Origin of the sequence: Armatimonas rosea (assembly GCF_014202505.1) — a bacterium.
Lineage (GTDB): Bacteria > Armatimonadota > Armatimonadia > Armatimonadales > Armatimonadaceae > Armatimonas > Armatimonas rosea.
In genome coordinates this window covers 625,278-739,034 of record NZ_JACHGW010000001.1, presented here as the reverse complement: position 1 = coordinate 739,034, position 113,757 = coordinate 625,278, and the positions used below count along the sequence as shown (strand labels likewise).

Below are 113,757 nucleotides of genomic sequence, written 5' to 3'. Positions count from 1 at the left end.
CGCTCCAAGCGCGGCTGGAGACGCCCCACGTGATTCTTGCGGAGGACGACTTCTGGGCGATGCTCCCCGAGCGCGACTACCCCTTCGAGGTGCGCTACCGGCTCTACTACGGCTTCCTGCACTGTATCGCCGCCCTCGCAGAGCAGGGGAACTTTGTGATTGTCGATACGGTCGCCGACGACCGCGCGGCACTTCTGGAGTGCGCCCGCCTGCTACAGCCCTACCCAACCCTCTTTGTCGGAGTCCACTGCGCCCTGCCTGTCCTCGAAGCGCGCGAAAAAGCCCGCGGCGACCGCACGCCCGGCACTGCCCAGCGCCAGTTTGCCACGGTCCACGCCCACGCCCTCTACGACACTGAAGTGGACACGTCGCAAGCCACTCTCACTGCCTGTGTGGACACCGTCCTTGCCGCCCGAGCGCACCCTCAAAGCCCCCGTGCCCTCACAAAACTCCTCGATTAAAGCGCTCCCCTTTAGACCGCCCCCGTTGGAGGGGGGCGTCAACGGGCGTCGCAGGCTCCGCCGCAAAGGCCTTCGGCCATACCGAATTATGGGCGTAGCCCTTCGTGTCCGAGGCACGAGGACAGCTAGACGCTCCCGTTCATGGGAGCGATCCTAAAAAACGCCAATCGGTTGGGGGATTTGGGAAAGTTAGTTTTACGGGGTAGCCAACAAGAATATTTATGGGTACCATAGCCGATAACGTGCGCGGCGTTGCCGTCGCGCAGTAACACAGATCAATCGGAGAGAATCTATGTCCACAACCAAAGTTGGAATCATCGGCTGCGGCGGGATCGCCAACGGCAAGCACATGCCCAGCCTCAAGACCGTGCCCGGTGTCGAGATGGTCGCGTTCTGCGACATTGTCGGGGAGCGCGCCGAGAAAGCGGCCCAGCAGTACGGCGCCGAGGGTGCAAAGACCTACACCAGCTACACCGAGCTTATCAATGCGGGCGGCCTCGACGCGGTCCATGTCTGCACGCCCAATAGCTCGCACCACGAGATCGCGATCGCCGCGCTGGAGTCCGGCCTGAACGTGATGTGCGAGAAGCCCATGGCCAAGACCGCCGACGGTGCCCGCGCAATGGTCGCGGCGGCCAAGAAGAGCGGCAAGCTCCTCACCATCGGCTACCAGTCCCGCTACCGCGCCGACAGCCAGGCTCTCAAGCAGCGCATCGATGCCGGTGAGCTGGGCGAGATCTACATGGCCAAGGCCCACGCCGTCCGCCGCCGTGCCGTCCCGACCTGGGGTGTCTTCCTGGACGAAGAGAAGCAGGGCGGCGGGCCGCTGATCGATATCGGCACCCACGCGCTCGACCTCACCCTCTGGCTCATGGGCAACTACGAAGTGGCGTCTGTCACCGGCTCGGTCTTCCGCAAGCTGGCCGACCGCGAGAACGCCGCCAATGCCTGGGGTCCCTGGAATCCCAAGGAGTACACGGTCGAGGACAGCGCGTTTGGCTTCATCAAGCTCAAGAACGGCGCGACGATTTACTTAGAGTCGAGCTGGGCGCTCAATGTCCGCGAGGCGGGCGAGGCCAAGTGTACCCTCTTCGGCACAGAGGCGGGCTCGGACATGAACGGCGGCCTCTGGATCAACGGCGAGCACAACTCGCGCCTCTACGACACCAAGGTGCAGACCGAGGCCGGCGGGGTCGCGTTCTACGATGGTGCCTCGTCGAAGGCCGAGGATATCGAGGCCCGTGTCTGGATCGAAGCGGTTCGCGGCAACGGCAAGCTAGTGGTCACCCCCGAGCAAGCCTGCGTCGTCTCCGAGGTTCTGGAGGCGATCTACAAGTCCAGCGAGACCGGCCAGACCATCACGTTCTAGGTTTCCCCAGACACTCCCCCCGGACACTCCCCCGGCGCTTCGCGCCACCCCCTCTCGCTCTGTTTCGGCGTTCCGCCGGACGAGAGGGGGTTTTGTTGTTTTGTCGTATTGCATGGCCTCGTCTCTTCGTACCAAGCTCCGAATCGCCACCACCGTGCTCGGTGCACGGGGGTTCTGGGACGCGCTCGCCGGGCGCTTCTTATGGCAACCCCAAATCCCATCACCCCCTCTCGTCCCGACGAAGTCGGAAACAGAGCGAGAGGGGGTCGGCCAGAGCGAGGAACGAGCGGAGGCCGGGGGGAGTGTCCGGGGGAGTGCCACTTGGCTTCGCGGCGCCCTCCATGTCCACACCTGCACCTACTCCGACGGCGCCGGGACCATCGAAGAAGTCATGGACGCCGCCAAGGCTGCGGGCGTTGACTTCGTGCTCCTCACCGACCACAACACCATGCGCCCCAAGGCCGACGGCTTAGAGGAGCGCTACGCCGGGCAGACGCCGTTTCTGATCGTGGGCGATGAGATCACCGTGAAAGGCGGGGCGTTCCTGCTCGCGCTGGACATGCCGGGTGAGTTCGAGTTCGCCCCCGGCCACGACCCGCAAGTCGCCATCGACGCGATCCTCGCCGTGGGGGGCCTGCCGCTGGTCTCCCTCCCCGATGACATGAAGCACCCCTGGGACGCCTGGGACGCCACGGGCTGTGAGGGGCTGGAGGCGCTCAACCTCTCCACAGTCGCGCGGGAGCACATCAACCTGCTCTCGCTGGCTTGGCTCCTGCCGCTCTGGAAAAGCAAGGGTGAGCTGGCTGTTTTGCGTGCCCTCTGCACCCGCCCCGACGCATCCCTGGCGAGCTGGGACCGCTTGCTGGCGCTGGGAAAAAAGCAGATCGGGCTGGGCGCACTCGATGCCCATGCACTGATGAAGATCGGCAAGAAAAAACACCCGATTCCCAGCTACGAAAACTCCTTCCGCGCGGTTACGACACACATTCTGGCCACCCCCACCCCCGCCGCGATCCACGCCGCCATCCGCGCCGGCCACTGCTACTTCGCCTACGACTGCCTCGGGGAGCTGGCGCTGGAGTTCCGCTCTCTTCCCCCGCCGGGCGGGGGCCAGGGGGTAGGCATCATGGGCGACGAAGCTCCGGTCGGGGCGACGCTGACGGCAACCGGCCCGGAGACCGCGCTCCTGCGGCTCTACAAAGCGGGCGAGGGAGTTGTCGCAGCGGGCAAAGGGACGCTCCACTACCGCGCCGAGAGCCCCGGCGCGTATCGGGTCGAAGCGTACTTGGTCGGAGCGCAACGGGGGCCGTTTTTTGTGGGCGCACGGCCGTGGGGCTTCACCAACCCGATCTATGTGGTATAGAGCAAATCAAGTTTTTTGCCTGTCGTGCAACTAGAGTCAAACCGATATCGTCTTTAGAGGTACAACCGCTAATCCCCCCGGTTAGAGCGGGGATCGTAGCTCCGGCCGATCAGAACGGCCGGACTGGAGAGCCTTCGGCTGGGAAGGGCGTTCCGCCCATAAGATTCCGTATGGCCGGAACGGCCTTTGCAGCCGAAGGCTCTCCAGTCCCCTCGTTCCAATCGAGGGGACACAAGGAGAGAGAACCATGATCTCGGATGAGCTGAAGAAAAAGATCGACGCCTGGATTAAGCAAGAGGGCCGCAACGAGTACGGTGACCCCAAAGACACGGTCTACGCCGGGGGCAACCCGCTCTTCGACGAGCGCTCGGCGGGCCTCAAGGACCTCTACGAGTACATCCTGGCACGCAATCCCAACCTGAGAGAGGAGCTGGAGAAATGAAGTCCCATGCTGGTGGAAACCGTAAGTTCGACGAGCGCGCACCCGAGGTAAACAAAGACCGTCAGGCCGCCGGGGTCAACCCCAACTTCGATGAAACGAAGAACCCGCTCCGCCTCGTCACCCCCATCGCCACAAAGAAACCCCTGCCGATTCGGAGGATCAACCCATCATGACAAAATCTCTGAGAAACACCCTCGCCACCCTCGGTATCGCTGTCGCCGTCGGTGCCACCGCCGTCCCCATGCTCTCCGTCTGGACACAGAAAGAGAGCTACGAGCCCATCGCCTACCCGACACAGATCGGCAGTATCAGCGGCTCGACAAAGTGGCCGACGGTTCTGGTGGACTTCAACGACAGCACCAGCGACGCCGATGTTCAGGCATTTGCGACCCAATACGGCCTGAAGCTTGAGCCCAACTCCATCGAGGCCAAGGACAACCGCCTCTACCGCGTCGTCGCAGGCAAGGCCGACCTAGAAACCCTCCGCCACGACTCCCGCGTCCAAGCCGCCGAGCCGGAGATTCAGTTCAACCTGGAGCAAACAAAGCAAGATGCTCAGGAATTTCCCTGTAGCACAATGCCGTGTAGCGAGGTTGCCAAGATTCGTGCAATTGATCCGACTGTCGAGACGACCAAGATGCCCGATCCGACGGTGCATGTCTACGATAGCCAAGATGATTCTCTTCTCAAAGTTCGTTACGAGAGCGATGGCGGGAACAGTGCAGCGGTTTCCTTGATCGCTTCCGGTCCCTCAAAACCAATAGAGATAAACCTAGACGGTGTGATCCTTGGTACTCGTCCCAACGATCCGCTCTATGACAAGCAGTGGAACTTCCGCATGATCGACACGGAGGGGGCTTGGGAGCGCACGCGGGGCAAGGGCGCGGTGGTCGCGGTGATCGACACGGGCGTGACCCAGGCGCGGGACTTTAAGCAGACCAAGTTCACCGTCGGCTACGACTTTGTCAATAAGAAGGTCAACGCCGACGACGACCACGGGCACGGGACCCACGTCGCGGGAACCATCGCCGAGTCCACCAACAACAACGAGGGCGTCGCTGGGATCGCGTTTGAGGCGACCATCATGCCGCTCAAGGTGCTCTCCTCCGAGGGCGGTGGCACCAGTGGCGATATCGCCGATGCCATTCGCTTCGCCGCCGACAAGGGGGCCAATATCATCAACATGAGCCTCGGCTCCATGTACCCCTCCGATGTCATCCACGAGGCCTGCAAGTACGCTCGTAAGAAGGGCGTCACCATTGTCTGCGCCGCCGGCAATAGCTTCCGTGAGGGAGTCGGCTACCCCGCCGCCTTCCCCGAGTGCATCGCGGTCTCGTCGGTGGGGCCCAGCGGAACCCTCTCTAAGTTCTCGTCGTGGGGCAAGCAGGTGGCGATCGCCGCGCCGGGTGGCGACATGATCGACAGCCGCGACCCCAACGACGGCATCCTCCAGAACACGGTCTACTCCGGTCAGGACGACTACTTCGCGTTTCAGGGAACGTCGATGGCCTCGCCCCACGTGGCGGGGGCTGCGGCTCTTGCCTACAGCCAGGGCACCAAGGACCCAGCCAAGATCCTGGACCTGCTCAAGAAGACCGCCAGCAAGCCCAAGGAGAACAACGTCAAGAAGTACGGCGCGGGCATCCTGAATGTCGGCAAGCTCACCGCCAAGGCCGAGGCGGAGAACGGCTGGAAGCTACGCCACACCCTGGCACTGGCCTTCGCCGGGCTCCTACTGGCCTTTGGTGGCCCGCTGGGTCGGCGCAATGTCCTGCTGCGTGCGGGAGTCGGGGCCGCGATTGCCGGGGGCTTCTTTGTCCCGGACATGGTCACGAACCTGGTGGGGGCAGACTCCGCGTGGAACCTGCTGAGCTTCTCCGCGCTCGTCCCCGCTCTCTTGGTCTGGGCGCTGCGACGCGGCCCCGGCCTGAAGCTGGCCTCGGGTGCCGCGCTGGGCTTTGGCGTCAACCTCTTCGCCAACTGGAACAACGCGACCATCCCGTTCACCACCGCGACCTTCGGTGCTAGCGCCCTGCCTTGGACGCTCACCAACATGGCAGTCGCGCTCGGGCTGGCGGTTGCCAGCGCCTTCTGGGCCGCCAAGCGCCTACGCTAATCGGGCATCTCTCCCCCTGCCCCCTCTCTTCGCCTGAAACCCTCGTTCCGAGGGGCGAAGAGAGGGGGTTTTCGTTTGGGAATGCCGTAAAATAGACCATGTTGCTCCCCGCTCTTGTTGTTGCGATTGCCCAGCCTCCCGTCAATAGCCTCGCCGCCGTGCTGGAGCGGCTCTACTGGAACGCAGGAGCACGGGGGCCGCTGCTGATTGTCGCACCGGAGCTCTACACCCCGCAGCAAAAGCCCGACGAGCCCCCGCCCGATCTCTTCCGCCATAGCCGAACCGACACCAGCAACGATAGCGAGGAGCCTGAGGAGAAGCCCGAGCCGCTGAAGCTCCCCGCCGGTCCCCTCAACCCGACCGTGCTCCTGCCGCTCTTTGGCCTGCAAGTCACGCGCCTCGAAGGCCTTAGCGTGGTCACCCACCGACGTATGCAGGTCACGCAGCCCCTTACGCTGACAGAGAGCCAGGTGGATGGGCTTGTCTCGTCGTCCTCGATGGCCTTGGAGCGCTTCCTGGGCACGCTCGATGAGCCTCAGTGGCAGGCAATCGGGAGCAAGCAGGGACTAGCGGAGGCGCAGCTCTCCAGCCCGCAGCAGAAGACGCTCTTTCGCCAGCTCCTCCCGGCCACCGCAGTTGCCTTCTTTGCCACGGAGCCTCCGCTCCCCAAGGTAGACCCTGATTCCTCAGACGATCCTCCCGCACTACCCCCAGGAGCGCTTACGGGGATGCGACTCCGTATCGAGAAGCGGCTCTCGCTCAGTACCTTTGCGCCGGGAGCCGCGCGGGAATCGGTTGGGCTACGCGACCAGGAGAACCTCGACCCCGACGGCAAGCTCCGCCGCGTGGTCCTCCTCCAGCCCGAGAAGTATGTCAGCGATGAGGCATCGAACCCGTGGACAACCCGCCCCGCCCGTCTCAAGCCTACCCAGCTCGATCCAGCCAGCCCTGCCCTGGATGCCCCGATTCTGCTGGACGGTGCCAAGACAGTCGGGGAGCTAGTGGGGCGCATTGCCCAAGCCACACGCCTGCGCCTGCTCTGTGATAAACGGGTCGCGAGCTGTGCAGTCGTGGTCAAGGGCAGAGGAAGTCTCCGGGCAGGGACCGTGCTCGCCGCCCTCTGCCACGGGATCCAAGGGGCCGTGCGACGGCTCGACAACCTCTACCTCCTCACGTCAGACATACAGACGAGTATCGAGCGCTCTGAGGAGGCAGCCCGAGGCTCTTTCCAGGTGTCAACGACACTGGAGCAGCGGGGGAAGCAAGCACGGGACGAGGCACTCCTGGCACGAGGGCACCTGATCCGTACCCGCGCGGCCGATAGAGTCCCCCGCGATAGCCAGAGCCAGGCACCGGATACCCTCTGGAAGCTCGGCGAGAAGCTCCCCAAGACACGGCCGTCGGTTCTCGACGACGACGAAGCCCCCCCGCCCGACCCGGAGAGCCTCCCACTCGCCAGCCTGCCATCAGTGCTTCAGCAGCGGGCGCTGACCAACTTTCAGAAGCGCCTCGCTGCCTCTCAGAAGCTGGGCGAGGCACTTCCCAAGCAGCCCACCCAGGTCTCGGGGCGCGTGACGCTCTACGCGGAGCTCCTCCTGCCCCACCTCGACGCGCGGGTGCGTATCGGCAGCCTCCCCCTGGAGCGCATCCACCCCGAGACGCCGCTCCCTGCCCCGCCGCCGCCCGTGACCTGGCCCGAGACGCCCGTCCGCGCCTGGTACCTCCCGCTCCCTGCCGAGGAGAAAGAGAGCACCGCGCTCCTCGCGCTCGCCACCCAGTGCAAGGTCACCGAGCTACGGATCGCCCTGCCGACGGGAGAAGCTGCCGAGAAGCGCCTGGCGGAGCTGGCAAGGCAAGCCAAAGACGCCAAGCTCAAGCTGGTTCCGGTACTACAGCCCTTTGTGGCCCTCAGCCCCGAGACCCGCCGCGATCTCGACCTGCTCGGGCGCACGGCGCGTGCCTGGAGCCAGACTCTCCTCGGAAAGCTGCAGCCCCCGCTCGACGACTACCTCGAGCCCGAGGCGCTCGACACCGCGCTCTTCACCGCCTACTGCCTACGCCTTGCTCGCCTTCCCGGTGTCACGGGCCTTGCCCTCACCCAGCTAGCCCCGCCCGGCTACGGCACCAATGAGAGCTGGGAAGGCGGCGGGCAGCGCAGCGAGCGGCTCGCGTTTCTCCAGAAAGAGAGCCTCGATCCCGCCGACCTACAAGGCGAGGACGACAGCAGCGCCCCCGAGGCGCAGGAGCGCTGGGAGAAGCGCAAGGAGGCACGGCGCGATGCCGCCCTCACGCGGCTCCACCAAGCCCTCAAAGCCGCCACACTCCCCGTCCCCGTCTCCGCCGAGGGCTATGCAGGCTGGGAGCAGTGGCGTTTGGGAATCCTGAGAGCGCCCACCTATAGCGACGGGCAAGACCTCGTACTGCCCCCCGAGGCGCGCCCGGTGCTTCGCACCCTGTCTCTAGAAGGAACACCCTGGCGCCCTGCAACTGCCTGGGACGGAGGCGCGTCTCAGGCCAGCGACATACTCCTCGACACCACAGGCCAGCTCCGTGCCTGGCTCCAGCGCCAGCTCAACGAGCAGACCAAGCCCCCCCACTACGATGGGATCGTGCTGGACCTCTCGGAGCGCCCCTTGGCAGACGGTCTGGCGCTCCTGGAGCAGGCGTTTGGGACTAAAGCGGGCGCGTGATCTTGGTGGTGATCTGCGAGCGGGTGTTGCCGGAGTTCGGGTCGCCTAGGAGCAGGAAGAAGTCCGTGCCCTTGCGAGAGCGCTGGGAGTAGGCAAAGTAGAGGTTGGTTCCCGTCTGCGCCCCCACATTGGCCGCGTTGCCCGTCCCATTCTGGGAGAGCAGACGTGCCGAGAGCGCCCGCAGGCTATCGAGGCGGTAGGTGCCGGTCGCGATTGTCTGGCGGGTCGTCACCCCGCCGCGGTCTTGCTGGTTGTACGAGGCCCGCACCGAGAAGGGCTTGCTCACCAGAAACCCTTGGGCGATACTCATCGTCCGTGTCGGCTGGCCGCCCTGCATCCCACTCTTAAAGCGCAGCCCCCCACCCTGAAAGAGGGTCCGCTGGTTCCAGGAGAAGCCGCCTCCGGCCAGCCGGTCGTGGTAGTAGGTCGCGGTGTCTTGCTGGCGACGCCCCTCATCCAGGTTGATCGTCAGGCCGAAGCCATCGCGGGTCTGGACCGTGGTGTCGAGCGAGACCGCCTCCAGAAAGAACGCCCCCGTGGTCATCCGCTTGAAGCTAAAGTAGTCGAAGTCCACATCGTAGGAGAGGAGTCGGCCACGGTCCAGCTGATTAAAGACTCCTGTGCTCGCCGACCAGCCCTTGCGGTTGCGGTCCTGGACAAGCCCTAGGTCGCTGATGAAGTCCTCGGAGAGGAACGACTGCGAGAGGCGGTAGCGCAGCTTGCCGGGAGTCGCGCGGCTACTGAAGCTCAGGTCGCCCGAGCCGCCCTTCGCCACACCGCCCTGCCAGGACTGGTCGCGGGCGTAGGTCAGGTTGTTGCGCCGGTCGCGGTCCACCCAGCCGTAGTTCCCCGAGGCCCGTGCCACCCGGTTGCTCAGGCTCCCCGCCCGGTTGTCGCTGGCGGCGGAGACACTGAACTCGCTAAAGAGCCCGACCGCGCGGCGCACCGCCACCGCACTACTGAGCCGATCCCGCTCCCCCGTCTGGGACTGCGCGGTCACGAGGCCCACCGAGGTCGCTCCCTCACGCCCCACCACCTTGAGGCCCTGGTCGAACTGGTTGATGCGCCGGGAGTAGAAGATCTCCCCAATCGGCAAGAACTCATTCCCCTCGGCGAAGAACGGGCGGCGGTCCGGGACAAACTGCTCGTTGTAGGAGAAGTTGACACTGGCGACATCCTGCTCGATAGTCTGGAAGTCCGGGTTCACGGCGAGCAGGCCCGTCACTGTTGTGCTGAAGGGGTACTTGATATCCACGCCTTGCCGGGCGCGGGCGCTGTCCCCGCTGGCGGTGGCGAGGCTGTAGGGCAGGATCACCGTGGGCGGGCGCTGGTCGGGCATGGGCTGGGCGAGGCGCAGCTCGGGGAGAAACTGGGTACGGCCGCTAAACGACTGCCCCTCGGGCGGGAGCGCGGGCCAGATCATCTGGTTGCCCTCGCGGTTGAGGGAGCGGGCGAGCTGGAGCCCAAAGGCACGGGCGCGGGCGGGGTGGCGCAGGAGCGAGAAGGGAATGGCGAGCTCGCAGCTCCAGCCCTTGCCCCCCGGGAGGGGCTTACTGGCGGCGCGCCAGTCGCCGGCCCAGGTGATATTTCCCGCAGTCCCGCCTTCGAGGTGCTCTACTTGCGTCCCCAGCGCGTTCACGGAGAAAGTGGAGGCTCCCCGGCGCAGGTTCTGGCTGTCGATCACCACGGTCACGTGGTCATCGCCCTCCACCGCCGAGCTGCCCCGCTGTGTCTCGCTGGCGCGCATCAGCTCGGGGTGCTCATCGTGGCACTCAAAGGCGACGTAGAGAGTCGCGCCATCGGTGATCACGCGGGCATCGGTCTGCTCCACAATCGGCGCACTCCCCGAGAAGCGCACGAACTCTCCCGCCTTAAACGCCGACTTCCAGCACGCATCGGAGAGGTCACCGTCGATTTTTGGGGGAGTTTTTGTCGTGGGGAGCGGGAAGCTCTCCCGCTGGGGCGAGGGGTGGGCTTGTGCGGAGCCAATCAGAACAAAGGCGACGAGTGCACGACTCGCCGCCTGGAGACGTTTAGAAACCATGCCGCAATGCGTTACAGTGCGATGCCTTGGGTGGTTCCCAAAAATTACTTCTGGATCGTGTGGGTACGAAAGCCCGGATCCGGTGCCTTGTCAAAGATCACGCGCTGTGCGGGAGTCAAGAGCGCCCGCTGCTCATCGCGCTTCTTCTTTTGCAGCTCCTGAATCTCCTGCAGTGCCTTCATCGCATCCGCGGAGCCCCCGGAGATCACGATGCGCCCGTCTTTGGCCCCCTGCTTGGCAAACTTCTCTTTCAGAACCTTGCTGGTGCGCGTCTCGATCTCGTCCCACTTCTTCTTCTGCTCCGGCGTGAGCTTCAGCGACGCCAGCCACTTCTGGCGCTCCTCTTTCCGCTTCTTCAGCTCCTCGGGGCTCGGCTGGCCCAGCTTTGTCTGAAAAGCACCTGGCGGCGGGGCAAACCCACCACGCTCGCCTGTCTTCGTCTCCTGTGCTCCCGCGCTCAGGGCGAGAGAGAGCGCCATCGCAAAACAAAACCCCCACTGTCTCATAGAGAACCTCCGGAAGAAGGACGAGACAGAGGGGGCCAATCCGCGAGTCTTAGCGGGACTTGAGCAGGTCGCGAATCTCGGTGAGGAGCACCTCTTGGGCGGGCGGCGCGGGCGGCGGCGCGGCGGCAGCCTCGGTTACAGCCTCGGCAGCTTGCTTCCTCTTCATGGCATTGATCGCCTTGACCACCATAAAGACCGCAAAGACCAAGACCAGCGTATTGACAGCAGTCGTGAGGAACTGGCCATAGCCTAGGATCACCGTGCCATCGATCTTGCGTGCCTCGGCCAGTGCCTTGCCCACAGGAACGTCGCCTTTAAGGACCACATAAGAGTCGGCCCAGCTCGCCTTTCCAAGAAGCCCGGTGAGAGGGATAATCATCTCATCGACAAACGACTGGAGGATCTTTCCCATCGCCCCTGCAGCCAGCACCCCCACCGCGAGGTCGACCGCATTGCCCGACCCAACAAACTCGCGAAACTCTTTAATTAACGACATAGTTCTTACCTTTCATACCAAAACTTCAATTTAATAAAACACCAAAGCATAGAGTGCCTATTATGCAAAAAATGTTCCACAGACACAAATATATTAATAACTTACTATAAAAGACACTCCCGCACTGGTGAGCTCGCGTGCACGGCTCCGTGTGGCGGCCTCGGCGTAGACCCGCACCAGGGGCTCGGTCCCCGACGGTCGAATCAGCAGCCAGGAGCCATCGGTGAAGTCGAGGCGGGTGCCATCACGGCGGCGGATCGCGGCGATCTCGGCCCCGGCGAAGTGGGTCTCCTTGAAGCTCTGGAGCGCGGTGTGGATGCGCCGCATCTGGGCCGGGGTGGGGCGCAGGTTGATGCGGACATACTCGTGCTCCCCTACCTCGGCCACCAGCTCCGCCAAGAGCTCTGTCAGCGAGCACCCGGAGAGCGCCAAGGCCTCCAGCAAGAGCAGCGCCGAGAGGATCGCATCGCGCTCGGGGAGGTGCCCGGCCACCCCAAAGCCCCCGGACTCCTCACCCGCGATCAGGATATCCCCTTCGAGCATCTTGGCACTGAGGAACTTAAAACCAATTGGGGTCTCGCTCAAAGGGAGGCTGTAGGCGGCGCAGAGCTTGTCCACCATCCGAGTCGTGGAGACCGTCCGCACCACGCTCCCGGTCGCGCCGCGGGCCCGCACCAGGTGGCGCAGCAGCAGCGCAAAGAGCTTGTGGGCATCCACAAAGGCACCCGTGGCATCGCAGGCACCCAGCCGGTCGCCGTCGCAGTCGAAGGCCAGCCCGAGCGCGGCCTGCGCCGTCGGGACCGCCAAGAAGAGCGCATCGAGGTTCTCGGGGGTTGGGTCGGGGGTGACGCCGCCAAAGGCCGGGTTGCGCTCGGCGCGGAGCTCTTGGACATGCCCTCCCGCCGGGTTGAGCAAGCGGGGGAGGTAGCCTGCTGTGGCCCCATGGAGCGCATCGACCACGACAAGCCCGGCCCGTGCGATCTGTGTCAGGTCCACAAAACGCGCGCAGTGGGCCAGGTAGGGCACGGCGAGATCGATCACCTCGACCGTCCCCCCCTCCGTGCGCGCCCCCCCGCCGCTCATCAGGAGCTCACGGAGCTTCTCCTCGATCCGAGCGGTCATCTGCGGGGACGCCGGCCCGCCGTAGTGGGCTTTCACCTTCAGGCCCGAGAAGGTCGCCGGGTTGTGGCTGGCCGTGATCACAATCCCCGCAGCGGCCCCAAAGAAGCGGCAGGCAAAGCTCACGGCGGGCGAGGGACAGGGATCGCGCGAGAGCCGTGCGCGGAGCCCGTTGGCGGCGACAACCTCCGCCGCGGCGCGGGCGAGCAGGTCGGACTGGGAGCGGGTGTCGTAGCCCACCACGACTCCTTCACCGGGCACGGCATCGGCCTTTACCCAGTCACAGAGGGCCTGGGTCAGGAGCCGGATATTCTCCACCGTGACATCGTCGGCCAGGATCCCCCGCCAGCCATCGGTGCCAAAGCGAATCCCGGCGCGCTGGAACTCCGTCTGGCTGGGCAGGTGGGCCACCACAGACGCGATCACCGCATCGGCCCCCACCACGGCTCCCGGGCGGATACGAGCGCCTTGGCGCACCGTGCAGTGGCTCCCCAGGATGCTCCCGCGCACCTCGGTGAGCTCCTCTAGGACACAGCCGCGCCAGATCACGGAGTCCTCGATCAGCGCGCCCTCCCCGATCTGGCAGCGCGAGCCCACGACCACCGTGCCCCGAATCTTGGCATCACGCCCGACCTCGGTGTGGTGGTTGAGAAAGACCCGCCCACGAATCTCGGCGGTCGGGTGGATAGTGGCGCCCTCGCCCACCCAGACTCCCTCACGCACCTCGACTCCCTCGATCTTGGCCACCACCCGCTGCTCCAGCACATCGGACTGGGCACGCTGGTAGTCATTGAGGGTCGTGATCGAGCGCCAGTAGCTCTCCTCGGCCAGAAACCCATAGACCGGAATTCCCTCGGCCACCAGCTGGGGAAAGAGCTGGCGCTCAAACGAGAACTCCGTGCCCACCGGGATGCGCCGCAGGATATCGCGCCGGATCACGTAGACCCCGGCATTGATCGTGTCTGTCGCGACCTCCCCCACGGGCGGCTTCTCCGAGAAGGCCAGCACGCGCCCCTCCGCATCGCGCACCACCGCGCCATAGGCCGATGCATCCGGCACCCGTGCTAGCAGCAGCGTCACCGCGGCCTCTTTTTCGTCGTGGAAGGCGATCAGGGCGCTGAGGTCCGCATCGGTGAGGACATGGCCATTGAGCACGAGGATGCTCTTGCCCACGGTCCGGTCGCTCACGGCCCGCACGGCTCCCGCGGTCCCCAGCGGCACCTGCTCACGGTGGTAGCGCAGGTTCAGCCCCAGCGCGCGGCCGTCCTCGAAGCGGCTCTCAAAGACCTCGGGCAGGACCTGGAGACACAGGAGGACATCGTTGATCTGATGGCGTGTGAGTAGCTCCAGCGAGTACTGGATCAGTGGCTTGGCCACGATAGGAAGCATCGCGCGCGGTGTCCGTGCGGTCAGGGGATAGAGCGGTGCGCCACGCTCTCCTGCCAGTATAACAGCCTGCATGTAGCTGTATTTTACACTAGCCGTGAAAAACACGTGAAACCTAGTAATTTTTTAGATGATTTCTTTACCAGGAGATGGCAAAAATCAAGTACAGAGCGATGGACTAGAGACTGTCGCTCCTGGCTGCTCAGGCAGCCTCGGAGAGAAAACTGGAGGGAACAAGCCCGATGGGCATCTATACAAACAGCGGTATGTCAACGGACAGCCAGGTTAAGCTGACAAAGCGTGAGGTCGAAGTACTCTCACTTGTGATCGAGGGAAAGTCCAGCAAGGAAGTCGCGGATCAGCTCTACGTGAGCAAGCGGACGGTCGATTTTCACCTGGCCAATATCTATAGCAAGCTGAGTGTCACCAACCGTCTTCAGGCCTTTCGTGAGGCAACACGGCGTGGACTGCTGTCGTATCCGGGTAGCGGCAACCCGCAGTAAGTTCGGAAATCATCACACAAAAAGCCCCGGCTGCACCGTGCAGCCGAGGGCTTTTGTTCTTTTTGGGGACGCTCTAGGTAGAGCCCCGGACGATCAGCTCGGGGGCGAAGTGCAGAAGGCGGACCTCGGGGTGGGGATGCGTGCCCTCCAGCTGGTCGGCAAGGCCACAGACAATCGCCTCACCGATAGCGCGCATGGGCTGGCGGATCGTGGTCAGGCCCGGAGCGACATGCGCGGCGAGCGGGCCATCGTCGAAGCCCACCACCGCGATATCCTCGGGGATACGGAGCCCCTGCTCTTTAATCACCTGCAGCGCCGTGAGCGCCAGATCGTCGTTGCCCGCAAAGATCGCGGTGGGCGGGTTGTGCGCCAGCCGCTGTGCCAAGAGCTGGGCATCGGAGACGGGATCAAAGGTACACTCCAGGATACGATCGTCGGTGATCGAGAGCCCATGCTCCCGCATGACCTGCTCAAAGACCTCCCGGCGTACCTGAACACTAGCCTGCCCGGGGGTTCCCATCATGTGGAGCACTTGGGTGTGGCCCCGCTCCAAGAGATGCTCCACCGCCAGCCGCGTCCCCAAGACATTATCGACATCGATCTGGAGAGCCCCCGTCTCGGTGTAGACCCCCTCGGCCCCGACAATCCCCAGCGGAATCCCCACGTGCCCCAGACGAGCGGGGAGCTCAAGGCCGATATCGGGCGCGATCATCAGGACCCCATCGGGCTGCTGGGTGCGGATATGGCGCTCGATCTGGGTGATGGTTCCCTGCTCGGTGAAGAAGACCACGTTGTAGCTGCGCTGGTAGGCTCCGGCAAAGATACCGGCGAGCACCCCGGCGTAGTAGTTATTGGTCACCACCTCCGGCTGGACATGCCCCACCACCACCCCAAGCGTCTGGGTTCGTCGCCGTACCAGGCTCCGCGCCACGGCATTGGGGTGGTAGTCGAGCCGCCGCATCACCGCCACGACCCGCTCGCGTGTCTTGGGGCTGACGGGACGGGGGCCATTATTCAGTACATACGAGACCGTGGCCACGGAGACCCCACTCTCCCGGGCCACATCACGAATCGTCACCATACTCACTTTTCTTTAATCACGGTATAGGTATCGAGAGTAAGCTCGGTGTGTGTCTCTGTCTGCCCGCTGGGCCAGCGGATGGTCACTTTGTCCACTGTCGTGGCTGTCCCGATACCGATATGGACTCGGGGGTCCGAGCTGGAGAGATAGGAGCCATCGGCGTGGCAGTGGCGTGTCAGCTTGCGGCCTGCCACCTCGACCGTCACGATCGCGCCGTAGGCATCCCGGTTGCTCTTGCTTCCCACCAGCTTGAGCCCAAGCCAGTGCCCGGCCTGCGGCGTCTCGTTGTGGAGCAGGCGCGGTGCCCCCTCACTATCCACGATCAGCAGGTCGAGCTTGCCATCGTTGTCGTAGTCGCCGGTGGCGAGCCCGCGTCCCACAATCGGCTTCTGGAGGTCAGGCACCTGCTTGCCCACCTCTTCAAAGAGCAGCGGACTGCCGCCTTTGTTGCGAAAGAGCTGTGTGGGCTGGCGGTAGCTCTGGGTGGACTCGATCTGGGCGATATTGTCCTGGACATGCCCATTGGCGATCACGATATCCAGCCAGCCATCGTTGTCGTAGTCGAGGAAGCGGCAGCCAAAGGCAACATAGGGCTGGGTGGGGGGCCCGAGCAGGGTGGCCATGGCACTGTCCATAAACCGTCCCCCGTTCTCATTGCGGTAGAGCGACTTGGTCTCTCCCTGAAACGTCGCCACAAACAGATCGACAAGCCCATCGTTGTCGTAGTCGCCCCAGTCGGTGCCCATCCCGCCGTGCATATTGCCATCGCGGTCGAAGGCGGTCCCCACGAGCTCCGCGACATTGGTGTAGTGCGGCTCTCCCTGGAGGCTGTCTAGGCGGAGCAGGTCCCCCGGCATCTCATCGTTTGCCAGAGCCAGCCCGAGCGCCCCGCGGTTCTCGTAGTCCGCAAAGGCGACTCCCAGGGTCTTGCCGACAATCCCCAGCGCCCCGACTTTTTGGGTGACATCCAGGAGCTGGCCCTTCCCCGTGTTCTGGTAGAAGACCCCCTTGCGCGGCTGGTAGTAGCGCGGCCCACACGAGGTCATGACATACTCCCCGGAGGCAGCACGCACCTTGCAGAGCTGCGGGTCGGTGGTGGGGCCGAAGACCGCGTAGTTTCCCACAAAGAGATCGAGCACCCCGCTCCCCGGGCGTGTCTCAGCGAAGGCGGCGCTGGTCCCCCAGGGCTGTGGGGTGACTCCTGCGGCGGCGGAGACATCGGTGAATGCCTTCCCCGCCGCGTTCTTCAGGAGCTTCCCCTCCTCGTAGCCCGAGATATAGAGGTCGTCGTAGCCATCGCCGTCGTAGTCGCCCACCGCGCAGCCCAGAAAGTGCCCCTTGAGGTCCGCGAGCTCGACGGCGGCAGTCACGTCGGTGAAGTGCCCCTTGCCATCGCCCTTGTAGAGTGCCAGCCTCTCTCCTACCAAGAGGATATCGAGGTTGCCATCGTTGTCGTAGTCGAGGAAGGCGCAGCCATTGCCGATGGTCTGCAAGATCGTGAGCGGGCGCTTGCCGGGAATGGTCCACTTGTAGTGAAGCCCTGCCGACTCCGCGACCTCACGAAAGAGCGAGGTCGCCGAGGCCGGGGGAGTGGCTCCCTCCCCCGACTTCGCGCGCGGACAGCTCCCGCCCGTGAGAACAAGCGAGAGCGCAGCGGCTCCAAGTAAGGCTCGACGTAGGTTCGACAAGCAGGCTACCTACCGTCCCTGCTGTCCATAGCCGCCCTGCCTCTGCCCGTAGCTCCCCTGCATTCTGCCCTGCATTGCCCCCGGGCCACGCATCGCCCCCGACTGCCCGTACTGAGTCGCGTACTGGGTCGATGCGGTGCTAGAGTCGCCCTTCTGCATCTGTTTGGCATAGGCGGGGGCATCCTCCGCCTTCGTTGCCTCTTTGCTACAGCCTGCCAGCACGCTCAGTGCGGCGAGTAAAAGTACCACTAGGAGTCCGTATTTCATGGTTGTTTTCCTTTCCCAAAGCGTCGTTTCGCCTCGGCTTCAATAGCGACTGCCTCTGCTGTTTTTTCGTGTTTCCGAAACAGAGCAGCCGCCTGATCGTAGAGCACAGGGTTGCTGGGGTCTTTCCCCACTGCGCTGAGTGCATCCGCCTCCGCTTGTTGCTCCGTGCGGAGGACATTGAGATAGTCCAGAACTTTTTGTGCCGCGGTGGTATTGCCGGCGAGCTGGTGTGCCTGGGCCAGCTTGTAGTAGGTCGTCAGGGGCTCGGGGTCGAGCTTGATGGCGTTCTCCAGGCAGCGCACCGCCACGGCGGCGTCTTTTTGCTTGAGCGCGACCAGCCCCAGACCGTACTCACGCAGGGCATTGGTGTCGGCATCCAGGTGGGTCGGGTTGGTCTCCGCATTCAGGTGCTCCTGTACCTCGGCCAGCTGCTGGGGCGTGCTTGCCTTCTCCTCCAGCAAGAGAGCGTAGCGAATATGGGCATTGGGATCGGTGGGCGCGAGCGCCAGGAGCTTTTGGGCAGTCTGCAGGCCTTCGTCGCGGCGCCCTCGTGCCATCTGGAGGCGGAGCAGATAGGCGAGGTAGGTCGTGTTCTGGGGGGCTTGGTCCACGGCGCGCTTGGCTAGCTCCTCCACATCGTCGCCGATCTTCTGTGGCCCGAGGTAGTAGCGCTCCCGCTCCAGTGCCCGCTGGAACGACTGCTCGGCAGTGGTGGGGTACTTGGCGCGCTTGACATTAAAGTCGGCGACTTTCTTCTCCAGCTTCGCCCGTAGCGATGGCAAGAAGCCTGAGGCGACCTGGTACTCCTGGCCCGCCTGGATCAGCATGTCCTGGGCCAAGTAGGCGTTTCCTAGCGCCTCATGGGCCAGGGGATTGGAGGTTGTCATCTCAACAGCACGCCGCGCCAGCGGAGTCGCCTCCTTGCCCTTTCCCGCATTGGAGAGTGCATTGGCCGCGGCGATCAGCACGGAGACCGCATCACTGGGCCGCTGCTGTGCGGTCGCAAAGTGCCGAAGACAGCCATCGACATTACCCGTCTCCGCCAGGAGCGTTGCAAGCTGCTCATGAACTACCGGGTCTTTTGGCCGGGTCTTCAGGGTCTCATAGAGGAGCTTACGCCGCGTCTCCCGGGTGCGGCGGAGCTGGTACTCTTTCTCCCACTGCGCGGTCTGCGTCGTCTCTCCCAACCGGCGGTAGGCCTGAGTGAGCGAGAGTGCAAACACGGGATTATCGAGAGTGCCTTGTGCCGCTTTCAGTAAGAACGGCACCGCCTCCGCAGGCTTCTCTTGGGCCAGGAGCAACCCTCCCAAGAGCCCATTGAGTGCGAGGTCTTCGGGGGCTTTCTGCTGGGCAGCACGCGCCAGGCCGAGAGCTCGCTCACGGTCGGTTGCAGTCCGTGCTTGGTCACTGAGAAAGCGCGCCACCTCCCGCATTGCCACGGGGTCTTGGGGAGCAAGCTGTAGAGCACGCTCAAAGACAGGACGTGCTTTCTCGGGTTGGTTGGTGCGCTCCAGAAGCGAGGCGAGCAGGAGCTGGTTGGCAACCGCATCCGGGGCCTGCTGGGCTGCGTCTTGAGCGGCTTTTAAGGCAAGGGGAAGCTCTCCCAGGTCCTCGTGGGCAGCGGCGAGGAGGCTGTGGGCGTCAGGGTACTGTGGGCGTAGCCGGAGTGCCTCGGTCAGCTCGGTGACGGCCTTATCCATCGCACCTTGGGTCAGGTAGAAGCGGCCCATCAGATAGTGTGCCTCGGGGAGCTGGGGCTGTGTCCCCACAAATTGTTTGAGCTGTCCAAACGCCGTGGAGACAAACCCACGATCGAGAAGCGCCCTGGCCCAAGCATCGCGGTAGCGGGGCTCACGGGGCTCTCTCTCCACCGCAATCGCAAGGAGAGGCTCGGCCTCCACAAGGCGCCCCTGCCGAATCAGGGCAAGAGCATGGTAGTACAAGAGTGCGACATCGTCCTGGCGTGCTCCCCGTGCTTTAGCAAGCTCCGCGAGAGACATACGCTGATAGCGCCACTCCAGGACGGCGGGGTGGCGCGGAACTCCCCAGCCCGCCGCGACAATCGTGATGCCCAGCAGGCTGAGAAAAAATATCTTCTTGGTAGAAATGGGGAGAGCTTTCGCTCCCCCCATGGTCGTGTTTTTTTCGGGCATGATGCCTGAGCAGTACTAGTTGTTGTGCAGCATGCTAACGGGGTTGTTGGGCCCCATCTCCCGCATCTTGTTGGCAGGGATCGCCTTGGTGTGGCCATCGGCGAAGATCGCGGTCCACATCTTGGCGTGGCGCGGCATGGGGCGGCGACCACCGTTGCGGCAGTCACCCCAGTCTTCACCACCGGGCTGTCCTACACCCCAGTCCACACTCCAGCGCTCCTTCCAGACCTCAGGGTTGAAGCGGTAAGGAGAGGTCTCCTGACCACCACAGCCGGTCCAGCCCGGAGAGCCGTCGTTGAAGAAGGGATCCAGGGGCTTGCTCGGTCCGCCGACCTCACCCGACTCGGCATAGGCAATCAGGTTGCCCGGCTGGTTGATACCCGCCATGCTGGCTCCGGGGAACCCACCCTGGCCACCGCCGTAGTCGCGCCACCCCTGGGTCAGACCACCCTGGTAGTTGTAGCCATACGACGTGGGACCGTAGTCCGCCGGCGAGCCGGGCTGGCTGGGACAGACATAGACCGAGTTGCGGCTTGCACCGGCCATGTTGTACATGTCCACCTGGTCGGTCTTCGCACGCTGGATGTAGGGCTGGAGGACGTTGCGCCACATGGTGCGGCCGCTGTCCTGAGATCCCCACCCACAAGGATAGGTCTCGTCGTAGTCCTGTACATACATCATGGTCGCAGTACCGATCTGCTTACCATTGGAGATACAAGCCGTCTGCCGAGCCTTCTCTCGTGCCTGTGCAAAGACAGGGAAGAGGATTGCCGCCAGAATCGCGATGATTGCGATCACGACGAGGAGCTCGATAAGAGTAAAACCTCTACGCATAAAAAATACCTCTCTGTTGAAACAGTTTGCGGAGCAATCCGCAGTGTGTATGACCCCCTTGGCCACCCTACTTTGTTCCCGTGCTTGTTTTAAGGTGGAGTGCTTCCTTACGCATGAAAGCGTAGATTAGCTCCCCTTGTCCACCACCAAGCCCTCGAAAGAGCCGCTGGTCTGCCTCAGGTAACTCCCGATAAGAATTGTACCGCAGTGCAATCTTACGCATGTATTTTCGGGCCTCTTCTGGTTCCGCAAAAGGGTCCGGCTGTACCCGTCCACTACTGGCATAGATCTTGTCCCCCTGTGGCGTCACCGTGCCAGGCTTCTTCAGGGGCTCCAGCTCAAACTCAACACCCGCACTCTGCTTCTCAATCGAGCGTGTCATCAACACGGAGAAGAGAATAGCAATACCTGCGGCCATATAGAGAAGAAGTGGATTCCGTTTTGGTTGCTTCATTTTCGTAGCAGTTTAGTAAACAGCGTCTTTGTTCACCCAGATTTATAGTCTATCTAAACGCTTAGATTTTGTCAAGCCCGCCCAACAGCCTCGTGCGGAAGCACCTGAGCCTCGAGCGCACGTACCAGTTTTTCTGCCAGGGCGGCACTCCCGGTAACCGTGGGATGGAGCGGTCCCTCGTACCAGCCGGCACTGTCTAGGTAGTAGACCCGAGAGTCTCCCGCCGCATTTCGCTCCACCACCGCGGCCTTGATCGGCGCTTCTTGCGCTCCCACAAAGGGCCGTAGCGCGACAAGCTTTGCCTTGGGGTAGGCACGGCGTATCTGCGCCAGATACTGGGCATAGAGCCGCTGGTAGTCAACCGGTGGCATCGACGACTCATTGGTTCCCTGGTTGATCACCACGATATCGGGCTGCCAGCGGTCACGAGGACAGCCCGCGTAGACAAAGTCAAAGGCATCCAGCGCTCCGGGTGCCCCACCGCTCCCCACCCGCTTGAGGCCCGTCGCGCCAAACCCTACCTGACGCCACTCCGCCCCCAGCGCGAGCGCGGTCTGCGCCGCATACGACTGCCGCGCATCCGCGAGCCAGGGCCAGGTAAAGGGAATCCCCGGAAGCACACCCGCGCGCCCCTCGTTGACAATCACACCCTCGGTGATGCTGTCGCCCAGAAACTCCATCGTCAGCTTGGGCTTTCTCCACTGCGGGAGCGCCCGCTCTAGCTTCTCTGTAACAAAGCCCGTGAAGGTGACACTTGCCACCAGCGGCGGGCTCCAGCGGCTCTGGTGCTCATCGAGGCCGCGCACCATCAGCATCACGGTATGCGCTCCCTTGCCCAGCCCCTCCGCCAGCGTCACGCTAGCGGCGAGCTCGGCCTCGTGCCACTCCCCTCCATCCATCTGCCAAGCGATCGTCGGGTACGAGCCCTCTTTAGTACACTCGCAGTGGGGTCTGTTGAGGGAGAGATCAAAGCTCACCGTGAGGCTACTTCCCGAGAAGCGTGCCTTGACATAGCTGCCGCTGTTGACCGTGACAGCCCGCTCCTTGCCGCGTAGGTCCCAGCGCCCGAAGAAACAAAGCTCTCTTGACCACATAGAAGGCTCCCTTGCCCCAAAAGCGCCCCGAGGCCGCGGAAACGGCTCGCGTTTCACGCGTCCACGGGACGCTCCTAACCTGCTGCCGGGGCTTTTAGTCCCCGGCCATGCTACTTGTCGATCGCCAGGCCCTTGACATCCTCATTGGCCTGCCCCATCGCCTCGGCGAGGCTGGGGTGGGAGTGGACGGTCTTCATCAGCTCCTCGACCGTGTTCTCCAGCTGGATGCTCACGACCGCCTCCATGATGAGGTCGGTGGCATGGGGGCCGATAATATGCACTCCCAGGATCTCACCGTACTTGGCCTCGGCGACCACCTTGACAAAGCCCTCGGTCTGGTTGATCGCCATGGCCTTGGCAAGGTTGCGGAAGGGGAAGGTCCCGGTCTTAACCTCGTAGCCCTGCTCTTTTGCCTGCGCCTCGGTGAGGCCAACAGCTGCCACCTCGGGCTCGGTGTAGATACAGCTTGGGATCGCCTTGTAGCTCATGGTCGCCGCATGGCCGCAGATATTCTCCGCCGCGACAAGCCCCTCCGCGGTGGCCGTGTGCGCCAGCCCGGAGCCGATCACATCCCCGATCGCGTAGATGCCCGGGACGCTGGTCTCCAGCTTGTTGTTGACCGCGATCGCCGCGCGGCCCTTGGGCGAGCCCAGCGCGATCCCCACGTTCTCTAGCCCGAGGCCGGTGGTAAAGGGCGTGCGGCCCGTGGCGATCAGCACCACATCGGCAGGCAGGCTCTTCTCCACGCCGTCTTCACCGGCAAAGAACACCTCTTTTTTGCCGTCTTTGTCCTCCACACGAGTGACCTTGACACCGGTCTGAATGGCCACCCCCTGCTTCTTGAGGCTCTTGGTCAGCTCCTTGGAGAGGTCCTCATCCAGGTTGGCGATGATGCGTGGTAGAAACTCCAGCACGGTCACTTTCGAGCCCAGGCCGGCGTAGACATAGGCAAACTCCACCCCAATGACACCGCCCCCGACAATGACAAGCTCACCCGGGACATCCTTGGCGCTGACGGCCTCGTTGCTGGTCCAGAGCGCACCGGTTGCCAGAGTCCCCGCGGCTTTCTTGGCCTTGACGGTCGCGTTGTCCACCCAGATATCGGCGCTGTCCACACCGGGAATCGGCACCTTGCTGGGAACAGAGCCCGTGGCGATGATGATATTGGCGGTCGTGATCTTCTCCACCGAGCCATCGGCCTTGGTCACCTCGACCGTGTTCTTGTCCAGGATCTTGCCGTAGCCGGCGACATGCTTGACCTTGACACTCTTGAGCAGGAACTCCACCCCTTTGTTGAGGCCGGTGACGATCTTATCCTTGCGGCCCATGACAGCCCCAAAGTCGTAGCCGACATTCTCCGCCGTGAGACCGAAGTCCTTGGCGTGCTTGAGGGTATGGAGCGCCGCGACCGAGCCAATCATGGTCTTGGTGGGGATGCAGCCCCAGTTCAGACAGGTGCCTCCCGGGTTATCCGCCTCGATGCAGACCACCCGCGCGCCCAGCTGCGCCGCACGCTTGGCCGCCGGATAGCCGCCCGGCCCCGCCCCGATCACAACAACATCCGCATCCTTCGACGGGTCAAAGTTCGCCTTCCCGCTCATTGCATTAACTTCCTTCCAGACAGACAAAAAGGCCGGAAACCCGGCCCCTGGTATTTTCCCAACTAGTGTACCTCACCTGTAACGCTGTCGTAACGTTGGTGCATATAATGCAACCTAACCAAGACACAACTAAGGAGAGAGTGATGTTGCTACCCATTGTGCCCACCCTACCTGCTCTGATCTACACGATCCCTCGTCTCGATGAGGACGCCGACCTAAAAAACATGCCCCTCACCAGCACCCATAAGGACACTCTAGCGGCACTCAAGAAAGCGGGCTACAAGCGCACTCGTGTGGAAGAAGACGATCTCGTTCTTGTCGGAAGCGCCACCACGGTAGACCTCCTCTCGCCCGATGGGAAAGAAAAAATCTCCCTAACCTTCTACACAGAAGACGATAGCACAGTGGAGCGCGAGACTCTGGTGCCAGAGGCTAAGGCGGCGGCGTATGCCCGCTACGGCCCTCTGCTCAAAGAGAAGTGCCCAAGTATCATACTCAGCTGCTACGAGTCCAATGGCAAGACCTACGCCAGCGTGCAGGTAGAGCTCTCTGAAGCAACGGCTAAGAACGTCGTGGACGCGCTCGCGGAGACGAAAAAAGCGCTCACTTTGATCGAGCAAAACCGTGGCGAGGCCCCCGTCTCCGCACCAAGCGATCCACTGGGCGCAACACTCAAAGAAAGTAGGCTGAGCAACACCGATATCGGCAAATTCTACAAGCTCAAGTACAACTTCAGCGACACAAAGCGCAGCCAGACAGCCTATATCCGAAAAGAGGTCTATACCTACAACAAACTGAAGGTGCAGGAACTCTACTCACTCTGCTACGACTCCCCAGAGCCCCCCCGTGCCGAGCAGCTCCTGAGTGTGTTTCAGAGACGGTTTACGATCGGGGGGCTGGTGCTAGAGGCTCCCAACGAGAACCAAAAAAACTGGCGCATTCGCTTTCGGGCCACACTTGCCACCCATGCACTGCCCGAGACCCTCAAGGAGTACCTGAACTTGGTGGCAGGCACCGCAGACAACCTGGAAAAAGAACTTAGCCCCGCCCAGGAGGACAAACTCTGATGCTGACACCCTTTCTTCCCGCCCTAGCTGCCTTAGCTTTATGTGTCGCGCCCCCGCAGGCCGACGATGCTACCAAAGCCCGCCTGAAGAGTGCCCTGGATGCCACGAGCCTCAGGTACGAGCTCAGTCAAAGCGGTCTGAGCTTCGCCCTGCTCTTTGACCATCCCAACAACCGCCAGCAAAAAATCTTTGTCACCATTGCCCCCGGCAAGCCCGGTGGCCTGGTTACCCACACGATCTACACGACTGTCTGGGTGAACAAAGATACCCCACCCGATGAAGCGACGATACGCAAAGTGTTCACGCAGTCCAAGAAGCTGGGGGAGTTCTATCTCTTTAAAGACACCAAGGGAGTCTGGGCGCTTCGCTTCGGGGTACACTTCGATGCCACAGGCCTGAAAGAGACTTCGGAGAAAGGCGACACGCTCTCCACCACGCTCAAAGACCTGATCTACTTTGTCAATGCCGTCGGTGAGGAGACCGATAAACTGCTCAACGGCGAGAAAGACATCAGGGGATAGAGCCATGCCTCCTCTCCCTCTCCCCGCCTTTATCTGGGCTCCCTCACAGACTCCGGAGGCGAAGCTAGCGACGCTCGCGCCCGAGATTCAAGCCGCCGCGGCCGAGCTCAAGCGCCTCGGCTACACGCTGAGCCAGGCAAGCGCACCGGCAAACACCCGTGGCGTGGTCGAGCTCAAGCACCCGGGCTCTCCCTACACACTCGTGGTGGTCTTTCAGCCAGCTCAGGTGAAGCTCCACCTAAATGTGCCCCTCAGCGATGCGCTCTACGACCAGAGTGAGACGCTCAAAAAACAGCTTGCGACGGCCTTTCCGGGGCTGGAGCAGCTCTATCTGGGCTCAAGCGATGGCAGGAATATCGCGAATTTGAGCTTCACCAGCACGGTGGCAACCCCACCCAAAGCCTGGTACCGCGAGACGCTCACCACGCTCCAGCGCGCTGCCGAGCAGCTGGTGGGAAAGCCCTCCCCCGAGCTCGACACGCTCGCTCTGGACGATGCCTTCAAAGCCAGTATCCAAGAGCACCTCAGAGTGCTGGCGGCGAATCGGTTTACCGTATCGAAGCTGGAGAAGAAAGACTCGTCGGCGCTCAACCCTCCCTACTTTGTGCAGCTCCTCGCAAAAGACACGCACAGTACGGAGAGCACAATCGCCTTCTTCTTCCAGGAAAAAGTCACTCTCTACTCGACCAGCGCCGAGTTTTTCCTCGCACAGCCACGTGAGCTTGCCGAGCGCGAGCTCAAGGCAACACTTCAGAGGCAGCTCCCCGAGACAAGAATCTCGTTTTTTGCTTCCTTAGATAAGCCAGGGACATCCACACTCAAGCTGGCGTATCCTATCTCGGCACAGGGGCGCTTGAGCCTCCTACAGCAGCTAGAGAGCCTCCACACCGCACGCCTCCTGGCCCAGAAAACTCCGGTGGTCTACTCCACAAAAGAGCAGGAGCTGCTGTCCAAACTCTCGTCCAACGCCTTCCAGAGATCGGTGATTGAACAGGTGAAGCGTGGGGGATGGCGCATCGACAATGCCTACGCCTTTACGCGGGAAAAAGACCCACCAGGTGTCTATCTTGCTGTCTCCCGTAGCGAGGCTCCCAAACCCAATGCAGCCCTTCCTCCCGTGAGTCTCAAGGTCCACCACAGCACGGTGGAGCTAGACGCCATCGGTTTTGTGCCCGCGAAGAACAGCCACGAGCGCCTCGCCTTCCAGGAACAGCTCCAGAAGACCTACCCCGCCTTCCGCGTCACGGTTCTCTCCTCAGCGCTCACCCCAGGCTACGATCGGATCGTCTTTGTGCTCCCCGAGCCCATGACCGCCCTCGATGTTCCTCACAAGCTCTGGGTCACACTCCAGCGCCTCCAGGAGGCAGTGGATAAGATTCACTAGACACGCCTGCTAGCTCTCTCAAGACGGCCCCACGACTATGTGCGGGCCGATTTTGTCTTTGCTTTCACTTTGAGAATGGTCTCCCCGATCTTGGCTACCTTGCCGTCCCAAGTCTCGTTGGCCATCGCCGCGCTTCGCTTCTTGCGGGAGTCCGGGCTATCGTCCTCCAGTGCCTTGACAATCCCCGCCTCAAAGTCGGCGTAGCTCTCCGCGACATAGCAGTGCTCCGGGTAGTTCTTCATCTCCGGGAGCGCGGTAGAGACAATGGGGAGCCCTGCACTTAAGTACTCACGGAGCTTAATGGGGTTCATGTTGCGTGTCAGCTCGTTGACTTTATGGGGAATCAGGGCAACATTAAAGCCCTTACAGTAGGCAGGCAGCTCATCGTGAGGCTTTCGTCCCAGAAAGTGAATGTTTGTAAACTTCTCTAGCCGTGAGACATCGACACAGACATTTCCAACAAGCACAATCGTCCACTCAGGGTGGTGCTCCGCAAGGTGAGCGATTAAGTCAAGGTCCAGCCAGTCTTCGACCAGGCCATAGAAGCCCAGGATCGGCCCCTTCAGCGACGACATATCGGCAGGTATCTTGGTTTCGTCTTGGAGAGCGGTTGCAAAGAGGCTGTACTTGACTCCATGCGATGCCAAGTTCGTCTCCGGGTTGAACTTCACCAGCTTCTCCACAAGTGGTCGTGAGGTTGCAAAGACCACATCCGCCTTTGTCGCAACTGTTCGCACCATCTCGTTGATTCGCTGGCCATCGACCGAGTTAAACTGCGACCACTCATCGGTGCAGTAGTAGACCACCAGCTCCTCTCCCAGAGTCCCGATATACTCCGCCGCCGTGGGCACAAAGGTCCAGAGCTGAAAGTGGGACATCTTGAGCTGCCGACGCAGGATTCCGAGGCTCAGTCGCAAGATCTGCTGATTGACTTTTACAGCCCAAGGTTTGTGATGGAAAGGCAGGACAAAGGGCGTAAAGAGCCACATCTTATCACCAACAGGCTTTGCCCCTTTGAGAAACCCACGCAGGTGACGAAAGATCTTCCCCAGATCGCGTTTATTGGTAAAACTGGGTGACCTTGTCGAGATTGAGTTTATCCATAGAACTTTGTTGTTTTTAGCCAGCTCACGCAGGACATGGTTACAGCTTGTCGGATCGGAGTTCCAGTCTTTAGCAAAACAAATGATATTTTCGTCAGTCATGTCGTTTCATTTTCAGGTGCAAGACGTTTCCCATAGATACGAACGACTCGTGCGGGAATCCCCACTGCAGTCGCTCCATCGGGGAGGTCCTGAAGGACTACCGCATTTGCTCCTATTTTTACGTCCGACCCAATCCGAACCGCCCCCAAGATCTTCGCGCCTGCTCCAATAAAGACATTGTCCCCTAAGACAGGGCTCTGGTTCTTCTCCGCGCCGATAGTCACCCCATGCTCAAGCACGAGGTTCTTTCCTGCACGGACACTGGAGTTGATCACGATCCCAAAGCTGTGCAGGATGATCAGACCGGGCCCCAGCTCCGCGCCTCGCCCAATGACAACATGGCCAACCGAGGCATTGAGTCGGTAGAGGAGAAAGGCCAGCGGTTTGAGATGGTGGGTCTGGCAAAAGCGCATGGCGCGGTAGAGAATCTGTGCCGTGCTTCCATCGCTCAGCCACATCCGCAGAAGGGACTTGGTGGTGCAAGGAAGCTCGTACCACTCCGCCTTGTGCTGCAGGTCCTTGACAATGGTTTGAAACATAGGTTCTCTCGGGGAGACTCCCTGTTCCCAGGTACCCTCATGCCCTTCTTTGTGCAAGGCCCCGCTCAGGGAAGCGCCTCACGGAGAATCTTGTGGTACGCCTGCCCGACATCTTCCCAGGAGAGGTACTCGACGGTCTGGCGGAGGGCGGCGGGGCTCCAGGTTCGCTCCAGCGCCTCGTGAAGTCCTTGCGCAAGGGCCTCGGGGTTCGCCACGGGCACGAGAATCCCATTGTCGGCGTGGAGCAGCTCGGGAATGCCGCCCACGTGCGAGGCGACCACGGGCCGCCCGGAGGCAAGGGCCTCCAGGATCACGTTGGGGCAGCCCTCGTTGCGACTGGGGAGGCAGAACACATCCCCGGCGCGCATCCAGAGTGGAATCTGGGCGTGCGGCTGGCGGCCACAGAAGCGCACCCGGCTCTCCAGTGCGAGCGCCTGGACACGTGCACGGAGGGACTCCTCTAGCTCCCCACTCCCCACCAGAAGCAAGTCCGCATCGGGGGAGCGCTTGGCAAGATGTGCCATCGCCTCTACCAGGATATCGGTTCCCTTGACCGGGAAGAAGTTCCCGATATAGACAATCAGCTTTCGGTCCAGGGGGAGCCCCAGCTCCGCCCGGGCCTGGTCGCGCTCTCCCAGGGCGAAGCGCTCGCCATTGACCCCGTTGTGCTGGACAGTCACCCGCTCCGGAGCGACTCCTAGCCCGACAACCCTATCTCGCAGTGCCTCACTCACGGCGATCACGTGCTGTGACTGCTGGAGAGCCCACTGAATTTGCTCCTTTAGCTCGGGGCGGGTGGCGAGGTCGTTGATATCGCTCCCCATGAGGTTGGTGACCACCGGACAGCCAAAGTCCTGCCCCAAGCGCACCGCCGCGTAGGCATCGGGGTAGACCCAGGCCGCGAGAATGATGTCAAAGGGAAACTCCCGCCGAATCTGCTTGAGGTGGGGAAGCAGCGAGGCATGCATTGCCTTTCCATTGAAGCGCACTCCAAATCCGGGCATGCCCCAGAACGAGGGATAGGACGCCGTCACCCCATTTGCCGTCTCTTGCGGGATGGTCAGGAGCTCTTGAGGGAGCTTGAGCCGGGTCCACCAAGGTCGCGGCGAGACCACGCGAACGTCGCAGAGGGCGGAGAGAGCCCCGAACACCTGCTGGTTGAAGACACCACGCGTGGGCTCGCGCTTCGAGGGGTAGAGATTGCTCAGCAAAAGCGCTTTCATGGTGGGCTAGCCCTTCGCCTTCCGTGCACTCAAGAGACGCTGGTAGAGCTGCGTGTACTCCTGGGTCATCTTGTCAAACGAGAACTCGGTCTGCACGCGCCGCTGCGCCGCTGCGCCCCATGCACGGCGCTGGTCGGGGTTCTGGACCAGTGTCCCGAGGGCCTGGGCGAGCGCGGCGCTATCTTTGACGGGAACCAGCCTGCCGTGCACTCCCTCGATCACCAGCTCTGGGATTCCCCCCACCGCTGTGGCGACTGTTGGGAGCCCATGGCTCATCGCCTCCAGGACGGAGAGAGGGAGCCCTTCGGTCAGCGACGGTAGCACGAAGAGATCGGAGGCGGCGAGGAGGTCGGGGACATCGGAGCGGAACCCCAGAAAGTGCACCTGCTCCGGCCCAAGGTCAAGCAGCGCCGCCTGCTGCTCCCGGTCCGCGCGCCGGGCACCATCGCCGGCGATGAGCAGCGTGAGCGCCTGGCCGGCGGCCTTGAGCTCTCCCAGCGCGGCGATCAGGGTCTCGTGGCCCTTGAAATCGTCGATACGCGCCACGATAATCCCCACCACGCGGTCGTCGGGGAGCCCCAGCTCTTCTCGCACTTGGGCGCGGGTTCGGGCGGGCGCGGCAAAGGTGACCCCGTTGTAGATTGTCTCAAGCTTGGTCCCTAGCACGCCACGGTCCATCAGGTCCGCCACGGCGTTGGAGACCGCCACGACCGAGTCGGTCTGGTCCCACTCCGCTTGGCTGGGGGTGCGCGAGCTTCCCAGGCCCTGCCCGTGGTTGGTCATCACCGTGGGCGCTTGGCAGGTGCGCTTCCCTAGGATGGCGTAGTGCAGGGAGGTCTGGTTGTGCGCGTGGATGATCTCCGGGCGGGTAGAGAGAAAGTAGGCCACGGCGCGGGGAACACGGAGCAGCTTGTGGGCGCCCCCAATGACGGTCACCGGGAGCCCGAGCTGCCGTGCCTCCGCCTCCAGTGGGCCGCCGTGGAGCGCGAAGACCGCGGCTTCGTGGCCTTGCTGGCGCTGCGCGGCGGCCAGCCGCACCACAAAGTGCTCCATCCCTCCTACTTGGAGGCTACTGACGATATGGACGACTCGCATGCTAGAGCTCCTGGAGCTTGACGGGGCGTTTCTCAAGGGCGGAGAGCTCGGCGGCAAAGACAGCGCGGTGGGTCTCAAAGGCGGTCTCAAAGTCCGTGTAGGGCATCGGCTGATTGTCTTGGAGCGCGTCGATAAAGGCCTGGAACTGAGGCGGATAGGGATGGTCGCTCACATCGCCGGAGTCCACGGTCGGCACCCCCAGCTTGGTCCAGAGGTCCTTGCTCATGCCAGGCCACTGGAGTGAGGTGAGCTTCTCATCGAGGATGCTGCCCTCACTGCCGACCAGGTGCTGGTGGAAGTAGTACGGCTGGAGGCAGTCGATACACGAGGTGACTTTGGCAAGCTGTCCACTGGCGAAGCGCAGGAGCAGCACCGAGGTAGTCGGGTACTCGTAGGCGGCGAACTTGGGATTCTTGGACTGGGTCTGGTAGCAGGTCACTTCCTCGATCTCGCCGGGCAGGTAGTGGCGCAGCAGGTCCAGCGCGTGGCAGCCGGCGGTGAGGAGGCTGGAGCCGCCAAACTCCTTCTTGATGTTCCAGGCATACTGGCCGTACCAAGGACCGATCCCGTGGTAGTAGTCCACCTCGGCGTAGTGCACCTCCCCGAGCAAGTCTTTATCGAGGGCGGCTCGGATCGCCTGTGCCTGGCGGCTGAAGCGCACCTCGAAGCAGACACAGGCCTGAACCCCGGCCTCGCGGATGGCATCGCGGACCGCCACCGTGCTGGCCCAGTCGATCCCGATGGGCTTCTCGATAATCAGGTGCTTGCCCGCCTTGGCCGCCGCGATCGCCTGCTCAGGGTGGAGCGGGTGGGGCGTGCAAATATCGATAATGTCGATGGAGTCGTCGGCCAGGAGATCCTCAAAGCGCGTCGTGGTTGTCAGTGGCGTGCCGTGCTGCGCGCTCAGCGCGGCGGCATCGAGCTCGCGGCGGGAGCAGACCGCGACAATATCGGCACCTGCAACCCCCTTAAACGCCTCGATATGCGCCCCCGCCACCCAGCCATAGCCCACCAAACCAATACGAAAGTTCTTCAAAGCCGTCTGCCCTCCGCTCCCGGTGCCGCTGTCGTGGCCAGTAGCGTAGGGGCCTTGCCAAATTTTGCCGTGTAGCTCTCGGTGAGCGCGGCTTTCAGTGTCTCTGCGATTGCGGGCTCGTGGAGGATCACCGCGGAGCCGCCCCAGCCGCCGCCCGTGAGCTTGGCACCGTAGACTCCCGGAAGCGCGGAGGCGGTCTCCACGAGCAGGTCCACCTCGGCGCAGGAGTTCTCAAAGTAACGCCGACACGACTCGTGCGACTGCTTCATGAGCCTCCCCACCTCGGCAAGGTCCCCTCGCTCCATCGCCTCGGCGGCCTTCTCGACCCGGATGTTCTCGTAGACAATGTGATGGGCGCGCTGCTTGAGGAGCGGGTCCAGCCCGATTCCCTTGCTCTCCAGGAGGGCCGGCGTCACCTCGCGTAGCTTGGCATCGCCGCGCCCAAGGAGCTGGCGCGCGGCCTGCATGCACTGCCCATGCCGCTCGGAGTACCCCCCGCCGGCGGCCAGCTCGTGCTTGACATTGGTGTTGGCCAGCAGGATTCCCGCCTTCTCCGCCGGAAGCGGGACAGCCCTCCAGGCGAAGCTGCGGCAGTCTAGAAAGAGCGCGTGGCCCGCTTGGCCGCACGCCGATGAGAACTGGTCCAGCAGGCCGACCGGCGCTCCCACAAACTTCCCGTTCTCTGCCCGGCGCGCCAGCTTGGCCAGCTCCATCGGGCTCTCGGCGAGCGGGTCGGGCCAGAGCGTGGTGAGCAGGCGCGCCGCCGCCACGAGGAGCGCAGCCGACGACGACAGCCCGGAGCCATCGGGCACCGACGAGGTCACGAAGGCGGCAAAGGTCCCGACCGGGGTGCCGGTTTTCTGGAGCTCATCGACAATCCCCTTGAGGTAGTTGGCCCAGCGGTCCTCGCCGGTGCTCTTCTCCATGGTTGCGGTCTCGAAGGTTGCCTCGGGGAAGCCCGCGGAGGTTGCTAGGTGGGTGCGGGGACGCTCACTCGGGGCTCCGGCGATCGCGGTGACATAGTCCACGGCCGCGGTGAGGACAAAGCCGTCGTTGTAGTCCGTGTGGTTGCCCAGGAGCTCGACACGCCCTGGGGCGACCCCCACGGCGGTGGGGGCCACTCCGTAGTGGGCGAGAAAGGCAGCACAAGTGGCCTCGATCACCTGCTCACGCGTCATAGGGAAAGCCCCCACGCACGATCTCCGCGATCGCATCACGGTCCAGCGACGGCAACCGCGGCCCTAGGTGCGCCACGATCTTCCCGGCGGCCCATGCGGCGATCCGGCCGGTCACGGGAAGCGGCAGGTCCTGAGAGAGCCCGTAGAGGATGCCCGCGGCGTACATATCGCCCGCTCCGGTCGTGTCGATCGCCTGCACCGGGTAGATCGGAATCTCATGGAGCTCGTCGCCCTGGACCAGGACCGAGCCCTCTTTATCCAGCGTCACGACCGCGAGACCGCCACAGAGCGCGGCGAGCTTCTGCGCCGCCACCCGGGCATCGTCTTCGTCCACCATCATCCTCGCCTCCTCGCGGTTGGCAAAGACCACATCCACATACTCGACCAGGAGCCGCTCAAAGTCCGCCTTGTGCCGTCCCACACAGAACGGGTCCGAGAGCGAGAGCGCGACCTTGGTCCCAGTCTGGCGTGCCTCCCGCATGGCAAACTCCACCGCCTCTTTCTGCGTGTCCGTGTCCCAGAGGTAGCCCGTCACGTAGAGGTACTTGCTGAGGACCAGATCCCCGATATTGATGTCCTCGGGGTGCAGCTCACGGGAGACTCCCAGAAAAGTCCCCATGGTCCGCTGGGCATCGGGGGTGATCAGCACCAGGCAGAGCCCGGTCTCGCCCGCCAGGGCCTCCCCGAGGTTGGGCTTGACCCCAAACTCCTCCAGGCTCGCCTTGTACATGGGTCCGTGCTCATCCCGCCCGACCCGGCTGGTGAAGCTCGTGGAGCCGCCCATCTGCGCGATCCCAATCATCGTGTTGGCCCCGGAGCCGCCGGCCTGTGTGTTGACAATATGGGTGTAGACCGCAGGAACCAGAGCGCGCTGCTCCTCGGCTGAGACCAGCCGCATGGTCCCTTTCTCAATTCCCAGCGTCTCTAGAGTTGTGTCCGGGATCTCGGCTTGAAGATCAAATAGGGCGTTACACATCCCAAACACATCAAATCGCTTTTGCATTTCGCGCTATTGTAACACAGGGGCAACTAGCAGGCGGTACAGTCAGGTAGGATAGAAAGGCTTTTAATAGTTTTTTCATTCGTGCAAGTCACGATGTATTCAGGAATAATGTGTTCCACAAGTGAGGTGACCCCAGAGTGTTACGGAGGCTGATTTCCATTATTGTTGCCCTTGGCGTGTTGGGCGGAGGCGGCTACTTTCTCAACAAGCGCCTTTCGGGCGCGAGTGCCGCGGCACTAAAGACCCAGTACAAGATCGGCACGATCGAGACCGGGACTGTCAAGAAGACCGTCTCCTCGAGTGGGATCCTGCAGGCCTGGAAGGTGGTCGATATCAAGGCCCGTGCCGGAGGAGAGCTGACCTATCTTGGGGTAGATATCGGTAGCAAGGTAACCCCGGGGCAGCTTCTGGCGCGTATCGACCCTCTCGACACCCAGCTCCAGGTCAACCAAGCCCGCGCCGATGAGCGCTCCGCTCTTGCGCGGCGTGACCAGAGCCAGAAGACCTGGCAGCTCCAGGTGGCTCAGAGCCAGATCGCGATTCGGGATGCCGAGGTCAGCGTGCGCTCTGCGGAGGCAACTCTTAGCTCCTCGCAGGCGAACTTGTCGGCGGCGAAGGCCCGCTTGCTGACATCGCGCCAGCAGGCCGAGACCCAGCCCGCCCTCACCAACTCCGCAATCGCCAATGCCAAGGCCAGCTACGACCAGGCCAAGGTCCTGCGCGAGCAGCTCAACGCCACCAACCAGCAGCAGCGCGCCGCCGCCGCCGCCGCCTACAAGCAGGCAGTCGCCAACCGGGAGAACGCCAGCCTCCAGCTCAACCGCCAGAAGGCACTTGTGGAGAAGGGCTTCGTCGCCCAGCAGGCGGTCGATAGCGCCCAGGCCAACCTCGAGGTCGCGGAGGCTACCCTGACCTCTGCCAAGACCAAGCTCGACACGGTTGATAGTGAGCTCCGTGGCTCGCTGGAGTCGGCCGATGCCCGTGTGGCCCAGACCAAGGCCGCCCTGGAGCAGGCACAGGCCGGGCTCGCCGATATCACCAACCGCAAGAACTCCGTGCTGGAGGCCGAGGCATCGGTCAAGCAGAACGAGGCCGCGGTCAAGCAGAGCGAGGCCGCACTCGCCCGTGCCAAGGTTGCTCTGGAGCAGGCCCGCACCAATGTGGGCAACAACGAGGTTCGGCACTACGATATCGACACCAACAACTCGTCGATCGTGCGCGCCGCCGCCTCCCGCACCAACGCCGAGACCACGCTCCAGCGCACCGAGATCCGCGCCCCCATGGGGGGTGTCGTCCTCTCCAAGACTGTCGAGCAGGGCACGATTATCGCCTCGGCCCTGGGAATTAGCTCCGCGGGTGCGAGCATGATGACGGTTGGGGATACCAGCCGGATGTATGTCGATGTGACGGTCGATGAGACCGATGTGGCCAATGTCGATCTGGGCCAGAAGGTGGATGTCTCGGTCGAGGCCTACCCCGGTGTCCCGTTTGAGGGTAAGGTCATCCGTGTCGATCCGCAGGCCGTGGTTCTCCAGAATGTCACCAGTGTCCATGTCCGGGTCGAGGTAGACAACTCCACCCCGACCTTCCAGCTCCTGAAGCCGGGGATGAACACGACCTGTGAGTTTGTGGTCAAAGAGGTCAGCGATGTCCTGGTGGTTCCCAATGAGGCGCTCAAGGACGACAACGATGGCTCGAAGTATGTGGAGAAGGCCACCGGCGGCAAGCCTGCGCCCCCCGATGCCACCACGGGCGTCCCTGCAGAAGAGGGCACCAAGGTCGATGTGAAGATCGAGAAGATCAAGGTAGAGATCGGCACGGTCGGCAACGACAACACCGAGATCAAGTCGGGCGCGGAGGCAGGCATGCCGGTGGTCACCCAGACCATCGAGCCCGAGCCGCCCAAGGCAGCCGGGGGCTCGCCCTTTGGCAACAACAACCGCGGCTTCGGTGGCGGAGGAGGCCGACGGTAATGGCAACGGCAAGCTCCCCTGCACCTGTGGTTGAGCAAGGCTCTAGCGGCCTTGGACGAACCAGCGCCTTTCTGGTGAGCCTGCAGATGGCTTGGACGGGTCTGGGGGCTAACAAGCTCCGCTCGTTCTTGACCATGCTGGGGGTTATTATCGGGGTGGGCGCGGTGATTGTCGCCATCTCTATCGGCGAGGGCAGTAAGGCCGCGGTCGAGGAGAGCATCCAGAAGCTGGGGAGCAATGTCCTGACCATCCTACCGGGCCAGCAGCGCGCCGGTGGTGTCAGCATGGGCTTTGGCACCCAGAGCAAGATGAAGGTCTCCGATGTCGAGCTGCTCAAGCGCTCCTGTCCGTCGGTGGGTGAGGCCTATCCCTCGGTCAATAAGACAGCCCAGATCAAGGCGACCAACAAGAACACCAACACGACCGTCAATGGCAACGGCCCTCCCTACCCCGTGGTCAGCAACCACCCGGTGCAGTACGGTCGGTACTTCAACGCCGACGAGGTCCGCTCCCAGAAGCGTGTGGCGGCCCTGGGCTCGACCACGGCCAAGGACCTCTTTGGGAGCGCCAGTGCGGCCCTCAACAAGACCATCCGCATCAATAGCCAGAGCTTTCTGGTGATCGGGGTCCTAAAAGAGAAGGGTGGCATGGGCTTCCGCAACCCCGACGATGCAGTCTATGTTCCGGTCACCACCGCGATGCGCCGCCTGTTTGGCATCGAAAATGTCAATAGCATCACGGTCCAAGCGCGCTCCTTTGGCCTCATGAGCCGCGCCCAGGGCGAGGTCGAGAAGGTGATGCAGAAGCGCCTGGGAACCAGCTCCACGGGCAACAACTTCATTATCTTCAACCAGGCCGATATCGCCGCCACCCAGAACGAGCAGCAGGACACCTTTGGGAACCTCATCAAGTACCTGGCGATTGTCTCCCTCGTGGTGGGGGGAATCGGGATCATGAACATCATGCTGGTCTCGGTCACCGAGCGCACCCGCGAGATCGGGATCCGTAAGGCGATTGGGGCACGGCGGCTCGATATCCTGACCCAGTTTCTCCTAGAGGCGCTCTTCCTCTCCCTGGTGGGGGGGCTGATCGGGGTGGCGATGGGCATGCTGGGCAGCAACGCGGTGGCACAGGCCAACGGCTGGCGCGTCCAGGTCTCGTCGTCGTCGGTCGTTCTCGCCTTTGGTTTCTCAGCCGTTGTCGGCGTATTCTTTGGTTTCTATCCGGCGCTGAAGGCGTCGAATCTCTCGCCCATCGAGGCGCTTCGTTATGAATAATTCTCTTGAAAGGTTTCTTAAAATGAAAAAACTAGCTCTGCCGCTGGCGGCGGCGTTGTTACTGACGATCTCGGGTGCGGTTCGTGCTCAGGGAGGGCCTCCTGGCGGTGGCGGTGGCTTCCAGATGTCCCCGGAGATGCAGGCCATGTTCAAGAAGTTCCAGGAGTGGCGCGACAAGAACAAGAACCTGGCAAGTGTCAACCGGACGATCGGCGCGATTGCGGAGTTCGAGAAGGACAAGACCACGGCACTCACCAAGGACCAGGCCAAGAAGATCCTGGCCGTGCTTGGCCCCTGGAAGAGCAAGCCCATCATGACCGATGCCAACGCCAAGGACATGCTCAAGCAGGTTGGCGCGACCTTCACCCCGGCCCAGGCCAAGAAGCTTGCCCAGGTGATGAGTGAGCAGCGTGGCGGCTGGGGCGGCGGCGGCGGCGGTATGCGTGGTGGTGGTGGCGCTCCCGGTGGCGGTGGTGGCCGTCCTGGTGGCGGCGGCGCTCCCGGCGGTGGCGGTGGTCGTCCTGGCGGCGGCATGCAGATGGACCCCGCGGCCATGAAGAAGCGCTTCGACACGATGATGAAGGGCTACAACCCCCTCAACTTCAGCACGATCCCGGACTCCCCGATGAAAGAGCGCTCCATCAAGCCCGTCAAGGACGCCCTGGCCGCTCTGGACAAGAAAGCCAAGTAGTCTCTCTGGCCTCGTGGCCCCCTGCACCTCGTGGCCCCCTGCACCTCGGGTGCGGGGGGCTTTTCTTTTTCGGGCAAAGTTGACAAAGTTGATTTTTTAACTTAGAATAACCCCGTCAAAACCTACTATACCCACTGAGATAATCAACATGAACCGACGAGCCCTCTTCCCCAGCCTCCTTCTTGCCAGCCTCCCCTTGCTCGTCGGCTGTCCCTCCGCACCCAAGACCGTGGGACCTCCGCAGGTTCGGGTTGCGTTCTTCCCCAATGTCACCCATGCCGCGGCGCTCTATGCATCGCAGAAGGGGCTCTTTGCCAGCCGTGTGGGCAGTGCCGGTCGGGTCGAGGAGCGGGTCTTTAAGGCCGGCCCGGAGGAGATCGAGGCGCTCTTCGCCGGCGAGGTGGACTTGGGCTACATCGGCCCTGGCCCAGCGGTCACGGGCTATCTCAAGTCCAAGGGTGCCGCGCTTCAGATCATCGCCGGGGCATCGTCGGGCGGGGCGGCGCTAGTGGTGCGAAAAGATGCCGCCATCACAAGTCTAAAAGAGCTCGCCGGGAAGCGCGTGGCGGTCCCCCAAAAAGGCGGCACCCAGGATATCTCGCTCCGCCATGCGCTCCAGACAGCCGGGCTCGCGGCCAAGGACAAGGGCGGGTCTGTGGATGTGGTGCAGTTTGCGCCAGCCGATGTGCTTAGCCTCTTTCAGCGAGGAGAGCTCGATGCCGCCTGGCTCCCCGAGCCCTGGGTCGCGCGGCTGGAGAGTGAGCTGGGCGCAAAGGTTGTCCTTGATGAGAAGTCCCTCTGGCCGGGGGGACGGTTCTCCACCGCGGTGGTGATCGTGCGCTCGGAGTTTCTGAAAGCCCACCCCGAGCTGGTGGAGAAGCTCCTCGCGGCGCACCAAGACGCGGTCAAGGCGATCCAGGCTCAGCCCGATGCGGCACGTGAGGCGATTGGAGCCAAGCTCAAGGCCCTGACCGGCAAGGCGCTCCCCGACCCGCTCCTCAAGACCGCTCTCTCCCGCACCGAGATCACCGCCGACCCGCTCAAAGAGAGCATCCTGACCTTCGCCGACTGGTCCAAGGACCTCGGCTACCTGCGTGAGGGCCGCGAGGCGCTCACCGGGTTGGTGAAAGAGTAGGCCCATGGAGAGCAAGCCCACCAAGCCCGAGCCGCCCCTTCCGCTCCCAGAGATCGAGGCGGCGATCCGTAGCATCCGCCACGGGGTCGTCCAGATCATCATCCAAGATGGTGTTGTTGTCCAGATCGACAAGACCGAGAAGCAGCGCCTGCGCTGAACCCTCACTTTTTTCGCGTGCTGACCCGTCCACGGGAGGCCACCAAGCTACCTAAGGAAATAAAAACTATGAAAACAGCCCGCAGCACCCCTCAGACGGCCTTCACGCTCATCGAGCTGCTCGTCGTGATCGCCATTATCGCCATTCTGGCCGCCATTCTCTTCCCTGTCTTCGCGCAAGCCCGGGAGAAGGCGCGCCAGACCTCCTGCCTCTCCAACACCAAGCAGCTGGGAACAGCCTTGATGATGTATCTCCAGGACTACGACGAGACCTTCTACCCGCATGTCACCGAGCGCACGGCACCCGCCGGAACCCCGGACACGGCGGTGGGGCGTGCACCCTTCACCTACACGATCAAGCTGGAGCCCTACTCCAAGAACCGCCAGATCTTCAAGTGCCCGTCGGCGCCCGCCTGGCCCACCCCGGCGGCGGGGGCTTGGTACACCGTGGACTACGGCAACAACCACAACGAGGCCAATCTTCCGGCGGCTAAGAACCAGGCTTGGTATATCGCCAACCCCGATTTTGGCTTCAACGAGACCACCAGCCTGGCGAGCCTGGAGCGCCCCGCGGAGTTTATCGCGATTGCCGAGGCCGCCCGTGCCAGTGGGATCGCCTCACGCGGCGGGCTCTACCCCCAGCCCTGGGCCTTCGATGACAGCGCCCTCCCCGATGGGTCGCAGCAGGCGCGGTTCAAGGCGCGGCACGCGGGTGGTGGCAATATTGCCTTCGCCGATGGTCACGCAAAGTGGCTCCGCCCGGAGCAGACCTGGAAGTCCTACACCAATAACTTCTGGCGAAGGAACCCCACCCCTTAGATGCGACTCGCCCGGCTTGGCTTCTACGCACTGCTGGCACTGGCTTGGTGGGGTGCTGCGGCGCTCCACCTCTGGCCGCCGTACCTGCTCCCCTCGCCGGGTGAGGTGGGAACCTTTCTGCTTAGTGCGCTCAAAGACGGCTCCCTGGTCTCGGCGCTGCTGACCTCGCTGGGCCGGGCGGGGCTCGGCTATGCCATCTCTCTCGTGCTGGGCACCGCGCTGGGGCTCCTGCTGGCGCGCTCCAAGCTGGCCGATGCCACCCTGGGCTCGGCGGTGACCGGCCTCCAGAGCCTGCCGTCGATCTGCTGGTTTCCCTTGGCCCTGCTCTGGTTTGGGCTCACCGAGAAGTCCGTTCTCTTCGTGGTGGTGATGGGAGCGCTCTTTGCCATCACGCTCGCCGTTCGCTCGGGCGTGCGGGGGCTCCCTCCGCTCTGGCTCAAGGCGGCGCAGATGCTCGGGGCGACCGGGGTCACGCTCTGGAGTCGGGTCTTGCTACCCGCGATCCTCCCGGCTTTTCTAAGCGGGATGCGGCAGGGCTGGGCCTTTGCCTGGCGCTCGCTCATGGCCGCGGAGCTGCTCTCCCAGTCGCTCAAGATCGGGGTCGGGCATCTGCTGAGCACGGGCCGTGATCTGAACGACATGCCAATGGTGCTGGGAATGGTGGGGATTATCTTGCTCCTTGGGGTCGCGGTGGACTTTGTGGTCTTCGTGCCGCTGGAGCGCCTGATCGCACGGCGCTGGGGGGTGGAGGGCGCATGATCGAAGCAAGAACCCTGACACGGACATTCCCCGGCGGCACGGTCGCGCTGGAGGGGATCGAGCTGCGCATCCCCGAGGGCCAGTTTGTCTCGCTCGTGGGGCCGTCGGGCTGTGGAAAGTCCACCCTCCTCTCGCTCCTCGCCGGGCTCGATACCCCGAGTAGTGGCTCGGTGGTCGGGGTTGAGCGGGCGGGGGTTGTCTTTCAGGAGGCGGCGCTCTACCCGTGGAAGACTGTGCTCCAGAATGTCATGTTTGGATTGGAGCTAAGTGGGCTCCCCAAGGCCGAGTGCCAAGCCAAGTCTGAGGCGGCGCTACGGACCGTCCACCTAGCGCGATTTGCAAAGGCCTATCCCCATGAGCTCTCAGGAGGGATGCGCCAGCGCGCCGCGATCGCCCGTGCGCTGGTGCTGGAGCCCAACGCCCTCTTCCTCGACGAGCCTTTTGGGGCGCTCGATGCCCAGACCCGCTCGCTGCTCCAGACCGAGCTCCTCACCCTCTGGGAGCGCACCCAGCTCAGTGTGGTCTTTGTGACCCATAGCCTGGAGGAGGCGATCGCACTCTCGGACCGGGTGATCTTGATGGCATCGCGCCCCGGCCGCATTATCGCCGATGTGCTGATCGATGCCCCCCGCCCCCGTGAGCTGCGCCGCGACCTCACCCTCGGTGCCATCCACGACCGGCTCCTCGCCCAGCTCTCCGCGGAGGTGACCCGTGTCGCCGCCGAGGAGTACGACTCCGGCTGGGCGCTCCCTCCGCCTCGGGTGCGCGAAGGAGAAGAGGCGGGCTCGGGGATTTAGAGCGCGCCGTGAGATCGCCCCGATGAACCGGGGCGTCTCGCTGTCGTCGCAGGCTCCGACACGAAGGCCTCCGGCCATGGGCGCGAAGCGCCCTTTATGTACGAGGAACGAGGACAGCGAGACGCTCCCCTCCAACGGGAGCGATCACAAACCGGGGGGTCTATTTGCGGCGCTTTTTCCAGACAAAGCGTGCAGAGAGCCCGAGGATGAGGAGCGCCTGCACCACTTGGGCGAGCTGCTTGGGGGTCTCGGTGGCGAAGCTCATCTGGTCGGCACCTGCGCCTAGGGCACCAAAGAGCAGGGCGGCGGGCAGCACCGCCCAGGCCTGGCTCCCCGCCAGTAGCGCGACCGCGAGGCCATCGAAGCCGTAGCCGATCCCGTAGAAGTCGGCGGGGAAGCGGTGGAAGGGCACGACTCCCAGCACCACCACCGCGCCGGCGAGCCCGGCCAGCGCTCCCGAGAGCAAGAAGGCCCGCAGGGTCACCCGCTCGACATTCACCCCCGCCGCCCGTGCCGCGTCTTTGTTCTGCCCCACCAGCCGCGTCTCATAGCCCCAGACTGTTCGGGAGAGTGCCCACGCGACCGTGGCCACGGCCACCAGCCCGAGGAGTAGCCCCGCGTGAACATCGTGGCCGGCGGCGAGGCGTGGCAGGGTCGCGTGGACCTCGGCGGTCTGGGGCGCTTGGCCCGTGGGGTCTTTGAGCGGGACGGTCGTGAGCCAGCGGGTGACGTTGCGGGCGACATAGTTAAGCAGGATCGCCGTGATGACCTCGTGCGCCCCGCGCTTGAGCTTCAGCCACACCGGGAGCCAGGCCCACGCAGCGCCCACCAGCGCCCCGCACAGCAGCCCTAGCGGCACCGCCAGCACTCCGGGCACCGTAGCCCCCACAACCGCGCCCACAAGCCCTCCCACGGCCATCTGTCCCTCAGCCCCGATATTGAACAGCCCCACCGCGAGCCCCACTGCCACTGCGGTTCCTGTCAGCAGGAGCGGAGTCGCCTGCCCAAGCGTCCGTCCCCAGGCATCGGGGGTTCCCACACTGCCCTCCCAGAGCGCCTGGTAGGCCGCCAGCGGGCTCTGTCCAATCGCCGCGATCGCCAGTCCGCCCAGCAAGAGCGCACTTACTATTGCTGTAAAAATGTGGCCACGCATTGATGGTGCTTTCGTGTAGCGCTCTACACAGACACCTTATGACTATGCACCTCACAACGCCAATTCACCTTACCATTCTCCATATTTTCACTAAATAATTTAATAATCATTGTATCAATATTATTCCTAACCTTATTAGATGCAATCAGCAGAACCTTAATCTGGCTTACAATCTCGTTAATCTTCGCTTCTTTGTCGATAATCCGAACCAATATATCTTTTTCAGTCAATTCTGAATAGTCAGCATTATAACCATCTTTATAGTTAGTTAATATAATAACAGGAATGCAACTAAAACAATAAACATTTCTTATTTCATCATAAACCAATCTCCCAGTTTTCATTTCGTCTCTGTTATCAGGGAATAAGTCCCCTCCCGGCATCGATTTATCAATGATAAAGATATCAACGAATCCAGACCGCAAAAATGGATGCGCTGCATCAACACTATTACAAACTAGAACTTGATAATCGAGTATCCTTAACGCTTCTGCTACAGGCATAACCGTACTAGGATTATCATCAATAATCAAGACCTTCACCATAGACATGTTTACTTACACCTTACCGGAACTAGGTTCATTTTTTAGATGGAGCATTGTACCTTAGTTTCTTCGGAAAAAAGAGTGTTAGTTCAGTTGGTTGATACAAATTAGTAACAGCTACATGTCCATCATGAGCTTCCATTATCTTTCTTACTACCCAAAGCCCAAGGCCGAGACCATCACGCACATACTGATTGACTTCATCAGGCCCACGAATACCTTCTTCAAAAATCATCTCCCGGTAATCTTCATGTATACCAGGGCCTTTGTCACGACAATGAATCTTATAAAAGTTCTCATCAACAGAAGCAGTCAGAATTATATTAAACCTATTTTTATCATTATAAGAGTACTTTATGGCATTCGATATAACATTAAATATCGCTATACGAATTAAATTTACGTCTATCCAAATTTCAGGAATCTGATAAAAGTCTTCCAAGTTACAATTTAAGTCTGCCTGATTAAATCCCCTATCTTCAATACTTGGTTTTGTCCATATCGATATACTTGACAATACATCTCTCCATATAAGAGATTTTTTGTATTCTGTGTTCAAGTTATGAATTCTTCTCAACTCGTTAACACCATAAAAATGAGCATTTTTAAACACACACATGAAATATTCAAACCATCCTTCGATATCTTTAAAATAGACATAATCCATAGGATTCAAGCCATTCGTCACTTGAAAAGCCAAGAGATCAATATTTTTACTTAAAGCAGCTATTGGATGTTTTATCTCATGTATTATCCTCCCAACAGACTTCCTTCTTTCATTATCAGCCATCATAAGTTCAATTTTCGGTGCTGAAGAATGAAGTATCACATCTACGATAGCAGCATCATCATCTGTAAAAATCGGGCAATAGATAAAATCTTCCTTTTTTTGTATATTATCCGATTTTCTACATTTTTTGTTTCTACATCTAACTACTCCGATAACAGAAGGTGTATTTACTTTACTGTCCTGGGATATAGATATAATAGGAACAATTAAAACATTATCGATGTGCTTATTAATACCATCACCTATTTCTGTTGAAGTTGGAACATATGGTTTAAAACCACCATTAAATTCTGGTATCTGGGCATGTGCAATAACAAGAGGTCGTTTGGCAACCCAAGCATCTAAAGTAAACCCGCGTTTACGATTCTTTAAATTTGGACCATAAAATTTAAACTTACTATTCCAATATATATTCTTTTCATCACCATAGTATTCCAACCTATCACCGGTTCTATTCACTAAAAACAACGAAGACCCCATGCAATTAATAGACTTAATCAAGATTCCCCGCAGTCTAAAAATAAAATCGTCGATATCAACAGACTTATCTGCTTCAGAATTAACTAAATTGGATCTATACGAACATTGGCATTCCAAACACAAATCTATGGCATTTGTCACATGGTATAAAAATGAATTTTTCTCGGTCTTAACAAGTTGATCATCTATTTTCACATTTGAATAAACAGCTATAACCAATCTCATTTGATTCATATTATATAAATTATGTACTGGTATATAATATACATTATCCGAGTTACCGTCACGAAGAATATCTTCCCATGGATGAAGACTATACTCACTAGATCCTACAATACTATTCCATAATTTCATAGAATCTATCGTATAACCAATAGTGTCTAAATATTTAACTTTGCTCAGAACCTTAGGTAAACCATCAATGATTCCATCAATATGTCTTCTTTTTGCGTAACTAGCGAGTAAACACAGATCGTTTCGATTCGGGTGACATGACCATAGTGCGACAACTTCAGACTTAAAAAGTGTACATATTGCTTTAGCAATTAGACTATAGAAATCCGACAAAGGCATCCTAACGTTACTATAAATCAAATTTATCAACTCAAATTCTTTTTTAGAAGCAGTATTCCGACTATGAATATCATTCACATCCTCAAAAAGGTCATTCAAAGCACATATTTTTTCTTTTTCTAAAATATCAGATCTTTTTTCATGCATTTGATCAGACAACCAAAACATTGATTTTGAAATACATTCCGTCACAGTCCCAAAATTAACATAATCTTGTTCTATTATAATCCATTCTTTATATTTATTAGAGATAACTAAATCCAATACCTCTTTCACAGGACAATCCCCATCCCCTAAACATGTAAATCCTTTAGCATATCGATGAAATGAACGTCCATATGCTTGCGTCCAATCCTTCAAATGTATACTTACGATTTTATCGTAGTGTAATTGTATTGATTCGATAGGATCATCACCCGCAATAAATAAATGAGCAGTATCAGGTATCCACTTCAATTTTGGATATTTTTTAAACTGATCAACGATAACTGAAAACCGGTCACAGTTCTTATAGACATGCTGGTGCAATGCAATAAAACTTGATCTTTCCTCGAAAACAGAGAACAATTTGCCTATGTCACCATCACTACCAGAAAACACCCTATCAATGTACATATAATCAGGAAACCTACCACACTCAATGCATTTATCTAATCTATCAAGCAAATCCCCTGAACAAATACCTGCTATACTAACCCCATAATCATCAGACATCAAAAAAATATCTTTTAAACTTGCTTTTCTGCCATTTTTAAAATAAATTCTATCCAAATCCTGAGCGATCTCAACACCACTGAAACCTAAATCACTTACCGATCGAAACAGGTTTTCAATATCATATATTTCATTCCCCATTATTATTGTTTGCAAACCAATCTTCATTTTCAGCTCCATTATCATAATTTATGACGACATACATCTCAAATGTACCATATTCCTGTCATCAGCGCCCCGATTCGCTCCTCAGTGGCTTCCGCACGCTCCACAATGCCGACAAGTTTGCCTTCAAAAAGCACGGCGACGCGGTCAGAGAGGGCGAGGACCTCGGCGAGATCGAGCGACTGCACTAGCACGGCAGCACCGCTCTGGGCGGCCTCGCGGAGGCGCTCGTGGACGAAGGCCGTGGCGGCGAAGTCCAGACCGCGGGTGGGCTGGGAGGCGACAATCAATTTAGGACTCTTGGAGAGCTCCCGCGCCAAGACAAGCTTCTGCTGGTTCCCGCCCGAGAGCGAGCGCATCGCGGCCTTGGGCTGGTCGCCGCCACGCACATCGAAGGCGCTCGCGCGCTCGGCCAGAAACGCACGGACAGCGCCCTGCTTGACGATCCCTCCCGCCCCGACAAACGCCGCCTCCCGGTGCCGCCCCAGCACGGCGTTCTCGGCCAGCGTGAAGCTCTGCGCCACCGCGTGGCGGTGCCGGTCCTCGGGGATAAAGCCGACGGCAGCAGGAGCCTGGATCGTCCCACTCTCGGGCACGCGTAGCCCCACCACCGCCTCGATCAGCTCGGTCTGCCCGGAGCCATCCACCCCCGCGATCCCCACGATCTCCCCCGGCGCGACTGTCAGCGAGACCCCACGGAGCGCCACCGCCCCCCGGTCGTTGCGGACGGTCAGGTTCTGCAGAGTGAGGCCCTCGCCCACGCGAGCCCCCCCTTCCTTGGGCGAGGGAAGGGGGTTGGGGGGATGGGTTCCCACCATCGCCGCGGCCAGCTCCTGGGGGGTCGTCTCCGCGGTCTTGGTGGTCAGGATGTGCTTGCCGCGCCGCAGGACGGTCACCGAGTCCGCGTTGGCCATGACCTCATCGAGCTTGTGGGTGATAAAGACCACGGTCACCCCGGACTCCGAGAGGCGGCGGGTGGCGGCCCAGAGCTCCCGTGCCTCGGGCGGGGCGAGGGTCGCGGTGGGCTCGTCTAAAATAAGAACACGCGCCTTGCGGTAGAGCGCCTTGAGGATCTCCACCCGCTGCTGCGCCGCCACGGAGAGCTCCTCCACCCGCAGGGTCGGGGAGACCAGCAGGCCACTCTCCCGGGAGAGCCAGGCGACCTCGGCCTCCGCGCGGTTACGGTCGAGGCGCAGCCCCGCGCGTGGCTCGCCCCCCAAGACGATATTCTCTGCGACCGTGAAGGAGGGGATCAGGTCGAAGTGCTGCTGCACCATCCCAATCCCGGCGGCGATCGCCTCGCGTGGGGACGAAAACCGGGTGGGGACCGTGCCTAGGCGTAGCTGGCCGGAGTCGGGGGGGAGCAGGCCAAAGAGCACCTTCATCAGGGTGGACTTGCCCGCACCGTTCTCCCCCACCACCGCGACACGCGCCCCCGGCGGCAGGGCCAGCGAGACATCGTCCAGCGCCGTGACAGAGCCAAAGCGTACCGTGATTCGATCCAGCTGAATGTCGGGCGTGATCACGGGGACAGTATAGCATGGTAGGCCCGGCGCAGGACGGCGACATGGGCCTCCCAGGTGTAGGAGGGCGCGTGCGTGTAGCGGGCGCTTGTGAGGGCCGCGGCCAGCGCGGCGGGGTCGTGGGGGCTGGCAAAGGTCGCGTCGCTTCCCAGAACCTCACGCAGGACCGGGATATCGGCCGCGACCACGGGGCAGCCCTGCGCCAGCGCCTCCAAGGGTGGGTAGCCAAAGCCTTCGTAGAGCGACGGAAAGCAGTAGGCCTGCGCCTCGGCGTAGGCGGCGCGTAGCTCGGTGTCGGTCAAGCGCCCCAGAAAGACCGCATTGGGCGGTGGGGTCAGGGCCTGCTGGCGGCCGCTGGCGAAGGTCCGGCCCACCAGCGCCAGCTTTTTCTCTGGGAGCTGCTCTAGAGCGGCAAGGAGCACCCCTAAGTTTTTATGCGGCTCACGCGTCCCCACAGCCAAGAAAAACGCGCCCGAGAGCCGCGCCCGAAAGGCCGCACGCTCGTCGGGGGTGGCCGGAGCCTGCCAGAAGGCATCGACTCCGGGATAGGCAACAAATATTTTTTTTTCTGTAGAGCCCGGCACGAGTGTCAAGAGCTCCTGGCGCGTGAACTCCGACATCGGCAAGATAGCGGCGGCGCGACGGATCGAGCGGGGCAGGAGTGTCCGCAAGAACGCCCCGCGGAGGGGTGAGAAACTGCGGGGGAGGCGGAGGGCGCGTAGGTCGGGGACGGTCAGCGCGCTGGGCGTGGGAACGGAGAAAGGTAGGTAGCCAAAGGGCGAGTGGAAGAGGTCAAAGGGGCTTTCTCGGTGGAGACGGCGCAAGAAAGCGCTCTCGCGCAGGAGCCGGCCCAGCGGGTGGCCCGCGCCGCCGCCCGAGTGGATGGTCAGCGGGACGGGAATAAGCGGCGCGGGTAGCCCCTTCCAGCCAGGAGGGATCAGGCAGTGGATCTCCAGGTCGGGAGCGTGGGTTGCTAGCGCCTGAAGGAGGCCGCGAAGGTAGCGTGTAATCCCGGTATTTTCTGCCAAAACGAAGGGACAGTGAAGGAGAAGACGCATTGTTGTATCCTATCCTACAGAAGTTGCTTGACTCAACAAAAAATCTTCCTGTATAATCAGGCGACATCTTAGGCCGTGTCGAAGGATAAACCATGCGAATTTCTCATCGCACTCAACGCGCCCGCGTCGGCGCAGCAGCCGCGCTGGCACTGACCGCTGCACTTGCTACTGTCGGAGTGGCGATGGCGGCAGACTGGCCCCAGCTCCGCGGGGACACGCAGCGCTCGGGGATTGCCGCCGAGGCAATCAAGCCGCCGCTGGCGGTTCTCTGGCGTTTTACGGGAGGCGTTCAGACCAATAATCTGACGTCGCCGGTTATTGTCGGGGATACTGTCTACTTTAGTACCCGCGCTAGCGCTCAGCAGGGAGGGATCCTCTATGCCCTCAATGTGAAGACAGGTCAGCGCAAGTGGTCGTACCCCAATGATCCCAACGGCATGTCCAGTGGTGCATACTTCACCACCTCGGCGACCTACGCAAAGGGCAAGCTCTACATTGGCTCGTCGAGTGGGACGCTCTACATTCTGGATGCAGAGACAGGAAAAGAGGTTGGTGGTCCTTTCCAGCTCGGACGGCGAATCGAGTCCGCGCCCGTGGTGGACAACGACACCCTCTACTTCGGCTGTAACGACGGCATGTTCTACGCTCTGGACACCCAGACCGGTGAGCGCCGCTGGACCCGCATGGACGCCCGCAACCGCAAGACGGTGGGCTATGCCTATGCGGCGGGCGAGGGCGTGAGCTCTGCCCCCCTCCAGGCAGGCGACATGATGCTCTTCCAGACGTCGGACAACCAGGTTCATGGACTGAAGCAGGCAACCGGAAACTTCCGCTGGAAGACCCGCTTGCCCTACACCTTCTTGCCCAATGGCATGAGCTTCAGCGGCAACAGCATCTTTGTGGCAACCGGCCCTGCGCTCTACTCGGTTCTGCCGGCCTCGGGCTCGATCCGCTGGTACCGCAACCTCCCCAACGATATCCTCGCGGCCCCCGCGATCTCCGACGGGATCGCCTACGTGGGCTGTAAAGACAGCGTAGGCGACGGTGGTCTGCTCTATGCGATCAAGGACAATGGCCGCGAGCAGTGGAAGACCGCGGTGAAGATTCCCTTCGCCCCCGCCGGTGCCCCCGTGATCTCCGGTGATGTGATCTACGTCCCGGGCCAGCGTGGGACGGTCATGGCCCTGGATAAGAGCGAGGGGACCCTGCTCTGGACCTACCGGGTACAGCCGTCGGCCAACCGCCAGTCCACCAATCCCGGGACAGAGACCGCCGTGGTCGCTCCCCTGGCTCTCTCCGGGGGGACGCTCTTTGCGCTCTCCGGCGATGGTACGCTCACCGCTTTCCGCGCCGATGCACCGGACTCCGCCGGACCGATCATCAACGACCTCTATCCCAAGTCTGGGGCTGCGGTCAATGGTAAGCCCCCGTTCCGAATCGCTGCAAAGCTCAGCGACGAAGGCAGTGGGCTGAATCCTGACACGATCTCTGGGGCGCTGGACGGTCGAGATGTCACCCTCACCTACGACTTCAAGAAATCCACGATCTTCTATGCCACGAAGTCGACGGGCCGCTTGGTCGATCCCCCGCTCGCGGATGGTCGCCATGAGTTCACGCTCCGTGCAAAGGACTGGCGCGGCAATGAGACGGTGCAGACCTGGTCGTTTATCGTCGATAACTCCCTGCCCATCAAACCGGTCACTCCTACCACGAACAACAACCGCTTGGGTGGCCCTGGTGGCCCCGGCGGGGGTAGCGGAAGCAAGGGTGGTGGAGGCCTGGGTGGCGGCAGCCGAGGCCCGGGCGGGTAGGCTAGTCCCTCCTCACACTCTCAGGCGGGCGAAGGCAGCAGCTTTCGCCCGCTTTGGCTTTTCTGACCATGACACACGCCGCTCCCAGCCGTACGTTCCTTGCCTGCCATCGCCTCGCAGAAGCGATGCTCCCCCCACCACGGCTCCGTGCCCTCCTTCATGCCACCCAAGGCGACCCCGAAGAGGCACTCCGTTGCCGCACAGGACTCACCCCACGCCAGGCAGAGCGCCTCGACCAAGCTACCAAGGCACCTGTGGCGACGCGCCTGCTCGACCAAGCGGAGTCGCGGGGAGTCCATGCCCTACTGTGCACCGCCCCCGGCTATCCCGCCGATCTCAACCACTTCGAGGACTCCCCCCCGATTCTCTTTCTGCGCGGAAGCCTCCCCACGGCCACAGGCCTGGCCATTGTCGGCTCGCGACGGGCTACCACCTACGGCAAGACACAGGCAGCTCGGTTTGCACGCGCCTTCGTCGAGGCCGGCTTCGCTGTGGTCTCGGGAGGTGCCGCGGGCATCGACACCGCCGCCCATAAAAGCACTCTGGAGGCGGGAGGGAGCACGGTCGCGGTCGTCGCCTGCGGCCTGGACTATGTCTATCCCGCTGAGAACCGCGAGCTCTTTGAGCAGCTTGTCGCGCGGGGCGGAGCCCTGGTCAGCGAGTTCTCGCTCGGCACCCGCCCCGAGCCCTGGCGCTTTCCCGCACGCAACCGGATCATCGCGGCGCTCTCACAGGTCACGGTGGTGATAGAATCACCTGAGCAGTCGGGCGCACTCATCACCGCACGCAATGCGGCAGAGTACGGCCGTGATGTCTGGGTAGTGCCGGGGCCGGTGGACACGGGGCGCTCGCGCGGAGGGCACAAGCTGGTCCAAGACGGTGCCGCGCTGGCGGACGCACCAGAGGATATTCTTGAGGCGCTTGCTACCGGCCCGCAGGTAGTGAACCTAGCACTGCCTCTTGAAGTCGAAGAGAGAGAGCCGGCGCGGCCACCTCTACCGGAGCTCCCCTCCGACGAGGCGGCACTTCTGGCACAGCTCTCGGGCACCGCGGTGGGCCTAGACGATGCCGCAGAGGCGGCAGGGCTCGCTCCGGCACAAGCGCTGGTCGCAGCGACTATGCTGGAGATGAAGGGGCTGATTCGACGTCAGCCGGGAAATCACTTTACACGATCCTAGGAGGGAACGACAATGGCAACTAGTAAGAAGAAACCGGCACTCTCGCCGGCAGCAGCGAAGATTCTCGAGCAGTACCGGAGCTCAGGGCAGCCCAAGCCCGGCGCAGCACCGTCCTCAACCGCCGACGATAGCGGGGCCAGCAAGCCCGCGACCGCGGCGGCGCCCCCTGCCGCCGCCCGACTTCCCAAGGCCGCCGGGCGCGGCAAGTAGTAGCCCCCGTAGCCTACCAGCCCGCTCTCTGGGCCGCCTCAGCGAAGCGAGCGGTCATCGCAGGATCGGGCTGGTAGGTCTCGACCGGAAACGACGCGCGCACGATCGCGCGGAGCTCGTCGAGGCCCGTGATCAGCCCTTGGGCACGCGCCTGGAGCAAGATATTTCCAATCGCGGTCGCCTCCACCGGTCCCGTCACCACACGGCAGCCCGTGGCGTCCGCCGCGATCTGGTTTAGGAGCCGGTTCTGCGAGCCTCCCCCCACGATATGCAGCGTGTCGATCTTTCGTCCGGTCAGCCGCTCCAGCATCGCCAGGGTCACCCGGTACTTTAGCCCCAGAGAGTCCAAGCAACAGCGAATGGTCGCCCCAATCCCCTCAGGCGGTGTCTGGCCCGTCGCGGTGCAGAGCTCACGGATCGCCTTGGGCATGTCGTCGGGGGCGTAGAGGCTCGGATGGTCCGGGTCTACCAGAGCGGCCAGCGGCGTGGCATCGCCCGCAAGGCGTGTCAGCTGGTCGTAGCTGCGCTCACTGCCGAGGCGAGCGTAGGCGCGGCGGCACTCCTGCACCAGCCAGAGTCCCCCGATATTCTTCAGGAGCCGGATGGTTCCCAGCACGCCGCCCTCGTTGGTCACATTGGCCGCCTCCGCCTCGGGGGTGAGGATCGGGGAGGGAATCTCCAGCCCCATCAGCGACCAGGTGCCACTGGAGAGATAGGCCCAGTTCTCGCCTGGCTCCGCAGGGACCGCCGCAACCGCACAGGCCGTGTCGTGGCCGCCCGGAGCGATCACAGGAATGTTCCGAAAGCTCCCGTACTGCGTGCCATCGGGGACCACCTCGCCCAGCAGGTGCAGGGGCAGCCCCAGCGGCGCGAGGGTCTCGGTGGCCCAGTGACGGGTCGTCGCATCGAGCATCTGGCTGGTGCTGGCGATCGCGTACTCCACCTGCGCGGTGCCCGTCAGCAGGTAGTGGAGCAAGTCCGGCATGAAGAGCAGCTTCTCACTCGCCTCGACCAGCCCCGGCGACTGCTCCGCCAGCGCGGCCACCTGAAAGAGGGTGTTGAGCGCCATGGTCTGGATGCCGACACGGGCGAAGATAGCGGCCTTCGGGACCTTTTCGTAGACCTTCTCCACCATCCCCACGGTCCGCGGGTCGCGGTAGTGCACGGGAAGCCCGACAAGCTCGCCCCGCGGCCCGAGCAGGCCAAAATCCACGCCCCAGGTATCCACCCCGAGGCTGGAGAGCGCCCCCCCGAGCTCGGCCTTCTCGATTGCGGTGTGTAGCTCTCGCATGAAAAACGGGAGGTCCCAGTGCAGGTGCGCCCCGAGCTTCACGCCCCCTGTGGGGAAGCGGTGCACCTCTTCGAGCGTGAGCGTCCCCGCATCGGTGAGCGCGCCGACCACGCCGCGCCCACTCTCTGCCCCTAAGTCCAGTGCCAGAATCCGTGCCATGGCCTATGCTCCTTCAGCAGCCGCCGCTCGGACAATCTCGACAATCCACTGGGTGTCTTGCTCCATCTCCGAGAGGCTACAGAACTCGTCGTGTGTGTGCACTTTTTGCATACCGGTCGCCAAGACCGTGGTTGGGACGCCGTAGGCATTGAAGTGGTTGCCATCGGAGCCGCCGCCCGACTCGGCGTAGCCCACGGGGAAGCCACAGGCCTCCGCGGCGCGGGCGGCGAGCTTCAGGACGGGGCTGTCTTGCTCCAGGCGGTAGGCGGGGTACTCCCCGATCACCTCGACCTGCGCGGTCGCGCCCAGTGCGGCGGCCTCGCGCTCAAAGACCTCGCGCATGTGGGCGGTCTGTGCCTCCAGCTTCGCCTGCACCCGCGAGCGTGCCTCCGCGACAATCACGACCTCACCGGGGACGATATTGCGCGCCAAGCCTCCGTGGATCGTGCCGATATTGGCCGTTGTCTCCGCATCGATCCGCCCTAGGGTCATCTTGCTGATCGCATTGGAGGCCGCCACAATCGCGCTGATACCCTTCTCCGGCTCCGCGCCCGCGTGGGACTGCTTCCCTGTGATCGTCACCCGAAACGAGTTCTGCGCCGGTGCCGCGACTGTCATCGTGCCGATCGGAGGCCCGGCATCCAGCACGAAGCCGTATTTTGCCTTGATGAGCTTCGGGTCGAGCAGGCGCGCTCCCACAAGACCGATCTCCTCGCAGATCATCAGCAAGAGCTGGATATCCCCGTGGGGCTCGCCAGACTCGTGGAGCCGGGTCATCGCCTCCAGGATCGGGGCCATGCCGCACTTATCGTCGGCGCCTAAGATCGTGTCCGATGCCGCCGAGATCGTGTCGCCGTCGATCTTGACCTCCAGGCCGGGGGTGGGCTCGACCGTATCGAAGTGCGACGAGAAAAAGATCCCCGGAGCGCCCTCTACCGTGCCTTTTTTGAAGGCGATCAGGTTGCCAATGCTCCCTAGTTCCCCCGGAAGCCGCGTATGGGCATCGTCGAAGGTGACCGTGAAGCCCAGTTTCTCCAGGTAGGCTGCAGCCCACTCCGAGACCGGCTTCTCGTGACGGGAGGGGGTGTTGAAGTGAACGAGGGTCAGAAAAGTGTCGAGTAGTCTAGACATTAGGGTTTCCACACGAGGCTCGCCGCCTCTGCCTTGGTGACGTAGCGCCCCTGGCCATCGGCGCAACCTACCGCCGCCTTGCCACCGAACTTGAAGTCTAGGGTGTTGTTCTTGCCGATATAGAACAGGACGGTCTTGGCGGGGTTTTTCAGGGTGGTCAGGTTCGCGTTTACCATGGCGGCATTGAGCTGGTAGGAGACCGTGCCAGGGGTATCGCCGGGGGCGGTAAAGACGGTCGGATTACCAAGATAACGCGAGAGCTTCTCGACCACATTGGCCGGAGTCACTTGAAAGCGTCCCCCATTTTTCAGCGCGAGGCGCTTGGCCGCCCCGCAGATCCGTGTCAAGTTACCCACTCGGATCTGTTCGGGGGTGACATTCAGATCCGCGGGCCGCTGCCCTAGTAGTAAAGCGACAAATAATGAGTGCATGTTTTTCTCTCCCTGATTAAATTTATACCTGAAACAAAGCAAACAGCGGGTCTTGTGAACCCGCTGTTTGTTTCTGAGAAAGCTGACTTACTTGCCGGTGAAACCGGGCGGTGGTGGCAGCTCAGGTCCCTTGTTGGGAACGGCCTGAACCGGCTGACCACCCGGGGCCTGGGCAGGGGGAGCCACAGTCTTCACTTCCGGCTCCTTCTCTGAGCTACAGCCTGTGAGGCACAGGGCCATAGCGGAGCAGAGTACCATCATCGCGATAAGCAGTTTTTTCATGAGTTACTCTCCAACACGCATGTGGGGGCTCTGGGGATACTGAGCGCCACCATAGTTTGCCCTTGAGGTATTGTCCTTGAAGAACGTACGGGACTTGATGTACTTGACATGGCTATCCGCGTAGGCGAGGTTGCCGCCTTCGTTGTGGCGCCAGCCGTTCTTGGTAGTCGCATCGGTGTCGAGGAAGAACCCGGTGGTACAGGCGCTACCGAACTTGGTGTCCTGGTAGGGCATGTAGGCAACGAGGTAGCCTTCCATCAGGTAAGCGGTCTGGGCGGGGCTAGCGGTGAACTCGGTACCCGTACAGACATCCCAGGGGTTGATGCAGTTCGCGGTGTTCGGGGTCGGGAAGCCGGCGAACATGACCGTGCCAAACCAGTTGTAGTAGGTGTAGCGGATCCAGCCTGGATAGATGTAGGTGGAGGTAACCTGGCCACCTGCAGCACATCCGGTGGTGTAGGAAGCGCGGTCCTTCGGAGCGCTGGGGCACATAAAGATACCCGTGTTCTTGACGTAGGGATCGATCACTTCCATCCAGGTGTTAAAACCACCGGTAGGACGCGGGTAGTACCAGTTCCAGAACGATTGCTCGTCGTAGTCCTGGACATACATCTTGATACCCGTCATGATCTGCTTCATGTTAGAAAGGCAGGAGGCAGCACGAGCCTTCTCGCGAGCTTGAGCAAACACTGGGAAGAGGATCGCCGCAAGAATCGCAATGATCGCGATAACGACGAGGAGCTCGATCAGCGTGAAGCCACGCTGTCGGCGGTTAGAATGAAACATAATAACCCCCAAACGATTAGATGATTTATCTGGCTGTTTGACGACCAGTGTATTAGGATACCTTATACTTTGACGAAAAGGCAAGCCCTATTTTTAGTCTCCTCACAGAGGAAAAACGCACAGCGGCTAGCGCGGTGCCGAGACGGGCACTTGGGTTCCCGGGTTGTTCTGAAGCGATGCTGGGAGCGCCGATTCTTTTTTCCCCGCAGGAGGTGGTGCCGCGACCGCACTGGGCTTTGGTGGCGGTGCCGCTTCCGCCAGTGGGTCTTTCTCTTGACACCCCCCCAGCATAAGTAGTGCCAGACCCCAAAAGAGTTCTTTTCTCATCTTAGTTCCGATCCCAGAGGTAGGTATTGACATCGGTGATCCGCACCTGAGCGCCGCTGATCCCCACGCGCCAGTTGGTCCCCGCCGCCGCCGCGCCCGGACTCAGCCACTTGGAGTGACCGTCCATAAACGCCACATTGCCGCCCCCCGTGTGCCGAGGCGCAAACTGCCCCGTGGAGGTCTTGTTGCCCCCACCGTCCCAGCCCGTGTCCTGCCCCCAGCCGTTGTTGGCAAAGGTGTTGCAGGCATCCGGCGCGGTGATTGCGGCGGGGCTTCCGACCATGTTGGAGAAGCTCCAGCTCCCTCCGCCGTTGTCGATCAGCTTGGTATCGGCCAGCATCACCATCGCGGCGGGGCTCCCAATCTCCGCCTCACTAATGGGCACGGCCGCCTGGGCATGGGGGAGGGCGTAGTAGGGCGTGTAGCACCGGGTGCCGTCGTAGGTGCGGTAGAGATAGTCCCAGTTGAGGCCGTACTCCGCCCAGAAGACCGCGTAGAGAGAAGCGTAGCTCTTGCCCGCATTCTGCACCAGGAGCGAGGCCCCCACCGACGGGCAGTGGTAGAGCTGGTGTGCCTTCATATAAGGATTGAGATTCACCGTCCAGTGGGTCCCCGTCGAGAAGCCCGTCTGCGTGGGCGTCCCCCACCAGAGCCCCCCCGAGACATAGGGATCGAGTGTCCGAAATGGTGGTACGGTGCCGTCGTAGTCCGAGAGATACTGCATCATCGCCAGCCCCAGCTGCTTGGTGCTGGAGAGGCAGCTCGTGGCGCGGGCCTTCTCCCGTGCTTGCGCGAAGACCGGAAAGAGTATCGCGGCCAAGATTGCAATAATCGCAATAACAACCAAAAGCTCGATGAGCGTAAAAGCCATTCGTGTGCGAGACATCCTGTTAAGAACCTTCCTGATAACGTGGTGTGATGAGACACGCTCAGGTGGGCTTTGCTTACCTAGCGGGTAGGTAGTGCCACAGACACCAGAGGTTCAGTCCCCCCAGCGCCGCGACAAGCCCTTGTGCTGCTCTCGTCCGCCACACGGGCGGCCAGAGAGCAAGATAGCCATATCCGGTTATCGCCCCAAACGGCGCGAGTATTACGTAAAAATAACGGCCTTGTGGCGAGTAGTGCCGCCAGTTAAACAGCGTATAAATGACCGCCGTGGTCAGAAAGAGCACGCTCGCCGCCAAGAGCCATGCCTGCCGCACCCGCCCCCCGCGCCGCCGCGCTCCCCAGAACGTGGTCAGCTGTCCCCCCAGGAGAAGCAAAAAAACCGGCATGGGCAGGTGCTTCTGGAGCCCGTCGAAGGTCCCCCAGAACGAGCGCCAGCCAAAGGCGGCAATCGAGAAGAGATAGCGGAGCGGCGAGAACCCGCGTGTTGCCTGGTAGTGCGGAAAGCCGGGCTGCACCCCATCCCAGAGCCGGTCTGCCGCCCCCTTGCAGAGCGCATCGCCACAGCGCTGGGCGTTTCCCCAGAACCAGCCTGTGAGGGTCGCGGCAGTCACAAGCCCCAGTGCCACGGCGGCTCGTGCGGCACGCTGCGGCCCAAAGCGCCATGCCAGCGCCAGCACGACCGCGGGCAGGAGCCCCAGGCAGGTGAGCTTGCTCGCCACTCCCGCCATGCACCAGAGCACCAGCCCGCCCAAGCGCCGCCGCCCGCGCAGCTCCTCGGCCAGAAGGGCCAGCACCGCAGTGGCCGCCAGCGCCGCCAGGTTCTCGTTGCTGATCCCCCCCGAGAGCGACACCCGCATCGGCACCAGCGCCACGAGCCAGGCGGCCAGCGATGCGACACCCGCTCCGTAGAGCGCACGCGCCGCCCGAAACGTGAACCAGACAGTCGCGGCGCCCAGCACTGCGGAGAAGACCCGCACCGCCAGCGCGCCGCCCACGCGCCAGACAAGCGCCCCCAGGGCGTGGTAGAGCGGCGGGTGCACCGAGACCGCGTAGTCGGCGTTGTAGGGGGGAAGACTCAGGTGCCCGGCCCACCAGCGCACGGTGAGCACATGGCTAACCTCATCGGGCTGCCAGTTGCCAAAGGGCTCCCCCAGACCGTGGACCACGGGAATCCCCAGCGCCCACGCCAGTCCCAGCAGAAACGCCGCAAGAGTCGGCCACGCGCCGCCACGCCTCACGCCGTGCCCCCGCCGTGGCGCTCTTGCTCATTGGCGAGCCGCCAGTGCCGCCGTAGGTAGTGCCAGCGGCGCAGGAACTTCTGCTCGCTCTGGAAGATCTTCCCCACGAGCTTCGACTTTCGGGGCCGGGTGACACTCGCCGTCGCTGTCACCGCCTTCGCCGGCATCCAGGCGGCAAAGATACCCGCGACATCGATCCCCGCTTGGTGCCTCTCGAGAGCCGCTATCGCAGCCTCAGCGGCGGCGTGGCGTGTCTCGGGCGCGCTCAGCCAGCTTGCCAGCGCCTCGCCCCACTCGGAGTCGGTGCCACAGAGGAGCGCACCCTCGGTCTCCAGAAGTGCAGCGGAGCGTGCGGCGAGGGTCGGCACCCCGACCGCGGCGGCCTCAAGGAACTTAATCTCACTCTTGGCGTGGTTGAAGGGGCGTGTCAGGTCCAGCGGCGCAAGATTTATGTCCACCTGCGCGATCAGCCCCGGCAGCTCGCGCCACGGGACGTACGGATGCCGCCGGACGCGCCCACTCTCCTCAAAGCGCCGCAGCGGCCCCGGCAGCGCCACGGTTCCGACGACAAGCAATCTGGCGTTGGCAAATCGCTCCAGCGCCACCGCCAGCGGCTCGGCGATATCGGCCAGATCGGCATCGTGGGTGGGGGAGCCGGAGAGGTAGCCCAGGGTTACGCGGTCGTCTTGACGGACACGGACAAACGCCTCGCGGCGCAGGCGTGCGGCGTGCGAGAGCGCCAGGAGCTCCGTGCCGAGAAAGTTGCGCACAACCGCCCCTCCCGTAGCCCCCCCCGCCCCCACAGGTGGGGGAGCCTGAGGAGCTAGCGTGGCGAGGAACTCGGTGCTGAAGAGGGCGTGGTCGGTGTTTTGCAGGGTCGCCAGGTTCGCCTCGGCCTCGCGCTTGCTGTGCCGGTAGCGCAGGGGATCGTCGGGAAAGAGAATGCCGGTGTGGCGGGCGTGCTCCAGATCGAAGATCAGGTCATCGGCGCTATAGACCACGGTCGCGCCGATCTTTCTAGCCGCAGCCGCAAACGCGCTTCCGGGGCCGCCCCAGGGCAGGCGGTGGAGCACCACAATATCGTGGGCGACTGTCACCCCATCCTGCCCCGCCGAGACATGCTCCGCCGTGTGCCCCGCCGCGCTCAGCGCCTCACAGAGATGAACACAGCGGTACCGGTTGGTGGCATCGTCGGGCTGGCTGGGGTAGACAAAGAGAACTCTCACAGGCCATTTTAGCGCATGGCGAAGCGCTTTTTTGGTATCCTATGCCCTGAGGAGGGTTTTACCTATGTTTCGCCAACCACCGACTCTTCGTCCCGCCACCCAGGCACTGCTTGAGCGCATCGCCTGGACTCCCACCGAGCGCGGCCCCCTGCTGATTGTCGGGCCGGAGCGCATCATTCAAACCGGCCCCGGCTCGCGGATGGGGCCAAGCCTCTTTGCTTCCCCAGGAGCCACCGAAGTCAATGTTTTGGAGCTCGCCACAAAGCTCAAGCGCCGCCTTGTCCACACCACCGGGCTGAGCGCTCTCGTCCCTGAGTTCTACTGGCCCCTGAATCCCCCACAGACACAGCAGCTCTCGCCGCAAGATGCCCTGCTTGCCCTCGCGGCCTCGCTCGATCCGCGCCAGTGGCAGCTCCTCTGTGGGCAGTCGGGGCTCCGTGCACGCGACCTGAGCACCACACAGCAAGGCTTTGTCCGAGCGCTCCTCCCGCCCATCCTTGCGACAACCCGCAACCCGCAGGCCGCTCCGGTTCCAGCCGAGGCTATCGCGCAGGGTAGCCTCCAGCTCAAACGTGGGATCTCCTTTAGCTATGTCTACCAGGACGAAAAGCTCAACCAGGGCGGGGGAGGGACCTTCGGTGGGAGGGGCATCAGCGGCGACACCCGGCCACAGCTCACACGTGGCTTCCCGAATCCGAGGAACGCCAATGGACGAGACAGTGGCGGGGTTCCCAACCAGCTCAAGCCCTCGCAGCTCGACTACAAAAACCCCAGCCTCACCCGGCGCATCCCGCTCGAAGGTGCCACGACCGTGGGCGAGCTCCTCCTGCGTGCCTCACAAGCAACGGGTCTGGAGCTCCTCGCGGACAAGCGGATAGGGGAGCAGCCGGTCTGGAGCAAGCAAGCCCCTGGCCAGAGTGCCGCAGTCGGAGAGGTGCTGGAGCTGCTGGCGCTGAGTGTGACGGGAGCCTTCCGCCTCATCGATGTGCCCGGAAAAAGCCGCGCGTGGGTCCTCACCGACGATATCGAGGGGCTGGCTCCTCGGATCGCACGCCAGCAGAAGGCAGCACAGGAGGCCGAAAAACCCAAAGAGGCACAGCGTCAGGCGATGATCGAGCGCCTGAAAGCCGCCCAACCAACCTCCCCTATCCCCTACGACAACAGCTATGGCCTCGACAGCAGTATCCTCAAGCAGCTCGAAGAGACCCAGAAAAAAGAAACCTGGGGCTATGCGGTCGTCCCCCTCTCCGGTCTCTCTCCGACAATCGCGCAGCAACTGAAAGAGAATATACAGAGCACAGTCCAAGAGCAAGCAGCAGGTCAGAGTCGCTCTAGCATCAATGGGATTGTCAATCCCCCGCTAGACAGCAGCCGGATCAAGATCGCCTCCCGGCAGCTCTTGCTCACGTTCGAGGTGCCTGGCTTCGGGGTCTACAACGACGACTTCAGTGGCTTTCAGCTTGATAACGCCCTCCGTCAGGCTCGTCAGGCCGCCGAGCCAAACACGATCCCGCCTGCGCCGCCACGCCCCAAGCTCAGCACCCAGATCGCGGTCTTTGCCCCAGCCAGTCCCGCAGAGGCGCAGCGCGTGGTCGAGGCTGCGGCGGCGGCCAAGCTCGCCCAGCTCTGGATCAGCACTGACGGCGCTCGGCTGGAGCCGCTCAAGGCCGCGCTCGCGGAGGGTAAGAAACGCGGGATTCCCATTGTCGCCCAGGTGGTGCTCTCCCAGCTCCCCTCCAGTGCCCCCGCCGATCAGGACTGGTTCGACAAGCCCGCCCTCTACCGTGTCCCCGACTCCCCTGAGACCCGGCGCGCCCTGCTCCCTCTGCTGCGCACCCTGGCATCCCTCCCCGGCCTGGCGGGCCTCGCGCTCGCCGAGACCGTTGCTCCCGGCTATATCAGCCCCCGTGCGAATCGCTTTGGTGGCACTACAGCGCAAGAGTACGGCTACACCCCCGAGCGGCGGCTGGCATTCCTGCGCTCCGAGGGCTACGATCCCATCGACCTCACCGGTCGCGGCGAGAGCGGCGAGCTACGACGCCCGATGTCGATGGGAATGATGGTCCGTCGCCCTAGTCCTGACGCCCCTGCCCCCGCGTCCCCTCCTGACCCCTTCACACGCTGGAACGCCCTGCGCTTCGCGGCCAATAAGGCGCTCCTCACCGAGGTTTTCTCAGCCCTCAAGAGTGCCAACCCCCGCCTGACCCTGTGGATCGAGGGCCGCCAAGAGTCACAGCTCCTCAACTCCTGGTACGGCACCTGGGAGAGGCCCGAGCCCTTCCCCACCTACCGCGTACCGGGCTTCGGTGACTCAGGCGAGGAGGCTCCCTTCGAAGCCGATGATGTCAAGCAGGCGCGGCGCTTCTCCAAGGAGGTTCTCTTCGCCAACAGCTACCCCGACCCCCTCCTCGAAACCATGCGCTCACGCCGCGCCCGAGAGAGTGTCACTGCCTGGTGGACCGAGCTCCTGAACGGGGAAGTGCGAGAGAAGGGCGTGTTCCCCTGGGACGGCGCGGTGCTGGACCTGCGCACCCTCCCCACCGACGAGGCGCTACGGGTTTTTAAGGCGATCCAGCTCTCGCTTTAGCACGCCGGGTTCGCGAGGAGATACGGTAGCGTCATGGACGGTCTACGAAAATACCCACGAACCCAGCACCTGGAAGGCAGTGGCCTGCAAAAAGGCGACGACCCGGACCGGCTGCCCTTTGTCTTGCTACGGGAGAAGTATCTCGTGGTGGAGGAGAAGCTCGACGGCGCGAACACGGGGATCTCGTTCGACGAAAACGGGACGCTCCAGCTCCAGTGCCGGGGGCACTACCTCACCGGCGGCCCCGGCGAGGCGCAGTTCGCCCTCCTCAAGCCCTGGGCCCAGACCCACCAGGGCTGGCTCTGGGAGCGACTAGGAACGCGCTACATCCTCTACGGCGAGTGGCTCTACGCCTGCCACACGGTGTTCTACGACCGCCTCCCGCACTACTTCTTTGAGTTCGACATTCTGGATACACAGACCAACACGTTTCTCTCCACGGCACGCCGCCGCGCGCTGCTCGCCGGTGGCCCCGTGGTCTCGGTTCCCGTGCTCAAGGAAGGCATCTTCAGCAAGCTCAAAGACATCACCAAGCTCGTGGGGCCATCGCTGTACAAGTCCGATGGCGGGGTCAGTGAGGGGCTGTATCTGAAGTGGGAAGAGGACGGCGTGGTCAAGGGCCGCTACAAGTGGGTGCGCGCCGGGTTTCTCCAGACCATTCTGGACTCGGGGACGCACTGGAAAGACCGCCCGCTCGTCCCCAACCAGCTCGCCGAGGGGGTGGATTTATGGTAAGCGCTCATGGGATAGACTGGCCGCGTGTCGAGGCGGCTCCCTGGTGGCAGGCGATGGCGGTGTGCCCGCAGGACCCGCGGCATCATGGCGAGGGCGATGTGGCAACCCACACCCGCATGGTGGTCGAGGCGCTGGAGGCCGATCCGCGCTTTGCGGACTTGGACGCGCCTGCCCAGCGGGTTCTCCGGCTCGCCGCGCTCCTCCACGACTGCGGCAAGCCCGCGACCACCAAGCACGAAGAGAACGGAAGGATCACGTCGAACGGCCACGCGCGGATCGGGGCCTATATCGCCCGGCGGCTTCTCTGGGAGCAGGGTTTTGACTTCGCCGAGCGCGAGGCGGTCTGTGCCCTGGTGCGCTGGCACATGCGGCCTGGTTATTGTCTCGACAGCGACGATCCCGAGCGGACGGCCCTCACCATCGCCCAGACCGCCCGTTGCGACTGGCTAGCCCTGCTGGCGGAGGCCGACACGCGCGGCCGGGTTGCGCCGAACACAGAAGACGCCCTGGTGCGAGTCGGGCTGTTTAGTGAGCTCTGCAAAGAACTCGGTATCGGGGACGCTCCCTACGCGTTTCCGTCGCCCCACAGCCGCGTGGTCTACTTCCGCACGCCGGGCCGGGACAAGACCTACACCGCCTACGACGATACCCAGGGTGAGCTGGTTCTCATGAGCGGCCTGCCGGGCTCCGGCAAGGACACGTACATCCAGCAACACCTCGCGCACCTGCCCGTGGTCAGCCTGGACGTGCTCCGCAAAGAGCTCGGAATCGCCCCAACCGACCCGCAGGAGCCCGTGGCCATGGCGGCGCTGGAGCGGGCACGGGTGTATCTTCGCCAGAAGCAAGACTTTGTCTGGAACGCCACCAACCTGCGCCATGAGCTGCGCGCCCGCCCACTCGGGCTGGCGGCGGACTACAACTTCCGCGTCAAGATTGTCTACCGCGAGGCCCCGCACGCCCGGCTCTTCGCCCAGAACCGAAACCGCGCCGCCGCCGTCCCGGAGGCCGTGCTGCACAAGTACCTCGATCGCTGGGAGGTGCCCACGACGATCGAAGCCCATGAGTTACAGTATGCTGTACTACCCTAAGATGCCCGGCAGTGAGAAAGCCCCGCTGGGCGAGCGCTGTATTGCCTTTGAGAAGCTCGATGGCACGAACCTGCACTTCTGCTGGGAGCGGGAGTTTGGCTGGCACGCCTTTGGGACGCGCCGGGATCGCTTCAACCTCACCGAGCGCGGGATCACGGAGTTCGTGGCGGCCCACCCGGAGCTCGCTGAGGCAGCCGCAGTCTTCCAAGCCACCCTCGCCGAGGGCCTCGCCGCTGTGCTCGACGGCTACCCCACGAACGAAGCCACAGCGTTTTGTGAGTTCCTGGGAGAAGGTTCGTTTGCCGGCCAGCACCGCGCGGACGAACCCAAGCGCCTCGTCTTCTTCGACCTCACCCTCCCCGGCGAGGCGTTTGTCGCCCCCGAGGACTTCATCCGCGATTTTGGCCACCTCCCCACGCCGCGCATTGTCTACCGGGGCAAGCTCACCGGGCAGTTCACCGATGAGCTCCGCAAGGGGAAGTTCGGGGTCGCGGAGGGTGTGGTCTGCAAAGGAGTGTCCAAGGGCGTCCCCTGGCGCTGCAAAGTCAAGACCGATGCCTACCGCGAGCGGCTCAAGGCGTCGCTAGGCCCCCACTGGGAGAGCGGCTGGGAGTAGGATTCGGGCACCACTTCGGGCCATCTCCCCCGGCTCGTCCCTCGCCACCCCCTCTTCCCCCTGTCGCTCGTTCCTCGCTGGGAAGAGGGGCACCAGACAAGCCTCTCTTCCCGGCGAGCTTGCGAGCCATCAGGGGAAGAGAGGTGGGTGAGTTCTACGAACCCGGAGAGATGGCACAAAGCCCCCTTAGTCCATGTCGGTGAGCATGAGGACCCAGACGCGGCCTTTGGTGCGGTCCACGGTCACCAAGGTGGCGTCCCAGGCGATATCGTGGTGCCAGCCGTGCCAGCCCAGCTCCGAGAGATAGGTGGTCAAGTTCCCACTGGACTCCGCAAAGAGTGCACTACAGAACGCCAGGGCGGCGTCTTCGGCGGCCTCCGGGCTCAGATCGCAGGCGACATAGGCCCCGCCGCTGACCAAGCGCAGGGTCAGGTGGTCCTCAAGAGGCTCGTCGAGCCGGAAAAACCCCGCCTCGATCTCAGGCTGCACCAAGCGCTGGGGCTCGGGGAGGAGGGCATCGACCGCGGGAAGGCGTAGCAGCTCCTCGGGGAAGCCCAGCCGGTCGAGATCGTCGTAGGCCGCATGCGCCAGCCAGAGCGCGCTCATCGAGAGATCGAAGACACGCAGCTCCGCGCCACCGTTGGTGTAGATGCGCCGCAGGGCCGCGAGAAACTCCTCGGTCTCCGAGGGCGCAGGCACCGACGTCACGGTCAGCTCCTGCCACAGGGTCAAGATCATGCGCGGATTGTACCCGCTCGGGTATCCTTGCTGTCGTATGAACCTCTTTGAAAAACCGAAACATGTCCAGACACGCTGGGCGAGCTTTGAAAATATCACGGCGGCTCCCGGCGCGGGCGGTCAGGAGAACCAGGGCGCAAAGGGTCATGCCTTCGACTCGCTGGAACCCGGTGAGACCAAGACGCTCCTCAATGTGACGGGCAGTGGGACGATCACCCGTATCTGGCTGACGGTGGCAGACCGGAGCCCGGAGATGCTACGGGCGCTGCGGCTAGAACTCTTCTGGGACGGTGCCACAACGCCTGCGGTCTCGGTGCCACTGGGGGACTTCTTTGGGATCGGGCTGGGGCGCACGACGGCCTTTGAGTGCGCGCTCTTCTCCAGCCCCGAGGGGCGCAGCTTCAACGCCTTTGTCCCCATGCCCTTCCGAACCGCCGCCAAGGTGACCCTCACCAACACGGCCACCACACGCCTCTCGCACCTCTTCTACGATATCGACCTGCTCCTCGGGGCGGAGCACTCGCCAGAGACACTCTACTTCCACGCACTCTTTCGCGAGGAGTCCCCCAACACGCTCGGGGAGGACTTTGTGATCCTGCCCAAGACCCTCGGCAGTGGACGCTTCCTGGGCTGCAACCTGGGAGTCACCGCCGACGAGCGCTACGAGGGTGCGTGGTGGGGCGAGGGGGAGGTAAAAGTCTGGCTCGGTGACGACGCTACATTCCCCACTCTCTGTGGCACGGGCGCGGAAGACTACATCGGCACGGGCTGGGGCCAGGGTGCCTACGCCCAGCGCACGCAAGGCTGCCCCATCGCCGACAGCACCAACCGCCAGTGGGCCTTCTACCGCTACCATCTCGACGATCCCGTCTACTTCGACGAGAGCATCCAAGTCGCGATCCAGACCATCGGGGGCACGGACAAGACCAAGGTGCTCGCTCTTCAGGAAAAAGACGTCCCCCTGATCCCCGTCAGTATCGACACTGGCCAGCAGGGCGGCTTTCTCAAGCTCAGGGACCTGCCCCTGCCGATCGACCTCGCCGCCCAGCCCGACGGCTGGTGCAACTTCTGGCGCCAAGATGCCTGGTCCGGGACGGCCTACTTCTACCTAGACCGCCCCGAAAGAGCCTAGCTAGACACGCGACGAGGACTCCGTCGCACTAGAGACACCGGTCTCCGGGTTGGTGATCGTGAGCTTCTGATACGTCAGCACCAGCTCCTCCATCAACCCCACACCGGGCTGCTCAAACTGTCGGTAGCTCGCCAGGCTAGCATTGTTGAGAGTGATGCTCTGCAGCATCGCCTCAGCTCCGCTCCCCTTAGACGGTGCCCCGAAAAAGCTCAGCTGCACCACCGTAAAGTTCTCATTGGTGACAAGCGCCTGAAAGAGCTGCACCGAGCCCGCTCCCACCTTACGCAAGAGCCGAACCCCTTTATGTTGCACGCGGCCCGTCGCCGCCCCCGACGCTGGATCACGCGGGCTCACGATCTCCCACTCAAAGCCCCAGAGCTGCATCTGCTCCTCACGGCCCTTCTGGAGTACCTCGCCCTTGATCTTGCCCTGCTTCTGCGCCGTAAACTGTGCGAAAGCAGGCATCTGAGCCGGAGCAGGAGTCACCTGCGCCCAGACCGTGGTCGAAAAAAACGTGAGCGCGGCCAGAGTAGCCCCCCCAATACAGAGTGTCTTCATAGCCTGAGAGTACCACACAGAGACAAACCAAAGGGGGGGAGAGTGGAGAAAAAAATAAAGCCTCCGCAGGATACGGAGGCTTATAGCCCGTAGGGGATTCGAACCCCTGATCTCCTGGCTGAGAACCAGGCATCCTGGACCCCTAGACGAACGGGCCACAAGTGTTTTGGAGAAAACACACGGAGATGACGGGGCTCGAACCCGCGGCCTCTGCCTTGACAGGGCAGCGCTCTAACCGACTGAGCTACACCTCCACAAACACTACAAACCGACCGCCTCCAACCAAATGGGCGAGGAGGGATTTGAACCCCCGACCACCTGTTTGTAAGACAGGCGCTCTACCGCTGAGCTACTCGCCCCGAAGCAGACGCGGAGGATATTCTAACATGAGAGAGTAGACTTGTCAAGGGGTATAACAGGATTTCTTGACAGCATCCCCGCAAGACAGTACACTCCCCAGTATGCGTCTCTCTGTAATCACCGATGAGATCGCGCAGGATCTGTCTCATGCTCTGGCCGTGATGTCGGAGTACGGCCTGAAAGAGGCCGAGCTGCGCAATGTCTATGGCAAGTATATTGTCGATGCCGACGAGGCTCTCCTCAGCCGCGTGGAGCAGGACTTGGAGAAGGCAGGCTTCACGGTGCCCTGTATCGACACCCCGCTCTACAAGTGCGACCTCACCGGGCTCGGCTCCGCGACCGGTGCGACCCACAACGCCCAGGAGCGCACCCTCGACGACCAGCTTGCCTTGCTGGAGCGCAGTATCGCCTTGTGCAAGCGCTTCAACGCCCCCTATATTCGTATCTTCGCGTTCTGGAAGCGTGGCCCGCTCACCGAGGAGATCGAGGATCGGATCGCGGCGGAGCTGGTGCGGCCCTGCCAGGTCGCGGAGGAAGCCGGGGTGACCCTGCTGCTGGAGAACGAGCACGCGTGCTACCTCGGTAGTGGCGAGGAGACCGCGCGCATGGTTGCGCGCCTGAGCTCCCCTGCCCTGAAGATGCTCTGGGACCCGGGCAACGCCCTCTGTGCCGGGGAGCTCCCCTTCCCCACCGGCTGGGAGGCCGCCCGCCCCTACACCGAGCACATTCATATCAAAGATGCCCGCACGCTCAGCGATGGCAAGCAGCAGTGGACTGTCGTGGGTGAGGGTGATATCGACTACAAGGGCCAGTTTGCGGCCCTCAAGGCCAGTGGCTACCGCGGCGTGATCGCGCTGGAGACCCACTACAAAGCCCCCAACGGCGACAGCGAGTCGTCGTCGCGCGCCTGCCTGGAAGGAATGATTCAGTTATGTCGTTGATGGGAATGAAGGAGAAGATCCAGAAGTTCGCGATTCCGGTGAGTGTCGGAATCGCGGGAATCATGCTCGCGGGCACCTTCGCCGGCATGGGCAGAAACAGCACCACCACGCGTCTCCGTGAGGCCGCCAAGGCCGAGACCACGGTCGCCAAGGTCGGGAGCCTAGCTGTGACACAGCGCATGCTCGACCGCATTGTCGATCAGCAGGTGCAGCAGTTCGCCATGTTCGGGATGCCCAAGCCCCCCGCCGAGGCACTCGACAACTACCGCCTGCGGGCACTGGATGTCATCAAGTCCCAGCAGGCGCTGGTCGCCTCCGCCCAAAAAGCCGGGATCACGCTCAGCGACGACGATATCAAAAAGGGCATCGACGAGGTCTGGGAAAAGCAGCTCCGTCCCCAGGTCACCAAGACCCTCAGCCTCCCCGAGACCGCCACCGATAAAGAGGTCGATGCCGCCCTCGCCAAGAGCGGCAATGGGGCGACTGTCGAGCTTCTGAAGCAGCAGTACATCGACCCCGAGGCGGTCAAGATCAAGCTCTACAACGACAAGCTCACCAAGCAAGTCGCGGATAAGCTGACCCTCGATAGCTACAAAGTACGGCATATCCTGGTCAAGTGGGACGGCAAGACCACCACGGAGGCTGCAGCCAAGGCCAAGGCCGAGAAGCTCCTCGCGGAGGTCAAGGCAACCCCCACCAAGTTCGGGGATATCGCCAAGGCCAGTAGCGACGACCCCGGCTCCAAGGACAAGGGCGGGCTCTACGAGTGGCTCAAAGACGACCTCAAGACCCTTGTTCCTGAGTTCAAGGCGGCGCTAGAGAAGCTCAAGCCCGGTGAGACCACCACGGAGCTCGTGCGCCACGCCGACCCCAAGAGCTACAGCGGCTTTCATATCATCCACCTCGATGAGATCAGCAAGGCCAGCGATGAGAAGCGCGAGAAGGCCGCACAGGGCGAGCTCACCAAGCTTGTCGATGCCGCTGCACCGGGCATCAAGCTGGAGCTCCTTGCGCCGGGCCTGCAGGCTGCACAGTATGTCCAGGAAGCGTCCAAGGACCCCAAGAAGATCGATGAGAAGCTCCTCGGGAAGGCCCTGGCCGAGCTGGAGAAGATCAAGCCCGAGGAGGACAGTGCAGGCACCACGCCCCTCCGCAAGGCCGTGATCTTCGAGCAACTCAAGCAGTCCGACAAGGCAATCGCGGCCTACCAAGAGGCCATCAAGGCCAGTGGTGACAAGGTCGATACCCGCAAGAAGATCGCCACCCTACTGATTGAAAAAGGCGACAAGGCCGACGCGATCGCGCAGCTCACCGAGGCCGAGAAGCTCGCGCCCCCCGAGCCCGATATCTGGTTCCAGATCGGACAGCTCTACGATAAAGCCGGTGACAAGGCGGGCATGGCCCGCGCCATCGTGAAGAACCAGGAGCTGACCAAGCGCCAGCAGCAGCAGCTCGCCGCACAGGCCGCCGCCGCCGCACAGGCCAATAAGAAACCCGGTGAGATCCAGCTCCCGGGCGAAGACAAGAAGAAGTAGATGCCGCCGCGCGCTGGTGTCCTCTACCTGATCGCCACCCCGATCGGCAATCTTGAAGACATCACCGCGCGGGCGCTCCGGCTCCTGGGCGAGGTGGCGGTGATCGCCGCAGAGGACACACGAGTCACCCGCAAGCTCCTCGCCCACTTCGATATCCACACCCCCCTGGTCTCCTACCACGCCCACTCCACCGCGGGCCGCCAAGATGCACTGATCGCTCGCCTGCTTGCCGGGGAGTCCGTGGCGCTGGTCTCGGATGCGGGGACTCCCTGTGTCTCGGACCCCGGCGCGGAGCTAGTTGTCGAGGCGATCGCGGCGGGGATTCGGATCGACCCCATCCCCGGTGCCAGCGCCCCCCTCTGCGCCCTGATCGCCTCGGGCTTGCCTCCCGGACGCTTTGTCTTCGAGGGCTTTCTTCCCCGCACCAAGCCGGACTTTCGTGAGCGGGTCCGCCTGGTCGCCCGCGAGGAGCGCACGGTGGTCCTCTTTGAAGCCCCACCACGGCTGGTCGAGACCCTCAAGGCCTTGGCGGCGGCCTGCGGCGACGACCGCCCCGCCAGCGTGGGACGCGAGCTGACCAAGAAGTTTGAGGAGCATGTCCGCGGCTCACTGGCCGAGGTAATCGCCCACTTCACCCAGACCCCCGCCCGCGGCGAGTGCGTCATTGTCCTCGGGGGCGCTCCGCCCCAGCCCGAGGCCGAGCCCGATGCCGATGCGCTCCTGACCCAAGCCCTAGACGAAGGCCTCTCCCCCAAGGACGCCGCCCGCCGGATCGCCGACAGCACGGGGCTGGCGAAAAATGCCCTCTACCGCCGCGCACTTGAGCTCAGGTAAAATAGTCCACCATGCGTGGGATTTTTCGTCCGCTGCTGGTCGGCCTGCTCCTCATCCCACTCTGCTGCTACTGGGCACAGGATCAGGTCATCGACCGCATCTTCTCCTTGATGGTTCCGCCTCTGGCGCTGACCATTGTCCTGGCACTGCTCAACCTCCTCGTGCGCCGCGCCCTCCCCAAGCTCGCGCTGAGCGGCGGAGAGATCGCCGTGGTCTATGCCATGCTCACGATCGCCTGCGCCATGAGCGGCGAGTGGATGGACATGGTCGGTCCCTCCAGCTACGGCTTTGCGATCTACTCCGAGCAGAACCCACGCTACGGCACCTATATCCTGCCCTATGTCCACGACTGGTTCTTCTTCCGCGACCCTAAGCCCCTCAAGGAGTTCGCCGAGGGCGGGAAGAGCTTTGCCTACTTCACCAGCCATCTCTACCTCTGGTGGCCCAAGATCGGGGCCTGGACCCTGCTGCTTACCCTGGTGACGACCGCCATGCTCTGCATCAGTGCGCTCCTCAAGGATCAGTGGGTGCACAAAGAGCGCCTCGCCTTCCCACTGGTACAACTCCCAATCGCCCTGACCGAGGAGAGCGGCCCGGGACAGCCCCCGCTCTGGAAGAGCAAGCTCTTCTGGGGGGCATTTGTCGTGGTCTTTGCCATTGATATGCTCAATGGGCTCTCGTTTCTCTATCCCCAGCTCCCGCACTTCAATATCCGCTTTATCAGAGACTTCAACAAGGCCTTTGTCTCGCCGCCCTGGAACCAGACCGGCTGGACCCCCATTGGCATCTTCCCCTATCTCTCCGCGCTGGGCTTTCTCATGCCCACGGACCTCTTGTTCTCCCTGCTGGTCTTCTTCTTTGTGCGCAAGGCCCAGCAGATTATCGCCTACACGATCGGCAACGAGCAGGGAACCTTTGGCGGAGGCGGCCTCACTCCCAGCCCGCCGTACTTCTCCGAGCAGAGCTGGGGTGCCTTTCTGGGGCTCTTTGTCAGTGCGCTCTGGCTGGCCCGCCCCCACCTCAAGGCCCTCTGGCGGCAGATCAGCACGGGGGAGCGCGACCCTGGCGGCGGCTTTCCCGCACGCTCTCTCTTTGTCCTGCTGGTCGCTTGTGTCGCGGGAACTGCCGCAATCGGGGTGGCGATCGGGCTCCCGCTCCCCTTTGTCCTGCTCTATGTGGCGCTCTTTCTGGCCTTCAGTGTCGCCGTGACCCGCCTGCGGGCATCCCTAGGCGCCCCGACCCATGAGATGGCGTTTATGGGCCCCCACCAGCTTGTCCTGGACTTCCACGGGAGCGCAGGGCTCTCCAACGAGCTGCTCACCCGCACCCTGGCGACCTTCCACTTCATGAACCGGATCCATCGCACCCACCCGATGCCCTCGCTCATGGAGGGGCTCTACCTCGCCGACCGCAACAAGCTCTCGGCGCGCGGGATGTTTCTGGCGCTCTTTCTGGCGATTCCGCTGGGAACCGTGGGTGGGTTTCTGGCCCATATCTACTTTGGCTACCGCTACACCCCCGTGAGCTGGGTCTCGGGCGAGCTGGGGGGCTTTGTCAGCAATATCCTGAGCACGCCCCGCCCACCCAACCCCGCCGCCATGCTGGCGGTGGTCGGGGGCTTTGCCACGGTGATGCTTCTCGACTTCATCCGCTTCCGCATCCCCGGCTTCTGGCTCCATCCGGCGGGCTACGCGCTGGCGATGAACTTTGGGGTGGACTACTACTGGTTCGGCCTGCTGATTGTCTTGATCGTCAAGGTCTTTGTCCAGCGCTTCTACGGCCTGCGCGGCTACGGCCAGCTCCGCCAGCTCGCTTTTGGCCTAGTGGTCGGGGAGTTTATGGCGGAGCTGATCTGGGCGACTTTCTCCATGCTCAACGACCGGCAGATGACCTACTCGATCTCCATCAACGGCAAGATGAGCTGGGACCAGTAGCTGTGCCTGCCCTTTCTTGACCAAGGGCAGGCGGGTTCCCGAAGCTTTACTTACTGAGGTACGACTTTCACTTCCCAATCGTCAACAATAAGACGTGCGCTGGCTTTTGATCCAGGAGCTCCTTGGCCAGCCGATTTACCAGCCCCGATTCCAAATTGCATAGTTGCCCCACTCGAAGTAAAATCGGGATGAGAGTTAAAATTTATGCCCTGAGGAGCAGATGCTGAAGGCATACCAGATACAACCTCATCAAAGTTATTACTCGTAAGGCCCGTCTTCGATATCACCAAGCCATTAGATCCTACATTTACGGGTACTAAACTCCTGAAATATTTCCCTCCTTGAAATATAAACAATACTGCACCTGACTGTCCCTGAGCCTCATTACAAGAAACGGTTTGTTTCCATGAAATAGTACTGATCGCACCTTGATTTGACGGGGTGTATTTTGCCCATTTACACATGATAATATCTGAATGACCAGAGTAAGAAGCGCTCCCAGGAGTTACGGTAGATGAAATAGTCACCTTACCTGTACCAAAAATCGTGCTTCCAACACCTCCATTTCCAAAATTTATTGACATGCCCGACACATATTGACTTTGAGAGAAGTTAGAGTCAGAGAAAACGATTTGTGGGTTTGCGAGAGACACGGTGGTGCAGATTCCTAACAACACAAGACTTGCAATAAAGCCAAACGAAGTCGTCGATTTGTCCTTAAGGAGAGAAGTTTTCATTTTTGATTTTCCATTCTTAGATACACCACTCAAAATATCCCTAGTAAAGCAATTTTTACAAAGTTAAACCTGAGCGATTGGTGGTATTATAGGTGGCAATATCCTTTCTGCCGACCCATAAATAGGGGCATTTATTGCGGATCTTGCGCAAAATTTTGGGATGTAATAGCAGCGGAGTTTCCCTCGTTCATGAGGGGAACGCATTGACTCTCCCCCTTTGCGCCGGGTATCCTTGAGGTGCTATGTCAAACCGCTACACGCCCCTGCGCTGGGGCATCCTTGGGGCTGGGAGTATCGCCAACCGCTTTACCGAGTCCATCGCGCTCCTCGACGACCAGACCGTGGTGGCTGTGGGCTCCCGCGATGCCGAGAAAGCCGCCGCGTTTGGGAGCAAGCACAGCATCCCCAACCGCCACAACAGCTACGAGGCCCTCTGCAACGATCCGGAGGTGGACGCGATCTATGTCGCGACCCCGCACACGTTTCACAAAGAGCACAGCATCCTGGCCCTCAAGAGCGGCAAGCACGTCCTCTGTGAGAAGCCCTTCACCATCAACAAGGCCGAGGCGGAGGCCGTGGTCGCGGTCGCCAAGGAGACGGGCCTCTTCCTGATGGAGGGAATGTGGAGCCGCTTCTTTCCCGTCTGGGACAAGGTACGTGCGCTGATCGCCGACGGTGCGATCGGCAAGCCCCGGATGCTCTACGCCGACTTTGGCTTCCGCTGCGGCGCGAGCCCGTCGAATGTGGGAGAAGACGGCCTACTGGTCGGCCTGAATCCCCAGGCGCGCCTCTTCAACCCGGAGCTGGGCGGCGGCGCGATCATGGATGTGGGTATCTACCCCGTGAGCCTGGCGCAGATGCTCCTCGGCGACCCGGACCAAGTGGCGTGCCTGGGAACGATTGGCCATACCGGTGTCGATGAGAACGCCGGGATGCTGCTGCACTTCCCCAGCGGCGCGATGGCGGTCACCAGCACATCGTTCCAGGTTAGCACCCCCCAGACCGCGACCCTGATCGGGGAGAGCGGTAAGCTCGAGGTGGCCGCGCCCTGGTGGACCCCGCGCAAGCTGACGCTCACCCGCAATGGCGAGTCCGAGGTCTTTGAGCTTCCCTTTGAGGGACCTGGCTTCCAGTTTGAAGCGATGCACTTTGCCGAGCGCCTGCGCGCCGGCCACACCGAGAGCGATATCCTCTCCCACTCCGACAGCCTTGCCGTGATGGGCGCTCTCGACAACCTGCGGGCCGCAATCGGCCTCAAATACCCGATGGAGTAAAACATGTCAACGTATTCGCCCCTACGCTGGGGATTTTTAGGCTGCGGCTCGATCGCCAACCGCCTGGGCACCGATGTGTCCAAGCTGAGCGACCACAAGATTCAGGCGATCGCCTCGCGCGATGCCGAGAAGGCGGCCAAGTACGCCGAGAAGTTCAATGTCCCCACCCAGCACACCGGCCCCGATGCCTACACCAAGCTGGTCAACGACCCAGAGATCGACATTATCTATGTCGCCACCCCCCACAACTTCCACCACGAGCAGGCGCTTCTGGCACTCAACGCCGGCAAGCACGTCCTCTGCGAGAAGCCCTTCACGGTCAACCTCAAGGAGGCCGAGGAAGTGGTCGCCAAGGCGCGGGAGAAGGGTCTCTTCCTGATGGAGGGGGTCTGGAGCCGCTGCTTCCCGGTCTGGGTAAAAGTGCGCGAGCTGATCGCCGAGGGTGCGATTGGAAAAGTGCGCCAGGTCTACTCGGACTTTGGCTACGGCGCGGGCTCGCTCGATGAGAACAACCAGCTGATTGTCGGCAACCCCAACGGGCGGCTCTTCTCCAAGGACCTGATCGGCGGCGGGCTGATGGATGTCGGGGTCTACCCGATCAATATCGCCATGATGCTCCTGGGAGAGCCCAGCGTCGTGAAGGCGTTCGGTCAGCTCGGGAGCACCGGGGTCGATGAGAATGTGGGCGTGGTCCTCGGCTTCCCCGATGGGGCACTCGCCACCTGTACGACCTCGATCCAGGTAACCACCCCGTTTGTGACCACGATTATCGGCACCAAGGGCAAGATCGAGGTGCCGTTCTGGTGGCGCCCCAAGAAGCTGACCCTCACCGCGGGCGGCGAGAGTGAGACCTTCGAGTTCGAGCACGAGGGCGAGGGCTTCCAGTTCGAGGCCATGCACGTGGCGGAGTGCCTCCGCGCGGGCAAGACCGAGAGCGAGATCCTTCCGCTGGATGGCACGCTCGCCGTGATGCGCGTGCTGGATGCGGTCCGCGCCGAGATCGGCCTAGTCTACCCGGGCGAGTAGCGCCCTACAAAACCAACGATGTCCCCCGGTGCCTAGAGCGCCAGGGGGCATCGTTGGTTTTTTACTTAGTTGTCTGTCGCACTGACCTTGCGGATACAGCCCAGTAGCGCCACCCCCTTGGACTGTCCCAGGGAGTAGTAGACACTATTGCCCTGGCGCTCGGCAGCCAGAATCCCGCTCTCGCGCAGGATCTTCAGCTGCTGGCTGACAATGGCCTGGGGTGCTCCCTCAGTCGCATTGACAATATCGGTCACACGCTGGGGAGTCCCCATAGTCTCAAGGAAGTCGATAATCCGCAAGCGGAGAGGGTGAGAGAAGACACGAAGGAGGGGAGTGAGGCGCTCCAGTGTCTGCATGTCAAGGATCGTGTCTGATTCCATATAATTTGAAAAGCCCGCACGATCATAACCCGAAATTAAACCTCTGGGTAGCTCAGATTTCGCGAATACTCGTGTGAAATTACGGGAGATGCACCATGCGGAAGGCAAGGGTATCGACCGCTCCCCGCATTACCTCAAGCTGATGGGCCTCCATGAGCGCATAGCTCTGGCGGATCAGCTCGTCTGCCTCCGCAACTTCCTGTAGCTCCACGAGCGCCTTCGCCCGGTAGTGGGTACGACGGAGCCGAATCCAGGGGGAGCGATTCGCCTCCCTCTCCAGGATCGGGGCATCCAGTAGGGTCAGCCCCTCTTGCGGCTTTCCCAGGTCGATCAGATGGTTTGCCGTGAGCAAGCGCGCCTCGGGGGTCTCGATACGCTCGAGGTCGGGGTGCGGGATCGCGTTGGAGCGCTCGATACAGCGCTCCGCTTCGTCGTAGGCACGGTCCATGATAAAGAGCTCCCCCAGATACATCCAGTACCATGCTTGGCACTCTGGGATAACAATCTGTGTCTGCTGGGCGAGAAGGAAGGAGAGAGCGGCGCGTGTCTGGCGGGGCCGGTAGGCACCCGGTACTTCCAGGGGGCGTAGCAGTGCAGTCGCTTTCTTGATCGCCGCAACCTGAAAAGGAGCACTACAGGCCTTGCTCAGATCGTGGGGAATCTCCAAGAGACGGTTGGTATACTGGAGGGCTTCTTCGTAGCGGGCCTGGTAGCAGAAATAGATCGCATGGATAATCCAGAGCTGCCAGAGAAGCTCACGTACCGCAGGCTCCTCCGCGCGGAGCTGTAGCAGCGCCTCTAGCTCCAGGAAGCGTAGATCCAGGAGAGCCTGGCCTGGCTTGTCCCCGACCGCGTTGCGCAGGAGATCGACCTCTTCGTTGAGCCACTCGGGGGAGGCATCCCAGGGGAGCGGCTGGGGAAGAAAGGCCCCTCCCAGGATAGCCTCCACCTCGGCAGGGTGGGCACCGAGGACCATGCAGAGCGCGGTGAGCCGCTCCGTGCTGGGCCAGTCCTCGGATTTTTCCCACTTGGCAAGGGTGCCCTGGCGCATCTGGAGCCGACGCGCCACCTCGCTCTGGGTCAGGCCGCGGCGCAGGCGCAGTGCCCGTAGGAGCCCCCCGGTCAGCGGCGGGCGCTCTTGGGGCGGCAGGGTGACCAGAGCCCGGGGGAGCGCGACGAGCCGACGGAGAGCTCGCTGGTCTTGCCCTCCCAGGGAGAGCGCCTCCATCAGGCTCCCCAGCTCAGGCGCACTAGGAAGTGTTCGCTCAGACTCCCAGTTCCCCAGGGTGGTCTTGCTGACCCCGACACGCTGTGCCAGCTCCGCTTGGGAGAGCCCACGCTCAAGACGAGAGCGGCGCAGGTGCGTGGCAAAGGTCTCGGGCTTGTTCATTACCTAGGTGTCTAGTATACACGGATTTCGGAGCTCTCTGCTAACCCCGCTCTCGAGCGCACCATGCGCGGACTTGCTCCTGAAACGCCTCCCAGAGCTCGGGGAAGCGGCTCACATTGGGCATGGCATTGACCTCAAGCAAGAACTTCTGGCCCTCCGCGGCGACAATGTAGTCGCAGGCGATCCAGGGGAGCCCAAAGGCCTCTTGTAGCGCACGCGTATCCGCCAGGAGCTCGGGATCGGCGATGCTCTCCAGAGCCGCGCGGCTGTCGTGGATGCTCTTTTTCCAGTCCTCTCCCGCAAGCTCGATCTGCCACGCCTTCTCGCCTAGCACCGCAACCCGCACCGAGCGGCCCGGCAGAAAAGGCTCGATCACGCAGGCCTCGTCGTGCTCAAAGCGCCCCGTAAACCGTGTCTTGTTCTCCCCGCAGTGCCAGTTGCCCCACTTCGCCACCCGCTCCGAGTCGCTCCAGAGGGTCGCCCCCGGCGCGAGGTAGCCCCGCTTGGGAGCACCAAACCGGCTGACCGCCAGGGCCTTGGCCAGACACGGCAGCTTCAGGCGCGAGGCCAGGAGTGCGTGTGGGTCGGGCAGGCACGGCCCTCCCCAGAGCGCCAGCCCCGCAAAGAAGTCCATGTCGTCGGCAAAGACCCCATGAAAGACCACCCGGTCCACCCTCAGCTGACCGGGGCCATTTTGCCGTGGCACAAAAAGCTGGCCGTCGTCCACCGTGATCGGGGGCAGGCTTGTCCAAGCGCTCACCCGAAAGCTCTCCGCCAGCACCGCCCCCAGCTCCTCGCCCTCGTGCGGCTCTAGCCCAACTAGTAAAATGCGTTCCATAACAACTCCCTGTCGCCTCAGTCTTACTTCTGCTAAAACAAGCAAGCTCCCTCTGTGTTAGACTGAGAAAACGATGCCCTACGCGAACCCACTTGCGGATGCTGTTGAGTTTGGCTGGCTGGAGCAAGCGAGAGCCTGCCTGGCACAAGGTGCGCCCCTGGACTGGCTTGACACGGAGTATGACTACGACCTGCTCGATGTCGCTCTCACATCGGGGTTTATTGAGATTGCAGAGCTTCTTCTGGACGCGGGCGTGCCCCTGGAGCGCACTCGCCAGCAAGGTGAGAGCCGCCTGTACTGGATTGCCTTCTGCCAGCAGCCCGAGGGAGTAGCTTTCTTACTCAAACACGGTGCGTCGCTTGCCGCAGATGTCCGGGGCTGGACACCGCTCCATGCCATCTGCTGGCACTCGGAGACGCAGGGCGGCGATCCTCCGGCGCAGGAGAAGATCATCCGCCTGCTGGTCGCGGCGGGGGCTCCTCTGGAGGCACGGGCCAGCAGCGGGGGAACGCCACTCCACTGGGCGCTTGCCGGGGATGTTGCCAATCCTAGCAGTGTCCGTATACTGCTGGAGCTGAGAGCCAATCCCAATGCGCTCGACAACGGGGGCAGTAGTCCCCTCCACTACGCCATCTCGGAGCACTGTGTCACGTGTGTGGAGCTACTCTTAGCAAGCGGAGCGAACCCCTTCGTGGCGAATCACTATGGGGAGACACCGCTAGCACGGGCGCAGCGCGAGGTCAAGAAACGCGAAGAAATCGCCCGTGAGGAGCCTGAGTGGCAGTGGGTCGCCGACAACGCAAAGGAGATTCTGGCTCTTTTGGAGGCCGCGCCGACATCTGTTTAGCAAGAGCGCTTCGCACCGCAATAAAGTAACATGAACACTATTTCTCCACTCGGCATTGGCACCAAGTACCATCGCGCTGTGATCCTGACAGGCGCGGGCGTCTCCGTGGCGTCGGGGCTACCGACCTACCGTGGGCCGGGGGGCTTGTGGGAGAACGACGAGCTCGCTAAGATTGTCCACGCCGAGTCCATCCCCACCCGCCTCCCCGAGCTCTGGAAGCTCTACTCCGAGCGGCGGGCGACCGCGCTCTCTGTGGGGCCAAACGCAGCGCACCTTGCCCTTGCAGAGGCGCAAAAACGCTGGCCGGGCTCGGTGACAGTCATCACACAGAATGTTGATAACTTGCACCAGCGTGCAGGGAGTGAGAATGTCATCGAGCTACACGGCTCGGGCTTGCGGACGCGCTGCACCCAGTGCAACCTGCCGCCCTTCTACGACGAAGCCAGCTACGACACGCTCCCACTCTGCCCAGCGTGTGGCGCGCCCCTGCGCCCCGATGTCGTGTTGTTTGGCGAGACCCTCCCCGAGCAGGCGATTGTACAAGCCGCCGCCGCGCTCCGTGGCTGCGATCTGTTTCTGGTGGTCGGCACCAGTAGTGTCGTGATTCCCGCCGCCTACTTGCTCCTCGATGCCTACGATGCCGGAGCGCACTGCGTCTCGGTCAATATCGAGCCGTCACGCCACGAAAACCCCTACCTCCACGACGAGTTTGTCGGGCGCGCTGAGGAGCTCTTGCCGGTACTCTTGGCCCCCTGACCCCCACTTGTGGGGGTCAGGGGGCAGCTACGACCACGCTGTGCTTTCCGCTCTCCAGTGCTTTTGTCGTGCCATCGGGGAGATGAAGGGTAGCGGTGCAGCCGACAGGCAGCTCAACACTCAGCGCCAGCTTTGCGCCTGTCCGTCGCCACTCCACCTTGATCGGCCCTCGGAGGGACTTGTAGCTCGCCTTCACCTGGGTCAGTCCGGCCACAAACTGCGGACGTAGCTCGATCTTGTCGAAGCCAATCGCATCGTGTGCGGGCTGGATTCCCCCGAGCCAGGCAAAGAACCACGCACTGATCGAGCCAAACATCGGGTGGTTGTGCGAGAACGTATTGTCGGAGAACTCCCAGTGCTCCCAGAGCGTGGTCGCGCCTCCGGCGATCATCGCGCCCCACGACGGCACGGTCTTCTTGGTCGCGAACGTGTAGGCAGCCTCCGCGTGGCCGAGGCGCGAGAGGGCATCGAACATAAACTTCGTCCCGTAGATTCCCGTCGTCACATGCCCCTCGTGAGCTCTTAGGTCCGCGAGCAGGCGCTCCAGCGTCCGCTGTTCGGCGGTGCTATCGAGCTTCCCGTACTCCAGGGCATAGGCGAGGGCGGCCTGCGTGGGCGGGGCATCGGGGAAGGCGCGCTGGTAGGCCTCGGTGGTGGTCTTGGCTAGCGTGCGCCACTTTGCCGCATCGCCACGCTTGCCTAGGAGGAGCGCCAGTTTCTCCGCCATGCGGGCACACTCGGCATAGAGGAGCGGCAGCGTGGCTTCTTCTGGGCTTCCAACACGCGCTTCATGATCCGTGAGGCCCTTCTTACCGTCCGTGCCCGCCAGCCAGCGCGCGAGCGTGGCGTAGTGTGCCTCGATCAGCCGCGTCTCGCCGTAGTAGCGCAGCAGCTCGGTCTGGAGCAGCGGAAACGCCATGGGCCAGCCGACCCCACAGTACTGGAGCCCCACGTAGGGTGCCGTGTCGGGGAGGGAGCCATCGGGGCGCGCGGCATCGGCGTAGTCCGTGACAATCTTGGCGTAGAGCGCGGCCATGTCGAAGTTGTAGAGGAAGGCATCGCGGGTGGCGACAATATCGCCGCCGTAGCCGAACTTCTCCCGGTGCGGGCAGTCGGACTGCACCGAGAAGAGGTTGGAGAGAAAGGTCCGGCGCGTGACCTCTTGGATCTGATTCAGTAGCGGCTCGGAGCAAGAGAACTCCCCCGCGCTCTCCACTGATGCGGCCATGGACTGCACCAGAGCGGTGGGTTTCTCGGTCACGCCGCTCACCTCAAGATAGCGGAAGCCCCGGAAGACAAAGTGGGTCTGGAAGGTCTCCTCCGCGGCCCCGGCACAGAGAAAGACATCCTCCTGAATGGCGGGGATATGCGGCCGCTCGCTGTCTTTGGGGGCGCTATGGCGCTCTTTATTCCCCCCCTTGATCTGCCCACAGACCCCCGTCATCGGGTTCAGGGTGCCGTCTTTGTGGAGCAGCTCCCCGTAGCGCAGCACGAGCTTCTGTCCGGGCTTGGTGTTCTTCAGTGTCAGCCGCACCCGCCCCGCTTGATTCACACCCGCATCGAGCAGAAAGACACCCGGCTTGAGCTCACTGAGCACACTTGCGCGACGTGTCCCGATCACCTTGATGGGCGGCTGGGGCTCGCACTGGAGCGGGCCGACCGGCTCGGTCGCTAAAACAGCTTGCCGCGCGAGCCCCTTGCCCGCCTCCCGCGCATCCCAGACCTCCCCGATGTAGTTGTTCTGGAAGCGCAGGGCACTGTCGCGCACGCTCCAGCTCGTGTCGGTGACAACGGTTTGTTTCGTGCCATCGCTCAGCTCGATCTCCAGCTTGGCGATGCAGCGCGGCCGCCCGGTCGGGAGGGTCTTGGGCAGGAACGCCGCGCCGCCGAACATGACCAGCGGCAGGGGGTGCCACCAGCCATTGCCCACCAGAACTTCGAGGGCGTTCTCGCCGCGCTTGAGGAGCTTGGTGACATCAAGCGTCCGGTAGTAGACCCGCTTTTCGTAGTTGGTCCAGCCCGGCTCCAGGGTCGCATCGCTAGGGTTGGTGCCGTTCACACTCGCCTCAAAGTACCCCAGCCCGGTCACGAACAACCGCGCAGACCGCACCGCACGCGGCAGGACGAAGCTCTTCCCAAACAGCGGCAGGGGATCGTCGGCGTAGGGATTCTCGGGGGCGGGCTTCGGGTCTCGGATCCACTGCGCCCCGCTCCAGTCCGAAGGCGTCAGCAGGCCCATCTCAAAGCTCGCCTCGCGGCTCCACGGCCCCGGCTGGTCGGCCTTGTTCCAGGCCCGCACGCGCCAGAAGACCCGCTGACCACTCGCGAGCTTCTTGCCCGCGTAGGCCACCTGGATCGAGTCGCTTCCTACCACCCGCCCCGAGTCCCAGAGCACGCTCCCACCGCCGTCTTTGCTGGTGGTCGCGAGCACCTGGTAGGCGGTCTGCCGCTCGCCATTTTGCGACGTCCGCAGCTCCCAGGAGAGCCGTGGAGCCAGAGAGTCGATCCCCAAGGGGTTGCTGCGATACTCGCAGCGCAGGTTCACCGCCGTCAGTGCCGTTGATTGCATGCAGACATTCTAACCTGTCGGGAAGCGATTTAGCACTTGAAGTCCCCAGCGTTCTTCGCAACGCTCCGGGGTATTGAACTGAAAGATGCGCTCCGTGGCTTCCCCAATCGCAGTCGTGGGCACGATCAGCTCCCCAACAATGCGAAAGTGCTGACTCCAAATATCGGTGCGTGGATTAAAGAATCGCGCCAGCTCACCCGTCAAGGATAGGGAAGCGAGGTCACTGCCTTTGTTACTATTGCAGAGAAAGCAGGCATAGGCCAGGTTGTCAAGAATAGTGAGTCCACCATGCTTCTCCGCCACGATATGATCGACCTCATGGGAGATCGTCGCATCGTCTTCGTGAAGCAGGCAATACTCACAACACCGTCGTGCACGTTCACTGACTTGCCGACGAAGTATCTGGGAAATGTAGGTACGGCTCACGTTTTTATGCGGCTTGTGCAGGTGCTGGCGTAGTTTCGACTTGGATCATTCGTGCTCGAATTTTAGCCATGCGAACCAGGTGCTCTAGCTGCAAAAAATGGCTCAGCTCGCTCTCCTCCTCAGGAGTGAGACTGCCTGCTCTCTTGCGATCCACAAGCTCATAGGCACGCTTTTGGGCCGAATCCGAAGGGCGAAAGGCGACAACGGCTTCCGGACCGCCCCCTTGTGCAATGAGCTGGATAAACTCATCGTAAACCATTCCCTTTGCTCGTCCTTTATCATTCATGCTATCGCTATTGTACCGCCGAACCTATCTCCTGGCTTACTGCGGCCCGTAGTGCTGCGCTTGTGGCACAGGCGGCTCCACGGGCATCTGCGCCAGAACCGCCAGCTCCCGCCGTAGCTCCCGAAGCTCCGCGAGGGTGTAGAGGAGCAGGATCGCGGCGGGTTAGGCATTTCCATGGCGAGCGAGCCGCTCTAGCGGGCCGCCTTGCTCCCCGCCCCGAACAGCGACCGTGCCACCAAGGCCAAGACAAAGAGCCCTGCCCCCGCGAGCGGGAACCCGACCCCGTAGCCCCCGTGCTTGAGCACCTGCCCCATCACAGCGGGACCGGCAGCCTGCCCCAGAAAGAACGCGAAGGCAAAGAGCGCCACGGCGGTGCCCCGCATCTCCGGGGCGAGCTCGGTGGCGCGGGTCTGGATCGGGCCGTGCATGGTGTAGTAGCCCATCCCAAAGATCACAATCGCGGGAACAAAGAGCCACCAGACCGGAAGCCAGCCAATGAGCGAGTAGCCGATAAGTAAGAGCGAGCCGCCCAGGAGCAGGGTCCCGAGCTCCCCGATCTTGGGCACTAGCTTCTTGACACTCGCGCTGTAGATCAAGCCCCCGATCCCAAAGCAGCCCAGGAGAAGCCCGATGGTCTTGTACGAGAGATCGAAGCGCTCCCGGAGTGAGGCCCCCAGAAACGGCAGGCCCCCGAAGATAAAGAAGCCCTCGATAAAGGCCACAACCAGCACCACGCGGGTCATGGGCTTGGCCCAGAGGGTGAGGTAGGGCGCAAACGAGAACTTTCGCTCCGGGCGCGGTGCCTCGGGGACGCGCTGGCTCTCGCGGAGCAGGAGCAGGGTCATGACCAGCGAGATCCCTGCAAAGACCCGGTAGATCACCCGCCAGCTCAGGTAGTCGCCGAAGACTCCTCCCAGAGCACTCCCCAGGATCTGCCCGAGCATCAGCGCACTCATGAAGCGCCCCAGCGTGATCTGGCGCTCACTGGCGGGGAACTTATCGCCGATATAGCCCAAGGAGAGTGGGATCACCGCGGCGGCGCACATGCCCGTGAGAAAGCGCAGGACGGTGAAGAGCGGGAGGCTGGGCATAAAGGTCCCGGCCAGCTCGGTGAGCGAGAACGCTCCCAGGGCGGCCGCCATCACCTTGAGCTTGCCAATCCGATCCCCCAGCGGGCCGTAGAAGAGCTGGAAGAGCCCGTAGGCAAAGGCATAGAGGGTCAGCGCGATACTGGCCCCCTCTTTCGTGACATGAAAGTCCCCCGCGATAATCTTCAGGAGTGGATCGACCACGCGGGAGTCGGCTTGGACGAGAAAGGCGGCGGTTCCCAGCACCAGGAGCGAGGCACGCGGGGCATCAGACGCGGAGGCGGAGGAGGTCACAGGGTCTTTACTTTCTTGGAAGGAGGTACCACGGCGCGTAGCTCTTGCTCAAACAGGAGGTACTCCGGTCGGGTTTGGTTGTCTTCTGGGAGGGAGTCGTAGAGGTACTGGTAGTAGGTATCCGCAAGCTCCTGTGCTTTTTTATCGTCCTTGCGCTGGTGGTAGCAGAGCGCTAAAAAGACCGTGTTGGCCATCTCGGGCGTGCTTTTCTGGCTCTCCTCCAGCCGCGCCTGGGCTTCGTCGTAGCGGCCCGCGCGGTAGAGCGCCACCCCAAGGGTATTGAGCGCATTGCCCAGCTCCTGCTGTGTCTCAGGGGCAGTCCGCGCCGCCTCCACGGCCTTCTGCGCCAGCTCGACACTGCTCGCGTAGCTATCAAGCACCCGCGGCAGGATCACCGCTGCCCACGCGGTGTCGTTGACCCGGTGCGGGTCGAGATCGGGGACCATGCTAGAGACGTACTGTTTATAGCCGCTCAGGTCGCCGCGGAGCGCCAGGAAGTCCGCTTGAAAGGCAACACTCGAGGAGTTCAGAAGCGGCTCCCAGAGCTGGGCTGCTTTCTGGCGCTGCCCCGTGCGCCAGTGGGCCTCCGCCTGGAGGGCAGCGATCCGCGAGGGGCACTCCGAGCCACAGGCCTCTCCCGCCTTGAGGAGCACCTTCCCCCAGTCCCGCCGCCGAGCCGCCTCCAGGAGGGTCGCCCGGAGCTGCCCGTACTTGAAGCTCTCTTCCCGTGTCATGGCATCCCGCCGGAAATCGAGCTTGGAAGGCTGCGGACGAGGCGCAAACCGGTCAAAGAGGCCCCAAGCGAGGAACATGACAACCGGAGTCAGCAGGCCGGTCGCCGCAAGGAGCATCCGTTGCCGCGTCTCATGGGTGGCTTTCATAGCGGCATTATACCTGTTGCCAAAGTTGCAGGAACGACGAGAGCCCGGGGAGCCCTAGGGACGAATAACCCTAGGAACAAGTCCTTGGGCTTAAGAAGACGACGGCGACCTTCGTCGCCACTAGATTCCCTTGGCTGCGTCTCGTACTTGGTGGCTGCGAAGGCAGCCGTCGTCCTCTTAAGCCCGGACACTCGTTGTCCGGGCTACGACCTGTCCCTGAAGGTAGGAAATCCGAGTGCTCCCGGTGAACTCCTTCCCATGCCTGCGACGTTGCCTAATATTGTTGTGATCCTTGCCGATGACCTTGGCTACGGGGACCTGAGCTGCTACAACCCTGCCTCGAAGATCCCGACCCCGCACCTGGATGCCCTCGCCCGCGAGGGGGTCCGTGCCACCGACTCCCACGCCCCCGCATCGGTGTGCTCTCCCACACGCTACGCGATGCTCACGGGGCGCTATGCCTGGCGGGGCCTGCTGAAGAACGGGGTGGTCGCACCCTGGGGTAAGCCGATCTTGGAGCGCGAGCGGCTCAATCTCGCGACCCTGCTCCGTAGTCACGGCTACGCCACGGGGTGCTTTGGCAAGTGGCACCTGGGCCTTGGCTGGGAGACCAAAGACGGTGCCCCGCCCAAGGGGGTGAACGCGGGACCCACCAATGTCGATCTCACCAAGCGCATCGCCGACGGCCCACTGGAGCGGGGCTTCGACACGTACTTTGGGGTCGATCTTCCCAACTTCCCCCCGTACTGCTTTATCGAGGGCGACCACACGGTCGGGGTGCCCACGCGCCACACGGAGAAAGAGGGGCAGATCAACCGCCCCGGCCCGATCCTCGAGGGCTGGAAGCTGGAGGAGATCCTCCCCACGGTCGCCCAGCGTACGGTGGCGTGGCTGGAAAAAGTCAGCAAGGACACCGAGAAGCCCTTCTTTCTCTACCTCCCGCTCACCTCCCCCCACTTCCCTATCGTCCCTTCCAAAGAGTGGCAAGGCCGAACCAAGGCCGGGCCCTACGGCGACTTTGTCGCCCAGACCGATGCCGTGGTAGGGGATGTCCTCGCGGCGCTCAAGCGGCTCGGGAGAGAGAAAGACACGCTTGTGATCTTCACGTCGGACAATGGCCCCGAGGTCGCCGCCGAGGTGGGGATCGGGGCCTACGAGCGTATCGAGAAGTTCCACCACGACAGCCGGGGTGGGCTCCGTGGGGTCAAGCGGGACATGTGGGAGGGCGGCCACCGGGTGCCTTTTATCGCTCGCTGGCCCGGTAAGATTCGCCCGGGGTCGGAGTGTAAGGAGACCATCTGCCATGTCGATCTGCTCGCGACAGTCGCGGGAATCTTGGGCACCAAGCTCCCCCTAAATGCGGGCGAGGATAGTGTCGATCTGCTACCCGCGCTCCAGGGGAAGCCCGGTAAGCGCCGGACGATCCCCACGGTGCACCAAGCCGCATCGGGGAAGTTTGCGATCCGCAAGGGTGACTGGGTCTTTATCGATGCCCCCAGCGGCAACGACAATGGCAAGGGCGAGCCCGAGGCGCTGCGCCCCAGCCCGCCCCACAACCTGCCGGGGGAGCTGTTCTCCCTCAAAGACGATCCTGCGGAGCGCACGAACCGCTACGCCGAGCGCCCGGAGCTCGTGCGGGAGCTCAAGGCGCTGCTGGAGCGCGCCAAGTCCGAGGGACGCACCGCGCCGGGGTAATCGCTCCGTGGTTAATCGCCCCCGTGGTTAATCGCCCCCGTGGTTAATCGCCCCCGTGGGAGGGGGGCGTCTTGCTGTCGTCGCGGGCTCCGACACGAAGGCCTCCGGCCATACCGAGTTTACTCGGGAGTTATGGGCGAAGCCCTTTGTGTCCGAGGCACGAGGACTGTAAGACCGGGTACCCTCTGGGTGCCTCCGACGGGGGCGATCTTAACGGGAGCGATACAACCAGGGCGATCACAGCTGGAGGCGTGTCGCTAGCGAGAGACGGCGCTGACCGTGCTGGGCCGCTGTCTCCAGGGAGAGGCGCACGGCTCCCAGGCTGGGCGGGGAGTAGTTCAGCGCGACGACCGGGTAGGGTGCAAAGTCCCCCCACTCCAGCCGCCCGGTGACCGCCAGACCCGGCAGGGCGAGGTGCTCCGCCTCCAGCGAGGCGCTGCGGACGCGCTCACCGGGAGCGTTGCCAGTCGTGCCGATCAGGAGGACGCGTGAGCGGGGGTTGACCTGGTAGGTTCCCAGCGCACTCAGGAGGGAGGCGCTCCCCCGTGCGTAGCCAAAGAGCCCCGTGCTGGTCGCCCCTTGGCGCTGGAAGGCATGGGCATAGACCCCATTGCTCTCCCGGACCCGTGCGCCTTTTTGCAGCCCCAGCGCTCCGCCAAACGGCACCCCCACCGAGAGATAGGTGCCATCGGGAGTCGCGCCCCCGCGGCCACTGAAGTAGTCCGCACGCACCGTGGGCATGAAGTCAACCGGTGAGAAGCCGCGGACACTGCCAGTCAGGGCACCGGGGAGCGCTGCGGTGAGGGCATTGACCGGATCGTACTGGTACATCAGCGGACTGCTCTGCCCCGCCACCACCGCCAGACCCTTGCGCCCGGTAGGAAGCGCGACATAGGCCCCCTTCAGGCTCCCCTGGCGTGCTTCGGGCGTCGCGGCGGGAGCCGCCGCGATAAAGTAGCCCGCATCGGAGAGATTGAGCTGGAATGCGCGGAGCTTGGTGGCCGTGGAGAACTTCTGGCCACTGTCCTGGCTCCCCGTGGCGATCACCGAGACTGGAAGCGCCTCCAGCCCTGTGGCTTTCTCCGGCTCCTGTCCCGTGGGCCAGCGGAAGTAGTTGGCCTGAAACGCCTGCCCAAAGGAGTTGAGGGAGGGCGCGACCGTATGGCAGGTCGCGCAGGAGACCTTGTAGCGCAGGGCGTACGAGGGCAGTGCCCAGGCACGCACGACACTTGTCAGACAGAGAACCAGGAGAAAAAACACACGTCTCATCGGCTTGCTCACGCTACTTTCTAGTTAAAGCGAACGTCGTGGGTATGCCCAAAGACCAGCGAGCTTGTCTTTGTCACGGTGGCCCCATCCCGAATCGACACGACCTCAGCCCCCGTCAACGTGAACGTATGGTCGTGTGCGGATGTCCCCTGGATGCTCAGGCTCAGCCCACCACCCGCGATAAGCTGCGCGGACGTAATCACCGAGGTATGCCCATGGTTGGCCGAGATGCTGGTCGCACTCTTGTCGGGGACCGGAGTGGGTGTCGGGGTTGGGGTGGGTGTAGGAGTTGGCGTCGGCGTAGGCGTGGGGGTTGGCGTCGGAGTCGGGGTGGGCGACGGCGTCGCGGTGGGCCCTGGTGTGGGTGTAGGCGTGGGCACCGGGGTTGCGGTCGGGGCGGGCGAGGGAGTTGGATCGCTTGCCCCGCTACCGCCACAGCCCATCAAGGTAATCGTCGCGCCACCGAGCAACGCCAGGGCAGCCTGAACCGAGATCTCACGTCGTGTAAATGTCTTTTTGGTTTCCATACTCTCTCAATCTTTGCTCGATCGCAAAAAGTTGGGGGACCTGTGGATTTTTCAAGCCACGCCACGGAAGCGCCGGTCGGCCCAGCGGGTGGCGTACTGGAGTTGGAGGACATAGCGCGTCCGCTCCGAGAGGTTGGGCGCTCCGCGGTGCCAGCACTGGTGGTTGGTGAGGTAGACATCCCCCGCCTTGCAGAACACGGGCACCGGGCCACGGCCCTCAAAGGTAGGGCTCTCCTCGTCGCGTGGCGGCTTTCGTCCCGAGTAGTGGCTCCCCGGCACAAACTGGGTCGGGCCGTGCTCCAGGGTCTCGATATCGCTAAGGGCCACCTGGATCGTCAGCCAGAGCACGGGGAGACGAATCCGGGCATCGAAGCGCGGGATATCGTCGGGGAGGGGCAGCTCCAGCACATCATCGACATGCCAGAGCGAGATCGCCTGACCGGGCTCGTTGCGGATCACATTGAGGGCATTGAAGGCAGGCTGTGGCCCCAGCGCGGCGCTTGCCAGAGCTTGAATCTCGGGGCGCTCGACCAAGCTTGCAAAGAGCGGGTCGTACTCCGCGCCGCGCCGGAGCACAAACGCCCCATAGACATAGGAGATAAACTTCGGGTCGAGCTGCTCCCGGTTTTCAAAGCACGCATCGGTCTTGGCCCGTAGCGCCGCGACTTCGTCGGGGGTGAAGATCCCCGGGACGTGCAGGTAGCCCTCACGAAAGAAAAAATCGATGTCTGTGGTCACTCTCTCCTCCTAGAGATCGAAACGTTGCAAAAGGTCAGTGCGGCGAGCCCATTGGCCCCGCGGAGGAGCCGCTTCTGGCTCCAGCTTGCGCTATCGAGATAGGTTAGGGTTTGAGCCGCCAGCGGCTCGGTCAAGGTGAGCGTCAGGAGGTTACCCGTCGCGCTCCCCGAGGCGATCTTCCCTCGCTTGCCGTCGAGAAGGAACTCGCTTGCCAGGGCGCTCTCCCAGACCACGGGCTGGTCGAACTCCAGCACGAGTGTGTCGCCCTTGCCCGTGCCCAGAGAGACACGCTTGAGGCTTGGGGGCGTGATCGGCGCGTCGAAGCGCTTGCCGTAGCTATCGCGCTGGACCACCGGGAAGATCAGGCGGGCGAACTCGGCGTAGCCCGCCGCTGGGAAGTGGCAGCCGCCGGGCGGGTCGATCCCCAGCGTGGACATGATGCTCAGCTTGGAGAACAGTGCGGGAAGCTGGCGCTGGACATCGCGGAGCTGGTTGTCGGAGCCGTCGATTCCCATCGCGCAGGACTTGGGCCAGATCTGGAAGGCGTAGTAGCGCTGGACATTGGGGAAGTCCGTCTTCCAGGCCGCGGTGAGGTCGATAAAGTACTCCTGGTAGGTCTCCCAGCCAAAGCCGCCCGTGGGGCCGTCGGCACCCTGGTCGTTCTCGCCTTGGTGCCAGAGGATCGCGCGAATCCCGTGGGTAAGCTGCGCTTTTTGAACTCGACTCAGCAAGCGCCCGTAGATCGTCTCGGGGTCGGTGGGGTTCTTAGGGTTGCGCTGGTGCTGGTCGATCCGTGTCCCGCCAACCGCACCATTGAGGATGCAGATTGGCACTTTCTCGCTCTCCACCAGGCGCTTTGCCAGCTCCATCGCCCAGTAGCCGATCTCGCCTGTCTGGCCGTCCTGGTTGCGGTAGCGGGCGCTCTCCCAGCGCGTGCCGAATGTGCGAATCCACTCGCTCTGGTAGGCCGGGGTCTCTTTCCCAAAGTCCGTCGCGACCGCGTTGGACTGCCCCTGAAGGATAAACGCATCGCCACAGACAAGGTTCTTTGCCGTGTGCAGAACCGTCTCCTGGCCCCCCGTAACACTCCCAAACGCGACCTCGTAGCGAGTGAGCCCCGGTTTGAGCGGCACCGAGAGCGCGTACGCCCGACTCGGACCGAGCTTCTGCGTGACGCTCTTAGCGAGTACCCCATCGGCGTAGAGGCGCAGAAAGACCGCGTCAGCAGGTGCGCTCAGTGTGCCCTTGTCGTGAAGCGTCCCCTCGTTTGTTATCGGGTTGCGGGCATAGAACTGGTTGTCTGTCGGTCGCTCCTCCACGGCAGGCTTGCGCTCGACCCAGGGATCGCTCTTGGGCTCTGCCACGGCAATCTTCACCGACTGCGTGACAGGCGCGCCGCCGTTGTCCACCGCGACCGTAACCGTGAGCGTGCCGCTGTTCTGGGCGCGGGTGAGGCGGAGCTTGCCGGGGAGCACCTCTTTGCTCGTCGCCAGCCCCTCCACCTTCCACGCATAGCGGAGCGGCAGCGTGCTCTTGCCCGCCATCGTTGCCGTCACCTCAATCGGCGAGCGGCCGTCCCACTGGCGCGGTGCCTTGAGCGCGACCACGGGATCGCCAATGGCCTCTTGGACCGTCACGGGAATCTCACGCGTCTTCACGCCCTCGGGGTAGCTCGCTTTGAGCTGCAAGCGGCGCTTTGTCTCACCGCGCACCCGGCCCGCCTCCAGGGTGTAGGAGAGCCGGTCGGTGGCGACAACCTGGCCATCGAGGAGCCAGACCAGCTTCTGCGCCCCGCCTGCCTGAGCCGTGACCGTGGCCCGCTCCCCCTCACGGACCGTGAGCTGCGGCACCGAGACAGAGAGTGCGCTGCCCGGCTGCACGAGCATCCCGACCAGGGTCTGGAGGGGCTTCTGGTTCTCGTACTCCAGCCGCACCCAGTCGGCGGAGCGCGCCACCGACGACACCCGGACTTCGTCGAGCTCCCCCACAAAGTCGTAGCTGTTGTACCAGCCCCCGATCCAGAAACGAGCGGGGCTCTTGATACTCAGCGGTGCCCCCTGTGACTGCGCCGTGCCATCCAAGACACCATTGATATAGACCCGCGCGTTGCCCTTTTCGTAGGTGTGGACCACATGCACCCACTCGCCCAGGGCCAGCTTGCTCTTGCTGGCGACATTGGCATCGGAGAAGTAGCAGTCCATGCTGACATGCGGAGGGCTCCGAAACTGCATCGTCACCTTGCCCTGGCGCTCCTCGTTGCCCCAGCCCAGAATCCGCACATTGGGCCGCTCCGCTCGGAACCACGCCTGGGAGCTATGCGGCTGATTGCCTGTGGGAAAGCCTGTCAGCCGCTCGCCGCCCGCGATTCCCTGGCTCTCCGCAAAGCGCCGCGCCGTCCCCAGCGGCCCCGGCACGAGCGTGGTGCCTTTATTGGTCGCTGTCAGCGTGCCGGTGGCGTCGGCCAGGGCCTCGTCCATGTGCCAGACCGTCAGGTAGCCATTGCTCGCATTGAAGACCGCCGGGCCGCTGGACATACTCTTTGCCGCCGGATCGCCCCAGTGCAGGCGCAGCTCCTGGCGTGCATTGCCGACAATCGTCGGCACCCGCACCCACACACTCGCCGTTCCCACTTGCGCGTCCCACTGCTCGATCTGAAAGGCCAGTGGTGTACCATCGCTGTCCGTGACCCGCAGGTCCTCACCGTGGGGCTGGGCCTGGGCAAAAGGAAAGGTCTCGCGGCGGAGGCGGATCAGCACGGGAAAGTCCGTGAGCGTCACCGACGCTGGCAGGTTCGCGCCGTCGGGGGTGGTGAGGAGGTAGAGGGAGGCCGATTGGGCATCGGCATCCCTTTTGGCATCCCTCCCCCGGCCCCTCCCTTCGCTTGAAACCCGACTTCGTCGGGACGAAGGGAGGGGAGTCAGAGGGGTGGGTTCTCCCCCTCCCTTCCCCCCTCGGAACGAGGCGGGTACCCTCTGGGTGTGGGGAAGGGAGGGGGCAGGGGGGAGGGATGTAAACCGGGGGAGGGATGTCAAACAGAGGAGCGATGCCCCTAAGAAAAGTATCATTTGCGCTTTCCTCTCAGGCGAGTGGGCTTGCCGCGCTGGCCGGCTTGAACGGGGTAGAGGTCCCACTGGTTGGCTCCGACGGGCTCAAGGTGAAACTCGCGGGTGTTGTCGCGTAGCTCCGCTTTGAGGCTCTCGGGGAAGGCACCGGTGCGGCGGGCGGTCTCCCACTGGTGGATGGCCTCCAAGATCGCCGGGATCGTCCCAAAGCGCTTGGCGGTCTCGGCGGAGAGCGGGTCGGCGCTTAGCTGCGCGGTACTCGCGAGGCTGGTTGCCAGCGCGAAGCCCGTATCGAAGCCCGCAGCGCGTGCCAGGAGCCACTCGGCGTCTTCGAGAGTGGTCTCCGGGCGCAGGGCGAACCAGCCCAGCATCCGGGGCATGAGGTTGCGGGAGTAGTGGAGCTGGTTCTTAAAGCGGTAGAGCGTCTGGCTCTCGCGGAAGCCGGCGTACCAGGGTTCGCCCCAGTTCATGCGGGTGTAGACATGCCAGTTGAAGTGGCCGGGGTTGCTGGCATCGTTGATCTGCCCCTTCAGCTCGGGGGCGAGCGTGCTGTACCAGCTCTGGGTAAAGAGAGTCCGCCCGTACTGCCCCATGCCCGTGGACCAGTTGCCCTCCAGCCCATCCAGCGAGATCTGGAGGGTCCCCGCCTGGTTGCAGAGCGCCGCGATATTCTTGGCGACTTCTTGGGTCAGTGAGGCATCGGTGAGAAAGACTTTATAGTCGTGGTCCAGGAGCTTGCCGATTGTGCTCTGGCTCGCATGCGCCGCCGCCTGTGTCCCCCACGCGCCGCGCTGGCAGCCCAGCAAGCGCCAGGGTGCGCTCGGGGAGACACTCTCGTAGCGGATCAGCTCATCGCCGAGGGCGACCGTGCTCAAGGCAGTTTTCTTCAGAAAGGGCTCCGGGTCGGCGATAGGCAGCTCGGTCTGGGTGGGGGAGACACCCGCGGTGAGTGTACTCCGTCCGCTCCGTGCGAGGCGCGGGTCGGGGCGCGGGGTGACATAGGGATCATTGGGAGTAAGGAAGTTCGAGAGCGTGTGAAAGCCCACCCGGACACCTGCTTTCTTCGCCCGCTCGACACACTCCCGCAGGCCGGCAACCCCGTGGGGAAAGAGGCTCGGCTTGAGGCGAAAGTGCCCCCAGGTCTCAAACGGCGAGCTATGGTAGAGATAGCGCAGCCCCGCCTTGAGGGTCATCTCGATGGCGCGGTCGATGGTCGCCTCGCTAAAGTCCACAATCAAGTACGAGTCCGTAGCGCGGGGGGATTTCTTGGCCCAGACCCCATCGAGCAGCGGGTGCGGGAGCCCCTCCGCCACCTCGATCGCCCCAATGGTATCCAGAGCCTTTGCCGCGGGGCAGAGAAAGAGCGCCAGCTTGCTCCCGACCATTCCGCCGTCGTCGAAGGCCGGCGCGGGGAACTTCTCGATACCCCAGTTCGGGATCACCCGCTCCGCTACTCGACTGCGGCAGTACGCCTGCACCACGCTCCCAAAGGCCGTGCGTCGCGCGGTGTCGCCGCGGAAGAGCTGGTCTTTCTTGAGGGCATCGGGCAGGTCCGGGTAGGTGCCGGTGTCGTCGGCGGTGTAGTCCGGCTCGATATCGCTCTCCTGGCCGGGAAAGCCGCCGAGGGTCTTGGCATTGAGCGCCTGGATCCCAAGGGCCGTCTCCGCATCCCGCACCACCCCGACAATCTCGCCGATGGTCTCCCCAATCACGGTGGGATACGGCCCCCAGACAACCAGCTCGACCGTCTCTTTGGGGGTTACTTCCACCAGCTCCAGCATAAGGTGGGTCGGCTTGGCCTGGATCGCCAGTGTCGCGCTCACGCCGCTCGTGCCAAAGCCCAGTGTCAGGCGGCGGGATCGCCCGTCCCAGCGTGCGGTCTCCGGCGCGTGTAGCTTCCCGGCGACACGCACTTGCAGAACGGGCGCAGGCTGCCCCGGCGCGACGTAGCTGCGCCCGTCCCGACGCCGTGCCAGCGCGAGCCAGGCACCGCTCGCTCCCAGCACAAAGGCGGCCTCACGTGTCGTCCATGTCGCGATAGGTTCGATCTTTGTCATGCGCTACTATAACCCGAGATCGCTTCTCCCCATGCTCTTGGGGCGAAATTGTGTACAATAAGCCACGCCATGCACCGACGCCTTATCGCCTTGCTTCCTCTTGCTCTCCTGAGCACGCTCGCGCTGGCACGCCGTGAGACGAAGCTCTGGTCGCTCCAGCCGGTTGCGCTTCCCGCGGTGCCCGCTGTCAAGACCGTGGGCTGGGTTCGCAACCCCATCGATGCCTTCGTGCTGGCCAAGCTCGAGGCCAAGGGCCTGAGGCCCGCCCCGGAGGCGGACAAGCGGACACTGATCCGGCGTGTCACGTTCGATCTGACCGGCCTGCCCCCGACACCGCAAGAGATAGACGCGTTTCTCGCCGACACCTCCCCTACCGCCTACGAGAAGCTCGTGGATCGCCTGCTAGCCTCGCCCCACTACGGCGAGCGCTGGGCGCGGCACTGGCTGGATGTCGCACGCTTTGGCGAGAGCCACGGCTACGAGTACGACCATGTCCGCGAGAACGCCTGGCGCTACCGCGACTACGTGGTCGGTGCCCTCAATCGCGACAAGCCCTACGACCAGTTTGTGCGCGAGCAGCTCGCCGGCGATGTGCTCCCCGGCGCCGGCCCCGAGGGGGTGATCGCCACGGGCTTTCTGGTCGCGGGGCCCATGGACGAGGCGGGGAAGAGCGCCCCAGGAACCCTCGTGCGGCTCCGGGCGCGTGAGGAGGAGCTGGAGGACATGATCGGGGTGGTGGGGCAGACCTTTCTGGGGCTGACCACCAACTGTGCGCGCTGCCACGACCACAAGTTCGACCCCATCTCCGCCAAGGACTACTACCGCCTGAAGGCTGCGCTGATCGGAGCCCACCCCGGAAACCGTCCTGTCGTCCCGCAAGAGCAGCTCGACCTTCGTGCCCGACAGGCAGCCAGCCTGCGCAACCAGCAAGCCGAGGCCCTGGACACCCTCCGTCGCCTTGAGGAGCCGGTCCGTACCCGCCTGCTCCAAGAGAAGAGCGCCCACCCCGCCCCCGGCGGCCCCGCGCCCCTTCTGCGCTGGAGCTTTGAGAGCCTCGACGGTGGGACGCTCCGGGGGGGCGCACAGCTCCGAAACGGTCGGCTTCGGCTGGCGGGAGCCGGAGCGAGCTTTGAGAGCGCGCCGCTCCCTGTCGCGGTGCAGGAGAAGACCCTGGAGACCTGGGTGCGCCTCACCGACCTGAACCAGCGCGGAGGCAGTGCGCTCACGCTGGAGACCGACGGCGGCGGTGCCTTCGATGCCATTGTTCTCGGGGAGCGCCAGCGGGGCAAGTGGTTCGCCGGGAGCGAGTTCTACCACCGCACCCGCGACCTGGAGGCCCCCCAAGAGACGCCGGGGGAGCTGGTCCAGGTCGCGATTGTCTACCACGCCGACAACCGCATCCAGGTCTACCGCAATGGGAAGCCCTACGGTGCCGCCTACACCCCCGACGGCGAGGGGGCGAGCCTGCGGACCTACCCCGCGGGCAAGAGCCATGCTCTCTTTGGGCTGCGCCACACCGGCTCGGGCGACACGCTGAGCGGAGAAATCGAGGAGGCACGCCTCTACAACCGCGCCCTGACGGCTACCGAGGTGGCGGAGTCGTTTGCGAGCGCACCGTTTTATGTCACTCCCGAGGCGCTGGAGCGAGGCCTCTCCCCCGATGAGCGCACGCGCCGGGCCGCGCTCCAGGCGGAGCTGGAGCGGCTACAGGCACAGCGGGTGAGTGTCGAGACGCCTGTGCAGACCTACGGGGTCAACTCCCAGCGCCCCGGCCCCACCTATATCCTCCCCCGCGGCGATGTGCAGTCCCAGGGCGAGCTGGTCACGCCCGGAGCGCTGAGCGCACTCACGGAGTGCTCTGCGGATTTTGGCCTGACCACGGAGACACCCGATGGCCCCCGACGCCTCGCCCTGGCGACCTGGGTCACCAACCCGAAAAACCCGCTGACGGCGCGCGTGATGGTCAACCGTGTCTGGCAGGGGCACTTTGGGCGCGGGATCGTGGGCACTCCCAGCGACTTTGGCAACAACGGCGAGGCCCCCACCCACCCCGAGCTCCTGGACTGGTTCGCCACAGCCTTCTCCGGCCCCGGCGAGTGGAGCCTCAAGCGCCTGCACCGCGCGATCCTGCTCTCCAGCACCTACCGCCAGTCCAGCGCCTCCAACCCACGTGGCATCGCCCTCGACCCCGACAACCGCCTGCTCTGGCGCATGGCCCCGCGTCGCCTGGAGGCCGAGGCGATCCGGGATAGCATGCTGGCGGTCAGCGGCAAGCTCAACCCCGCGGTCGGCGGCCCCAGCTTCCGCCCCTTCACGGTCTCGACCTTCACCTCCGATTTCTACACCCTGCTCGATAGAGACACCCCGGAGTTTAACCGCCGCACGCTCTACCGGATGATTGTCCAGAGCGCCCGCAGCCCCCTGCTGGAGAACTTCGACTGCCCCGATCCCTCCACCAAGACCGCACGACGCACGGTGACGACAACCCCTCTCCAAGCACTCGCGCTGATGAACGACAGCTTTGTCCTACGCCAGTCCCGCGCCTTCGCCGAGCGGGTGGCAAAAGAAGCCGGAAGCGAGCCGAGTCGCCAGGTCGCCCACGCCTACACCCTCGCCTTTGGCCGCCCCCCCACCCTCGCAGAGCGCACCCGCGCCCTCACGCACCTGAGCGCCCACCCGCTCGATAGCCTCTGCTGGGCCCTCCTCAACGCCAGTGAGTTCCTCTATGCAAAATAGCCTCCCCAATCGCCGCCACTTCCTCACCCAAGCCGCCGGAGGCCTCGGCTCCATCGCCCTCGCCGCCCTCTTAGTGGATGAGGCGAGTGCTTCCCCCCTAACCCCCGCCCGGCGGGGGGACAATGCGGAATTTTCCTTTTCTCCCCCCCGTCGGACGGGGGCAGGGGGGGCAGCCAAACGCGTCATCCAAATATTTTGCTGCGGCGGTGTCAGCCACCTCGACACCTTCGACTACAAGCCCGAGCTCATCAAGCGCGATGGCCAGGAGTGCAAGAAGGTCTTTGACACGTTCTTTGCCCAGCCCGGCAACCTGATGAAGAGCCCCTTCGCCTTCAAGCAGCACGGCAAGAGCGGGCGCTGGGTGAGCGAGCTCCTGCCCCACATCGCCGAGCGCGTCGACGACATCACGTTTCTTTCGTCGATGAAGGCCAAGTCCGCCAACCACACCCCCGCGACCTTTCAGATGAACTCGGGCTTCACGCTCAATGGCTTCCCCTGCCTGGGGGCGTGGCTCTCGTATGGCCTCGGGACGCTCAGCCAGGACCTGCCCGCCTTCGTGGTCCTCCCCGATCCGCGCGGGCTCCCCGCGGGCGGCGCGATCAACTGGACCTCCGGGTTTCTCCCCGCCACCCACCAGGGAACGGCGTTCAATCCCAAGGGCCAGCCGGTCGATAACCTCTTCCCCCCCGACACGATCAAGCCCGCAGACCGACAGGCGGCGCTGGGGCTCCTCGGGACGATGAACCAGGAGTTTGGGGCGGCCCACCCCGGCGACTCGGCGCTGGCGGCACGGATCAAGGCCTATGAGCTGGCGGCGCGCATGCAGACCAGCATCCCGCAGGTGGTGGCGTTCGACCAAGAACCCGAGCACATCAAGAAGCTCTACGGCCTCGACGATCCCATCGCGGGGGGCTTTGGGCGCAACTGCCTGCTGGCCCGGCGCTTGCTCGAAAAAGGCGTGCGCTTTGTCCAGCTCTACCACGGCGGGGCGTTTGGCTCGCCGCGCATCAACTGGGACGCCCACGAGGATATTACAGAAAACCACACCAAGCAGGCCCGGAGCATGGACCAGCCGGTCGCGGCACTCCTCACCGATCTCAAGCAGCGTGGGATGCTCGACGATACCCTCATCCTCTGGACAACGGAGTTTGGGCGGACCCCCATCACGCAGGGAATCGGAAAGACGGGCCGGGACCACCACCACCTCGCCTACACCTGCTGGATGGCCGGCGCGGGCCTCAAGCCCGGCGTCACCTACGGTGCCACCGATGAGATCGGCTACGACACCGCCGAGAACCCCGTCACTGTCTACGACTTCCACGCCACGGTCTTGCATCTACTCGGGATCGACCACACCAAGCTCACCTACCCCTACGGCGGTAGAAACTACCGCCTCACCGATGTCCACGGAGAAGTGATCCGCGGGATTCTTAGCTAGGCAGCAGGAAGCGAGTAGGTCACCTTTGTATCCGTAACCAAGATGAGTTTCTTCTTTTCCAGCAACGTAACAAGCGCTGAGATGTCATTCTCAGGGAGCTGTTTCTGAAAAAGTGCCGAGATCGTCCTTGCGAGAGTGTTTACCGTGCGAGGTTTCGATGATTTCATTTGCTGAAGTTTACTAACAATAGCAGCAATTTTGTCGTCGGTCGTTTTTACATTTGCCACTTTTACCGCACTGATCTCTGAAATATCGCTTACTCTTCCCACAAAGATCTTTCGTGCTTTTAGATGCTGAAGCAAGGGATCAAAGCCTGTATCCTTGGAGAGAATATGAAAGAATCCTGTAGGGTCAGCGGTAGCGAGCTGTCCCAGGTAAAAGGCGATATGAAAATCGAGGGCATTGTGCCCTGTACCAGAGACCTTCACATACTCCGCTTTATCCCCTTTTTTCTGCAACGCCATCGCAGTATCAAAGGCTATTTTGGTTTGATTTGCCCCTACAAAAACAATCACATGAAACAGCTCTGGTTCCAATGCGACAAGCGTTTCTGGGTGTATATTTTCCAGATCAATGAGAATGTAATTCGTACGCAAATTGGTTCTCTGGTCTTTATTTTACCTGAGCCGACATACGAATCCTGAACCAATATCACTCAGTTTTGGGCAACCGGCGAGGGCCATCGCGAGCTTTAGGTCGTCGTGGAGGTGCTGGAGAACATGCGCGACCCCTGCCTCGCCACTCACGGCCAGTGCCCAGAGGTAGGGGCGGCCGATCAGCACCGCGCGGGCTCCGAGGGCGAGGGCTTTTAGGATATCGGTGCCGCGACGGATACCGCCATCCACATAGACCTCGGCCTGACCTTGCACCGCGGCGGCGATCTCCGGGAGGGCATCGGCGGTGCTGACGACGCTATCCAGCTGGCGGCCACCATGGTTAGAGACGACAATCCCCGCGACACCGTGCTGAACCGCAAGAAGCGCATCTTCAGCGGTCAGCACCCCCTTCACCACGATTGGCAGGCGCGTGATGCTCCGAAGCCATGCCAGCGACTCCCAGGTAAGGCTCGCATCGAACTGGTCTCGGGCGTAGTGGTGCAGCGCCAGCTCACCGGAGCCCAAGGGGAGATACGGCTCCAGGTTCGCCAGCCGGATCGACGGGGGCACCTGAAAGTTATTGCGAAAGTCCCGCTCGCGGTTGCCGGTCGCGGGCACATCCACCGTCAGGCAGAGCGCGGCAAATCCCGCCGCCTCCGCGCGCTCTATCAGGGCCTTGGTCACGCCCCGGTCGCGCTGACAGTAGAGCTGAAACCAACGCGTCCCTGCCGAGGCCCCAGCAACCTCCTCCAGCGAGCGCGATGCCATCGTGCTCAAAGTCTGGATCACCCCGGCGGCGGCTGTTGCGCGTGCCACGGCCAGCTCACCGTCGGGGTGGGCGAGCTGGTTGAAGGCACACGGGGCGGTCAGGAGAGGAAACGCAACGGGCTGGCCCAGGATCGTGGTCGCGGTCTCGCAGGAACTCACATCGACAAAGACACGCGGACGGAAGCGCAAACCGGCCCACGCCTGCTCGTTCTCGCGCACGGTGATTTCGTCGCCCGCGCCGCCGGCGTAGTAGTCGTAGGTTGCTTGTGGCAGAAGCTCCCGTGCCCGCTGCTCGTACTCACGGAGGTTGAGAGGAATACTCATCTCCCTTCCTCCTGAAGCAAGGGTTGGCGTGCACGAAACCAAGCATCCGCCTCAGCCTCCCACGGCCAGAAGCCTTGGGTATTGGGGTAGATCAGCTGAAGTACCTCAAAGTTTGCCCCCTCGTAGAACCCGAGATTATAGCCCAAGTACTCCTCGTAAAAGGACTCCGCCACCCGCGCCATTACAACGTCAAATCCTTCAAGGAAGCCTGCGTAGCGCTCTCCTGCCCGAAAGGTCTCACCGCCCCGAAGATGCTCATAGTAGTCGTTGATGAGCACGTGCGCCAGCTCTTGCCGGAGCCCGATCACAATTAGCTCAGGAGCTGCGACGGTTTTGGTGATACCTACCGAGAACGAAAAAGGTGGAAGGTCGTCTTCAGCAGGGATATGAACTACCGAGCACCCAAAACTAGCGATTTTTTCAAGGATTTCCTGGTCAAAATTAGCGGACATCACCAGCATTTCACCGGAAAATTGAGGAGATGACAACTATGGCCATTGCTGCAAAGGTAAGCAGCCCGAGATTTGCCCGTAGACGAGGGCGCTTCTCCCCCACCAGAAACACCGCTCCCAGCAGGCCGATACAGGCTCCGAGCCAGGGAAAGAGCGGATCGCTCGGGGTACGAATCCGTCCCCGGTGTAGCCCTCGGACGGGCAGCTCCACCCACCCAAGGTGCGCGGCGACAAAGACAAGCCCCACAACGATAAGACAGAGGCCGATGGCTTGGAAGACGCGCGAAGGCGGAGCGGTTTGCATAACCAGATTATGGACGTGTCGGAGTTGTTAGATAGGCTTGGGCCAGTGCCTCGCCTAGCAGAATCGTCCCCTGTGTCCCAAAGTGGACGCGCTGGTGGGGCAAGTGATCGGTCTTGACAACCACCAGCTGCTTGTCGGTCTGGGCCAGCTCGCGCAGGCTTGCATTGAGCGCCGCCATGTTCTTCCAGATCGCCTTGGGGTGCTGCTCGGAGACAAACCAGGGGAGGGTCGGCTGGCCGAGGTCTTGGCGCAGCTGGGTGATCAGCGCCTTGAGCCACGCGGCGTAGCTACGGGCGTAGAAGTAGGTATCGTTCTCGCCGGGGTGCCAGAAGACCCCCTCCCAGGTCGGCGCGTAGCCCTGGCGCGTGAGGTCATCGTGGGCGGCGCGGACGAAGGCGAGAAACTTGGGATAGAGGTTGCGGCGGCTCTCCGGCGTGCCCTGCGGCAACCAGTCCAGCCCCTGCGCCCCGCTGTGCGTGAACTTCAGAAGCGCGATGCCGTCGCTGGCAGGAAGCGTCTTCCGTAGCTGCGCCCCCAAGCTCAGCTCCGGGCCAAAGTTGCCCAGATCGCTCACCGGACCGAGCGGCTCCCAGTCTCTAGAACTCTGGAATCCTCCCCCCAGCACGTAGCGAAAGACTATCTGGCTCTGCGGCTGTGCGAGCGCGGCGGGGAGCTCGCTTGCAAACGCATCCTCCCCCTCCATGTTGCGCTCCCCCCCGAGAATAAACAGCCGGACACGCTGCTTCTTGGCGATGGGCAGGCCCTTGGCGAACTTGCGCTCTTTGGGCTTGGGGAGCTTTCCGATCTCCTTCAAGTACGCCGCCCCGAACGCCTCCCCGAGCTGGAGCTGCCCCTGCGTCCCAAAGTGGTAGTGTGGCTGCCCGCTGTCCATCACGTCGAAGGCTAGGTGCGAGGTCGGCACCCAGCGCAGCAGAGGATCGGACGCGAGGAGCTGGTCTTGCTGGGCGCGAAGGACGGCCAGATTCGCGCGGTTGTCCATCCCCCAGATCCCCTTCTCGCTCACCTCGCCCAGAAACCACTTGAGCTTGGGGAGCTGCAGATCGGTGCGGAGGCGCTGGATAATCTTGCGGAGGTTGGCGGCGTAGGCCGTGTTCACCTTGCGGTCGAGCATGTCGTTCTCGCCCTGGTGCCAGATCACGGCCTCCAGCTGGTAGCGAGTGTTTTGCTTCTCCAGCGCGGCAAGCGCCTCACGCACAAGCTGGAGCGTCCGCGGGTAGAGTTTCTGGCCATTTTCCGGCGCATCCGGGTTCCAGTCGTAGACCGCATTGGTGCCGCCAATCGCGGACTTGATGATCGCCAGCGGGGAGTTGTCGTACTTTTTCACCAGCCGTGCGAAGGTCAGCTCCGGCCCAAACGCGTCAAGAGGCCGAAGCGCTCCCCAGCCCTCGTTCTGAAGCTGCAGCGTGATATAGCGCACCTCGGGCTGCGGCGCACCGGCACCCTGAAAGAGCGGAAAGCGGTCGATGCGCTCCGGGTGGGCATCCGCGCCCACCATGTTCGACTGTCCCGCAAAGAGAAAGACCTTGACTGGCTTAACCATGGCTCCGATTGTAACACAGCAGGTCTTCGTCGATCGCTCCATTGATTGCAGGGAAGTAGGTCGTTGTTGTCTCGGTGCGAAAGCCCTCAAACGGATGCTGCGCCTCGATCCGCCGAACGCAAAAGGTCGCCTTCTCGATCCATACGACCATAGGGTGCCCCGAGTAGTTTCCTGCAACTAGGTAGCACTCCGCTCCCTCGCCCTCCAGTAAGGCATCATCCCTTCGATGCACCTCGGTCATGTCGGTTAGCCGCCGCCCCCCGATTTCGTCGGGGAGCAAGAGCGTTGGGATGGTATGCGCCGAGCTCCCGGAGACCCCCGTCATCCCTGCCAGTGCCATCGCCAGTGACTCCGGGTGCATCAGCTGCTGGTAGTGAGGCATCGTCTCCAGTATTTTTGTAATCCCCGGTTTGAGCCACTCCACCCGCACCGTGGCTCCCTCGCGCCAGGCGAAGTGGCGGTCACCACTCTCCTGGTACTCAAAGCGAAAACGATCCGGGCGGATAAAGGCGGTGCTGAAAGGCTTCTCCAGGGTGCGGGTGCCGTTAGGCTTAATAAAACTCGTGCTTACCACCCCTGTATCTGAGTAGGAAGAGCAAGTGGCATAGGCTTCAGCCATGCGCGTAAGAATCTGCGTTGCGGTCATAAAACTTCCTTTTGGACAATCACGTAGAGATGTAGCTCCGGGTGCTGGTCGTACTCCAGGTGGCGGCAGATACAGCCAAATCGGTCGATCAGGCGCAGTAGCTCGGGGATTCCGAGGGCGGCGTGGTAGAGCGGCTGGCCGTGGCAGGGGTTGGTGACCTCATCGGGCGCGTCCACGCCACCACTGGTGAAGATCAGGACGCCGCCGGGCGCGAGGGCAGCGCAGAGCTTCTCCAGTACTGCCGCGTGGTGCTCCAGCGGGACGTGCCAGATGCTGTCCCAGGCAGAGATAAACTCGTAGGCGCGGGGAAACTCCCAGGTGCAGATATCGGCGTGGTGAAAGACCGTCTCGGGGTGCTTGCGCCGCGCCAGCGCCAGCATCTCGGTTGAGAAATCCAGCCCCTCGGCGTCGTAGCCGTGTTTCTGCAAGAGCATCAGAATCCGCCCGCTACTGCCACAGCCCACATCGATCGCCCGGCCTGTCGGTGGCGCAAAGCGCAGTGCCCGCTCGTGCTGCGCGATCCCGTTCTCGTGGTTGAACGACTCCTCGGCCCAGTGCGGGGCGATCTGGTCGTAGCTAGCGGCGGTCTGCGCGGTGGTCATAAAACGATCATTTTTCCTTTTCAAAAGAGCAGATTAGCATCATAGAAAAGGTGAGTAGGATGACTAAAAAGACAAGAGACAATGCCGAGTAAAGTATGTATTTTGGGAAGAGGTAGCCTATCCCTACTGCCCCTAAGCCGCCGCCTGCCCCCCCAATAAGCATCAGCTGCCACATTGGCACCACTGATTTTTGTTTGCACTTGGGGCAGAGGTAAGGAGACCATCGGGTTATGCGCATAACACCAAGGAAACTGAGAGGGGCACTACAATACGGACATTTTCTCATGCATCGAAGTTTAACATACTTTGTAACTTAGAGATTCGATAAAGCACGTGCGGGGCAAGCTGACCGTCGCTGGCGGCGGTCTGTGTTGTGGTCATGAATTATCGTATCCGAAAGGCGTAGAGGTCGGCGTCTTTGAGGAGGAAGCGGAGCTTGAGGGGCTTGCCGCTTAGAGGGGCGAGGTTTAGGTCCAGCGTCCCCTCTAGCTCGTCGCCAAAGAGCGGCTTGCTCTGGGCGAGGGGCTTGCCTGCGGGATCGAGCACCTCGACTTGGAGGCTGCCCGTCGCCGAGGTGGCGTAGTTGAGAACGAGGCGCGAGCCAGTAAACGTAAGCGGGCGCGTGGTGAGCTCCCCGCCGCTGGCGTCGGCGTGCACGGAAGCAAAGCCGTGGCGGCGCACGGTGAGGCGGCGCAGTCGATGGTCGGGCCAGTCGTAGTGCTCGCTGGCGTAGAGGGAGAACTCGCCCTCACCCGTTTCCATAATTCCGGTGGCGGGCATGTTGCTGCGCTGGGTCCAGTTGTGTGGGTCGGGGCCGGGGCGCAGCCACGCCTCTAGAAACGGGCGGCTCCAGTGCAGGCCATCCCGGCTGCTCATGAAGACGGCATCGGAGACACCCGGCTCTTTGTAGCCCGCGAGCTTGGTGCGCTCGGGGACGAAGCGCTTGGGGAAGGAGAGCAGAACGTGGGGGGCGCCGGGACAGGGGCGGACCGCGTTGGTGTAGAAGTGCTCGGTGGGGGTCCCCGGCGCGTAGCGATTGGGCTCGGGCTTGCTCCAGCGCAAAAAGTCCTCGGAGAGGCAGCTCTGGATCGCCCGGTAGCCGCTGTACTCGCCCTGGGTGAAGTAGCGCGAGTAGAGCCGGTACTTGCCCAGCGCCTCATCGAAGAACGCCGTGTTGAGCGAGTCGAACGTGCCGTCAGTCAGGACAGGCGTCGGGCTGAGCTTCTGCCAGCGCACCCCGTCGGGCGAGCCAAAGGCGTAGAGCTTACTATTGATCCCGCCCAAAGCCTTGTAGCGCGCGTCGGGCCGGGCCTTGGGATTGGTGTCGAGAAACGGCGCGAAGTTGTGCGCCTCCAGCCCCTGCCAGACAATATTGTTGGCCTTCGCCCCCCGGAACGCAAACAGCCCGAGATTGGGGCGAGAGAAGTGGATGCCGTCGTCGCTCTCCGCCAAGCACGTCACCTGCTCCAGCGACTGATCGCCCGGACAGTAGCCCCGGTAGTAGAGCCGCACTTTCTTGCCGTCCTGGATCGCCGTAAAGTACGCGCTCGCCGGCCCTTCCCAGGGCTGATTCGTCGTCAGCACGACCTCCCGCCGCACCGGCGTGCTCAGCCACAGCGCCACCCCGCGCTTGCTCTCGACCAGCCCCTCGTCTACAAAAAGCTCCCACCGGGAGCTAATACTTTCGCTTTGCTTCATACTTCCCCCCTAGCCCCGCCCGACGGGGGGACAATCAGGAATTTTACCCGTTTCGAGTTTCGAGTGGTTGAAAACCGACTCGCTAGAGGCGCTTCGCGCCGAACGTCCTGCCGGACGGAAGACAGATGCGGCCCAGAGGGCCTTCGGCAGCTTGCTGCCTTCAGCGAGGAATTTTCAACTCCTCGCACTAGCGCGATACAGCACGTGCGGCGTGATCGGATGCCCGGCGGGAAGCAACGGGTGATCGAAATCGTCGGTGGGGTTGTGGGTCATGCCGAGCTTTTCCATCACATGACGCGAGCGCTGGTTGCCGACGGCGGTCATGGCGACGATCTCGGGGAGCTTGAGGGTATTAAAGCCGTAGGCGAGCGCGGCTTTTGCGCCCTCGGTGGCGTAGCCGTGGCCCCAGTGCTGATACGCAAGCCGCCAGCCGATCTCGACACAGGGAGTGAAGGGGGCCGTGAAGCGCGGGGTGGAGAGGCCGATGAAGCCGATAAACGCCGCGACTCCGGGCACCTCGACCGCCCAGAGGCCGAAGCCTTTCTCCGCGAAGTGCGCCTCGATTCGGTCTACCATCGCGTCGCTCTCGGCGGTCGTGAGGGTGCTGGGGAAGCACTCCATCACGCGCGGGTCGGCGTTGAGGGCGGCAAACGGGGCACGGTCGCTGGGGCGCCAGCGGCGCAGGAGCAAGCGGTTGGTGGTGATCACGCCGCCTCGGCCTCAAGAATGCTAAAGTTCCCGGTGGTCGGTGTGGTGCGCACGAGGCGCAGGCCCGCCTCGGCCAGAAGCACACGGTACTCTTCCTCGGTGCGCTCACGACTATGGAAATAGAGCATCATGGTCAGGTCCAAGAACTTCCCCTGCGAGGGCGTGTTCCCCGGTGGGAGGACGATCTCCACCAGTAGAACTTTCCCTCCGGGAGCCATCGCCCGCCGGCAGTTCTGGAGAATCTGCCGTGCCCGTGCATCGTCCCAGTCGTGGATGATGTACTTGAGCACGTAGGCGTCTCCCCCCTCGGGGACCGCAGCAAAGAAATCTCCCCCCACGCACTCCGCCCGCTCTAGGTGCGCTCCCGCAATCACCGAAGGGGCATCAAAGAGCACGCCCGTCGCCTGCGGACTCTGCGCTAGAATCTGCCCCAGCAGGGCTCCGTGTCCGCCTCCCACATCGACAATCTTCCGGTAAACTGAAAAGTCGTGAGCTGCCAGGATCGCGGCTCCATCGGCGGCGCTTCCCCCCGTCATGAGGTCGTTGAAGATCTTCGCCTGCTCGGGTTGCTCCTCCAGATAGTCGAACCACCCCTTGCCGTAGAGGTGCTCGAAGGCGGGCTTTCCGGTGCGCACACTGTACTCCAGGTTGGCCCAGCAGAGCCGCTCAGACTCCCCTCCAGCAAAGAGCGCCCAGGTATGGAGGCTCTGCGGGGAGCGCTTGCGCAGCGGGTCGGCCAGAGGGGTGAGGGCAAAACGACCGTCGGGCTCCTCTTGAAATACCCCACGGCTCGCCAGCGCACGGAGCACGCGGTAGAGCGAAGGAGCGTGGGTGTTTGTTGCTGTCGCGAGCACCTGCAAAGCGAGCGGCTCGTCTTCCAGCAAGTCCGCGATCCCAAGCTGGACAGCCAGCAAGAGGCACTGGGTAAACCCTAGATCAGCAATCCGCTGGCTCAGGTAGGCAGCAGGCGAAGGCTCAATTTCGGTAGACATCGTAACGCAAGTGTAGCATCTTTCGAGCGCGGGATCGGTTATGATGTACTGGAACCTACCCAATATGCAACCGAATATTATCTACCTCATGGCCGACGAGCTAGGCTACTTTGAGCCAGGGTTCATGGGCAACCCGAACATCAAGACCCCGAATCTCGATAGGCTCGCGGCGGAGGGCGTGCGCTTCACGCGCTGCTACGCGGGCTCGGCGGTCTGCGCCCCGACACGCTGCTGCTTTCTGACGGGCAAGCACAGCGGGCACACCAGTGTCCGGGACAACGATGGGGGAACGCCGCTCCGTGAGGGGGAGGTGACGCTTGCGACGGTGCTCAAGGCGCAGGGCTACGCCACCGGGGGCTTTGGGAAGTGGGGCAATGGCGGGCGCGGCTCGACCGGTGTCCCCGAGAAGCACGGCTTCGATGTCTTCTTTGGCTACTACGACCAGGTCCACGCCCACTCCTACTACACGCCCTACCTGGTCCGAAATAGCGAGGAGGTGCCCCTGCCCGGCAACCACGGCGGGAGCGACGGCAAGACCTACGCGCACTACGCGATCTTCGACGAAGCCGTAAAGTTCATCCGTGAAAATAAAAATCGGCCGTTCTTTGCCTACCTGCCCTTCACGCCGCCGCACGGCATCTTCGATATCCCCGACACCGACCCGGCGTGGGCGCTCTACAAAGACAAGCCTTGGCCCGAGCCTGCCCGGCGCTACGCCGCGATGGTGTCGATGATCGACCGGCAGGTGGGCGAGCTGATCGCACTGCTCAAGGAGCTCAAGCTCGATCGTAACACGCTCTTTCTCTTCAGCGGCGACAACGGCGGCAACGACTATTTTGTCACCAAAGAGGCGCCACGCGGGGTGCACAGTGCCAATAAGAACCCCAAGACCGGAGTCGAGTTCCGGGGCAAGAAAGGGGACCTCTACGACGGCGGCCTGCGAATTCCGGCGCTTGCCTGGTGGCCCGGAAAGATCGCGCGGGGGCGGACCAGCGAGCACCTGTGGTACTTCCCCGATGTCCTCCCCACCCTCGCCGAGCTGACCGGAGCGCCCGTTCCTAAAGACTGCGACGGCCTCAGCTTCCTGCCAGAGCTCCTGGGCCACCGGCAACGAGAGCACGAGTTTCTCTACTGGGAGATTGCCGGGCAGACTGCCGTGCGTCAAGGCGACTGGAAAGCCGTCCAGCCCGGTAAGAGCGCCGCCTGGGAGCTCTACGATCTCAAGGCCGATCCCAGCGAGGCGCACAACCGCGCCGCCGAGAAGCCCGAGGTTCTGGCGCGCCTGCGTGCCCTCGCCGCGCGGGAGCACACACCCGCACGGGTCGGCACCTATGCCCGCACCGACCTGCACGAGCGCGACCGCGCCGCCAAGTTCGGCTTCGACACGCCCAAGGCAGCGGGCAAGAGCGCAAACTGGCCCGTGCCCGGCCTGCTCCCCACTAAAGACTGGAAGCTGGTGCGGGTGAGCAGTGAGAATATTGCCAACCAAAAGTACGGCCGCAACGCCTTCGACAGCGACCCGAGCACGCTCTGGCACACCCGCTTCACCGGCGGCGCAGCTCCCCCACCCCATGAGCTCGTGATCGACCTCGGGGCGGAGGTGACCATCACCGCCTTTGTCTGCCTGGCGCGCCAGGACGCGAGCTGGAACGGGGCGATCAAAGAGGTAGAGTTCTGTGTGAGCAGCTCCCCGGAACGCTTCGGTCCGCCCATAGCGAAGGCGACACTAAAGAAAACAAAGACGGCCCAAGAGGTTCCCTGCCCCCCAACCAAGGGACGCTATGTTCTGCTCCGCGCCCTCTCGGAGCTCAATGGCAACCCCTTCGCCTCGCTCGCCGAGCTGGGGATTAAAGCCGAGGGTTAGCCGGGGGGTGAAATCCCCGGCAGAAGGGAGTGAGCGTCCCGAGGACGCGGGAGACGCTTGGACTCCACGCGTCCACGGGACGCTCCTAAAAACCGGAGGCGGGGATTTCCAATCCCCGACGAAATCCCCGCCGCCCCGCTTTAGGCAATAATCCCCGTGGCGATCTCGCCATGGACATCGGTGAGGCGGTAGTTGCGGCCGCCGTAGAAGTAGGTCAGCTTCTTGTGGTCGATTCCCATGAGGTGGAGCATCGTGGCGTGGAAGTCGTGGACATGGCACTTGTCCTGCACGGCGTAGAAGCCGTAGTCATCGGTGGCGCCGTAGCGGAAGCCCGTTTTCACGCCGCCACCGGCGAGCAGGAGCGTGAAGCCATGCGGGTTGTGGTCCCGGCCATCGTCGCCCTGGGCCACCGGCGTGCGCCCGAACTCCCCGCCGATCACCACCAGCGTGTCTTTGAGCAGGCCGCGCGCCTTCAGGTCCTTGAGAAGCCCGGCGATCGGCTTATCTACTTCCGCGGCGTTGCTGGCGTGGTCTTTCCGCAGGTCCCCGTGCTGATCCCACTTGTAGGAGTGGGTCACCTGCACAAACCGGACCCCCTTCTCGGAGAAGCGCCGCGCTAATAAACACTGGTGCCCAAAGCTACGCGTCTTGGGATCGTCCATGCCGTAGAGCTTCTTGGTCGCCTCAGACTCACCCGTGATCTCTTGCAGCTCGGGGGCGGCGAGCTGCATGCGGAAGGCCAGCTCAAACGAGCTCAGGCGCCCTTCGAGCGCGGGGTCGGGGCCGGTGTGGGCCAGGTGCTCGCGCCCCAGCTGACCTAGCAGCTCCAGCTCCAGCTTCTGTGCCTCGCTCGGGGTCTCGGTGTTCTGGATGAAGGGGATCTTTGCCTGGGCCGCGTCGATACTGGCGTTGCCGATGGGTGTTCCCTGAGTCCATGCGGGCAAGAACGCCGAGCTCCAGTTGTTCACGCCGCCGTGGGTCAGGGTCGGGCAGATCGTCAGGAAGCCGGGTAGGTTCTGGTTCTCCGTGCCCAGGCCGTAGGTCACCCAGGAGCCCATGCTCGGGCGGACAAACGTGTCGCTGCCGGTGTGGAGCTCCAGCAGGGCACCGCCGTGGCGGGAGTTCGAGCCGTGCATGGAGTTGATAAAGCACAGGTCATCCACACAGCCGCCGAGATGCGGGAAGAGATCGCTCACCTCGATCCCGCTCTGGCCGTAGTGCTTGAACTGCCACGGGCTCTTCAGGAGATTCCCCGTGGGGCTGGAGACAATGCGCGGAATCTGGCCGGGGAAGGGCTTACCATGGTCGCGGGTGAGGAGCGGCTTGGGGTCGAAGGTGTCCACCTGGGATGGCCCCCCGTGCAGGAACACAAAGATCACCCGCTTGGCCTTGGCAGGGAACTGCGGCGGCTTGGGTGCCAGCGGGTTGCGCGTGTCTCTAGAGCTGGCGCGCGCCTCTTGGTCCAGCAGGCCTAGGAGCGCGAGGTTGCCAAAGCCCAGGGCGCTGCTCTTCAGCAGCTGGCGGCGGGAAGTTGCGTTGTTAGTCCACATAGAGAAACTCATTGGCAGCGATCAGGGATTTACAGAGGCTCTGCCAGGCGCTCAGGCGGGGATTCGGAGACTTGGCATAGGCGGCCTCGAAGCGGGCGAGGAAGTCGAAGGCACGGAGCACCTCGGCGAGGGTGGCGGGGCGGCCGTAGCAGGTGAGGTAGAGCTGGCGAATCCGCGCTTCGTCGTCTAGCTCGGGCTGTTTCAGCAGCGCCTCGGACTGGGCCTTGGTGGCGCTGAGGACCACCGCGCTATTGAGCATGAAGAGTGCCTGGGGCGCGACGGTCGTGCTGGGGCGGTCGCCGTTCATGACGGTCGGGTCGCCGAAGTCGAAGGCGGTGTAGACATCGTAGAGGGCGCTACGGACTACGGGGAGATAGACCGCGCGGCGGCGGCTGTCGTACTTGACCGGGTCGGCGTTGGCGGTGCTGGTGACATACTGGCGCGGCCGGAAGGTGAGCAGGGTCCCGCCCATGGTCTTGTCCAGGGTTCCGGCGACCGCCAAGATGCTGTCCCGAATGGCCTCGGCCTCTAGGCGCTGGCGGGGGAAGCGCCAGAGCAGGCGGTTGTCGGGGTCGAGCGCGGCGGCGTTTTTATCGAACTGGCCGCTCATCTGGTAGGTGTTGGTGAGCATCAGGCGCTTGTGGAGCTTCTTCAGGCTCCAGGCATCGTCTTTGACGAATGTGGTTGCCAGCCAGTCCAGCAGCTCGGGGTGGGTGGGCAGGTCGCCCAGGGCACCGAAGTTGTCCACGGAGCCGACAATCCCGCGCCCAAAGCGCCAGCGCCAGACCCGATTCACAAAGACCCGCGCCGTGAGCGGGTTCTTGGGGTCGGTGAGCCACTGCGCCAGCTCCAGGCGTCCACTGCTGGTCATCGGCAGTGCAGGCTGGTTCTCCCCCGAGATCGCGGTCGGGAAGCGGCGGGCGCACTCCTCGCCCAGCGTCAGGTAGTTGCCGCGCAGGTGCACCTTCAGGTTGGTCGGGGTTCCCTCGCTCACGGCCATGGCGCGGGGCAGGTCTGGGCGGGATTTCTCCAGCGCCATACGCTCATCGTCGAGGCGCTTGAGCTCCGCTTGGACGTCTTTAGGGAAGAGGCGGTCGGGCTTGTCGGGGAGCTCCAGCCGAATCTCCTTGTCGTCCTTGATGCGCTCGGCCAGCTCCGCCACCAGCTCAGGGATCAGGCCGGAGTCGGCGGCGACCGTTTCGAGGCTCTGGGTGAGCGGCAGGTCGGGGCGGGCGACCAGGAGCAGCTTGTCGATGTGCGGGAAGTAGTTATCGCGCTCCAGCTTGATGGTGTTGACTCCCGCCTTGAGTGCAAAGACTCCCTCGGCGAACCACTGCTGGTGCTGGGGATAGAAGCCCCCGGTCACTTTCCCCGCAGCGGTGGACGCCACCAGGGCACCGTTGACATAGATACGAATCGGCCGTGGGTCGCCCGAGGCGTAGCGCAGGTCGAGCTGGTAGGGGCCGGCGGTCGGGACAGAGAGCTCGTACTCCGTGCGGTTGGGGTACTCGCCCGCATTGACCAGCACACCGATCTCTTTGCCAAAGCCGCCCTTGTCTTTCAGCACGTTGCCTTGGGTGAAGTCCTCCGCCTCGCGGACGAGAGCTCCCACGGGCGGCACCCCACCGGGTGTCGGGATCGTCGCCGTGAGCGCGGTCGCGGCCTTCTGGGTGGCGAGGAGCTGGCGGGCCGCTTTTTCGTAGGCGGCGGTCTGGGGGCGCACCTGCGCTAAGAGAGTCTTCTCGGCGGCCTCGCGCTTTTTATTGGCTTCGTCGCGGCGGGTCTTGATCTGCGCCTCGATCGCGGCGAGCTTCTCCTGCTCCTCTTTGGGAGCCAGCGGGCGCTCGTTCCAGTCGGCCATGTTCTTGAAGTTGAGCATGGTCTTGGTGGACTTGAAGATCCCGGCTAAGGCATAGTAGTCGCGGGCGGGGATCGGGTCGAACTTGTGGTCGTGGCAACGCGCACAGCCGATCGTCAGGCCGATAAAGGTCTTGCCCAGCGTGTCCACTTGCTCGTCGATAATGTCCAGCTCCTGCTTAACGGGATCGTCTTCGGCAAGCATCTTGGGCCCCAGCGCCAGGTAGCCGGTCGCGACAATGCCGTCATCGCCCGCACCGGGGATTAAGTCGCCGGCGAGCTGCTCTTGGATAAAGCGATCAATCGGCTTGTCGGCATTGACCGCCTTGATCACCCAGTCCCGGTAGCGCCAGGCGTTGGCGTAGACTAAATTTTCATCGACCCCGTTGGAGTCGGCGTAGCGGGCCACATCGAGCCAGTGTCGGCCCCAGCGCTCCCCGTAGGCGGGCGACGCCAGCAAGCGGTCGAGGACGCGGGCAAAGGCACCAGGCTGCGTATCGGCGAGAAAGGCGTCGATCTCTTGGGGAGTCGGCGGCAGGCCGGTCAGATCAAACGTGGCGCGGCGGATCAGGGTCCGCCGATCGGCGGGCGGCGCGGGTTTGAGGCCCTTGGCTTCGAGCTTGGCAAGTACAAACGTATCGAGCGGGTTCTGTGCCCACCAGCGGGCCTTTACCTTGGGAAGCGCGGGAGTCTTGGGCGGCACAAACGCCCAGAAGGTCCCTGCGGGCTTGCTCGGCGACTTGGTGGCGCTGGGCCAGGGAGCGCCCGCCGCGGCCCACCCGGTCAGCGCCGCTAGCTCGTCGGCAGGCAGCTTCCCCGACGGCGGCATCTTCAGCGCTCCGGTGTAGGCCACGCTCGCCACGAGCTTGCGTGCCTGCTCCGCGGAGATCGCCTGGTCCAGCCGCAGGTTCCCCAGCTGCTGCTTCGGGCCATGACAGCTCACACACTTCGCCAGTAGTGTCGGGCGCACCTTCGACTC

100 protein-coding genes and 3 tRNA genes (2 of these 103 running past the window's edge) are annotated in these 113,757 nt (G+C 62.7%); 39 read left to right on the top strand and 64 right to left on the bottom strand.

Going from position 1 to position 113,757, the window contains the following annotated elements; genetic code table 11:
- The 7 genes from HNQ39_RS03275 to HNQ39_RS03245 form a co-directional block, all read left to right on the top strand.
- On the top strand, positions 1–461 hold the 3' portion of the coding sequence (locus HNQ39_RS03275; protein ID WP_184192522.1) for a chloramphenicol phosphotransferase CPT family protein. The gene continues 67 nt to the left of window position 1, outside the view; only the last 461 of its 528 coding nucleotides appear in the window; its start codon lies off the left edge, out of view; it ends in the stop codon at positions 459–461.
- A 292-nt stretch (positions 462–753) separates the two neighbouring features.
- The gene (locus HNQ39_RS03270) at positions 754–1,830 is read left to right on the top strand and encodes a Gfo/Idh/MocA family protein (RefSeq protein WP_184192521.1); all 1,077 of its coding nucleotides are present in this window, start codon (positions 754–756) and stop codon (positions 1,828–1,830) included.
- A 112-nt stretch (positions 1,831–1,942) separates the two neighbouring features.
- A complete protein-coding gene (locus tag HNQ39_RS03265) occupies positions 1,943–3,193 on the top strand; it encodes a CehA/McbA family metallohydrolase (protein WP_184192520.1) in 1,251 nt (416 codons plus the stop codon).
- Positions 3,194–3,440: 247 nt separating this feature from the next.
- Entirely contained in the window at positions 3,441–3,635 is a 195-nt protein-coding gene (locus tag HNQ39_RS03260) for a hypothetical protein (protein ID WP_184192519.1), read from the top strand.
- On the top strand, positions 3,632–3,808 hold the full coding sequence (locus tag HNQ39_RS03255) for a hypothetical protein (protein WP_184192518.1): 177 nt from the start codon (positions 3,632–3,634) through the stop codon (positions 3,806–3,808). The genes HNQ39_RS03260 and HNQ39_RS03255 overlap by 4 nt, the downstream gene beginning before the upstream one ends.
- Positions 3,805–5,751 carry a S8 family peptidase gene (locus tag HNQ39_RS03250; protein WP_221289776.1) on the top strand — a complete coding sequence of 649 codons (1,947 nt, stop codon included), beginning with the start codon at positions 3,805–3,807 and terminating at the stop codon, positions 5,749–5,751. Before HNQ39_RS03255 ends, HNQ39_RS03250 begins: the two co-directional genes overlap by 4 nt.
- Before the next feature lie 98 nt (positions 5,752–5,849).
- Entirely contained in the window at positions 5,850–8,441 is a 2,592-nt protein-coding gene (locus HNQ39_RS03245; protein WP_184192517.1) for a hypothetical protein, read from the top strand.
- Here HNQ39_RS03245 and HNQ39_RS03240 read toward each other — a convergent pair.
- From HNQ39_RS03240 to HNQ39_RS03225, 4 genes are all read right to left on the bottom strand, one after another.
- A complete protein-coding gene (locus tag HNQ39_RS03240; RefSeq protein ID WP_184192516.1) occupies positions 8,425–10,485 on the bottom strand; it encodes a DUF5916 domain-containing protein in 2,061 nt (686 codons plus the stop codon). The two genes, HNQ39_RS03245 and HNQ39_RS03240, sit on opposite strands and share 17 nt — an antisense overlap.
- A gap of 44 nt (positions 10,486–10,529) precedes the next feature.
- Positions 10,530–10,991: a hypothetical protein gene (locus HNQ39_RS03235; protein ID WP_184192515.1), complete on the bottom strand. Its 462-nt coding sequence runs from the start codon at positions 10,989–10,991 to the stop codon at positions 10,530–10,532.
- Positions 10,992–11,040: 49 nt separating this feature from the next.
- Positions 11,041–11,487 carry a large conductance mechanosensitive channel protein MscL gene (gene mscL / locus HNQ39_RS03230; protein ID WP_184192514.1) on the bottom strand — a complete coding sequence of 149 codons (447 nt, stop codon included), beginning with the start codon at positions 11,485–11,487 and terminating at the stop codon, positions 11,041–11,043.
- A 93-nt stretch (positions 11,488–11,580) separates the two neighbouring features.
- Positions 11,581–14,067 (bottom strand): sugar phosphate nucleotidyltransferase, encoded by a 2,487-nt coding sequence (locus HNQ39_RS03225; RefSeq protein ID WP_184192513.1) that lies wholly within the window; start codon positions 14,065–14,067, stop codon positions 11,581–11,583.
- 191 nt (positions 14,068–14,258) lie between these two features.
- Between HNQ39_RS03225 and HNQ39_RS03220 the strand changes: the two genes are divergently transcribed.
- Complete coding sequence (locus HNQ39_RS03220) at positions 14,259–14,495, top strand: helix-turn-helix domain-containing protein (RefSeq protein WP_184192512.1); 237 nt, start codon at positions 14,259–14,261, stop codon at positions 14,493–14,495.
- A 73-nt stretch (positions 14,496–14,568) separates the two neighbouring features.
- Here the strand turns inward: HNQ39_RS03220 and HNQ39_RS03215 are convergent, their stop codons facing one another.
- The 8 genes from HNQ39_RS03215 to lpdA form a co-directional block, all read right to left on the bottom strand.
- A complete protein-coding gene (locus HNQ39_RS03215) occupies positions 14,569–15,576 on the bottom strand; it encodes a LacI family DNA-binding transcriptional regulator (RefSeq protein ID WP_184192511.1) in 1,008 nt (335 codons plus the stop codon).
- A gap of 2 nt (positions 15,577–15,578) precedes the next feature.
- The gene (locus HNQ39_RS03210; protein WP_184192510.1) at positions 15,579–17,264 is read right to left on the bottom strand and encodes a CRTAC1 family protein; all 1,686 of its coding nucleotides are present in this window, start codon (positions 17,262–17,264) and stop codon (positions 15,579–15,581) included.
- A gap of 9 nt (positions 17,265–17,273) precedes the next feature.
- Entirely contained in the window at positions 17,274–17,531 is a 258-nt protein-coding gene (locus HNQ39_RS03205; protein ID WP_184192509.1) for a hypothetical protein, read from the bottom strand.
- Positions 17,528–19,684: a tetratricopeptide repeat protein gene (locus HNQ39_RS03200; protein WP_184192508.1), complete on the bottom strand. Its 2,157-nt coding sequence runs from the start codon at positions 19,682–19,684 to the stop codon at positions 17,528–17,530. Before HNQ39_RS03200 ends, HNQ39_RS03205 begins: the two co-directional genes overlap by 4 nt.
- A 15-nt stretch (positions 19,685–19,699) precedes the next feature.
- The gene (locus HNQ39_RS03195; RefSeq protein WP_184192507.1) at positions 19,700–20,518 is read right to left on the bottom strand and encodes a DUF1559 family PulG-like putative transporter; all 819 of its coding nucleotides are present in this window, start codon (positions 20,516–20,518) and stop codon (positions 19,700–19,702) included.
- A 67-nt stretch (positions 20,519–20,585) separates the two neighbouring features.
- Positions 20,586–20,972 carry a hypothetical protein gene (locus HNQ39_RS03190; protein WP_184192506.1) on the bottom strand — a complete coding sequence of 129 codons (387 nt, stop codon included), beginning with the start codon at positions 20,970–20,972 and terminating at the stop codon, positions 20,586–20,588.
- A gap of 71 nt (positions 20,973–21,043) precedes the next feature.
- Entirely contained in the window at positions 21,044–22,066 is a 1,023-nt protein-coding gene (locus HNQ39_RS03185; RefSeq protein WP_184192505.1) for a GDSL-type esterase/lipase family protein, read from the bottom strand.
- 110 nt (positions 22,067–22,176) lie between these two features.
- A complete protein-coding gene (gene lpdA / locus HNQ39_RS03180) occupies positions 22,177–23,667 on the bottom strand; it encodes a dihydrolipoyl dehydrogenase (protein WP_184192504.1) in 1,491 nt (496 codons plus the stop codon).
- 143 nt (positions 23,668–23,810) lie between these two features.
- Here lpdA and HNQ39_RS03175 point away from each other — a divergent pair, with 143 nt between their 5' ends.
- Genes HNQ39_RS03175 through HNQ39_RS03165 form a run of 3 tightly spaced genes read left to right on the top strand, consistent with a single transcriptional unit; the run spans position 23,811 to position 26,639 of the window.
- Positions 23,811–24,734: a hypothetical protein gene (locus HNQ39_RS03175; RefSeq protein WP_184192503.1), complete on the top strand. Its 924-nt coding sequence runs from the start codon at positions 23,811–23,813 to the stop codon at positions 24,732–24,734.
- The gene (locus tag HNQ39_RS03170) at positions 24,734–25,255 is read left to right on the top strand and encodes a hypothetical protein (protein ID WP_184192502.1); all 522 of its coding nucleotides are present in this window, start codon (positions 24,734–24,736) and stop codon (positions 25,253–25,255) included. The genes HNQ39_RS03175 and HNQ39_RS03170 overlap by 1 nt, the downstream gene beginning before the upstream one ends.
- A gap of 4 nt (positions 25,256–25,259) precedes the next feature.
- Positions 25,260–26,639 (top strand): hypothetical protein, encoded by a 1,380-nt coding sequence (locus HNQ39_RS03165; RefSeq protein WP_184192501.1) that lies wholly within the window; start codon positions 25,260–25,262, stop codon positions 26,637–26,639.
- Positions 26,640–26,674: 35 nt separating this feature from the next.
- Here the strand turns inward: HNQ39_RS03165 and HNQ39_RS03160 are convergent, their stop codons facing one another.
- From HNQ39_RS03160 to HNQ39_RS03130, 7 genes are all read right to left on the bottom strand, one after another.
- Complete coding sequence (locus HNQ39_RS03160; RefSeq protein ID WP_184192500.1) at positions 26,675–27,844, bottom strand: glycosyltransferase; 1,170 nt, start codon at positions 27,842–27,844, stop codon at positions 26,675–26,677.
- Positions 27,841–28,383, bottom strand: a complete 543-nt coding sequence (locus HNQ39_RS03155) for a serine O-acetyltransferase (RefSeq protein WP_184192499.1) — start codon at positions 28,381–28,383, stop codon at positions 27,841–27,843. The genes HNQ39_RS03160 and HNQ39_RS03155 overlap by 4 nt, the downstream gene beginning before the upstream one ends.
- A 65-nt stretch (positions 28,384–28,448) precedes the next feature.
- A complete protein-coding gene (locus tag HNQ39_RS03150; RefSeq protein ID WP_184192498.1) occupies positions 28,449–29,606 on the bottom strand; it encodes a glycosyltransferase family 4 protein in 1,158 nt (385 codons plus the stop codon).
- Positions 29,607–29,612: 6 nt separating this feature from the next.
- A complete protein-coding gene (locus HNQ39_RS03145; RefSeq protein WP_184192497.1) occupies positions 29,613–30,701 on the bottom strand; it encodes a glycosyltransferase in 1,089 nt (362 codons plus the stop codon).
- Position 30,702: 1 nt separating this feature from the next.
- Positions 30,703–31,737: a Gfo/Idh/MocA family protein gene (locus HNQ39_RS03140; protein ID WP_184192496.1), complete on the bottom strand. Its 1,035-nt coding sequence runs from the start codon at positions 31,735–31,737 to the stop codon at positions 30,703–30,705.
- On the bottom strand, positions 31,734–32,915 hold the full coding sequence (gene galK, locus HNQ39_RS03135) for a galactokinase (protein ID WP_184192495.1): 1,182 nt from the start codon (positions 32,913–32,915) through the stop codon (positions 31,734–31,736). The genes HNQ39_RS03140 and galK overlap by 4 nt, the downstream gene beginning before the upstream one ends.
- Positions 32,905–33,918 carry an adenosine kinase gene (locus HNQ39_RS03130; protein WP_184192494.1) on the bottom strand — a complete coding sequence of 338 codons (1,014 nt, stop codon included), beginning with the start codon at positions 33,916–33,918 and terminating at the stop codon, positions 32,905–32,907. Before HNQ39_RS03130 ends, galK begins: the two co-directional genes overlap by 11 nt.
- Before the next feature lie 176 nt (positions 33,919–34,094).
- On the opposite strand from HNQ39_RS03130, the gene HNQ39_RS03125 reads away from it, so the two are divergent.
- The 8 genes from HNQ39_RS03125 to HNQ39_RS03090 all read left to right on the top strand — a co-directional run bounded on the left by HNQ39_RS03125 (position 34,095) and on the right by HNQ39_RS03090 (position 41,525).
- Positions 34,095–35,891: an efflux RND transporter periplasmic adaptor subunit gene (locus tag HNQ39_RS03125; protein WP_184192493.1), complete on the top strand. Its 1,797-nt coding sequence runs from the start codon at positions 34,095–34,097 to the stop codon at positions 35,889–35,891.
- Positions 35,891–37,168, top strand: a complete 1,278-nt coding sequence (locus HNQ39_RS03120) for an ABC transporter permease (RefSeq protein WP_184192492.1) — start codon at positions 35,891–35,893, stop codon at positions 37,166–37,168. Before HNQ39_RS03125 ends, HNQ39_RS03120 begins: the two co-directional genes overlap by 1 nt.
- Before the next feature lie 22 nt (positions 37,169–37,190).
- Entirely contained in the window at positions 37,191–37,859 is a 669-nt protein-coding gene (locus HNQ39_RS03115) for a hypothetical protein (protein ID WP_184192491.1), read from the top strand.
- Positions 37,860–38,007: 148 nt separating this feature from the next.
- A complete protein-coding gene (locus tag HNQ39_RS03110; RefSeq protein ID WP_184192490.1) occupies positions 38,008–38,994 on the top strand; it encodes an ABC transporter substrate-binding protein in 987 nt (328 codons plus the stop codon).
- A gap of 4 nt (positions 38,995–38,998) precedes the next feature.
- Positions 38,999–39,151, top strand: coding sequence for a YezD family protein (locus HNQ39_RS03105; protein ID WP_184192489.1), 153 nt, complete (start codon positions 38,999–39,001; stop codon positions 39,149–39,151).
- Positions 39,152–39,219: 68 nt separating this feature from the next.
- Positions 39,220–39,969, top strand: a complete 750-nt coding sequence (locus tag HNQ39_RS03100) for a prepilin-type N-terminal cleavage/methylation domain-containing protein (protein ID WP_184192488.1) — start codon at positions 39,220–39,222, stop codon at positions 39,967–39,969.
- Positions 39,970–40,728, top strand: a complete 759-nt coding sequence (locus HNQ39_RS03095; RefSeq protein WP_184192487.1) for an ABC transporter permease — start codon at positions 39,970–39,972, stop codon at positions 40,726–40,728.
- Entirely contained in the window at positions 40,725–41,525 is an 801-nt protein-coding gene (locus tag HNQ39_RS03090) for an ABC transporter ATP-binding protein (RefSeq protein WP_184192486.1), read from the top strand. The genes HNQ39_RS03095 and HNQ39_RS03090 overlap by 4 nt, the downstream gene beginning before the upstream one ends.
- Before the next feature lie 160 nt (positions 41,526–41,685).
- On the opposite strand, the gene HNQ39_RS03085 is transcribed toward HNQ39_RS03090, so the two are convergent.
- From HNQ39_RS03085 to HNQ39_RS03065, 5 genes are read right to left on the bottom strand one after another with little or no spacing between them, the layout of a single operon-like run.
- Positions 41,686–42,678 (bottom strand): ABC transporter permease, encoded by a 993-nt coding sequence (locus HNQ39_RS03085; protein WP_184192485.1) that lies wholly within the window; start codon positions 42,676–42,678, stop codon positions 41,686–41,688.
- Between the two features lie 23 nt (positions 42,679–42,701).
- A complete protein-coding gene (locus tag HNQ39_RS03080; RefSeq protein WP_184192484.1) occupies positions 42,702–43,229 on the bottom strand; it encodes a response regulator in 528 nt (175 codons plus the stop codon).
- Positions 43,230–43,257: 28 nt separating this feature from the next.
- Positions 43,258–45,948, bottom strand: a complete 2,691-nt coding sequence (locus HNQ39_RS03075; RefSeq protein WP_184192483.1) for an ATP-binding protein — start codon at positions 45,946–45,948, stop codon at positions 43,258–43,260.
- 38 nt (positions 45,949–45,986) lie between these two features.
- Positions 45,987–47,471 carry an ATP-binding cassette domain-containing protein gene (locus HNQ39_RS03070; RefSeq protein ID WP_184192482.1) on the bottom strand — a complete coding sequence of 495 codons (1,485 nt, stop codon included), beginning with the start codon at positions 47,469–47,471 and terminating at the stop codon, positions 45,987–45,989.
- Positions 47,468–48,526, bottom strand: coding sequence for a glycosyltransferase family 4 protein (locus HNQ39_RS03065; RefSeq protein WP_184192481.1), 1,059 nt, complete (start codon positions 48,524–48,526; stop codon positions 47,468–47,470). The genes HNQ39_RS03070 and HNQ39_RS03065 overlap by 4 nt, the downstream gene beginning before the upstream one ends.
- A 92-nt stretch (positions 48,527–48,618) precedes the next feature.
- On the opposite strand from HNQ39_RS03065, the gene HNQ39_RS03060 reads away from it, so the two are divergent.
- From HNQ39_RS03060 to HNQ39_RS03050, 3 genes are all read left to right on the top strand, one after another.
- Positions 48,619–50,337, top strand: a complete 1,719-nt coding sequence (locus tag HNQ39_RS03060; protein ID WP_184192480.1) for a PQQ-binding-like beta-propeller repeat protein — start codon at positions 48,619–48,621, stop codon at positions 50,335–50,337.
- 68 nt (positions 50,338–50,405) lie between these two features.
- Positions 50,406–51,515 (top strand): DNA-processing protein DprA, encoded by a 1,110-nt coding sequence (gene dprA, locus HNQ39_RS03055; RefSeq protein ID WP_184192479.1) that lies wholly within the window; start codon positions 50,406–50,408, stop codon positions 51,513–51,515.
- A gap of 12 nt (positions 51,516–51,527) precedes the next feature.
- Entirely contained in the window at positions 51,528–51,725 is a 198-nt protein-coding gene (locus tag HNQ39_RS03050) for a hypothetical protein (RefSeq protein ID WP_184192478.1), read from the top strand.
- Positions 51,726–51,738: 13 nt separating this feature from the next.
- Here the strand turns inward: HNQ39_RS03050 and HNQ39_RS03045 are convergent, their stop codons facing one another.
- The 9 genes from HNQ39_RS03045 to HNQ39_RS30485 all read right to left on the bottom strand — a co-directional run bounded on the left by HNQ39_RS03045 (position 51,739) and on the right by HNQ39_RS30485 (position 59,484).
- Positions 51,739–53,175: a rhamnulokinase gene (locus tag HNQ39_RS03045; RefSeq protein WP_184192477.1), complete on the bottom strand. Its 1,437-nt coding sequence runs from the start codon at positions 53,173–53,175 to the stop codon at positions 51,739–51,741.
- A 3-nt stretch (positions 53,176–53,178) separates the two neighbouring features.
- Entirely contained in the window at positions 53,179–54,306 is a 1,128-nt protein-coding gene (locus HNQ39_RS03040; protein ID WP_184192476.1) for a M20/M25/M40 family metallo-hydrolase, read from the bottom strand.
- On the bottom strand, positions 54,306–54,737 hold the full coding sequence (locus HNQ39_RS03035) for a hypothetical protein (protein WP_184192475.1): 432 nt from the start codon (positions 54,735–54,737) through the stop codon (positions 54,306–54,308). The genes HNQ39_RS03040 and HNQ39_RS03035 overlap by 1 nt, the downstream gene beginning before the upstream one ends.
- An 87-nt stretch (positions 54,738–54,824) precedes the next feature.
- Positions 54,825–55,019 carry a hypothetical protein gene (locus HNQ39_RS03030; protein ID WP_184192474.1) on the bottom strand — a complete coding sequence of 65 codons (195 nt, stop codon included), beginning with the start codon at positions 55,017–55,019 and terminating at the stop codon, positions 54,825–54,827.
- Between the two features lie 3 nt (positions 55,020–55,022).
- Complete coding sequence (locus HNQ39_RS03025; RefSeq protein ID WP_184192473.1) at positions 55,023–55,805, bottom strand: prepilin-type N-terminal cleavage/methylation domain-containing protein; 783 nt, start codon at positions 55,803–55,805, stop codon at positions 55,023–55,025.
- A 126-nt stretch (positions 55,806–55,931) separates the two neighbouring features.
- On the bottom strand, positions 55,932–56,132 hold the full coding sequence (locus HNQ39_RS03020) for a hypothetical protein (RefSeq protein ID WP_184192472.1): 201 nt from the start codon (positions 56,130–56,132) through the stop codon (positions 55,932–55,934).
- Between the two features lies 1 nt (position 56,133).
- Entirely contained in the window at positions 56,134–57,018 is an 885-nt protein-coding gene (locus tag HNQ39_RS03015) for a DUF1559 family PulG-like putative transporter (protein WP_184192471.1), read from the bottom strand.
- A gap of 58 nt (positions 57,019–57,076) precedes the next feature.
- Positions 57,077–58,258 carry a glycosyltransferase family 39 protein gene (locus tag HNQ39_RS03010; protein ID WP_184192470.1) on the bottom strand — a complete coding sequence of 394 codons (1,182 nt, stop codon included), beginning with the start codon at positions 58,256–58,258 and terminating at the stop codon, positions 57,077–57,079.
- The gene (locus HNQ39_RS30485; protein WP_184192469.1) at positions 58,255–59,484 is read right to left on the bottom strand and encodes a glycosyltransferase family protein; all 1,230 of its coding nucleotides are present in this window, start codon (positions 59,482–59,484) and stop codon (positions 58,255–58,257) included. Before HNQ39_RS30485 ends, HNQ39_RS03010 begins: the two co-directional genes overlap by 4 nt.
- A gap of 64 nt (positions 59,485–59,548) precedes the next feature.
- Between HNQ39_RS30485 and HNQ39_RS03000 the strand changes: the two genes are divergently transcribed.
- Genes HNQ39_RS03000 through HNQ39_RS02985 form a run of 4 tightly spaced genes read left to right on the top strand, consistent with a single transcriptional unit; the run spans position 59,549 to position 64,510 of the window.
- Positions 59,549–62,071, top strand: coding sequence for a hypothetical protein (locus HNQ39_RS03000; RefSeq protein ID WP_184192468.1), 2,523 nt, complete (start codon positions 59,549–59,551; stop codon positions 62,069–62,071).
- Positions 62,072–62,104: 33 nt separating this feature from the next.
- Positions 62,105–62,806, top strand: a complete 702-nt coding sequence (locus HNQ39_RS02995) for an RNA ligase family protein (RefSeq protein WP_184192467.1) — start codon at positions 62,105–62,107, stop codon at positions 62,804–62,806.
- Complete coding sequence (locus tag HNQ39_RS02990) at positions 62,800–63,894, top strand: ATP-binding protein (RefSeq protein ID WP_184192466.1); 1,095 nt, start codon at positions 62,800–62,802, stop codon at positions 63,892–63,894. The genes HNQ39_RS02995 and HNQ39_RS02990 overlap by 7 nt, the downstream gene beginning before the upstream one ends.
- Entirely contained in the window at positions 63,878–64,510 is a 633-nt protein-coding gene (locus HNQ39_RS02985; RefSeq protein ID WP_184192465.1) for an RNA ligase family protein, read from the top strand. Before HNQ39_RS02990 ends, HNQ39_RS02985 begins: the two co-directional genes overlap by 17 nt.
- Before the next feature lie 186 nt (positions 64,511–64,696).
- On the opposite strand, the gene HNQ39_RS02980 is transcribed toward HNQ39_RS02985, so the two are convergent.
- A complete protein-coding gene (locus tag HNQ39_RS02980; protein ID WP_184192464.1) occupies positions 64,697–65,248 on the bottom strand; it encodes a hypothetical protein in 552 nt (183 codons plus the stop codon).
- 37 nt (positions 65,249–65,285) lie between these two features.
- On the opposite strand from HNQ39_RS02980, the gene HNQ39_RS02975 reads away from it, so the two are divergent.
- Complete coding sequence (locus HNQ39_RS02975; RefSeq protein WP_184192463.1) at positions 65,286–66,380, top strand: glycoside hydrolase family 172 protein; 1,095 nt, start codon at positions 65,286–65,288, stop codon at positions 66,378–66,380.
- Here the strand turns inward: HNQ39_RS02975 and HNQ39_RS02970 are convergent, their stop codons facing one another.
- The 4 genes from HNQ39_RS02970 to HNQ39_RS02955 all read right to left on the bottom strand — a co-directional run bounded on the left by HNQ39_RS02970 (position 66,381) and on the right by HNQ39_RS02955 (position 67,297).
- A complete protein-coding gene (locus HNQ39_RS02970; RefSeq protein WP_184192462.1) occupies positions 66,381–66,938 on the bottom strand; it encodes an Hcp family type VI secretion system effector in 558 nt (185 codons plus the stop codon). It abuts the gene before it with no gap.
- Positions 66,939–67,021: 83 nt separating this feature from the next.
- Positions 67,022–67,095: transfer RNA gene (locus HNQ39_RS02965), tRNA-Glu, on the bottom strand.
- 23 nt (positions 67,096–67,118) lie between these two features.
- Positions 67,119–67,192, bottom strand: a tRNA-Asp gene (locus HNQ39_RS02960).
- Between the two features lie 33 nt (positions 67,193–67,225).
- Positions 67,226–67,297: transfer RNA gene (locus HNQ39_RS02955), tRNA-Val, on the bottom strand.
- Positions 67,298–67,399: 102 nt separating this feature from the next.
- Here HNQ39_RS02955 and HNQ39_RS02950 point away from each other — a divergent pair.
- From HNQ39_RS02950 to HNQ39_RS02935, 4 genes are read left to right on the top strand one after another with little or no spacing between them, the layout of a single operon-like run.
- Positions 67,400–68,239 (top strand): sugar phosphate isomerase/epimerase family protein, encoded by an 840-nt coding sequence (locus HNQ39_RS02950; RefSeq protein ID WP_184192461.1) that lies wholly within the window; start codon positions 67,400–67,402, stop codon positions 68,237–68,239.
- Positions 68,230–69,774, top strand: a complete 1,545-nt coding sequence (locus HNQ39_RS02945) for a peptidylprolyl isomerase (RefSeq protein WP_184192460.1) — start codon at positions 68,230–68,232, stop codon at positions 69,772–69,774. The genes HNQ39_RS02950 and HNQ39_RS02945 overlap by 10 nt, the downstream gene beginning before the upstream one ends.
- Entirely contained in the window at positions 69,775–70,608 is an 834-nt protein-coding gene (gene rsmI, locus HNQ39_RS02940; protein ID WP_184192459.1) for a 16S rRNA (cytidine(1402)-2'-O)-methyltransferase, read from the top strand.
- Between the two features lie 11 nt (positions 70,609–70,619).
- A complete protein-coding gene (locus HNQ39_RS02935; RefSeq protein ID WP_184192458.1) occupies positions 70,620–72,542 on the top strand; it encodes a DUF6785 family protein in 1,923 nt (640 codons plus the stop codon).
- 50 nt (positions 72,543–72,592) lie between these two features.
- Here the strand turns inward: HNQ39_RS02935 and HNQ39_RS02930 are convergent, their stop codons facing one another.
- A complete protein-coding gene (locus HNQ39_RS02930) occupies positions 72,593–73,279 on the bottom strand; it encodes a hypothetical protein (RefSeq protein WP_184192457.1) in 687 nt (228 codons plus the stop codon).
- A gap of 242 nt (positions 73,280–73,521) precedes the next feature.
- Here HNQ39_RS02930 and HNQ39_RS02925 point away from each other — a divergent pair, with 242 nt between their 5' ends.
- On the top strand, positions 73,522–74,553 hold the full coding sequence (locus HNQ39_RS02925) for a Gfo/Idh/MocA family protein (protein WP_184192456.1): 1,032 nt from the start codon (positions 73,522–73,524) through the stop codon (positions 74,551–74,553).
- 3 nt (positions 74,554–74,556) lie between these two features.
- Positions 74,557–75,579, top strand: a complete 1,023-nt coding sequence (locus HNQ39_RS02920) for a Gfo/Idh/MocA family protein (RefSeq protein WP_184192455.1) — start codon at positions 74,557–74,559, stop codon at positions 75,577–75,579.
- Between the two features lie 65 nt (positions 75,580–75,644).
- On the opposite strand, the gene HNQ39_RS02915 is transcribed toward HNQ39_RS02920, so the two are convergent.
- The 3 genes from HNQ39_RS02915 to HNQ39_RS02905 form a co-directional block, all read right to left on the bottom strand.
- Positions 75,645–75,959 (bottom strand): ArsR/SmtB family transcription factor, encoded by a 315-nt coding sequence (locus tag HNQ39_RS02915; RefSeq protein ID WP_184192454.1) that lies wholly within the window; start codon positions 75,957–75,959, stop codon positions 75,645–75,647.
- A 79-nt stretch (positions 75,960–76,038) separates the two neighbouring features.
- A complete protein-coding gene (locus tag HNQ39_RS02910; RefSeq protein WP_184192453.1) occupies positions 76,039–77,349 on the bottom strand; it encodes a helix-turn-helix transcriptional regulator in 1,311 nt (436 codons plus the stop codon).
- A gap of 40 nt (positions 77,350–77,389) precedes the next feature.
- On the bottom strand, positions 77,390–78,187 hold the full coding sequence (locus tag HNQ39_RS02905) for a D-alanine--D-alanine ligase (RefSeq protein WP_184192452.1): 798 nt from the start codon (positions 78,185–78,187) through the stop codon (positions 77,390–77,392).
- Between the two features lie 73 nt (positions 78,188–78,260).
- Between HNQ39_RS02905 and HNQ39_RS02900 the strand changes: the two genes are divergently transcribed.
- Positions 78,261–79,034, top strand: a complete 774-nt coding sequence (locus HNQ39_RS02900) for an ankyrin repeat domain-containing protein (RefSeq protein ID WP_184192451.1) — start codon at positions 78,261–78,263, stop codon at positions 79,032–79,034.
- Positions 79,035–79,064: 30 nt separating this feature from the next.
- Positions 79,065–79,790: an SIR2 family NAD-dependent protein deacylase gene (locus HNQ39_RS02895; RefSeq protein ID WP_221289775.1), complete on the top strand. Its 726-nt coding sequence runs from the start codon at positions 79,065–79,067 to the stop codon at positions 79,788–79,790.
- Between the two features lie 16 nt (positions 79,791–79,806).
- On the opposite strand, the gene HNQ39_RS02890 is transcribed toward HNQ39_RS02895, so the two are convergent.
- From HNQ39_RS02890 to HNQ39_RS02870, 5 genes are all read right to left on the bottom strand, one after another.
- Positions 79,807–82,359 carry a family 78 glycoside hydrolase catalytic domain gene (locus tag HNQ39_RS02890; RefSeq protein ID WP_184192450.1) on the bottom strand — a complete coding sequence of 851 codons (2,553 nt, stop codon included), beginning with the start codon at positions 82,357–82,359 and terminating at the stop codon, positions 79,807–79,809.
- Positions 82,360–82,368: 9 nt separating this feature from the next.
- Positions 82,369–82,785 carry an HNH endonuclease gene (locus HNQ39_RS02885; protein ID WP_184192449.1) on the bottom strand — a complete coding sequence of 139 codons (417 nt, stop codon included), beginning with the start codon at positions 82,783–82,785 and terminating at the stop codon, positions 82,369–82,371.
- Between the two features lie 4 nt (positions 82,786–82,789).
- Positions 82,790–83,071, bottom strand: coding sequence for a hypothetical protein (locus HNQ39_RS02880; RefSeq protein WP_221289773.1), 282 nt, complete (start codon positions 83,069–83,071; stop codon positions 82,790–82,792).
- A 191-nt stretch (positions 83,072–83,262) separates the two neighbouring features.
- A complete protein-coding gene (locus HNQ39_RS02875) occupies positions 83,263–84,453 on the bottom strand; it encodes an MFS transporter (protein WP_184192448.1) in 1,191 nt (396 codons plus the stop codon).
- Positions 84,450–85,334, bottom strand: coding sequence for a tetratricopeptide repeat protein (locus HNQ39_RS02870; protein ID WP_184192447.1), 885 nt, complete (start codon positions 85,332–85,334; stop codon positions 84,450–84,452). Before HNQ39_RS02870 ends, HNQ39_RS02875 begins: the two co-directional genes overlap by 4 nt.
- Before the next feature lie 258 nt (positions 85,335–85,592).
- On the opposite strand from HNQ39_RS02870, the gene HNQ39_RS02865 reads away from it, so the two are divergent.
- Positions 85,593–87,029: a sulfatase family protein gene (locus HNQ39_RS02865; protein WP_184192446.1), complete on the top strand. Its 1,437-nt coding sequence runs from the start codon at positions 85,593–85,595 to the stop codon at positions 87,027–87,029.
- A 237-nt stretch (positions 87,030–87,266) separates the two neighbouring features.
- Here HNQ39_RS02865 and HNQ39_RS02860 read toward each other — a convergent pair whose 3' ends face one another.
- The 5 genes from HNQ39_RS02860 to HNQ39_RS02840 all read right to left on the bottom strand — a co-directional run bounded on the left by HNQ39_RS02860 (position 87,267) and on the right by HNQ39_RS02840 (position 94,682).
- Positions 87,267–88,298, bottom strand: coding sequence for a hypothetical protein (locus HNQ39_RS02860; protein ID WP_184192445.1), 1,032 nt, complete (start codon positions 88,296–88,298; stop codon positions 87,267–87,269).
- A 20-nt stretch (positions 88,299–88,318) separates the two neighbouring features.
- Positions 88,319–88,825 carry a hypothetical protein gene (locus HNQ39_RS29585; protein WP_221289770.1) on the bottom strand — a complete coding sequence of 169 codons (507 nt, stop codon included), beginning with the start codon at positions 88,823–88,825 and terminating at the stop codon, positions 88,319–88,321.
- A gap of 51 nt (positions 88,826–88,876) precedes the next feature.
- On the bottom strand, positions 88,877–89,563 hold the full coding sequence (locus HNQ39_RS02850) for a phytanoyl-CoA dioxygenase family protein (protein ID WP_184192444.1): 687 nt from the start codon (positions 89,561–89,563) through the stop codon (positions 88,877–88,879).
- Positions 89,560–92,340, bottom strand: coding sequence for a DUF2341 domain-containing protein (locus HNQ39_RS02845; RefSeq protein WP_184192443.1), 2,781 nt, complete (start codon positions 92,338–92,340; stop codon positions 89,560–89,562). The genes HNQ39_RS02850 and HNQ39_RS02845 overlap by 4 nt, the downstream gene beginning before the upstream one ends.
- 284 nt (positions 92,341–92,624) lie before the next feature.
- Positions 92,625–94,682: a hypothetical protein gene (locus tag HNQ39_RS02840; RefSeq protein ID WP_184192442.1), complete on the bottom strand. Its 2,058-nt coding sequence runs from the start codon at positions 94,680–94,682 to the stop codon at positions 92,625–92,627.
- A 69-nt stretch (positions 94,683–94,751) separates the two neighbouring features.
- Between HNQ39_RS02840 and HNQ39_RS02835 the strand changes: the two genes are divergently transcribed.
- Together HNQ39_RS02835 and HNQ39_RS02830 are read left to right on the top strand one after the other, a co-directional pair.
- On the top strand, positions 94,752–97,418 hold the full coding sequence (locus HNQ39_RS02835; RefSeq protein ID WP_184192441.1) for a DUF1553 domain-containing protein: 2,667 nt from the start codon (positions 94,752–94,754) through the stop codon (positions 97,416–97,418).
- The gene (locus HNQ39_RS02830; protein WP_184192440.1) at positions 97,408–98,856 is read left to right on the top strand and encodes a DUF1501 domain-containing protein; all 1,449 of its coding nucleotides are present in this window, start codon (positions 97,408–97,410) and stop codon (positions 98,854–98,856) included. The genes HNQ39_RS02835 and HNQ39_RS02830 overlap by 11 nt, the downstream gene beginning before the upstream one ends.
- Here the strand turns inward: HNQ39_RS02830 and HNQ39_RS02825 are convergent.
- From HNQ39_RS02825 to HNQ39_RS02780, 10 genes are all read right to left on the bottom strand, one after another.
- Positions 98,853–99,452, bottom strand: coding sequence for a PIN domain-containing protein (locus HNQ39_RS02825; protein ID WP_184192439.1), 600 nt, complete (start codon positions 99,450–99,452; stop codon positions 98,853–98,855). The two genes, HNQ39_RS02830 and HNQ39_RS02825, sit on opposite strands and share 4 nt — an antisense overlap.
- 21 nt (positions 99,453–99,473) lie before the next feature.
- Positions 99,474–100,544 (bottom strand): alpha-hydroxy acid oxidase, encoded by a 1,071-nt coding sequence (locus HNQ39_RS02820; protein ID WP_184192438.1) that lies wholly within the window; start codon positions 100,542–100,544, stop codon positions 99,474–99,476.
- The gene (locus HNQ39_RS02815; RefSeq protein WP_184192437.1) at positions 100,541–101,032 is read right to left on the bottom strand and encodes a DUF4262 domain-containing protein; all 492 of its coding nucleotides are present in this window, start codon (positions 101,030–101,032) and stop codon (positions 100,541–100,543) included. The genes HNQ39_RS02820 and HNQ39_RS02815 overlap by 4 nt, the downstream gene beginning before the upstream one ends.
- Complete coding sequence (locus HNQ39_RS02810; protein ID WP_184192436.1) at positions 101,007–101,300, bottom strand: hypothetical protein; 294 nt, start codon at positions 101,298–101,300, stop codon at positions 101,007–101,009. The genes HNQ39_RS02815 and HNQ39_RS02810 overlap by 26 nt, the downstream gene beginning before the upstream one ends.
- Before the next feature lie 7 nt (positions 101,301–101,307).
- Positions 101,308–102,861 (bottom strand): sialate O-acetylesterase, encoded by a 1,554-nt coding sequence (locus HNQ39_RS02805; protein WP_184192435.1) that lies wholly within the window; start codon positions 102,859–102,861, stop codon positions 101,308–101,310.
- Positions 102,854–103,507, bottom strand: a complete 654-nt coding sequence (locus HNQ39_RS02800; RefSeq protein ID WP_184192434.1) for a hypothetical protein — start codon at positions 103,505–103,507, stop codon at positions 102,854–102,856. The genes HNQ39_RS02805 and HNQ39_RS02800 overlap by 8 nt, the downstream gene beginning before the upstream one ends.
- A complete protein-coding gene (locus HNQ39_RS02795; protein WP_184192433.1) occupies positions 103,504–104,109 on the bottom strand; it encodes a class I SAM-dependent methyltransferase in 606 nt (201 codons plus the stop codon). Before HNQ39_RS02795 ends, HNQ39_RS02800 begins: the two co-directional genes overlap by 4 nt.
- A 384-nt stretch (positions 104,110–104,493) precedes the next feature.
- A complete protein-coding gene (locus tag HNQ39_RS02790; RefSeq protein WP_184192432.1) occupies positions 104,494–105,807 on the bottom strand; it encodes a hypothetical protein in 1,314 nt (437 codons plus the stop codon).
- A gap of 174 nt (positions 105,808–105,981) precedes the next feature.
- Complete coding sequence (locus HNQ39_RS02785) at positions 105,982–106,512, bottom strand: GNAT family N-acetyltransferase (RefSeq protein WP_184193477.1); 531 nt, start codon at positions 106,510–106,512, stop codon at positions 105,982–105,984.
- Positions 106,512–107,507, bottom strand: a complete 996-nt coding sequence (locus tag HNQ39_RS02780; protein WP_184192431.1) for a methyltransferase — start codon at positions 107,505–107,507, stop codon at positions 106,512–106,514. Before HNQ39_RS02780 ends, HNQ39_RS02785 begins: the two co-directional genes overlap by 1 nt.
- Positions 107,508–107,571: 64 nt before the next feature.
- Between HNQ39_RS02780 and HNQ39_RS02775 the strand changes: the two genes are divergently transcribed.
- Entirely contained in the window at positions 107,572–109,371 is a 1,800-nt protein-coding gene (locus HNQ39_RS02775; RefSeq protein WP_184192430.1) for a sulfatase-like hydrolase/transferase, read from the top strand.
- 140 nt (positions 109,372–109,511) lie between these two features.
- Here HNQ39_RS02775 and HNQ39_RS02770 read toward each other — a convergent pair whose 3' ends face one another.
- Entirely contained in the window at positions 109,512–110,921 is a 1,410-nt protein-coding gene (locus tag HNQ39_RS02770; protein WP_184192429.1) for a DUF1501 domain-containing protein, read from the bottom strand.
- Positions 110,911–113,757 carry the 3' portion of a DUF1549 domain-containing protein gene (locus tag HNQ39_RS02765; RefSeq protein ID WP_184192428.1) on the bottom strand. 102 nt of this gene lie beyond the right edge of the window, so the window shows 2,847 of its 2,949 coding nt (coding positions 103–2,949); the start codon falls outside the window, past its right edge — the gene reads right to left on this strand; it ends in the stop codon at positions 110,911–110,913. Before HNQ39_RS02765 ends, HNQ39_RS02770 begins: the two co-directional genes overlap by 11 nt.

Excerpts from the sequence above, each read along its gene's own strand:
- HNQ39_RS03270 (WP_184192521.1), top strand. The coding sequence starts at position 754 with ATGTCCACAACCAAAGTTGGAATCATCGGCTGCGGCGGGATCGCCAAC.
- HNQ39_RS03265 (WP_184192520.1), top strand. The coding sequence starts at position 1,943 with ATGGCCTCGTCTCTTCGTACCAAGCTCCGAATCGCCACCACCGTGCTC.
- HNQ39_RS03260 (WP_184192519.1), top strand. The coding sequence starts at position 3,441 with ATGATCTCGGATGAGCTGAAGAAAAAGATCGACGCCTGGATTAAGCAA.
- HNQ39_RS03255 (WP_184192518.1), top strand. The coding sequence starts at position 3,632 with ATGAAGTCCCATGCTGGTGGAAACCGTAAGTTCGACGAGCGCGCACCC.
- HNQ39_RS03250 (WP_221289776.1), top strand. The coding sequence starts at position 3,805 with ATGACAAAATCTCTGAGAAACACCCTCGCCACCCTCGGTATCGCTGTC.
- HNQ39_RS03245 (WP_184192517.1), top strand. The coding sequence starts at position 5,850 with ATGTTGCTCCCCGCTCTTGTTGTTGCGATTGCCCAGCCTCCCGTCAAT.
- HNQ39_RS03240 (WP_184192516.1), bottom strand. The coding sequence starts at position 10,485 with ATGGTTTCTAAACGTCTCCAGGCGGCGAGTCGTGCACTCGTCGCCTTT.
- HNQ39_RS03235 (WP_184192515.1), bottom strand. The coding sequence starts at position 10,991 with ATGAGACAGTGGGGGTTTTGTTTTGCGATGGCGCTCTCTCTCGCCCTG.
- mscL (WP_184192514.1), bottom strand. The coding sequence starts at position 11,487 with ATGTCGTTAATTAAAGAGTTTCGCGAGTTTGTTGGGTCGGGCAATGCG.
- HNQ39_RS03225 (WP_184192513.1), bottom strand. The coding sequence starts at position 14,067 with ATGCAGGCTGTTATACTGGCAGGAGAGCGTGGCGCACCGCTCTATCCC.
- HNQ39_RS03220 (WP_184192512.1), top strand. The coding sequence starts at position 14,259 with ATGTCAACGGACAGCCAGGTTAAGCTGACAAAGCGTGAGGTCGAAGTA.
- HNQ39_RS03215 (WP_184192511.1), bottom strand. The coding sequence starts at position 15,576 with ATGGTGACGATTCGTGATGTGGCCCGGGAGAGTGGGGTCTCCGTGGCC.
- HNQ39_RS03205 (WP_184192509.1), bottom strand. The coding sequence starts at position 17,531 with ATGAAATACGGACTCCTAGTGGTACTTTTACTCGCCGCACTGAGCGTG.
- HNQ39_RS03200 (WP_184192508.1), bottom strand. The coding sequence starts at position 19,684 with ATGCCCGAAAAAAACACGACCATGGGGGGAGCGAAAGCTCTCCCCATT.
- HNQ39_RS03195 (WP_184192507.1), bottom strand. The coding sequence starts at position 20,518 with ATGCGTAGAGGTTTTACTCTTATCGAGCTCCTCGTCGTGATCGCAATC.
- HNQ39_RS03190 (WP_184192506.1), bottom strand. The coding sequence starts at position 20,972 with ATGAAGCAACCAAAACGGAATCCACTTCTTCTCTATATGGCCGCAGGT.
- HNQ39_RS03185 (WP_184192505.1), bottom strand. The coding sequence starts at position 22,066 with ATGTGGTCAAGAGAGCTTTGTTTCTTCGGGCGCTGGGACCTACGCGGC.
- lpdA (WP_184192504.1), bottom strand. The coding sequence starts at position 23,667 with ATGAGCGGGAAGGCGAACTTTGACCCGTCGAAGGATGCGGATGTTGTT.
- HNQ39_RS03175 (WP_184192503.1), top strand. The coding sequence starts at position 23,811 with ATGTTGCTACCCATTGTGCCCACCCTACCTGCTCTGATCTACACGATC.
- HNQ39_RS03170 (WP_184192502.1), top strand. The coding sequence starts at position 24,734 with ATGCTGACACCCTTTCTTCCCGCCCTAGCTGCCTTAGCTTTATGTGTC.
- HNQ39_RS03165 (WP_184192501.1), top strand. The coding sequence starts at position 25,260 with ATGCCTCCTCTCCCTCTCCCCGCCTTTATCTGGGCTCCCTCACAGACT.
- HNQ39_RS03160 (WP_184192500.1), bottom strand. The coding sequence starts at position 27,844 with ATGACTGACGAAAATATCATTTGTTTTGCTAAAGACTGGAACTCCGAT.
- HNQ39_RS03155 (WP_184192499.1), bottom strand. The coding sequence starts at position 28,383 with ATGTTTCAAACCATTGTCAAGGACCTGCAGCACAAGGCGGAGTGGTAC.
- HNQ39_RS03150 (WP_184192498.1), bottom strand. The coding sequence starts at position 29,606 with ATGAAAGCGCTTTTGCTGAGCAATCTCTACCCCTCGAAGCGCGAGCCC.
- HNQ39_RS03145 (WP_184192497.1), bottom strand. The coding sequence starts at position 30,701 with ATGCGAGTCGTCCATATCGTCAGTAGCCTCCAAGTAGGAGGGATGGAG.
- galK (WP_184192495.1), bottom strand. The coding sequence starts at position 32,915 with ATGACGCGTGAGCAGGTGATCGAGGCCACTTGTGCTGCCTTTCTCGCC.
- HNQ39_RS03130 (WP_184192494.1), bottom strand. The coding sequence starts at position 33,918 with ATGCAAAAGCGATTTGATGTGTTTGGGATGTGTAACGCCCTATTTGAT.
- HNQ39_RS03120 (WP_184192492.1), top strand. The coding sequence starts at position 35,891 with ATGGCAACGGCAAGCTCCCCTGCACCTGTGGTTGAGCAAGGCTCTAGC.
- HNQ39_RS03115 (WP_184192491.1), top strand. The coding sequence starts at position 37,191 with ATGAAAAAACTAGCTCTGCCGCTGGCGGCGGCGTTGTTACTGACGATC.
- HNQ39_RS03110 (WP_184192490.1), top strand. The coding sequence starts at position 38,008 with ATGAACCGACGAGCCCTCTTCCCCAGCCTCCTTCTTGCCAGCCTCCCC.
- HNQ39_RS03105 (WP_184192489.1), top strand. The coding sequence starts at position 38,999 with ATGGAGAGCAAGCCCACCAAGCCCGAGCCGCCCCTTCCGCTCCCAGAG.
- HNQ39_RS03100 (WP_184192488.1), top strand. The coding sequence starts at position 39,220 with ATGAAAACAGCCCGCAGCACCCCTCAGACGGCCTTCACGCTCATCGAG.
- HNQ39_RS03095 (WP_184192487.1), top strand. The coding sequence starts at position 39,970 with ATGCGACTCGCCCGGCTTGGCTTCTACGCACTGCTGGCACTGGCTTGG.
- HNQ39_RS03090 (WP_184192486.1), top strand. The coding sequence starts at position 40,725 with ATGATCGAAGCAAGAACCCTGACACGGACATTCCCCGGCGGCACGGTC.
- HNQ39_RS03085 (WP_184192485.1), bottom strand. The coding sequence starts at position 42,678 with ATGCGTGGCCACATTTTTACAGCAATAGTAAGTGCGCTCTTGCTGGGC.
- HNQ39_RS03080 (WP_184192484.1), bottom strand. The coding sequence starts at position 43,229 with ATGTCTATGGTGAAGGTCTTGATTATTGATGATAATCCTAGTACGGTT.
- HNQ39_RS03075 (WP_184192483.1), bottom strand. The coding sequence starts at position 45,948 with ATGAAGATTGGTTTGCAAACAATAATAATGGGGAATGAAATATATGAT.
- HNQ39_RS03065 (WP_184192481.1), bottom strand. The coding sequence starts at position 48,526 with ATGCGTCTTCTCCTTCACTGTCCCTTCGTTTTGGCAGAAAATACCGGG.
- HNQ39_RS03060 (WP_184192480.1), top strand. The coding sequence starts at position 48,619 with ATGCGAATTTCTCATCGCACTCAACGCGCCCGCGTCGGCGCAGCAGCC.
- dprA (WP_184192479.1), top strand. The coding sequence starts at position 50,406 with ATGACACACGCCGCTCCCAGCCGTACGTTCCTTGCCTGCCATCGCCTC.
- HNQ39_RS03050 (WP_184192478.1), top strand. The coding sequence starts at position 51,528 with ATGGCAACTAGTAAGAAGAAACCGGCACTCTCGCCGGCAGCAGCGAAG.
- HNQ39_RS03045 (WP_184192477.1), bottom strand. The coding sequence starts at position 53,175 with ATGGCACGGATTCTGGCACTGGACTTAGGGGCAGAGAGTGGGCGCGGC.
- HNQ39_RS03040 (WP_184192476.1), bottom strand. The coding sequence starts at position 54,306 with ATGTCTAGACTACTCGACACTTTTCTGACCCTCGTTCACTTCAACACC.
- HNQ39_RS03035 (WP_184192475.1), bottom strand. The coding sequence starts at position 54,737 with ATGCACTCATTATTTGTCGCTTTACTACTAGGGCAGCGGCCCGCGGAT.
- HNQ39_RS03030 (WP_184192474.1), bottom strand. The coding sequence starts at position 55,019 with ATGAAAAAACTGCTTATCGCGATGATGGTACTCTGCTCCGCTATGGCC.
- HNQ39_RS03025 (WP_184192473.1), bottom strand. The coding sequence starts at position 55,805 with ATGTTTCATTCTAACCGCCGACAGCGTGGCTTCACGCTGATCGAGCTC.
- HNQ39_RS03020 (WP_184192472.1), bottom strand. The coding sequence starts at position 56,132 with ATGAGAAAAGAACTCTTTTGGGGTCTGGCACTACTTATGCTGGGGGGG.
- HNQ39_RS03015 (WP_184192471.1), bottom strand. The coding sequence starts at position 57,018 with ATGTCTCGCACACGAATGGCTTTTACGCTCATCGAGCTTTTGGTTGTT.
- HNQ39_RS03000 (WP_184192468.1), top strand. The coding sequence starts at position 59,549 with ATGTTTCGCCAACCACCGACTCTTCGTCCCGCCACCCAGGCACTGCTT.
- HNQ39_RS02995 (WP_184192467.1), top strand. The coding sequence starts at position 62,105 with ATGGACGGTCTACGAAAATACCCACGAACCCAGCACCTGGAAGGCAGT.
- HNQ39_RS02990 (WP_184192466.1), top strand. The coding sequence starts at position 62,800 with ATGGTAAGCGCTCATGGGATAGACTGGCCGCGTGTCGAGGCGGCTCCC.
- HNQ39_RS02985 (WP_184192465.1), top strand. The coding sequence starts at position 63,878 with ATGCTGTACTACCCTAAGATGCCCGGCAGTGAGAAAGCCCCGCTGGGC.
- HNQ39_RS02980 (WP_184192464.1), bottom strand. The coding sequence starts at position 65,248 with ATGATCTTGACCCTGTGGCAGGAGCTGACCGTGACGTCGGTGCCTGCG.
- HNQ39_RS02975 (WP_184192463.1), top strand. The coding sequence starts at position 65,286 with ATGAACCTCTTTGAAAAACCGAAACATGTCCAGACACGCTGGGCGAGC.
- HNQ39_RS02970 (WP_184192462.1), bottom strand. The coding sequence starts at position 66,938 with ATGAAGACACTCTGTATTGGGGGGGCTACTCTGGCCGCGCTCACGTTT.
- HNQ39_RS02950 (WP_184192461.1), top strand. The coding sequence starts at position 67,400 with ATGCGTCTCTCTGTAATCACCGATGAGATCGCGCAGGATCTGTCTCAT.
- HNQ39_RS02945 (WP_184192460.1), top strand. The coding sequence starts at position 68,230 with ATGTCGTTGATGGGAATGAAGGAGAAGATCCAGAAGTTCGCGATTCCG.
- rsmI (WP_184192459.1), top strand. The coding sequence starts at position 69,775 with ATGCCGCCGCGCGCTGGTGTCCTCTACCTGATCGCCACCCCGATCGGC.
- HNQ39_RS02935 (WP_184192458.1), top strand. The coding sequence starts at position 70,620 with ATGCGTGGGATTTTTCGTCCGCTGCTGGTCGGCCTGCTCCTCATCCCA.
- HNQ39_RS02930 (WP_184192457.1), bottom strand. The coding sequence starts at position 73,279 with ATGAAAACTTCTCTCCTTAAGGACAAATCGACGACTTCGTTTGGCTTT.
- HNQ39_RS02925 (WP_184192456.1), top strand. The coding sequence starts at position 73,522 with ATGTCAAACCGCTACACGCCCCTGCGCTGGGGCATCCTTGGGGCTGGG.
- HNQ39_RS02920 (WP_184192455.1), top strand. The coding sequence starts at position 74,557 with ATGTCAACGTATTCGCCCCTACGCTGGGGATTTTTAGGCTGCGGCTCG.
- HNQ39_RS02915 (WP_184192454.1), bottom strand. The coding sequence starts at position 75,959 with ATGGAATCAGACACGATCCTTGACATGCAGACACTGGAGCGCCTCACT.
- HNQ39_RS02910 (WP_184192453.1), bottom strand. The coding sequence starts at position 77,349 with ATGAACAAGCCCGAGACCTTTGCCACGCACCTGCGCCGCTCTCGTCTT.
- HNQ39_RS02905 (WP_184192452.1), bottom strand. The coding sequence starts at position 78,187 with ATGGAACGCATTTTACTAGTTGGGCTAGAGCCGCACGAGGGCGAGGAG.
- HNQ39_RS02900 (WP_184192451.1), top strand. The coding sequence starts at position 78,261 with ATGCCCTACGCGAACCCACTTGCGGATGCTGTTGAGTTTGGCTGGCTG.
- HNQ39_RS02895 (WP_221289775.1), top strand. The coding sequence starts at position 79,065 with ATGAACACTATTTCTCCACTCGGCATTGGCACCAAGTACCATCGCGCT.
- HNQ39_RS02890 (WP_184192450.1), bottom strand. The coding sequence starts at position 82,359 with ATGCAATCAACGGCACTGACGGCGGTGAACCTGCGCTGCGAGTATCGC.
- HNQ39_RS02880 (WP_221289773.1), bottom strand. The coding sequence starts at position 83,071 with ATGAATGATAAAGGACGAGCAAAGGGAATGGTTTACGATGAGTTTATC.
- HNQ39_RS02870 (WP_184192447.1), bottom strand. The coding sequence starts at position 85,334 with ATGAAAGCCACCCATGAGACGCGGCAACGGATGCTCCTTGCGGCGACC.
- HNQ39_RS02865 (WP_184192446.1), top strand. The coding sequence starts at position 85,593 with ATGCCTGCGACGTTGCCTAATATTGTTGTGATCCTTGCCGATGACCTT.
- HNQ39_RS02860 (WP_184192445.1), bottom strand. The coding sequence starts at position 88,298 with ATGAGACGTGTGTTTTTTCTCCTGGTTCTCTGTCTGACAAGTGTCGTG.
- HNQ39_RS29585 (WP_221289770.1), bottom strand. The coding sequence starts at position 88,825 with ATGGAAACCAAAAAGACATTTACACGACGTGAGATCTCGGTTCAGGCT.
- HNQ39_RS02840 (WP_184192442.1), bottom strand. The coding sequence starts at position 94,682 with ATGACAAAGATCGAACCTATCGCGACATGGACGACACGTGAGGCCGCC.
- HNQ39_RS02835 (WP_184192441.1), top strand. The coding sequence starts at position 94,752 with ATGCACCGACGCCTTATCGCCTTGCTTCCTCTTGCTCTCCTGAGCACG.
- HNQ39_RS02830 (WP_184192440.1), top strand. The coding sequence starts at position 97,408 with ATGCAAAATAGCCTCCCCAATCGCCGCCACTTCCTCACCCAAGCCGCC.
- HNQ39_RS02820 (WP_184192438.1), bottom strand. The coding sequence starts at position 100,544 with ATGAGTATTCCTCTCAACCTCCGTGAGTACGAGCAGCGGGCACGGGAG.
- HNQ39_RS02810 (WP_184192436.1), bottom strand. The coding sequence starts at position 101,300 with ATGCAAACCGCTCCGCCTTCGCGCGTCTTCCAAGCCATCGGCCTCTGT.
- HNQ39_RS02805 (WP_184192435.1), bottom strand. The coding sequence starts at position 102,861 with ATGGTTAAGCCAGTCAAGGTCTTTCTCTTTGCGGGACAGTCGAACATG.
- HNQ39_RS02800 (WP_184192434.1), bottom strand. The coding sequence starts at position 103,507 with ATGACCGCAACGCAGATTCTTACGCGCATGGCTGAAGCCTATGCCACT.
- HNQ39_RS02795 (WP_184192433.1), bottom strand. The coding sequence starts at position 104,109 with ATGACCACCGCGCAGACCGCCGCTAGCTACGACCAGATCGCCCCGCAC.
- HNQ39_RS02790 (WP_184192432.1), bottom strand. The coding sequence starts at position 105,807 with ATGAAGCAAAGCGAAAGTATTAGCTCCCGGTGGGAGCTTTTTGTAGAC.
- HNQ39_RS02780 (WP_184192431.1), bottom strand. The coding sequence starts at position 107,507 with ATGTCTACCGAAATTGAGCCTTCGCCTGCTGCCTACCTGAGCCAGCGG.
- HNQ39_RS02775 (WP_184192430.1), top strand. The coding sequence starts at position 107,572 with ATGCAACCGAATATTATCTACCTCATGGCCGACGAGCTAGGCTACTTT.
- HNQ39_RS02770 (WP_184192429.1), bottom strand. The coding sequence starts at position 110,921 with ATGTGGACTAACAACGCAACTTCCCGCCGCCAGCTGCTGAAGAGCAGC.